67 protein-coding genes and 1 pseudogene are annotated in these 88,996 nt (G+C 70.6%); 37 read left to right on the forward strand and 31 right to left on the reverse strand.

Going from position 1 to position 88,996, the window contains the following annotated elements; genetic code table 11:
* Positions 1–23: 23 nt before the first annotated feature.
* From WG209_RS18475 to WG209_RS18490, 4 genes are all read right to left on the reverse strand, one after another.
* The gene (locus WG209_RS18475) at positions 24–3,269 is read right to left on the reverse strand and encodes a family 78 glycoside hydrolase catalytic domain (RefSeq protein ID WP_337176557.1); all 3,246 of its coding nucleotides are present in this window, start codon (positions 3,267–3,269) and stop codon (positions 24–26) included.
* 51 nt (positions 3,270–3,320) lie between these two features.
* On the reverse strand, positions 3,321–4,562 hold the full coding sequence (rhaT, locus tag WG209_RS18480) for an L-rhamnose/proton symporter RhaT (protein WP_337176558.1): 1,242 nt from the start codon (positions 4,560–4,562) through the stop codon (positions 3,321–3,323).
* Between the two features lie 268 nt (positions 4,563–4,830).
* A complete protein-coding gene (locus WG209_RS18485; protein ID WP_337176559.1) occupies positions 4,831–6,102 on the reverse strand; it encodes an L-rhamnose isomerase in 1,272 nt (423 codons plus the stop codon).
* A 101-nt stretch (positions 6,103–6,203) separates the two neighbouring features.
* Positions 6,204–8,360 (reverse strand): glycoside hydrolase family 32 protein, encoded by a 2,157-nt coding sequence (locus tag WG209_RS18490; RefSeq protein WP_337176560.1) that lies wholly within the window; start codon positions 8,358–8,360, stop codon positions 6,204–6,206.
* Between the two features lie 127 nt (positions 8,361–8,487).
* On the opposite strand from WG209_RS18490, the gene WG209_RS18495 reads away from it, so the two are divergent.
* The gene (locus WG209_RS18495; protein ID WP_337176561.1) at positions 8,488–9,342 is read left to right on the forward strand and encodes a Sir2 family NAD-dependent protein deacetylase; all 855 of its coding nucleotides are present in this window, start codon (positions 8,488–8,490) and stop codon (positions 9,340–9,342) included.
* Positions 9,343–9,572: 230 nt separating this feature from the next.
* On the opposite strand, the gene WG209_RS18500 is transcribed toward WG209_RS18495, so the two are convergent.
* A complete protein-coding gene (locus WG209_RS18500; RefSeq protein ID WP_337176562.1) occupies positions 9,573–10,445 on the reverse strand; it encodes an inositol monophosphatase family protein in 873 nt (290 codons plus the stop codon).
* A gap of 848 nt (positions 10,446–11,293) precedes the next feature.
* On the opposite strand from WG209_RS18500, the gene WG209_RS18505 reads away from it, so the two are divergent.
* Positions 11,294–11,998, forward strand: a complete 705-nt coding sequence (locus WG209_RS18505) for an MOSC domain-containing protein (RefSeq protein ID WP_337176563.1) — start codon at positions 11,294–11,296, stop codon at positions 11,996–11,998.
* A 7-nt stretch (positions 11,999–12,005) separates the two neighbouring features.
* Here WG209_RS18505 and WG209_RS18510 read toward each other — a convergent pair whose 3' ends face one another.
* From WG209_RS18510 to WG209_RS18520, 3 genes are all read right to left on the reverse strand, one after another.
* Positions 12,006–12,944, reverse strand: coding sequence for a DUF1731 domain-containing protein (locus tag WG209_RS18510; RefSeq protein WP_337176564.1), 939 nt, complete (start codon positions 12,942–12,944; stop codon positions 12,006–12,008).
* Positions 12,941–13,876 carry a 16S rRNA (adenine(1518)-N(6)/adenine(1519)-N(6))-dimethyltransferase RsmA gene (gene rsmA, locus WG209_RS18515; RefSeq protein ID WP_337176565.1) on the reverse strand — a complete coding sequence of 312 codons (936 nt, stop codon included), beginning with the start codon at positions 13,874–13,876 and terminating at the stop codon, positions 12,941–12,943. The genes WG209_RS18510 and rsmA overlap by 4 nt, the downstream gene beginning before the upstream one ends.
* Before the next feature lie 206 nt (positions 13,877–14,082).
* Complete coding sequence (locus tag WG209_RS18520) at positions 14,083–14,676, reverse strand: riboflavin synthase (protein ID WP_337176566.1); 594 nt, start codon at positions 14,674–14,676, stop codon at positions 14,083–14,085.
* 158 nt (positions 14,677–14,834) lie between these two features.
* On the opposite strand from WG209_RS18520, the gene WG209_RS18525 reads away from it, so the two are divergent.
* On the forward strand, positions 14,835–15,731 hold the full coding sequence (locus WG209_RS18525; protein WP_337176567.1) for an aldo/keto reductase: 897 nt from the start codon (positions 14,835–14,837) through the stop codon (positions 15,729–15,731).
* A gap of 64 nt (positions 15,732–15,795) precedes the next feature.
* Here the strand turns inward: WG209_RS18525 and WG209_RS18530 are convergent, their stop codons facing one another.
* The 3 genes from WG209_RS18530 to WG209_RS18540 form a co-directional block, all read right to left on the reverse strand.
* A complete protein-coding gene (locus WG209_RS18530) occupies positions 15,796–17,007 on the reverse strand; it encodes a glycosyltransferase family 4 protein (RefSeq protein WP_337176623.1) in 1,212 nt (403 codons plus the stop codon).
* A 181-nt stretch (positions 17,008–17,188) separates the two neighbouring features.
* Positions 17,189–18,205: a DUF1559 domain-containing protein gene (locus tag WG209_RS18535; protein ID WP_337176568.1), complete on the reverse strand. Its 1,017-nt coding sequence runs from the start codon at positions 18,203–18,205 to the stop codon at positions 17,189–17,191.
* A 189-nt stretch (positions 18,206–18,394) separates the two neighbouring features.
* Positions 18,395–19,672, reverse strand: coding sequence for a histidinol-phosphate transaminase (locus tag WG209_RS18540; RefSeq protein ID WP_337176569.1), 1,278 nt, complete (start codon positions 19,670–19,672; stop codon positions 18,395–18,397).
* Between the two features lie 282 nt (positions 19,673–19,954).
* Between WG209_RS18540 and WG209_RS18545 the strand changes: the two genes are divergently transcribed.
* From WG209_RS18545 to WG209_RS18580, 8 genes are all read left to right on the forward strand, one after another.
* Positions 19,955–21,397: a hypothetical protein gene (locus WG209_RS18545; protein ID WP_337176570.1), complete on the forward strand. Its 1,443-nt coding sequence runs from the start codon at positions 19,955–19,957 to the stop codon at positions 21,395–21,397.
* Positions 21,398–21,592: 195 nt separating this feature from the next.
* Positions 21,593–22,159, forward strand: a complete 567-nt coding sequence (locus WG209_RS18550; RefSeq protein ID WP_337176571.1) for a hypothetical protein — start codon at positions 21,593–21,595, stop codon at positions 22,157–22,159.
* Between the two features lie 141 nt (positions 22,160–22,300).
* Positions 22,301–23,716: a hypothetical protein gene (locus WG209_RS18555; RefSeq protein WP_337176572.1), complete on the forward strand. Its 1,416-nt coding sequence runs from the start codon at positions 22,301–22,303 to the stop codon at positions 23,714–23,716.
* 107 nt (positions 23,717–23,823) lie between these two features.
* The gene (locus WG209_RS18560) at positions 23,824–24,705 is read left to right on the forward strand and encodes a tetratricopeptide repeat protein (protein ID WP_337176573.1); all 882 of its coding nucleotides are present in this window, start codon (positions 23,824–23,826) and stop codon (positions 24,703–24,705) included.
* Between the two features lie 19 nt (positions 24,706–24,724).
* The gene (locus WG209_RS18565; protein ID WP_337176574.1) at positions 24,725–25,444 is read left to right on the forward strand and encodes a hypothetical protein; all 720 of its coding nucleotides are present in this window, start codon (positions 24,725–24,727) and stop codon (positions 25,442–25,444) included.
* On the forward strand, positions 25,441–26,001 hold the full coding sequence (locus WG209_RS18570) for a hypothetical protein (RefSeq protein WP_337176575.1): 561 nt from the start codon (positions 25,441–25,443) through the stop codon (positions 25,999–26,001). Before WG209_RS18565 ends, WG209_RS18570 begins: the two co-directional genes overlap by 4 nt.
* Entirely contained in the window at positions 25,998–26,684 is a 687-nt protein-coding gene (gene rpe / locus WG209_RS18575; RefSeq protein WP_337176576.1) for a ribulose-phosphate 3-epimerase, read from the forward strand. The genes WG209_RS18570 and rpe overlap by 4 nt, the downstream gene beginning before the upstream one ends.
* 14 nt (positions 26,685–26,698) lie before the next feature.
* Positions 26,699–27,088, forward strand: a complete 390-nt coding sequence (locus WG209_RS18580; protein WP_337176577.1) for a tetratricopeptide repeat protein — start codon at positions 26,699–26,701, stop codon at positions 27,086–27,088.
* 127 nt (positions 27,089–27,215) lie between these two features.
* On the opposite strand, the gene WG209_RS18585 is transcribed toward WG209_RS18580, so the two are convergent.
* The 3 genes from WG209_RS18585 to WG209_RS18595 all read right to left on the reverse strand — a co-directional run bounded on the left by WG209_RS18585 (position 27,216) and on the right by WG209_RS18595 (position 33,247).
* Positions 27,216–27,581, reverse strand: a complete 366-nt coding sequence (locus tag WG209_RS18585) for a hypothetical protein (RefSeq protein WP_337176578.1) — start codon at positions 27,579–27,581, stop codon at positions 27,216–27,218.
* 415 nt (positions 27,582–27,996) lie between these two features.
* Positions 27,997–29,451, reverse strand: a complete 1,455-nt coding sequence (locus WG209_RS18590; RefSeq protein WP_337176579.1) for a sulfatase — start codon at positions 29,449–29,451, stop codon at positions 27,997–27,999.
* Positions 29,452–29,920: 469 nt separating this feature from the next.
* Positions 29,921–33,247, reverse strand: a complete 3,327-nt coding sequence (locus WG209_RS18595) for a DUF5696 domain-containing protein (RefSeq protein WP_337176580.1) — start codon at positions 33,245–33,247, stop codon at positions 29,921–29,923.
* Positions 33,248–33,678: 431 nt separating this feature from the next.
* Between WG209_RS18595 and WG209_RS18600 the strand changes: the two genes are divergently transcribed.
* Complete coding sequence (locus WG209_RS18600; RefSeq protein WP_337176581.1) at positions 33,679–33,879, forward strand: hypothetical protein; 201 nt, start codon at positions 33,679–33,681, stop codon at positions 33,877–33,879.
* A gap of 70 nt (positions 33,880–33,949) precedes the next feature.
* Here the strand turns inward: WG209_RS18600 and WG209_RS18605 are convergent, their stop codons facing one another.
* The 4 genes from WG209_RS18605 to WG209_RS18620 form a co-directional block, all read right to left on the reverse strand.
* A complete protein-coding gene (locus WG209_RS18605) occupies positions 33,950–34,783 on the reverse strand; it encodes a leucine-rich repeat domain-containing protein (RefSeq protein WP_337176582.1) in 834 nt (277 codons plus the stop codon).
* A 248-nt stretch (positions 34,784–35,031) separates the two neighbouring features.
* Positions 35,032–35,439, reverse strand: coding sequence for a hypothetical protein (locus tag WG209_RS18610; protein WP_337176583.1), 408 nt, complete (start codon positions 35,437–35,439; stop codon positions 35,032–35,034).
* A 202-nt stretch (positions 35,440–35,641) separates the two neighbouring features.
* Entirely contained in the window at positions 35,642–35,878 is a 237-nt protein-coding gene (locus tag WG209_RS18615; protein WP_337176584.1) for a hypothetical protein, read from the reverse strand.
* 83 nt (positions 35,879–35,961) lie between these two features.
* Positions 35,962–37,032 carry a DUF1559 domain-containing protein gene (locus WG209_RS18620; protein WP_337176585.1) on the reverse strand — a complete coding sequence of 357 codons (1,071 nt, stop codon included), beginning with the start codon at positions 37,030–37,032 and terminating at the stop codon, positions 35,962–35,964.
* Positions 37,033–37,379: 347 nt separating this feature from the next.
* On the opposite strand from WG209_RS18620, the gene WG209_RS18625 reads away from it, so the two are divergent.
* Both WG209_RS18625 and WG209_RS18630 read left to right on the forward strand, forming a co-directional pair.
* Positions 37,380–39,251, forward strand: coding sequence for a PDZ domain-containing protein (locus WG209_RS18625; RefSeq protein WP_337176586.1), 1,872 nt, complete (start codon positions 37,380–37,382; stop codon positions 39,249–39,251).
* A 114-nt stretch (positions 39,252–39,365) separates the two neighbouring features.
* A complete protein-coding gene (locus tag WG209_RS18630) occupies positions 39,366–40,184 on the forward strand; it encodes a hypothetical protein (protein WP_337176587.1) in 819 nt (272 codons plus the stop codon).
* Here the strand turns inward: WG209_RS18630 and WG209_RS18635 are convergent.
* Entirely contained in the window at positions 40,181–41,311 is a 1,131-nt protein-coding gene (locus tag WG209_RS18635; RefSeq protein ID WP_337176588.1) for an alkaline phosphatase family protein, read from the reverse strand. The two genes, WG209_RS18630 and WG209_RS18635, sit on opposite strands and share 4 nt — an antisense overlap.
* Positions 41,312–41,671: 360 nt before the next feature.
* Here WG209_RS18635 and WG209_RS18640 point away from each other — a divergent pair, with 360 nt between their 5' ends.
* The 5 genes from WG209_RS18640 to WG209_RS18660 all read left to right on the forward strand — a co-directional run bounded on the left by WG209_RS18640 (position 41,672) and on the right by WG209_RS18660 (position 49,030).
* A complete protein-coding gene (locus tag WG209_RS18640; protein ID WP_337176589.1) occupies positions 41,672–41,944 on the forward strand; it encodes a hypothetical protein in 273 nt (90 codons plus the stop codon).
* 233 nt (positions 41,945–42,177) lie between these two features.
* The gene (locus WG209_RS18645) at positions 42,178–43,533 is read left to right on the forward strand and encodes a sialidase family protein (RefSeq protein ID WP_337176590.1); all 1,356 of its coding nucleotides are present in this window, start codon (positions 42,178–42,180) and stop codon (positions 43,531–43,533) included.
* A gap of 259 nt (positions 43,534–43,792) precedes the next feature.
* Positions 43,793–44,011, forward strand: a complete 219-nt coding sequence (locus WG209_RS18650; protein WP_337176591.1) for a hypothetical protein — start codon at positions 43,793–43,795, stop codon at positions 44,009–44,011.
* Positions 44,012–44,165: 154 nt separating this feature from the next.
* On the forward strand, positions 44,166–47,237 hold the full coding sequence (locus tag WG209_RS18655) for a DUF1553 domain-containing protein (RefSeq protein ID WP_337176592.1): 3,072 nt from the start codon (positions 44,166–44,168) through the stop codon (positions 47,235–47,237).
* A 311-nt stretch (positions 47,238–47,548) separates the two neighbouring features.
* Positions 47,549–49,030, forward strand: coding sequence for a DUF1501 domain-containing protein (locus tag WG209_RS18660; protein WP_337176593.1), 1,482 nt, complete (start codon positions 47,549–47,551; stop codon positions 49,028–49,030).
* On the opposite strand, the gene WG209_RS18665 is transcribed toward WG209_RS18660, so the two are convergent.
* Positions 49,019–50,428: a hypothetical protein gene (locus tag WG209_RS18665; protein WP_337176594.1), complete on the reverse strand. Its 1,410-nt coding sequence runs from the start codon at positions 50,426–50,428 to the stop codon at positions 49,019–49,021. The two genes, WG209_RS18660 and WG209_RS18665, sit on opposite strands and share 12 nt — an antisense overlap.
* Positions 50,429–50,591: 163 nt before the next feature.
* Here WG209_RS18665 and WG209_RS18670 point away from each other — a divergent pair, with 163 nt between their 5' ends.
* Both WG209_RS18670 and WG209_RS18675 read left to right on the forward strand, forming a co-directional pair.
* Complete coding sequence (locus WG209_RS18670) at positions 50,592–53,132, forward strand: carboxypeptidase-like regulatory domain-containing protein (RefSeq protein ID WP_337176595.1); 2,541 nt, start codon at positions 50,592–50,594, stop codon at positions 53,130–53,132.
* Entirely contained in the window at positions 53,104–53,580 is a 477-nt protein-coding gene (locus tag WG209_RS18675; protein WP_337176596.1) for a thioredoxin family protein, read from the forward strand. Before WG209_RS18670 ends, WG209_RS18675 begins: the two co-directional genes overlap by 29 nt.
* A gap of 12 nt (positions 53,581–53,592) precedes the next feature.
* On the opposite strand, the gene WG209_RS18680 is transcribed toward WG209_RS18675, so the two are convergent.
* The gene (locus WG209_RS18680) at positions 53,593–55,590 is read right to left on the reverse strand and encodes an FAD-dependent oxidoreductase (RefSeq protein ID WP_337176597.1); all 1,998 of its coding nucleotides are present in this window, start codon (positions 55,588–55,590) and stop codon (positions 53,593–53,595) included.
* Positions 55,591–55,769: 179 nt separating this feature from the next.
* On the opposite strand from WG209_RS18680, the gene WG209_RS18685 reads away from it, so the two are divergent.
* Complete coding sequence (locus tag WG209_RS18685; protein ID WP_337176598.1) at positions 55,770–57,575, forward strand: hypothetical protein; 1,806 nt, start codon at positions 55,770–55,772, stop codon at positions 57,573–57,575.
* A 100-nt stretch (positions 57,576–57,675) separates the two neighbouring features.
* On the forward strand, positions 57,676–60,063 hold the full coding sequence (locus WG209_RS18690) for a beta-L-arabinofuranosidase domain-containing protein (RefSeq protein WP_337176599.1): 2,388 nt from the start codon (positions 57,676–57,678) through the stop codon (positions 60,061–60,063).
* Between the two features lie 63 nt (positions 60,064–60,126).
* Here the strand turns inward: WG209_RS18690 and WG209_RS18695 are convergent, their stop codons facing one another.
* The 5 genes from WG209_RS18695 to WG209_RS18715 all read right to left on the reverse strand — a co-directional run bounded on the left by WG209_RS18695 (position 60,127) and on the right by WG209_RS18715 (position 66,128).
* Entirely contained in the window at positions 60,127–61,011 is an 885-nt protein-coding gene (locus tag WG209_RS18695) for a hypothetical protein (RefSeq protein WP_337176600.1), read from the reverse strand.
* Positions 61,012–61,517: 506 nt separating this feature from the next.
* On the reverse strand, positions 61,518–61,901 hold the full coding sequence (locus WG209_RS18700; RefSeq protein ID WP_337176601.1) for a hypothetical protein: 384 nt from the start codon (positions 61,899–61,901) through the stop codon (positions 61,518–61,520).
* A 70-nt stretch (positions 61,902–61,971) separates the two neighbouring features.
* Positions 61,972–62,985, reverse strand: coding sequence for a DUF1559 domain-containing protein (locus WG209_RS18705; protein WP_337176602.1), 1,014 nt, complete (start codon positions 62,983–62,985; stop codon positions 61,972–61,974).
* Between the two features lie 95 nt (positions 62,986–63,080).
* Positions 63,081–64,421 (reverse strand): ectonucleotide pyrophosphatase/phosphodiesterase, encoded by a 1,341-nt coding sequence (locus tag WG209_RS18710; protein ID WP_337176603.1) that lies wholly within the window; start codon positions 64,419–64,421, stop codon positions 63,081–63,083.
* Between the two features lie 120 nt (positions 64,422–64,541).
* Entirely contained in the window at positions 64,542–66,128 is a 1,587-nt protein-coding gene (locus WG209_RS18715; protein WP_337176604.1) for a hypothetical protein, read from the reverse strand.
* Positions 66,129–66,321: 193 nt separating this feature from the next.
* Between WG209_RS18715 and WG209_RS18720 the strand changes: the two genes are divergently transcribed.
* The 3 genes from WG209_RS18720 to WG209_RS18730 all read left to right on the forward strand — a co-directional run bounded on the left by WG209_RS18720 (position 66,322) and on the right by WG209_RS18730 (position 70,236).
* Positions 66,322–69,450, forward strand: a complete 3,129-nt coding sequence (locus WG209_RS18720; RefSeq protein WP_337176605.1) for a PVC-type heme-binding CxxCH protein — start codon at positions 66,322–66,324, stop codon at positions 69,448–69,450.
* A 70-nt stretch (positions 69,451–69,520) separates the two neighbouring features.
* Positions 69,521–69,832: a hypothetical protein gene (locus WG209_RS18725; protein ID WP_337176606.1), complete on the forward strand. Its 312-nt coding sequence runs from the start codon at positions 69,521–69,523 to the stop codon at positions 69,830–69,832.
* The gene (locus WG209_RS18730) at positions 69,829–70,236 is read left to right on the forward strand and encodes a PIN domain-containing protein (protein WP_337176607.1); all 408 of its coding nucleotides are present in this window, start codon (positions 69,829–69,831) and stop codon (positions 70,234–70,236) included. The genes WG209_RS18725 and WG209_RS18730 overlap by 4 nt, the downstream gene beginning before the upstream one ends.
* A 68-nt stretch (positions 70,237–70,304) precedes the next feature.
* Here WG209_RS18730 and WG209_RS18735 read toward each other — a convergent pair whose 3' ends face one another.
* Together WG209_RS18735 and WG209_RS18740 are read right to left on the reverse strand one after the other, a co-directional pair.
* Entirely contained in the window at positions 70,305–71,105 is an 801-nt protein-coding gene (locus WG209_RS18735; protein WP_337176608.1) for a SprT-like family protein, read from the reverse strand.
* Between the two features lie 1,361 nt (positions 71,106–72,466).
* Complete coding sequence (locus WG209_RS18740; RefSeq protein WP_337176609.1) at positions 72,467–73,585, reverse strand: lactonase family protein; 1,119 nt, start codon at positions 73,583–73,585, stop codon at positions 72,467–72,469.
* A 343-nt stretch (positions 73,586–73,928) separates the two neighbouring features.
* Between WG209_RS18740 and WG209_RS18745 the strand changes: the two genes are divergently transcribed.
* Positions 73,929–74,969, forward strand: a complete 1,041-nt coding sequence (locus WG209_RS18745) for a DUF1559 domain-containing protein (RefSeq protein WP_337176610.1) — start codon at positions 73,929–73,931, stop codon at positions 74,967–74,969.
* A 31-nt stretch (positions 74,970–75,000) separates the two neighbouring features.
* Entirely contained in the window at positions 75,001–75,441 is a 441-nt protein-coding gene (locus tag WG209_RS18750) for a hypothetical protein (protein ID WP_337176611.1), read from the forward strand.
* A 401-nt stretch (positions 75,442–75,842) separates the two neighbouring features.
* On the opposite strand, the gene WG209_RS18755 is transcribed toward WG209_RS18750, so the two are convergent.
* Positions 75,843–76,184, reverse strand: coding sequence for a helix-turn-helix domain-containing protein (locus WG209_RS18755; protein WP_337176612.1), 342 nt, complete (start codon positions 76,182–76,184; stop codon positions 75,843–75,845).
* Positions 76,185–76,289: 105 nt separating this feature from the next.
* On the opposite strand from WG209_RS18755, the gene WG209_RS18760 reads away from it, so the two are divergent.
* Positions 76,290–77,039 carry a glucose 1-dehydrogenase gene (locus tag WG209_RS18760; protein WP_337176613.1) on the forward strand — a complete coding sequence of 250 codons (750 nt, stop codon included), beginning with the start codon at positions 76,290–76,292 and terminating at the stop codon, positions 77,037–77,039.
* Between the two features lie 187 nt (positions 77,040–77,226).
* Entirely contained in the window at positions 77,227–80,220 is a 2,994-nt protein-coding gene (locus tag WG209_RS18765; protein ID WP_337176614.1) for a PVC-type heme-binding CxxCH protein, read from the forward strand.
* A gap of 25 nt (positions 80,221–80,245) precedes the next feature.
* On the opposite strand, the gene WG209_RS18770 is transcribed toward WG209_RS18765, so the two are convergent.
* Positions 80,246–81,010 (reverse strand): methyltransferase domain-containing protein, encoded by a 765-nt coding sequence (locus tag WG209_RS18770; RefSeq protein WP_337176615.1) that lies wholly within the window; start codon positions 81,008–81,010, stop codon positions 80,246–80,248.
* Positions 81,011–81,230: 220 nt separating this feature from the next.
* Between WG209_RS18770 and WG209_RS18775 the strand changes: the two genes are divergently transcribed.
* The 7 genes from WG209_RS18775 to WG209_RS18805 all read left to right on the forward strand — a co-directional run bounded on the left by WG209_RS18775 (position 81,231) and on the right by WG209_RS18805 (position 88,596).
* Positions 81,231–81,779, forward strand: coding sequence for an ACT domain-containing protein (locus tag WG209_RS18775; protein WP_337176616.1), 549 nt, complete (start codon positions 81,231–81,233; stop codon positions 81,777–81,779).
* Positions 81,780–81,926: 147 nt separating this feature from the next.
* Positions 81,927–82,646 carry a sigma-70 family RNA polymerase sigma factor gene (locus WG209_RS18780; protein ID WP_337176617.1) on the forward strand — a complete coding sequence of 240 codons (720 nt, stop codon included), beginning with the start codon at positions 81,927–81,929 and terminating at the stop codon, positions 82,644–82,646.
* Between the two features lie 9 nt (positions 82,647–82,655).
* Positions 82,656–83,333, forward strand: a complete 678-nt coding sequence (locus WG209_RS18785; protein ID WP_337176618.1) for a hypothetical protein — start codon at positions 82,656–82,658, stop codon at positions 83,331–83,333.
* Positions 83,334–83,374: 41 nt separating this feature from the next.
* Positions 83,375–84,673 (forward strand): trypsin-like peptidase domain-containing protein, encoded by a 1,299-nt coding sequence (locus WG209_RS18790; protein ID WP_337176619.1) that lies wholly within the window; start codon positions 83,375–83,377, stop codon positions 84,671–84,673.
* 156 nt (positions 84,674–84,829) lie between these two features.
* Positions 84,830–86,290 (forward strand): DUF1501 domain-containing protein, encoded by a 1,461-nt coding sequence (locus WG209_RS18795; protein ID WP_337176620.1) that lies wholly within the window; start codon positions 84,830–84,832, stop codon positions 86,288–86,290.
* A gap of 150 nt (positions 86,291–86,440) precedes the next feature.
* The gene (locus WG209_RS18800; RefSeq protein ID WP_337176621.1) at positions 86,441–88,030 is read left to right on the forward strand and encodes an oligosaccharide flippase family protein; all 1,590 of its coding nucleotides are present in this window, start codon (positions 86,441–86,443) and stop codon (positions 88,028–88,030) included.
* 86 nt (positions 88,031–88,116) lie between these two features.
* Positions 88,117–88,596 carry a GNAT family N-acetyltransferase gene (locus tag WG209_RS18805; protein ID WP_337176622.1) on the forward strand — a complete coding sequence of 160 codons (480 nt, stop codon included), beginning with the start codon at positions 88,117–88,119 and terminating at the stop codon, positions 88,594–88,596.
* 16 nt (positions 88,597–88,612) lie between these two features.
* Here WG209_RS18805 and WG209_RS18810 read toward each other — a convergent pair.
* Positions 88,613–88,996: pseudogene (locus WG209_RS18810) on the reverse strand (peptidylprolyl isomerase); the annotation flags it as partial.

The raw sequence follows: 88,996 nt of genomic DNA on the forward strand, positions 1-88,996 counted from the left end.
CGCCCCCCCCCCGACTCGCGGGGTCAGGGGGCGGCGAAGGAGAAGACGTAGCGGCCGGAGCCGATCTCGGCGACGGTCTTGCCCCCCTCGGCGACGGCCCTGGTCACGCCCTGGGCCTGGGCCAGCGGCACGCTGCCCTCGGCGACGGCGGCCGGGTCGGCGACGGGGAGCACGACCCTGGCGGTCGTGTTGGCCGGGATCGTGACGTCGACGCCCATGACGCTGTTCGCGCCGCGCGTCCAGGTCACGGCGATCTCGCCGCGGATGCTCCGGTACGAGGTCGTCGCGAACGTCAGCCGGTCGGTGAACTGGGGCTCGATCACGATCTTCTTGTAGGCGACGTCCGCCGCGTGGATGCCGCCGATGTTCTCGACCATCCAGCCGTAGACCGCGCCGAAGGAGTAGTGCGCGAACGAGTTCATGCCCGGATCCTGGAACCCCTTCTCCGGGGTCCAGCCGTCCCAGCGCTCCCAGATGCTGGTGGCGCCGTGCCGGATGGAGAAGCCCCACGAGGGGAACGTGTCGTTGAACAGGAGCCGGTACGCGACGTCGTGGCGGCCGATCTTCGAGAGGACCAGCATCAGGTCCTTGGTGCCGATGAAGCCGGTCGAGAGGTGCCAGCCCTTGTCCTCGATCCGCTTCACCAGCAGGTCGGCGGCCTGCCTGGCCTTCTCGCCGTCGACGAGGTCGTTCGACAGGGCCAGGACGTAGCACGCCTGGGTGTCCCCGGTGATGACCCCGTCCTCGCCGACGTAGGCCTTGTTGAACGACGCCTTCACCTTCTCGTAGACGTCGGCGTACTTCCTCGCGTCGTCATCCTTGCCCAGCACGGCGGCGGCCTGGGAGGTCAGCCGGGCGGCCAGGGCGAAGTAGGCGGTGTAGATGACGTCCTTGGGCGTGTCGGCGCCGATGCTCAGCCAGTCGCCGAAGGCGTGGTACTTCTCCGGCGGCAGCAGGTCTGGCGTGCTCCGGTTGACCAGGAAGTCGACGTACCGGGTCATCGACGGGTACTGGCGCTCGAGCAGCGGCCTGTCGTTGTAGACCTGGTAGACGGTCCAGGGGCAGACGACGCCGGCCTCGGCCCAGGCGGGCCCGCCGTCGTCGCCGGCGACCTTCACCGGCGCGACCATCGGGAACTGGCCGTCGGCGCGCTGGCCGTCGGTCAGGTCGACGAGCCACTTGTCGAAGAACGCCTGGACGTCGGCGTTGAGCGAGGCCGTCTTGATGTAGACCTGCGCGTCGCCCGTCCAGCCGAGCCGCTCGTCACGCTGGGGGCAGTCGGTCGGGATGTCGATGAAGTTGGCGAGCTGGGTCCAGACGATGTTGCTGTGGAGCTGGTTCAGCATCGCGTCGGACGATTCGAACCGGCCGACGACGGGCGTGTCGCTGGCGATCGCCAGGCCGACGATCGTGTCGGCGGCCGGCGGCGCCTTCAGGCCGGAGACCTCCATGTACTGATAGCCGTGGAAGGTGAACCGGGGGGTCCAGACTTCCTCCTCGCCGGTCCCCTTGCAGATGTAGGTGTCGACGCAGCGGGCCTCGCGGAGGTTCGTCGTGTAGATGGAGCCGTCGGGGTTGAGCCGCTCGGCGAACCGCAGCGTGATCGCCTGGCCGGGCTCGCCGCGGAGCCGCAGGCGGGGGACGCCGGCGAAGTTCTGGCCGTAGTCGACGACGTACACGCCCGGCGCGGTCTCGGTGATCGTCCTGGCCGGGAGTTCCTGGAAGACCACGACCGGCGGGCCGACGTGCGCCTCGACGGCCGGGTCCATCTCGGCGCCCGTGTCGACGGCCGCCCACGCCGAGGCGTCATACCCCGCGCGGTCCCAGCCAGTCTTCTCCAGGCGGGCGTCGTAGGTCTCGCCCATGAGGAAGTCGGCCTCCAGGAACGGGCCGGTGGCGGCCTTCCAGTCGGGGCCGGTGGCGATCACGTCGGACGAGCCGTCGGCGTACTCGACGACGAGCTGCGTCTTGACGCGGGTCTTCTTGCCGTAGTGGTCGCGGATCTTGCCGAAGCCGACGTAGCCGCTGTACCAGCCGTCGGCCAGGATGGCGCCGATGGCGTTGGGGCCCTGGAGCAGCAGCGGGGTGACGTCGTACGTCCGGTAGAGGACGCGCTTGGTGTAGTCGGTCCAGCCGGGGTTGAAGAGGTCGTCGGAGATCCGGGTCCCGTTGAGGTGGACGTCGTGGATGCCCAGGGCGGTCGTGTAGACGGTGGCCCGCTTGACGGGCTTGGCGACCTGGAACTCGGCGCGGAGCAGCGACGGCTTGGGGAGGACCAGGTTGGTGACGGTGAGCTTGCCCCAGGGGGCGTCGCCGTGGTTCGCGACGACCTCGGCGGCCGGCAGGCCTTCCAGCGCGATCTCGCGGCTGTGCCAGTTCTCGCCGGGGCCGGCGATCGACTTCCAGGAGGCGTCGGTGACGTTCTCGACCACGCGGCCGTCCTGGAGCTTGACGGTCAGCCGGGCGATCAGGCCGGCGGGGCCGACGCTGGTGTTCTCGACCTCGGCGCGGATCGTGTTCTTGCCCGGCTTGACGGCGCGGAGGGCGTCGACCTGCATCGGCACCTTGAAGCTGGTGCCGGCGGCGATCAGCTGCCCGTTGATGGTGTAGCGGTTCGAATCGTCGGCGGCGGTGAGGAGGGTCGCCTCGGCGATGGGGGAGTCGGCCGGGATGTCGAACTCCGTGACGAACAGGCGGTTGGCCTTGGGCTTGTCGGGGCCCTTGTCGTCGGCGTGCCAGATCCACTTGCCGGCGCCGAAGTCGGCGTCGACGGCCGCGGCCTGGTCGTCGCGGGCGGCGTCATGGCCGATCCACTGGGCCTTCCAGTCCGACGCCTCGAGCAGGCCCACCGTCCAGGAGGCCGGGGCGCTCCAGGCGGACGGCTGGTCGCCGCCGTCCCAGAGGCGGACCTTCCAGAAGGCCTTCTGGCCGCTCTTGAGCGGGGCGCCGGCGTAGGGGACGCCGGTGGTCTCGTCGCTCCGGATCTTGCCCGAGTCCCACAGATCCCCCTCGTCGGCGGCCAGCCTGGCCTCGTCGGAGGAGACGACGACCTGATAGGCCGACTGGACCTCGCCGCGGCGGGACGAGGCGACGATCCAGCTCAGCCGGGGGTTGGTCGCCTCGACCCCCAGCGGATTCACCTTGGCCTCCACGCGGAGGTAGTCCGGCGCGAAGGCCGGGGCGGGCGCCGGTTGCGCCATGGCGGACGACGCCGCGACGACGCCGAGGGCGGCGGCGAGCGGGGCCAGTCCGAATCTACGCTTCAACATGGTCCGATTCCTTTCCTATCGTCTCCCGGGAGGGATGCGGGCCGGGGCGCGTCAGGCGCCGGGCTCGGCGGGGGCCTCGGCGGTCGGGGGTGCCGCCTCGGCCTGCTCGGCGGGGGCCAAGGAATTGCCCCAGCCGATGATGACGGTCGACCCGATGAGCACGGCCAGCGTCAGGGCCACCAGCCGCTTGGTCCGGGCGCTGGTCCCGGTCCACTCCTTCAGGGCGATCCCCCAGAGGGTGCTGAAGATCATGATGCTGGCCATGTGGAGCGTCCAGCTGGAGAACTTGTAGTCCTCCCCCATCTTCGTCTCGCCCATCGTGTAGAAGAAGAACTGGAAGTACCAGGTGACGCCGGCCAGGGCGCTGAAGAAGTAGTTGGACAGCAGCGGCACGCGGCGGTCGGCGTCGGCCTCGGGCGTCGGGGCGAGGCCCGGCGCCTGGAGGGCGGCCTCCTCGGCCGGGGCGTCGGTCGGGTTCTCCAGGATCTCGTCCCGGCCGGTCGTGCCGGCCTCGGGCCGGGCGACGGGGCTGAGGTACTGGTGGGCCGAGCCGTTCTTCCAGTGGAGGAACGCGCACCACAGGAAGTTGGTGGTGAAGCCGCCGGCCAGGATGACAACCAGCGACGGCAGGCCGCTCCAGAGGTCGTCGGTGCCGTGCCTCCTCGTGAGTTCCTTGATCGGCCCGCTGGCGTCGAGGCCGAAGGCGAAGCAGGCGCTCATCACGCCCGAGAAGGTGGCGACGGCCAGGCCCTTCTTGAAGTTGAACTCCTGGATCGAGGCCCTCTTGGCCTCCTCGGACATCTCGCGCTCCTTCGACATCCCGGCCATGCCCGCGACGGCGATGCCGGCGAGGCAGACGAGCACGCCGAAGACGACGACCTGGCCCGAGAGCGTGGGCAGGATCTTGGTCATCAGCTCGCCCTTGACGATCGGCGGGACCATCGTCCCGAACGCCGCCGTATAGCCGAGCGCGACGGCCATGCCCAGCGACATGCCCAGGTAGCGCATCGTCAGGCCGAACGTCAGCCCCCCCATGCCCCAGAGGACGCCGAAGAGGTACGTCAGCGCCAGCGTCCGGGCCGGCGTCTCGCTCAGCACGTCCAGCAGGTCGTTGGTCTGGAGCGACGCGAACAGCCACGGCGCGATGATCCAGCTGAAGACGCCGCCGGTCAGCCAGTAGGTCTCCCAGGACCAGTTGCGCACGAACCGGAACGGGACGTAGAAGCTCCCGGAGGCCAGGCCGCCCAGCCAGTGGTAGATCAGGCCGAGGAAGGGGTTGGGGTTCGAGTTCATGGGAGGTCGGGGTGGGCCTTGGGTCTACGGGATGGGGGGTGGTTTGAAGATGTTGATCGACGGCGGTTCGCCTCGCCGGCGGGGCGAACCCGGAAGCCTCCCCCCTTCTCCCCTGGTTGGAGAAGGTGGCCGAAGGCCGGATGAGGGGGAAGGGCCAGGCCGCCGGTCGCGCGCCCCCTCATCCGCCCCTCCGGGGCACCTTCTCCCACGAGGGGAGAAGGGAAGTCGTCGATGGCGTTCGGCTCGCGCCGCGCCAGGCCGGCCGGCCTCAGCCGCGCCCGCTCAGGACGTCGGCCTCGTAGCGCTTGACGTCGTCGAGCCAGCCCCGGCCGACGGGGATGCCTCGGGACTGGACGTAGTGGTCCCACACCGCGCCGAAGGGGAGGGTCTTCAGCTCCTCCAGGACGGCGAGGCGGGAGGTGTAGTCGCCCTCGGCCTCGTACTTCCGCAGGGCGTCGATCGGCTCCAGCAGGGCGAGGAGCAGGGCCTTGATCATCGAGCGGGTGCCGATGACCCAGGCGGCGACGCGGTTGATGCTGGCGTCGAAGAAGTCCAGGCCGATGTGGACGCGGTCGAGGTAGTCGCCCCGGACCAGCTCCTGGGCGATCAGCTCGATGTCGTCGGTCAGCAGGACGACGTGGTCGCTGTCCCAGCGGACGCCGCGGCTGACGTGCATCAGGACCTCGTCGACGTAGGTCAGCGCCGACGACAGCTTGTCGGCGACGACCTCGGTCGGGTGGTAGTGGCCGGAGTCGATCGTGAAGATCTTCTTCCGGGAGATGGCGTAGCCGAGGTAGAACTCGTGCATGCCGACGACGTAGGTCTCCGAGCCGATCCCGAACAGCTTCCCCTCGACGGCGTCGCGGTTGAACCTCGGGTCGATCTCGGCCTTGAAGACCTCGTCGAGGGCCCCGGCCAGCCGCTCGCGGGGGCCGCGACGGTCGACGGTCTGGTCCTTCATGCCGTCGGGGATCCAGACGTTGGTGACGCACGGAGTCCCCAACGCCTCGCCCATCGCCGCGCCGATCTTTCGGCAGGCGATCCCGTGGTCGATCCAGAACTGGCGGATCCCCCTGTCGGGGTGGGCCAGGGTCCAGCCGTCGGCCGCCTTGGGGTGGGAGAAGTAGGTGGGGTTGAAGTCCATCCCCATCCCCTTCCCCTTCGCCCAGTCGATCCAGCTTCGGAAGTGGGCGGGCTCCAGGGCGTCGCGGTCGACCTTCTTGCCGCCGGTCTCGGCGTAGCTGGCGTGCAGGTTCAGCCGGTGCGTGCCGGGGATCAGCGACAGGGCCTTGTCCAGGTCCTGGCGCAGCTCGTCGGCGGTGCGGGCCTTGCCGGGATAATTGCCGGTGACGGCCAGGCCGGAGCCCAGCGCCTCGCCGGTGTTCTCGAAGCCGCCGACGTCGTCCCCCTGCCAGCAGTGCAGCGAGATGGGGATCTTCGAAAGCCTGTCCAGGGCCTTCTCGACGTCCACGCCGATCTCGGCGTAGCGGTCCTTCGCCAGGGCGAACGCCTGGTCCACGTTCTTGCTCGGAGAGGGCATGCTCGTCTTCCTTCCTGCGTCGTCGGGGCGATGGATTCGCCCCGGGCGACGATTGTCTCACGACCCGTCCCCGCCTTCCAGGGGCCGGCGGGGCTCCGGCCTCAACGCGGCTCCGACGTCCAGGTCGACTTCAGGGCGTGGACCGTCAGCTTCTCCAACTCGACCGGCCCCCCCTCCGCCGCGACCCCCAGCGATCGGTCCTCGTCGCCCGGGATCGCCGCGACCGAGATCATCGTCCGGCCCCGATTGGCGAAGACCTCGACCGAGCCCCGATCCACGAACACTTGCAGGCGCACCACGCCGTCCACCTGGGGGACGAACGTCCGGACCTGCTTGCAGACCACGTCCTGGCGCTCGACGTCGTAGATCAGCGGCGTCCCGCGCAGGTTGAACTCCAGGAACTTCGCCGAGCCCGGCCGGAACTCCGCCTCGATCTCGAACAGGTCGCCCGACTCGCCGGCCAGCGGGTTGTCGGCGCCCGGCTCCAGCGTCTCGCCGCCGAGCTCCCTCGAGCCCGTCCGCAGCGACTTCAGCTCCTCGACCGGCTCGGCGAACAGCCGGGGGCCGTCCTCGGTGGTCCGCAGCGTCAGCTCGACGGGCAGCGCCATCTGCTGGTTGAAGGCCGAGCCGGGGAACTCGACCCCCCTGCCCCAGCCGACCTGCACGCGACGCCCTTTCGGCTCGTCGCTGTACGTCTGCGCGGCGTAGTAGTTGCCGTGGAAGGTCGTCAGCTTGTCGGCGCCGGAGGTCGGGGTGAACGCCTTGCCGTCGAACGTCCCGATCCGGTACTGGCCGTCGGCCGCGGAGAGCACCCAGAGCTTGTTGTCCGGGTCGCCGTCGACGGGCAGCTCGTAGATGTCGGGACACTCGTAGTATCCGTCGGACCGGCTGGCGAAGGTCCACGCCTTGAGGTCCGGCGAGGTGTAAAAGTCGATGCTCTGGCGGTCCTTCCCTTCGCTGTAGACGGCCATGACCCAGTGCTTGCCGGGGGCGTGCCAGAACAGGCGGGGGTCGCGGCCGTCGTGCTTGACGACGGGATTGCCGTCGAACTCGGTCCAGGTCCGGCCGCGGTCGTTGCTGTAGACGATGCACTCGCCGCGCCCGGTGCTGGTGTAGGCCGCGACGAGCGGGTCCTGTCCGTCCTTCCCGAAGCCGCTGGTGTTCCCGTGGTCGACGACCGCCGAGCCGGAGAAGGCCCAGTCGCCATATTCGCGCGGATAAATGGCGATGGGAAGCTCGGTCCAGTGGACGAGGTCCGGGCTGACGGCGTGGCCCCAGTGCATGTTGCCCCAGCCCCAGCCGTACGGGTTGTGCTGGTAGAAGAGGTGGTATTCGCCGTCGCGCCAGACGAGTCCGTTGGGGTCGTTGAGCCAGCCCCGGCGCGAGGTGAAGTGGAACTGAGGCCGATGCGATTCCTTATATAAGGAAGCGGCGTCGGGCACGTCGTCGGACTGAACGAGCTTCTCCAGCGCCTTCAGGTCATCCAGCTCCTCGACCGCGAACGCGAGGGTCTTGCCGCGGTGGGCGTCGAGGTCGACGAAGGCGAGGAAGTCGGGCTCGGCGGACAGCTCGACGTCGAACTCGTGGAGGGTCGCCCAGTCCTCGAACTCGTGGAGGGTCGCCCAGTCCTCGTCGACGATCCGGGCCCGGTGCTTGGTCGCGCCGGTCTTCACCGGGATGTGGAGGAAGCGCTTCTCCAGGACGATCGACCGGGACGCGGCCCGGGCGAGCCTGGGGGCGTCGGTCTGGACGATGTGGTCCACGTTGACGTGGCCCCAGCCCCCCTTGCGGCGGTCGACGACGCGGAGGGTCGCCTCCTTGCCCTGCAGGTCGGAGACGTCCCAGTTCAGCCACCGCAGGCGTTCGGAGCCGCCGGGCTCGCGGTTGGGGCCGGTGGCGGTGAGGACGACCCGGCCGTCGACGAGGAGATCGAGGCAGGTCTCGCCGGCCCAGCCGCCGCCTCCGATCAGGAAGTTCAGGTGCGATCGCTCGATCTTGAACGGCGGGCTGGTCAGCTCGCCGGTGGAGTCGTCGCCGCCTCGGAAGCTGTTCACGAGGCCCCGGCCCAGGTATCCTTCCACGGGCATCTGGCCGGGGAGCGTCCCCCGCGCCGGGGCTTCGCCGAAGGCGTCGCCGGTCGCCTTCCAGCCGCCGTAATCGTCCCCCTCGAAATCGGCGACGAGGACGTCGGGACGGGCCGCGTCCTGGGCCGTCGTCGCGACGGCCAGGGAGCCGACCAGGACCAGCGTGGCAAGCATGAATGACCGCTCCTCGGGGACGTTCGGGGGGACTCGCACCCCACGAGGATAGACCGAAGGCCGCGCCGGAGGAAGCCGTCTACGTCCCCCCGGCGGCGATTATCCCCACCACCGCGAGGATCACGCGATGAGCCCCGAAGCACCGACCCCCGACGCGATCGCCCGCGCCGCCGAGGCCGTCGCCACGGCCGACGCCCTGCTGATCGGGGCGGGCGCCGGCATGGGAGTCGACAGCGGCCTGCCCGACTTCCGCGGCCGCGAGGGCTTCTGGAACGCCTACCCGCCGTATGCCAGGCTCGGGCTCGACTTCGTGCAACTGGCCTCGCCGTCCTGGTTCCGGCGCGACCCCGGGCTGGCGTGGGGCTTCTACGGGCACCGGCTGGGGCTCTACCGCTCGACCGCGCCGCACGAGGGGTTCCAGATCCTCCGACGCTGGGCCGATCGCATGAAGGAAGGGGCGTTCGTCTACACGTCGAACGTCGACGGCCAGTTCCAGCGCGCCGGGTTCCCGGCCGACCGCGTCCACGAGGTCCACGGGGCCATCGACGCCTTGCAGTGCCTCGCCAAATGCGGCGTCGGCGTCTTCCCCGCCGAGGGCCAGGCGGTGGAGATCGACCCGGAGACGATGCGGGCCGTCGGCGTCTTGCCGAGCTGCCCGCGCTGCGGCTCGCTCGCCCGGCCGAACATCCTCATGTTCGGCGACGGCGGCTGGGACCCGTCCGTCACCGACGCCCAGGCCGAGCGCCATCGCGCGTGGCTCGGCGGCCTCCTCCGGTCCAGGGCCCGCCTCGCCGTCGTCGAGTTCGGCGCGGGGACCGCCGTGCCGACCGTCCGCCACTTCTGCGAGCGCCTGGCGACCAGCCCCGCCGCGACCCTGATCCGCGTCAACCCCCGCGAGCCGGAAGGCCCCGCCGGGTCGATCTCGATCCCGAAGGGGGCGCTGGAGGCGATCCGGGCGATCGACCTTAAATTGGACAAATAACAAAATAATCAACAATAATCATCCTTCTCCCCTGGTGGGAGAAGGTGGCCGAAAGCCGGATGAGGGGGCGACCAGCGTCGCGTCCGCCGGCCCGCGGGCGATCTTGATCCGACGACTACCGGTCGCGCCCCCCTCATCCGCCCCTCCGGGGCACCTTCTCCCACGAGGGGAGAAGGGGTGATTCCGCCCCGCGTCGCGCGAGGGACCGGCCCGGTAGGGTCGCGCCCCTCCTACTCATCAACCTTCCGGAAATGCTCGTCCATGATGGCGACGAGTTCGTCGTGGAGCAGGCCGTTGGTTGCGAGGACGCTGGACTTGGCCATGGGGAGGGGGTCGCCGTGGCAGGTGGTGACGCGGCCGCCGGCCTCCTCGACGAACAGGCGGCCGGCGGCGAAGTCCCACGGGGCCAGCTCGTATTCGAAGAACGCGCCGAACGAGCCGACGCCGACGTAGGCCAGGTCGAGCGTCGCCGCGCCCAGGCGGCGCAGGCCGTGGCTCTTGCGGTGGAGGATCTCGCGGCAGGCGTCGAGCGTGGCCGACATCATCGCGCCGCGGTCGTAGAAGTAGCCGAAGCCGACGAGCGCCTCGTCCAGCCGCGCCGTGGGCGCGACCCTCGCGCGACGCCCCTTGTGATACGCCCCGCCCCCCTTCACCGCCGAGTACCACTCGTCGCGCAGCGGGTTGCCGACGACGCCGACGGTCGCCTCCCCCTTGTGGTAGTAGGCGACGGAGATGCCGAAGTGGGGGATGCCGTGGAAGTAGTTGCTGGTGCCGTCGACCGGGTCGATGATCCAGACGTCCTCGCTGGAGAGGACGGCGTCGGCCCCCTCGGCGGCCCCCTGCCCTTCCTCGCCGTAGACGGCGTGGCCGGGGAACGCCTTCTTGATGACCTCGACGATCGCGCGCTCGGCCTCGACGTCGGCCTTCGTCACGATGTTGAAGGAGCCCTCCCCCTCCGCGTTCTTCACGTCCCCGGCCAGCCCCGCCTGGAAGTAGCCGACCGCCACCCCGCCGCCGATCCTCGCCGCGGCCTCCGCCACCTCCAACTCCGCCTTCCACCCGTCCACGAATGCCACCCCCTTCCCGGTCCCTCTCAGGCTCACGAACACGCTCCCGATTATACCGCCAGGCCGTTGGCTCCGTTTGGCTTCGTTCGCGCGCGAGCGGCCCGGAGGCACGTCGACGCAACCCAATCCACGAACAACCCTTACGCCAGAATCTTGACGCCGAAAATTGGCTTCGTTCGTCGATTTCGAAGTGATTTTCCGGGAGCCCGTCGTGGCCTAGGCGCCTCGGCCGGACGCCTCCCCGGCAGCCTAGGCGCGGGACGCGGCTACCACGACGGAAGGACTCCGGGAGGCATGGCAGGGCCTTGCCACCGGGCTTTCGCGGTTCCGTTCATCCAAATTGTCAAAGACCGCCACGATCATGATCACGGATTCGCGGTGCAAATTTCAGGTTCCCGTCGCTCTTTCGCAATTTTCGCCCGGGAAGTGGGGCTACCCTCATCTCCTGGTGTCGCTTCGTCGAAAACCCTGGGATGAGCGACGACGAGCATCCCTTCTCCCTCCGTGGTGCTCCCCGAAAACAACGCCGAGGAGCCGTCCATCCCCCCTTCTCCCCCCGTGGGAGAAGGTGGCCGGAAGGCCGGATGAGGGGGCGACCGCCGCCTCGTCGCCCGGCCCGCGAGGGACTTCCCACCGACGCCTCCCGGTCGCGCGCCCCCACATCCGCCCCTCCGGGGCACCTTCTCCCACGAGGGGAGAAGGGATGCTCATCGTCGCCCACCCTCGGGGTTTTCGACAGGGCACCCCCGTGGGAGAAGGGGGAATGAGCGTGCCCCTGGCGTTGTCTTCCACCGCGCCGCGGGGGGAGCGGGGAGGCCTGTCACGGCCCGTTCCTATAATCATCCGGGACAGCCTGTCGAAGCGCGCGTAACGAGGGGAGGCCGATGGCGACACTGGCGTCGATCCAGGTGGGGATGCCCCGGGAGCGGGGGACGGAGGGGGCGGCGGATCCGATGGATCGGCCGTGGTATAGCGGTTTCGTCAAGGAGGCGGTGGCGGGGCCGATCATGCTGGGGGCGACCAACCTGGAAGGCGACGGCCAGGCCGATCGGGTCCATCACGGCGGGGTCGACAAGGCGGTCCTCTGCTACTCGGCGGCCCATTATCCTTCCTGGCGCGAGGACCTGGGGCGGCCGGAAATGGGCTTCGGCGGGTTCGGCGAGAACTTCACGATCGACGGCCAGGACGAGGCCGACGTCTGCATCGGCGACGTCTATCGCGTCGGCGAGGCCGTCGCCCAGGTCTCGCAGCCGCGCCAGCCGTGCTGGAAGCTCGCCCGGCGATGGCGGCTCAAGTCGCTGGCGCTGACCACCCAGGAGACCGGCCGCACCGGATGGTACTTCCGCGTCTTGACGACGGGCCTCGTCGCGGCCGGCGATTCGGTCGAGTTGGTCGAGCGCCCCAACCCGGAATGGACGATCGCCAGGGCCAACCGGATCATGCACCGGGACAAGGCCGACCTCGAAGCCGCCGCCGCCCTGGCCGCGGTCGCCGAACTCTCCGCAAACTGGAAGGCCACGCTCGGGAAGCGCGCGAACCGCGGGGGCGAGCCCGACGCGGCGAAGCGCCTGGAAGGGCCGGGGGCCTGAGGTCGCGTCAGGCGAGCAGATCCCTCAGCGCCCCGTCGATCTCCGGGAAGCGGAAGGCGAAGCCCTCGGCGGGGAGCCGCCTGGATACGACGTACCGGCCATAAAGCGCCAGCTCCGGGTCGGTCCGCATGACCAGCGGGGCTCCCAGGCGGACCAGCCAGGCGGGGGCCGGCAGGCCGATGGGCATGCCGATGGCGCGGCGGAGCGCCCGCATGAAGTCGCGCTGGGAGACGGGGCTCGGGGCCGAGGCGATGTAGGCCCCCCGCATCACCGGATCGTTGAGCGCCCTTTCGAACAGCCGATTCATGTCGGCCTCGTGGATCCAGCTCATGCCTTGAGTCCCCGGGCCGACCGTCCCGCCCAGGCCCAGACGGACGAGCGTCCGCAGCCGCGACAGCGCCCCGCCCCCCGCGCCTCGGTCGCGGCCGACGACGAAGCTCGTCCGCAAGACGACCCCGCGCTGCGTGGGGAGCGCGCCGGCGGCGAACTCCTCCTCCCACGCCCGGCCGACCATCGGGGCGAAGCCGCAACCGAACGGGGAATCCTCGTCGCAGACGACGCGCGGAGGGTCGCCGTAGATGTGCGCCGTGCTCATCTGGACCCAGGTTGGCGGCGGCGCGGCGACGGCCCGGACGGCCTCGCCCAGCACGCGAGTCGCCTCGACGCGCGAGCGGAGGATCTCGTCGCGGTGGTCGGGCGTCTTGATGCAATCGACGGTCCGGCCGACGAGGTTGACCAGCCCCGCCGCCCCGTCCAGCTCGCGCCGCCAGTCGCCGAGCGTTCGGGCGTCCCAGGGGACGTGACGCCACGGGCCGGCGGCCCTCGGGGGGTTGCGGGAGAGGATGACGACCGGCCGGCCGAGTCCGGCGAGGTGGGTCGCCAGCGAGACGCCCAGGAAGCCGCTCCCCCCCGCGATCACCACCGGCCCGCCATCCCCGGCGGTCATCCCTCGTCGGCCTCGGGCTCGGCCTCCTCCTCGGTCGGCTTGACGTCGCCCCAGCTCTGCTGGAGGGCGGCGGCCAGGGCGATCCACTGGGGGACGCTCAGGGCCTCGGCGCGGATGGAGCCGGGGATGGAGAGGGATTCGAGGAGGGCGTCGACCTGGGGCTTGCCGACGCCCTCGGGGGCGAGCTTCGCGAGGACGACGCGCAGGGCCTTGCGGCGATAGAGGAAGACCTCGCGGACGACGCGGTGGAACCACGCCAGGTCGCCGACGGCCTCGCGCCTGGCCGGGTCGGGGCGGATGACGACGACGGCGGAATCGACCTTCGGGCGGGGCCAGAAGACCGACGGCGGCAGCACGCGGGCGATCTCGACGTCGGCCAGCGCCTGGAGGATCACCGAGAGGGCGCTGTTCTCCGCGTCGCCGGGCTTCGCCATCATGCGCTCGCCCAGCTCCTTCTGGATCGTGACGACGGCCAGCGCGGGGCGGTGGGCGTCGTCGACCATCAGGTTCATGATGAGCGGGGTGGCGATGTTGTACGGCAGGTTCGCCACCAGCTTGTACGGCCGGCCCTCGCGCCCGCGGGCCAGCATCTCCAGGACCTCGGGCTGGACGGCGTGCTTGGAGGCCAGGGCGTCCACGTTCAGGACGCGCGCGTTGGGGTACGCGCCGATGGCCTCGGTCGCCAGGGCGGCCATGCCGGGGTCGATCTCGACGGCCAGCACGCGGGCGCCGAGCCCGGCCATCAGCGACGTGAGCGCCCCCGCGCCGGGGCCGACCTCGAGCACCATGTCGCCGGGGGCGACGGCCGCCTGCTCCACGATCAAATCGTGGATGTTCAGGTCGACGAGGAAGTTCTGCCCCAGCCGATGCCGCGGCGAGATCCCCCGGCGGCCGAACAGCTTGCGGAGATAGGACTGGGTCTGGCGTTCCATGAGCTTCGGCCGTCCCGGATTTCCGCGGTCGTTGACGCGGGCTAGATGAGGAGAGAAAGCGCGGGGCTTCGGGATTCGCGACCTTGGAGGGAGCCGTCGGCGGCGGGGAGCCCCCCGCGTCCTCCGACGGCCGCCTCGCTCGTCCCCCCCTCATCCGGCCCTTCGGGCCACCTTCCCCCACCAGGGGGGAAGGGCGTTATGTGAGTTCAGCGGGCCTGGCTCAGGAGCTTCTGGACGTGCTTGGCCAGGATATCGGCCTCGATGTTCACGCGGTCGCCGGGCTTGAGCGTCCCCAGGGTGGTGACGGCCAGCGTGTGGGGGATCAGCATGATGGAGAAGCCCGCCGGCCCGACGTCCACCAGGGTCAGGCTGACGCCGTCCACCGCGATCGAGCCCTTCTCGACCATCAGGGCGGTCCAGAAGGGGTCGACGTCGAAGGCGAGGAACTCGTAATCCCCCTCGGGCCGGCGCTCGCGGAGGGTGGCCGTGGCGTCGACGTGCCCCTGGACGATGTGGCCGCCGAGGCGGTCCCCCACGCGGACGGAGCGCTCCAGGTTGACCGGGTCGCCCGGCCGGCGGTCGCCGAGGTTGGTGCGGAGCAGGGTCTCGGGCCCGGCCTGGACCTCGAACCGCCCCGGCTCGGTGGCGACCACGGAGAGGCAGCAGCCGTTGACGGCCACGCTCTCGCCGATCGCCAGGGGGGCGTCGAGCCCGTCCCAGCGCACGGCGAAACGCTTGCCGCCGGCCTCCTCGGCCACGGACTCGACCCGACCCATCGCCTCGACCAGCCCGGTGAACACGCCGACCTCCCCCGCCGCTTTCGCCGCCCCTCGCGGGCGCCGGACTTCTCCATGGTAGCATCGGACGGCCGGGGATAGAATCGGGGGTCTACCCCCGGCGGCCGGATTCCGCCGCCTCGCCCGGATCGACAGGCCAGAAACGAACGGGAGAACGCACGATGAAGCCCGCCCTCAACCGCCGCGACTTCCTCGCGACGTCCGCGACCGCCGCCGCCGTCGCCGCGACCGCCGGGACCTCCGGCGCCGCGTTCGCCAGGAACGCCCTGCCCGCCTCGCCCCAGGCCCGCGTCGTCCTGGGCAAGACCGGGATCGAGACCTCGCTGATCGGCCTGGGGACCGGGATGATCGGCGGCGGCCAGTCCAGCAACCAGACCAAGCTGGGGGTCAAGGGCTTCACCAGGCTCGTCCACCACTGCCTGGACCACGGCGTCACGCTGTTCGACGTCGCCGACCAGTACGGCTCGCACGTCTACCTGCGCGAGGCGCTCAAGGGCGTCCCCCGCGAGAAGTACGTCATCCAGACCAAGACCCACGCCACCGACGCCGTCACCACGCGCGACCACCTCCAGCGCTACCGGCTGGAGCTGGGCGTGGACTACATCGACATCCTGCTGCTGCACTGCATGACCAAGTCGGGCTGGGACGCCGACCACACCGGCGCGATGGAAGAGCTGATGAAGTCGAAGGAGGAGGGCCTGATCCGCGCCCACGGCACGAGCTGCCACGGCATGGACCCGCTGCGGACCTCCGCCAAGCTGCCGTTCGTCGAGATCGACCTCGCCCGGATCAACCCCGAGGGGCTGGTCATGGACGACAAGAAGCCCGACGAGGTCGCCTCCGTGCTGGAGGAGATGCACACCGCCGGCAAGGGGGTCATCGGCATGAAGATCCTGGGCGAGGGCCGCATCAAGGATCCCGTCCGGATCGACGCCTCGCTCCAGTACGTCCTCGGCCTGGGGACCGTCGACGCCTTCATCATCGGCTTTGAGTCGACCGAGCAGGTCGACGACATCCTGAAGCGGACCGAGGGCGCCATCTCCGCCCTCAAGGGCTGAGCCGGGGGGCCCGTCCCCCTCGCGGGGGGCGGGCCGCCGATCCTCGCCCGCTCGCTCGGTCGGCTCAGCGCCGGGACGCGGCGTGGCGGGCGATGACGTCGGCGTAGAATTCCAGGGTTCGGGTGATGATGGCGTCGGGCCGGAACTCGCGCCAGGCGCGATCGGCGGCGGCGGCGCCCAGCCTCGCGGCGAGGGACGGGTCGTCCAGCAGGCGATCGAGCGCGCAGGCGAGGGCGTCCGGGTCGCCCGGCGGGACGAGCAGCGCCGACTCCCCGTCCTGGACGATCTCCGGGATCCCGCCGGCGTCGGACGCGACCATCGGCGCGCCGAAGGCTGAGCCTTCCAGCACGGTGTTCGGCAGGTTCTCGTAGCGCGAGGGGATGACGGTCGCCAGCGCCCGGAGCCGGAGCCCGGCGACCTTGTCGGCCGGCACCCTCCCCAGCACCTCGATCCTGTCGGCCGCCGCGGGGGCCTTCGCCGCGATGTAGTCGGGCAGGTTCCAGCTCCGCCCGTCGTCGTCGACGAGGCCGGAATCCAGGCCGGCGAAGATGAGCCGGGCGTCCGGGCGCCGCTCGGCGACTCGGGCGAAGGCGTCGATCATGACGTCGCCCCCCTTGTGGCGGTCGAACCGACCGATGAAGGCGATCGTCCGCCGGTCGGCCCCGTCGAGCCGCCATCGCCGCTCCGCCGGGATCTCCGGCACGGGGCTGGGGATGACCAGGCCGTTCTCCAGCGGGACGCCGTAATACTCCCGCGTCAGCTCCAGCACGTTCCGCGACGGCGCCGTGATCGCGTCGGCGGCCAGGATCCCCTTCAGCTCCTCGGCGATCCGGGCGCGCGACTCGTCGTCCCCGGACCGGCCGTTGGCCGCGCCGTTGATGAACCAGGGGCCGTGCAGCCTGACCACCATGGGGACGGAGAGGAGCGGCTTGACGCGGGCCGCCCACCCGTGCGACTCCTCCATCTGGAGCAGGTTCGCGCCGTGCGCCTCCGAGGCCCGCGTCGCCGCCGCGATGGCGTCCCACGCCCCGCTCTGGCGACCGATGCCGAGCAGCCGCCGCCATCCGGTCGGGGGCGACGGGAGCCTGATCACGGTCGGGTCGCCGGGGCGAGGGGGGCCGACCTGGTGGCTCATGACCACGGGCTGGACGCCCCGGGCGCGCAGGTAGCCGACCATCCGTTCCACGTACGAGGCGATCCCGTTACTGCCGAGGTTCGACGGCCAGAACGGGGTGAGGAAGGCCGGGATCGGCCGGATGTCGTCCCGAGCTTCCATCAAGGCGGAGCGTGATCCTGGCGAGGTCGTCAAAGCCGTCATCCTGTCGCGGGGAGCCAAGTCGGGGGCCTACCCTCCCCCACCGGGGGATTCTAGCAGCAGCCGCCCGCCGTCCACAATACGGGCCGCGCCCCGCGGGTCGTGACGCGCGACGGCCGGCCACGCCGCGCGGCCGGCCCGCTCAGTAGGCGTCCGCGGAGACGACCTCGCCGCCGGCGACGCTCCCCAGCGCCCGCCAGGTCCAGCCGTTGATGGAGTCCTTGACGAAGCGTACGGAGCCGTCGGCCAGCAGCGCGTTGACGCCGCCGGGGTGGTGGCTGCGGGCGGTGACGGCGGCGAAGGTCGGCCGGCCCAGCTTCTCCCGGCTCGACGTGATGTCGACGTCCCGATACATCCCGTCCGGGCCGCCGGGGGTCCGCTTGTTGGGGGGCCAGGCCGTGGTGAAGCCGTTGTGGTGCGAGCCCGATTCGAACCACTGGGTCCGGCCGTCGTCGACCCGGACGGGGCAGCCGCCGGCGTACTCCGGCAGCGCGACGCGGGGGTCGGCGTCGGGCCCGGGGACGTTGTTCGGGTCGCCCAGGCTGAAGGTCGGGCAGTCTCGATAGTACGTCTGGTACGCCTTCCCCTCGGACATCAGCAGCGTGTTGCTCGTGCCGTCGACGAACTCGGCCAGGCTCCGGCTCTGGTTCACGCCGAACGCGACGCGGTTCCTCGTCGGGCCGGAGAGCCCGCCGTAGACGAACCAATCCCCCTGGCAGTAGGCGTAGTTGGCGATCGCCGACGGCGGGGTCGACTGCCGCACCGGCGGCCTGACCTCGCTGGGGCAGACCAGGAACGACACGACGATCCCCGTCGCGGTGTCGTTCGGCGGCGTCTGCATGTCGACGGCGAAGTTGATCGAGTCGAACATCGGCCCCTGCTCGGAGAACGGCAGGATCCGCGCGTGGGCCCCCCAAGAGTTCGTCCACCTCACGGTCGTCCCGCTCCCGGAGATCGTCAGCGTCATGGGCAGGGCGCCGACCGCCGAGACGTAATTCTGGATCGCCAGGCCCATCTGCTTGAGGTTGTTCGTGCACTGGATCCGCCGCGCGGCCTCGCGGGCCGCCTGCACGGCGGGGAGCAGCAGCGCGATCAGGACCGCGATGATCGCGATCACCACCAGCAATTCGATCAACGTGAATCCGCGCGGGCGTCTCATGTCCGGGTGCCTCGGGGCCTGAAGGGCTGTTCGGAGGCCCGGCCCCTGGGGCAACCCGCGCGCCGTCGATCGTCGACGACGCATCAAGCGACATCGCATGAATTTAGGACTTGGGTCGTGGAGACCCCCGAGGCGCGCGTGGCGGTTTTTCGGCCACGCGCGGCGGGAAGCCCGCCGACCGCGCCCCGCTCAACGCAGGACTTCCTTGAGGCCCCGCAGGATGTAGCGGTTCTCGGAGCGGGTTCGGGAGGCGACCCGGACGAAGCGGCCGGGTTCGAGCCCCTTCTTGTCGTCGCAGGCGCGGGTGTAGATGCCGCGGCGGACCAGCAGCCGGCAGACCAGGTCCTCGGCCGTCATGTCGTCGCGGCGCAGCTCCAGCAGGGCGAAGTTGGCGTGCGTCGGGTAGACGTGGACCCCCGGCAGGCGCGTCAGGGCCTTGAAGAACCGCCGCGAGTGCCGGACGTAGTGGACCCGCTTGCGCTCGTAGTCGGACTGGAACTCGGGCCGGGAGTAGAGGTCGAAGAAGTACTCGGCCAGCCCCGACGAGTTCCACAGGTAGCCGGTGTCCAGGAGCGCCTTCACCCGCCCCGGCGACATCACGGCGTAGCCGGCGCGGATGCCGGCGACGCCGAAGTCCTTGGACATGCTCTTGACGACCATCAGGTTCGGGAACCGCTCCACCTCGCGCGTCAGGGTGAAGTAGTCGAACCCCTCCCCCTCGCAGGCGAAGTGGATGAAGCTCTCGTCGACCAGGACGTTGGGGACGTCGCGCAGCTCCTCCAGCATCGCGAGGAGCCTGGCGTGGGGGATGTAGCCGCCGTCGGGGTTGTTGGGGTTGATGAGGACGACGGTGTCCGGCCGCTCCCGGCGCACCGTCCGGAGGTACTCACCGACGTCGAAGTGGAACTCGTCCTCCTTGCGGAGGACGTGGTGGACGACGCGGGTGTCAGGCCGGGCGAACTCGTAGTAGGGGGAGAAGGTCGGCAGGTTGACGAGGATCTTCTCGCCGGTGAAGCGGTGGAGGATGGCCTGGATGATCTCGATGGCGCCGTTGCCGATGAACAGCCGCTCGGTCGGCAGGCCCAGGGCGCCCGCCAGCTTCCCCGCGATCACGCGGTTCTGCGACGGGTAGAACTCCAGCAGCTTGCGGAGCCGCCCCGGCCGGATCACCTCGCGATAGAGGTGGTCCAGGAACAGCTCGGTGGCGTAGGGGTTGGACAGGAAGCAGGCGTCGACCCGCATCCGCAGCTCGGGGATCATCTTCAGGATGGTCGGCGCGCTGGGGGAGTGCGAGCCGGCCTCGCTCTTGAGCCGCTTGAGGCGATCGGCGAGCCCTTGCTCGCGGCGGGTGAGCGGGCCCCGCCGGATGACGGTCCGCATGTGGGCTTCCAGCCAGCGGGCGGAGCCCCCGAGGTCGATCCCCCTGGGCCTGCCCAACTTGAGACGATCAGGCGTCCGACCGATCACGTCCACCTCGGTTCATATGTGGCGGGCGCTCGTCGACGGGCGCGGCCGACGAGCCGGGGAGCGGGATCGACGACGCCCCGACGATGTTCCGGAGGGGAACGGCATCGCCCCACCGAATATCGTAGCGCCCCGCGCCCCGCTCATCAAGCGCGTGGCCCCCCCCTTTCCCGCGCGGCTTCGCCGGCCCGGCCGGTGGCGGAGGCTTGCGGGGGGCGGGCCTTTCGGCGTAAGTGGAGGGGCGTCGGGCCCGTACCGCCACCCAGACCCCGGGGATACTCAACGATGATGCTTCCGCTCGCGCGATTCTCGATGGCACTCGCGACGCTGCTGGGCGTCGCCCTCGCGGCGCCGGCCGCGGAGGGGCCCCTCCGCGCCGGCGCCGCGGCGCGGGACGTCACGCCGTTCCTGGACGACCCGATCGTCGGCAATTTCACCACGCCGCCGGCCAGTTACGTCCACGACCCGCTGCACGCGCGGGCGCTCGTGCTGGACGACGGCGAGACGAAGCTCGCCTTCGTGATCGTCGACAGCGTGGGCGTCTCGCGCGGGGTGTTCGACGCGGCCCGCGCGCTCATCGTGGAGAAGACGGGGATCCCGGCGGGGAACATCCTGGCCGCGGCCACGCACACGCACTCGGCCACCAGCGGGCGGTCGAAGGACCCGTTCGGCGTCGACGACCCGCCGACCGAGTATCAGCGGTTCCTGACGCTTCGGATCGCCGACGCCGTCCGACTGGCGGCGGGGAACCTCGCGCCGGCGGAGGTCGGCTGGGGCTCGATCGAGGCGCCGGAGCACTTGTTCAACCGTCGATGGCTGCTCAAGCCGGGCGAGACCGTCCCGTCGCCGTACGGCGGTGAGGAACTCGCGCTGATGAACCCCGGCCGGAACCCCAAGATCGACCGCCCCGCCGGGCCGACCGACCCGAAGGCCTCCTTCCTGGCGGTGCGGACCCCAGACGGCCGCCCGGTCGCGCTGCTGGCGAACTACTCGCTGCACTACGTCGGCGGGGTGCCGTCCGGGCACGTCTCGGCGGACTACTTCGGCATCTTCGCCCGCCGGATCGGCGAACTGCTGGGCGCCGACCCGCTGCAAGACCCGCCGTTCGTGGGGTTCATGACCAACGGCACCAGCGGCGACGTGAACAACATCGACGTGAAGGGGACGCCCCCCGCGAAGCCCCACGCCCCCTACGAGAAGATGACGATTGTCGCCGAGGACCTGGCCGCCCGGGTGGCGAAGGCGTATGAAGGCGTGGAGTTCCGCCCGAAGCTCAAGCTCGCCGCCGCGAGCCGGGAGCTGGCGCTGAAGCGACGGCGGCCGACGCCCGAGCAGGTCGCCCACGCCCGCGAGGTCCTGGCCAAGCCCGAGGGCGCCCCGCAACACCACGGCCTGGAGCGGATCTTCGCCGAGCGGACGCTGATGCTGGTCGACACCCCCGAGGAGGCCTCGGTGATGCTCGAGGCGTTCCGGATCGGCGACCTCGGCGTCGCCGCGATCCCGTTCGAGGTCTTCACGGAGACCGGCCTGGAGATCAGGGAGCGGAGCCCGTTCCCGTCGACCTTCACCATCGAGCTGGCCAACGGCTCGTACGGCTACCTCCCCACCCCGCGGCACTTCGAGCTGGGCGGCTACGAGACCTGGCTGGGCGTCAACCGCGTCGAGCCCCAGGCGTCCGAGAAGATCGTCGCCACGCTCATGGAGCTGTTCTCCGAACTGAAGGACTGACGGGGGCAGGCCGGCGGAGAGCGCCGGATCGCAATCCAAAAACATGATCCGCGTTCTCTCCCCCGGGCTTCGCGCGGGGGGGGGGAACACTCGGCGAGCGCGGCGGAGGCTGTCCCTCTTAATTAACAGCACTCACGAATCGAAAAGCTCCTGCCTTGGGAGAACCGACGGGAATCGTCCGGAGCGGCGAGGGCGATGGGTACCAGGATCAACTTGCTTCTCGACCATGATCTGGCCGACCCCCGGGATGTGAGGGAAATCCTCACGAGGCTCGACGCCACGACCGAAGCGACGGTGGCGGTGAGCGAATATTGGCTGGCGTCGGAGCCGGACAATTACCGGCCCCCACAAAGGTCGTGGGTGGCCATCCCGGAATCCCCTCGGCGCCCAGGCCCGCGATGCTTCGACGGTCCGGGGAACCTGTTGCTGAGCGTGACTGCCACGGCGGCGAGGGTCCGCGCGGGGGGCAGGTGGCGGGGCTTCCTCGCCATCGAGCCATTGCGACGGGCGCACCTGCTCGCCTTCCGCGCGATCGCTCGCACGCTCGGGGCTCGCTTCATGTCCCTGCACGCCGATTCGGACGCGGTGGACGAATTCTTCTTGTGCGGGCGATCAGCCTGGGAGTGCGTCGAACGGATGGAGCGGCTGTGGGGACCGCCGCAGGGCAGCGTCGTGCGGATCGAGCCTAGGATCATCGAGGCTGCCGAGCTCTACCTGCCCAGCTCGGTTTGGTTCCTGGAGGACATAAAGGACGAGTCCTAACTCGCTGCTGGCGCGATCCCGGATCCGACGACTTCCGACGACCGCATTCGCTTCCCCTACTGCATTGAGCTACTGAGCTTGCGTTTGGGCCCCCGGCGGGGCGCGGCATGCTGGCGTCCGCTTGGGATTGAGGAACCGATGATGAGAAGACTCCGACGGGCGATCACGGTCGGGATATCGATGCTGGTCGTCGGCGTGCCGGCGACTCGGGGATTCGACGACGGGACGCCCCCCTGGAAGGCCGGCGTGGCGACGGCCGTGATCACGCCCGAGCGGCCGACGATCCTGCTCGGCTACACCAATCGCAACGGGGCGTTCGACGGGGTTGCCGACGACCTGTCGGCCCGCGCGCTGGCCCTTGTGGACGCGAGGGGCCGGCGAGCCGTGATCGTCGCGGCCGACCTGGTCGGCTTCCAGGCGGCGGTCGTCACCGACGCCGTGACGAGCCGGATCGCCGAGCGGACCGGCCTGCCCCCCGAACGGCTGATCTTCAACGCGTCGCACACGCACAACGGGCCGGTCGTCAGCCTGGACCCGCGCCCGGAGCTCAACGTCGCCCACCCGGACATGACGCCCGAGCAGGCGGAGGCGACGGTCGCCTACACCCATCGGCTGCGTGACCAGCTCGTCGACCTGGTGGAGCGGGCCCTGGCCGACCTACGGCCGGCGCGGCTCTCCTGGGGGGTCGGCCGCTCGGACGTCCCCACCAGTCGCCGGCTCCCGAGGCCGGAAGGGGTCGTCATGGCGCCCAACCCGGACGCCCCGGTCGACGACGTGGTCCCCGTCTTGCGGGTCGACTCGCCGGAGGGGAAGCCCCTGGCCGTGGTCTTCGGCTGCGCCTGCCACGCGGTGGCGGCCGGCGTCGGGAACGTGATCAGCGCCGACTACCCCGGCTACGCCCGCGCCGTCGTCGAGGAGCGTCACCCGGGCGCGACGGCCCTGTTCCTGGCCGGCTGCGGCGGCGACGCCAACCCGGAGCCTCGCGGGACGATCGAGCAGGCCCGGACGCACGGCGAGGCGCTGGGCCGCGAGGTCTGCCGGGTCCTCGACGGGCCGCTCGCCCCCGTCGACGGCCCCCTGCAAGTCGCCCACGCGCGGGTCGACCTGCCGCTGCGACAGCTCTCGCGAGCGGAGATCGAGGCCTACCGGGATCGCCCGAACTTCCAGGCGTGGCAGGCCCGGCACATGCTGGAGGTTCTGGACGCGGGCGAGCAACTGCCGACCCGATACACGGCGCCCGTAGCGGTCTGGCGGTTCGGCGACTCCCTGACGCTGGCGGCGCTGCCCGGGGAGCCGGTCGCCGAGTACGCGACGCTGTTGCGCCAGGCCCTCGGCCCGGACAGGCTGTGGATCTCCGGCTACAACAACGACTGCTTCGGCTACCTGCCGACCGCGAAGGTCGTCGCCGAGGGGGGCCACGAGGCGATCGGCGTGACGCTCTGGGCGTGGAGCCGGGACCTGAACCCCATGGTCGGCTTCTTCGAGCCCCGGGTCCAGGACGTCGTCGTCGACGCCGTCCGTCGGCTGGCGGACGAAGCCCGCGCCGAGGCGGAGTAGCGCCCTCCCGCGGGGACATCCATCGGGGTGTTCCCCGCGGAGTCGCCGCGCGTATGATGAACTTCACGGACGCACCGCCCCCATCCTCCACCCGACCCATCGAGACCATGAACGACCCCACCGCCACGCCGGCCGACCCCTCCCCGTACATCCTGGACGCCACGAGCGCCACGTTCGAGGCCGACGTGGTCGAGCGGTCGAAGACCGTGCCGGTCGTGGTCGACGTCTGGGCGACGTGGTGCGGGCCGTGCAAGATGCTGGGCCCGCTGCTGGAGAAGCTGGCGCGCGAGTACGACGGCAAGTTCGTGCTGGCGAAGGTGGACTCCGACCGCGCGCCCGAGGTCGCCGCCAGCCTGCGCGTGCGGTCGATCCCGGCCGTCTTCGGCGTCCGCGACGGCGAGATCCTCGACGCCTTCACCGGCGTCCAGTCCGAGGGCTTCATCCGCCAGTGGCTCGACCGCCTGCTCCCCTCGAAGGCCGAGACGCTCGTCGCCGAGGCCCGCGCGCTGGAGGCGTCCGACCCCGAGGCCGCCGGCGCGAGGTTCTCCGAGGCGCTGACGCTCGACCCCGAGATGGCGGCGGCCCGCGTCGGCCTGGCCCGGCTGGCGCTGGCGACGGGGCGCGTGGACGAGGCCCGGGCGACGGTTTTGGAGCTGGAGCGTCGCGGCTTCCTGGAGCCCGAGGCCGAGAAGCTCAAGGCGGAGCTGGTCCTCAAGGCCCAGTCCGAGGGCGGCACCGACGTCGACGCCGCCCGCGCCGCCGCCGAGGCCGCCCCGCGCGACAAGGCGCTCAAGCTCAAGCTGGCCGAGGCCCTCGCCGCCGCCGCCCGCTACGAGGAGGCGCTGGCGATCGCCCTGGACCTCGTGGAGACCGACCGCAAGGCCACCGGCGAGGAGGCCCGCAAGCTCATGCTCGCCGTCTTCCAGCTCCTCCCCGAGGATTCCGAGCTGGCCTTCGAGTACCGCCGCCGGCTGTCGTTCGCCCTGTGAACCCGACCGAGGCATCCCCATGTCCACGCAAGAGACCCGAGCGTCCGCCAGGGAACTCGTCCGGTCGCGCCATCCTCAGGCGGACGCGGTCTTCCAGAAGCCGATCCACGCCCTCGGACAGCCGACGCCCATATCCGAGGGGGGCTGGGTGGTCTTCTCGGCGCCGACTCTCGGGGCGCAAGTTTTGGGCAGGGGCGCGACGGAGGACGAGGCCTGGTCGGACGCGGCGTCAGCCGCGCGGCCGGGAGCGAAGCGGCCTTCGCTCGGCTTCCGGGATTGGCTGGCGGCCCAGGCCAGCGACCCGGCCGCGGAGGAAGCCCGCCGTGGGGACATCGAGGCGTGGCGGGGCGACGTCTCCGAACTCTGCTCCCAGATCAAGCAATGGCTGGCCGAAGAGGACGCCTTGAGCGTCCTGAAGGTCGACGTGGGAGAGGTCGAGATCCACGAGGAGGGATGGCCTCCGTACAGCGTCGCGGTGATGCGGATCGGCCTGGCGCCCGGCCGCTTCGTCCACCTTCGGCCGATCGGGAGGAACGTCGTCGGGAGCATCGGCGGCTTCGGCCGGGAAGGGTTCCGCTCCGAGGGACGGGTCGATATGAGCGGCGCTTTCGGGCGGTTCGAACTCCATAGGGCCTTCTCGGACGCGAGCCGATTCTGGCTGATGGTCGACGACGGCGGCGGCGTCCGCGCGTGGAACAAGGAGAACTTCCAGGCGGCGCTCCAGGACTTGTTCTCGTGAACGATCTGGAAGACGCCTGGCGGTGGTACGGGGACGCCCTCGCCTCGTTGCGGAGGATGGAACGGATCGGCGAAAAGTGGTGGGATCACCTCTCCTGGGAGAGTCCACCCTGGAAGGGCGACCGGCATTTCTTCGAACTTGAGAAGGAATCCGTCGTCGCCTCGGCCGCCAACGGACGCGGGCATCTGGACGACATCGCCGTGGTCGTCCTGTTCTCGGTGTTCGAGGCGACCGTCCGGCGGGCCGTCCTGGATCAGATCGCCCTGGAGGAGGGGGGGCTTCGCCATCGATCCATCGTCGACGCGATCCAGGCGGCCAAGGACCGCATCCGCGAGGGGAGCTTCTTCGCCGTCCTGGAGCCGTTCAAGCCGCTCGACGCCGCCTTGATCGAGGAAGTGAACCAGGTTCGCCGCTTCCGCAACTGGGTCTCCCACGGCAAGCGCGGGGAGCAGCCGGCGGTCGTGAGCCCCAGGGTCGCCTACGACCGCCTGAACCGATGCCTCCCCCTACTGGTTTCGCCCCCGAACGACGAAGCGTCCACGGAGCCCTCCCGATGACCGCCAGGCCGAACGACGACAATCGCATCAAGATCGCCCCGTCCATCCTCTCGGCCGACCTGTCGCGGCTCGCGGAGCAGGTGAAGGAGGTGGAGGCGGCCGGGGCCGACCGGATCCACGTCGACGTGATGGACGGGCGGTTCGTCCCCAACATCACGTTCGGGCCGGTGCTGGTGAAGTCCCTGCGGCCCGCCACCACGCTGCCGCTGGAAACCCACCTGATGATCCACGACCCGGACGCCTTCCTCGAAGCTTTCGCCGAGGCCGGCTCCACGTCGCTGATCGTCCACGTCGAGGGGGCCCTCCACCTGCACCGCACGGTCCAGCGCATCAAGGGGCTGGGCCTGGGGGCCGGCGTGGCGATCAACCCGGCGACCCCCGCGGCGATGCTGGACGAGATCCTCCCCGACCTGGACGTCGTGCTGGTGATGACCGTCAACCCCGGATTCGGCGGCCAGACGTTCATCCGTCGGACGCTATCGAAGGTCCGCGAGGTCCGCCACATGATCGACGAGGTGAACCCCGGCTGCGAGCTGGAGGTCGACGGCGGCGTCGACCCGACGACGGCCCCCGAGCTGGTCGAGGCCGGGGCTCGCGTGCTCGTCGCCGGCTCGTCCGTCTACGGCGCGGCCGACGGCCCCACCGCCGGCATGGCCCGCCTGGCCCGATCCCTGGGACTCTGACCGCGAGGCGCCCCGTGAACGACGAGATCGAGGAGCTGTGCGACCTGGGCGTGGACCTCGCCGACGCGGGGAGCTACGCCAAGGCCCTGGAAGCCTACGAGTCCGCCTGGGCCCTGCTCGGCGAGCCGGCCGACGAACAGGAAGGGTCGGCGTGGATCCTGGGGAACATCGGCTACACCCGGTTCCTCCAGGGGGATTACGCCGCCGGCCGCGACGACCTGGCGCGCGCCCTGACCCTCCCCGGCGGCGACGCCAACGCGTTCCTCCACCTCCGCCTCGGCCAGTGCCTCCACGAACTCGGCGACCTCGCCCGCGCCGGCGAGCAATTCCGCCTCGCCTTCGCCATCGAGGGGGAGGCCGTCTTCATCGACGAGGATCCCAAGTATCGCGCCCTGATCGATTGACGGCCCAGAGGTTCGACGGGAGCCGCTTCGGCCCGCGGGTGACGCGCCGGGTATGGAGTCCGCGCCCGTCTGGAGCCTTAGGGCCCGGGAAAAGCGATCACTTCAGGCGGTCCGCCCCGCGCGACAACTACCTTCTAAATTTTCTTAGCGATTCAAGCGCCTTGCCGCCAGGATTCGTAAATTCAACGGCGACCAAAGAACCATCACTGCTGATTCCAAGGCTTATTTCTTTGCCAGCTTCGATCGCCGTGACGGGAGGCGAATCGAATTCGATCAAGATGGAATGAATGCGCGTCACGGAGATTGAATAAACCATGTTGGATTCGAAAATACGACGCAAGGAATTTGAAGCGGCTCCTCTCGTTGTCGAGCACCTGTTTAGGTCGATGTCGAAGTACGGGTATCCACTGATGTGGTCGATGCTCCTGTCGCGGAGAGACGTTCCATTGATATCAACCGGAAGCGGATACGTCAAATTGAACGCCGCCAGCATCCCGCCGTTCGGCCTCGATAATTCAACACAAAGAAGATGTCCAAAGCTCGTCTCGATGCGCCATTCATCTATCGGGGGTTGCGGAACAAGCACGCCTTCAGGAACACAGCAAGTGTTGACAGTGGCTCCAACGACGCATCCAGACTCGTGCCAAGACGAGGTACAAGTCACGACCCTATCTACCGCCCTGCATAAGATCATTATCCTGCCTCGCCTGGATGGTAGGACGACACGCATGGTAGTCGGCCCGAATACCACCTCTCAAGTTCCACGGGCGGGTCGACGCAAACATGAATCCAATGTCGGCCCCCATGCTTAAGGCACGGAAACCAGCCGGCATTGGAGCGAAACTCGTGTTCTTCGTCATGGTTTTACTTAGCACGAATGCTTTTCAATTATTCTACATAGCCTCTTCTTATTTCCCCCTGGCCCCGGCCACGGCGGCGTTCATGAGCTTGCGCCACACGCGAAAGATGGCCGCGGTCTCGGCGGCCGTGGCGAGCGGGCGGACGGTGGAGGAGTCGAAGTCTCGATAGATTGGCGCGGCGAGCGCGGGGTCGTACTCCGGGTTGGGCTCGTTGCGCTGCGCGCCGACCGACTTCCGCCAGGCGTCGAGCCGCGCCCGCATGTCGCGGGCCCGCGCGGGCTGCTCGGCGGCGAGGTCGCGACGCTCGCCGGGGTCGGCGGCGAGGTCGTACAGCTCAAGCCGGCCGTCCTCGTAATTCTCGATGAGCTTCCAGTCCCCCTCGCGGAGCGAGCCGGCGGGGCGGCTCCCCTGGTTGGTGTAGTGCGGGAAGTGGAACGCGAACGGCCTCGGCGCCGGCGCGGGGCCGCCCCGAAGTCGCCCGGCGATGCTCACTCCCTCAAGGCCCGGCTCGGCCGGCGCGGGGCCGCCGCATAGCTCCATGAGGGTCGGGGTGAAGTCCATGTTGACGGTCGGGTCGTCGATCGTCGCGGCGGGGATTCGGCCCGGCCACGAGACGATCAGCGGGACGCGCAGGCCCCCCTCGTACAGATACCCCTTGCCGGCGCGGAAGGGGGTGTTGTGGGTGGGGACGTCCCCCACCTCCAGGACGTGCAGCCCGCCGTTGTCCGACGTGAAGACGACGATCGTGTTCTCCGACAGGCCGTTCCGCTCGAGCGCGTCGAGGATCATGCCGACGGTGTCGTCCATGGTCTCCATCATCGCGGCGTAGGTCGGGTGGAAGGCGTCGCGGTTCTTCTCCACCAGCTCGGGCCGGGCGGTCAGGGCGACGTGCGGCGTGTTATGGGCGACGTACAGGAAGAACGGGCCGTCCTTGCGGCTCTCCAGGAACTTGATCGCCTCGCGGGTGATCGCGTACTCGCTCTTGCCCCCCTCGTCGGCCGAGGGCTTCGAGTCCCCCGGGGGCGTGAAAACCTCGTCGAACCCCTGATCCCCCGGCCTCGACCCCCGGCCGTTCCCGAGGTGCCACTTGCCGAACATCCCCGTCGCGTAGCCCATCGCCTTGAACCGCTCGGCGAGCGTGACCTCCGACGACGGCAACCCCTGGGCGATGTCCGGGTGCAGCAGCTTCTGCGACGGCGCGTCCGGGCGGCCGGGGAGGAAGGTCGTCAGGTGTAGCCGCGCCGGCGACTTCCCCGTCATCAGCGCCGCCCGCGACGCCGAACAGATCGACAGCCCGCAATACGCCGACGTGAACCGCGCCCCGCTCGCCGCCAACGCGTCGAGCCGGGGCGTCGCGTGCTCCTCCCGGCCGTAACCGCCCAGGTCGTTGATCCCCAGGTCGTCCGCCAGGATGAACACCACGTTGGGGCGATCGGCCCCCCGGGCGGCCGGGATCAGCAGGGCCAGGGCCGCGAGGGCGGCGAACGTTCGGCGCGCGAGCATGGGCGTCCTCCGGGAGCGAGACCGGGATATCGACCGCGGCCGACGATTCTACACCGACCGGCCTTCGAAAGGACGGCGGCCCCGGATGCCTTGTCTCATCCGGGGCCGTCGTCGACCAGGACGGTCGGGGGAAGTGAAGCGGAAGCGCCATGACGCGGGGAGCGCCGGTCGCCTCCGGGGAGGGACCCGCGAAGAGGCACCACTCAAACCTCGCGGGAAGATTCGAGACTGAGATTCAGTCTCATTGACTCGAAGTATAGGCGGGCGGTTGGCCCGGATCAAGGGTGCAAACGGGATTTTTCACAAGGCAGGCTGTAAAAAATCCAGCGGCTCGCGCGTCCGCCGGACCAGCCGCCGCAAATGCTTTCGCGAACGGGATTTCGTCGAAGGCCTCAATCTCCGACTCCCGCGAGGGGAGTCGGAGATTGAGACGGCTCGACTCGTTGATACGCTCCCCCGGGGCTTCAACTTACTCCGCGGGCCAGCGGTAGGACTTCGCGCCGTTGGGGCGGAGGCGCATCCAGCGGCCGTCGAAGGTGGGGGCGACGCGGGGGGACGAGCCGCCATCGGCGCGGATGTCGGACGGCTTGCCGAATCGGGTCGTGTCGAGTTGCAGCGAGAAGGCCCGATCGCGGGGGACGAGGTGGGCGACCCATTCGCGGCCGACCTTGCGGATCGAGACGCCGCCGTCGGTCTTGACCGGGCCGAAGTCGACGACCTTGTTCTCGATGTTGAGGTTGGCGAGCGACGCCGCGCCGCGGTCGGTCTCCGCGGGCTTCTCGGGCGTGAACCGGATCGTCCGGCCGCCGTCGGAGACGTGGATCACGCCCATGAGATTGCGGCCGGTCCCGTCGGTCGGCCCCTCCAGCGCCGCGCGGCCCGTCTCGGGGGCGTGCAGGCCGATCGTCCAGGCGTAATCGCCGTCGGGGAGGCCGTCCGGGACGCGGATCTCGTACGGGCCGTCCTCGACGGTCGAGCCGGCCTTCCAGCGGCTGATGGGCGTCTTCAGGGGGTGGTCCTGCTGGAACAGGATGTCGTCGTCCCCCGCGCCCGGCTTGCCGAAGTGGACGAAGGTCATGTAGTCGCGCCGCACCGGCCCGCGGACCTTCCAGGCGTAGCGCGCGGCGAACGTCCGCGGCCCCGTCTGGCGGAACGTCGCGGTCGGCTCCACGCGGGCCACGCCCGAGAAGTCCCAGTCCACGGCGGATCGCGCGTTGGCCATGAAGGCGTCGGGCGTGTCGACCGAGTCGGTCACGATCCCGCCGCGCAGGGTCGTGCCGACGGAGAAGCCCTCGGCGCGGGCGATCCAGCCGAAGCGCGGCAGTTCGACCCCTTCCGTCCTCATCGTCTCGGCGGACTGATTGACCACGACGGTCAGGCCGCCGTCGTAGCGGACGCGGACGCGGTTCCAGGCGTCGGCCGTGGGGACGCCCGAGCGGACCACGGCGGAGGCGTCCATCCACTCCCCGCCCAGTTCGTACTGGATCGCGATGACCGGGGCCGTGGCGAGCCGCTTCGTCACCGGGGCCATGAGGTTGTATTCCAGCCAGGCCAGCGGCACCGACGCCCACGCCGAGCCGCTCAGGAACCCGGCGTGGCCGAACGCGACCTCCTGGGCCCGATACTGGTCCAGCACCGCCACCGGCGGCGGCGACCCGCCGGGCACGCGGGACTTGTCCCACCATCGCTCGTAGTAGCCCATGCCGTGGTTGAGCTGGAGCGGGTGGATCTTCAGCAGGTCGAAGTCGACGAACAGCGGGGCGTCGAGCCCGGCGTTGCTCGGCCAGCCGGAGCCGAACTGGGCCTCCACGCCGTCGAGCAGGCCGCTCCAGTACCAGTGGTTGTTCCCCTCGCCGAGCACCGGCCCGCCGTGGACCTCCCGCAGGTATCGCCAGGTCTCGACGTGCGCCTGTCGCACGCGCTGGAACTTGCCCGCGCCGTCGACCCCCGCCTCCTGGTCGACGTGGAACCAGGGGGGGACCGACGAGTTCACGTCGAGGAACGAGCTGTCGGTGTCGTACCGGCGGTGGATCTCGGGCGATTGCGTCCTCGCCAGGTCGAGCATGACCGTCGGCTTGATCGCGAACGACTGGATCTTGTTGCCGGGGTGGAACCAGGCGAGCTGGCGCTTGCCCTCGGAGTCTCGCGCGATGTGCTTTTCGTCGAAGCCCTCGAAGTTCGGGTAGTAGTCGACGTAATTCTCGTGCAGCGCGACGAGGTAGCCGAGCCGCTTTCCGGCCGCCTTGAGCGCCCGCATGCCGGGCTCGCCCCCCTTGTCCTCGGCGGCGGGGTAATGGGCGGGGAGGGCGTTGTCGTAGCCGCTTCGCTGCCAGTCGTGGACGATAACCGCCAGGTCGCGCAGGCCGGCGTCGTGCAGGGCCTCCAACTTCCTCGCGATGTCGGCGTAGCGCCCGCCCCAGATGTCGAGCACCACGCGGCCGGCCATGTCCTCGATGTGGGGCGAGGGCGGGTTTGGGATGTTCGGCATGACCTCCTGGATCGTCCACGCGGCCGAGTAGAGGAAGCGCTCGGCGGGGGCGTTGCGCGACCCGTCGGTGAGCGCAAGGTAGTCGGCGCGGGAGTTCTCATGGCGGGAGGCGAGCGAGGTCGTCCAGTCGACCTGGCTGGAGACGAACAGATCCTCGGCGGGGAGATAGGTGATCCGACCGCCGCTGTAATACGGGGTCGGCACGTCCCGGCGAGACGGCGTGGGGCCCCACGAGCCGCCATCGACCCGCGCGACGACCGGCCGGTCGACCGTCACGTCGAGGGCCAGGCTCCGGCCGACGATGGAGCCCTTCACGCGGAGCGTGGCGGCCTGGCCGCCGACGTCGAACGCGCGGACGAGGACGGGCGAATCGTCCGCTTCCCATCGGGCCTCCCCCGCGGTCGCCGGGGCGGTCCATGCGACGCGCGCCGTGGTGGCGAGCGGGACCTTGACGGCCTCCCCCTCGCGGTCGGCCTCCAGGACGATCGAGCCGAACGCGCCGGGCTCGGTGAGCTCGGACGCCTCGGCGCCGGGGGTGGTCGGGAGGGCCCAGCGGAAGGCGAACGCGCCGAGGGAGTCGGTCGAGCGGAGGACGAAGGCGTCGCCGTCGCGGCGGATCTCCACCTTCGCCGGCGAGGTCGCGGGGGGGGCCAGGCCCCTCCCCTCGCGCGAGGCCAGGCCGCGGAACGCGACGGCCGGCGCCGCCGGGCGGACCTTGCGCGTGGGCTCGTAACCGTCGAGGACGATCGAGCGGCCGGCCCACAGGGCGAAGTCGAAGCTGGCGTCGTCCTTCGGGCCGGGGTCGGTCTCGAACCGGACGACGACGGCCTTTCCCGCGTCCTTCGTCAGGTCGAATTCGAACGGCTTCCAGTCGGCGTCGGTTCGAAGCTCGTCGAGTAGCGTCCGGCCGTCCAGCGCGACCCGGAAGCGGACGCCGTCGGACTTGCCGACGCCATCCTCGCGAAGCGCCGTCGCCCCCTTCAGGACGATCCGCCCCGCGCGGGGGAGTTGGAGGTGGAACTCCTGGAACGCGGTCCCCGTGCCGCCGCGCCACGGGCAATGGTGGAGCACGGCTTCCCGGCCGTTGCGCAGTCCGTCGCCGATCAGCGCGACGCCGGCTCGCTCATCGAACTGGCCCGACCAGCCGACGGGGAAATCGACCTCGGGCTTGCCCCGGTAGGCGAACCCGACGCGGTAGATCCCCACGTCGTCCAGGTTCCACGTCGGCCCGTCAGGCGCGACCAGGAGCGGGTCGGACGGAGCCGCCCCCAGGCCGAGAATCGCCAGCCCCGCGATCAGAATCCGCATGCTCGTCATCGATCCCTCCCGCCGGCGTGGGGCCTCCATCGGCCCTCGCGCTGTCTGACTCCCTTATAGGCCACCCGGCGTACCGGGGCCACCCGGCGGAATCCTCCGGAGGCGCGAGGAATCGGCCCGCCTGTTGCGTATGGGGTGAGCCATCCGGGGCCTAGCCGCGAGTTCGCCGACGGAGGACCTCCCGGGTCCACGGCGGACTCCGACGCGCCGAGCCGGGCGGCCCGCGCGACCCGGCGGAATTATGCGACGCGCCGCCCGCCCCGCGCCCTAGGTTGGCAAGGGGCCGGTGACGACTCCGGTCCGGTCGGCAGCGTCCCCGGCGGGGGGAGGTCGCGCGAACCTTTCGCGCGGATGGTGACTCGATAAAGGGGGCCGCTCTCGCGGACGAGGGGCCCGACGGGCAAGGAAGGGGGGCAGCCGAGATGCGTCAGATCGCCGATCTCGCCGTCTGGGTGGGGATGATCGGGCTCGCCGTTGGGGTGATCCATTACGCGCCGGTCGTCGCGGAGTACGTCACGGCCGAGCCCAAGCCCCGCTTCGCCCCGATCCCCGCCGAGGCGAGGGCCTACCCCGCCATCTCCCGCCTCCCCCACGTGGCCGGGGAGTGGCACGCCGCCCGTTGACCGCCGACCGCCGACCGCGCGACGAGGGTCGTCGCGCGGGACGGGCGGGCTTCGGCGCGGGCCGGCCGCGTCAACCTTCGACGCGGACTCCGGCCCCCTTGAGGGCCTCCAGTTGGGGGCCGCGGACGTCGTCCGGCAGCGGATTGCCGTCGAGGTAAAGTCGCAGGTAGGGGGCGAATGACCGGGCGCCCTCGGCGTCGGCCTTCGCCGCGTCGACCAGGGGCGCTAGATTCTTGATCTGGTTGCGCTCGATCATCAGGAGCTTCAGGTCGGGCTGCTTGGTCAGGGGCCGGACGTCCTCGACCTGGTTGTCACGCAGGTCGAGCGTCGACAGCTTCGTCAGCTTCTCGATCGGCCCGACGTCCTTGATCTTGTTCCCGCCCAGGCCCAGCGAGGCCAGCCGTTCCAGCGACGCGAGCGGCCCCACGTCCTCGATCTGGTTGCCCCCCAGGTACAGCGCGCTCAGCTCGGTCAGCCCGGCGAGCGGGGCCACGTCGACCACCTGATTTTTGGAGAGTTCGAGATACTGCAAGCCCTTGAGCCCGGCCAGCGGGGAGACGTCGGCGATCTGGTTCCCGGCCAGATCCAGCGACTGCAGGTTCGCCAGGCCCTTCAAGGGGTTCAGGTCGGCGATCTGGTTATTGGAAAGGCGCAGGAGGCCGAGGTTCTTGCACTTCTCCAGCCCGGCGAGATCCTTGATGTCCTTGCCGACGGCCTCCAGGATGTAGACGTCCCGCAGCTTCTCGTCGGTGAGCTCGACGTTCGGCTCGTGCTTCAAGACCGCTCGGACCGCCGCCTCCAGGTTCTTGTCCGGGAACGGCCCGTCCGCCCTGGCGGTCGCCGTCGCCGTCGCCAGCATGACCGAGAGAACCGCGCCGGCCCGCCACATCCCCTGTCCCGCCATCGTCGATCGTCCTCCATCGGCTTCGGATGTCCCGGGCCCGCGACAGCCGGGCCCCTGGTCTCGTCCCCTTCGAGGATACGCGACCCCGCGCCCGTGCGACAGATGTTGCGCATCGGGCGGGGGGACGAAGGGGCCCGGCCGATGACCTTGGCCGGGACGACCGAAACGCCGATATCGTCCCCACTCCTCCCGGGAGAAGGGACGCGCGTTCGCATGGCGCGACGCGCCGACGCCCCGATCCGCGTCCGTCAGCGCAGGATCTGGTAATACCGGCCCACGCCCGGCGAGGCGTTCGACATCGCCGGCCACGTCCAACGGTCGTAGGCGTGGCCATAGGCCTGGCCGCGGAAGGAGAAGACGTCGGTGGGGCCGTAGGGGACGTAGGTCCGCGCCGGGGCCGGGAAGTCGATGTAGTAGCTGTAGTGGTGGGCGGGCCTCGCGAGCCCGGCGCCGTCGACGATCGCGCCGTCGACCGTGCCCGCGATCGGGCCGCCGACGATCGGGCCGCCGACGACCGGGCCGTCGACGACCGAACCGTGGACGACCGAACCCGCCGCGCCCTGGCAAGGGCATGGCGCCCCCGCGAATTCCTGCGCCGAGGCCGCCGGCAGGCTCAGGCCCGCGACCGCCGCGACGATCCACGAAATCCTCGACATTTGCAGACTCTCCTGGTGTCGTACTCGTTGCGAGGGGGAGACACTCCACCTTGCCCATGCAGCAGGGATGCCGCATGGCCCGCATTTCACCAGGTATACCGTAGGACGCGCCGAGGGGCCACGGGCGGGGGGCGCGCGAAAAACGGCGGTGCCTCGCGAGGAGGGCCGCCGCGGCGATGGTCCGGCGACGCGGGTGGGCGGATCAGGGCGTGGCCTTCGACTCATCCTTGGCCTGGCCCTTGGGGGGGCCGGCGGGGCGTCCCTGCTTCTTGGTCTTCGCGAAGTTCTGGTAGGCCTGGGCCTGGCTCCGGGATTCCTGCTCGTTGATGGGGGAGGCCTGCTCGCCGTCTCCGGCGGAGCCGTCGCAGCCGGCGAGGGCGATCGCGACGGAGGAGGCGAGGGCGAGGGACAGGGCCTTGATGGGGCGCGAGGCGGGCATGAGCGTCCTCATTTCGGGTACGGATTGGTGATCGGCCATGAGCACGCCCCCCGCGCCTGCGCGGCGCGGGGGGCTCGACGTGGTCAGTAGCTGTCGGACCCGATGGTCTCGCCGATGTCGCGGGTACCCAGGGCGTACCAGGTGGGCCGGGCGATCGAGTCCTTGATGAAGCGGACCGAGCCGTCGGCGAACAGGGCGTTCACGCCCCCGGAGTGGGCGCTCTGCGCGCCGACCGACCACGACTGGTCCAGTCCGCAGTCGGGGCAGCCGAACTGGCAGGAGCCGAACTGATACTGGCTGTCGTTGGGCGTCTGGATCGTCTGGAACAGCGAGTACCCCCGCGCGCCGAAGGACCAGAGCTGCCCCTTGTTGGAGGCGATGTTCTGGTTGTTCTTGAACGCCGTGGCGCAGTTCTGGAGGCCGGTGAGGATCAGGTCGGGGCGCCGGGCCGCGTTGAACATCACGATGCCGGGGTCCGTGACGCCGCGGGTGCTGTTGCCGCGGTAGGTGTTGCCCGCGCCCTCCTTGCCGGTCAGCGACTCCGAATAGGCGATCGTGTTCGACGACCCGTCGGTGATGTCGGCCAGGCCGTACGTCATGAAGTAGGTGAAGACGCCGGTCGAGCCGCTCGGCCGGCAGTTGGGGTTGATGCCCCCCCAGCAGTCGATCGTCATGAAGTCGGTCGTCGTCCCGACCGAGGCGTAGTAATTGTTGATGTTCGGCCGGCCGGCGTTCGGGTCGGACGGGCAGAGGAACGCGGCCAGCCTCGTGTTGGCGACCGTGCTGTTGATCTGGTAGCAGGGGTCGCCGTAGGGGTTGACCCCCCACGAGAAGTTCGCCGCGGCGTAGAGCGCCGACTGCTCCAGGTACGGCAGGAGCAGGGCGTTAGCGCCCCACGACGCCCAGACCAGGTCGCTGTCCCCCGGCCAGTCCTTGGCGTTCTTGGACGCCCCCTGCGGGAACGTCCCGGAGGTGCTGTGGTAGTTGTGCATCCCCAGGCCGATCTGCTTCAGGTTGTTGACGCATTGCGACCGTCGCGCCGCCTCGCGCGCCGCCTGGACTGCGGGGAGGAGCAGGGCGATCAGGACCGCGATGATCGCGATCACCACCAACAGCTCGATCAGGGTGAAACCGCGCATGGGGCGTCGGAGCATGAGAGGAACTCCCCAGAATACGACGATGAGCATTGAAGAAGTGTGCGGGCGGGGTCGCGCGACCGGGGGCCGGGACGACGACGGGACGGAGCAATCCCGGCGACGTGATCCGAACGGTTCGGGAATCCACCCGGAGCGAGGATAGACCGCCGTCCCGCCGCGGAGATAGTCCGAAACGCGCAAAAAAGCATCGCGATCGCGCAAGGCCTCGGCCCGAGGGGGTCGACGAGGCGGGCGCGGCCGGGCGTCGTCGCCGTGACGGCGGGGTTCCGGCGGGTGTCCGGGGGGTTTAGAATCGCGGTCCCCGGGCCGCTCCGGGGACGACCCCCGACGACAGCGAGGCTGGAATGACCCGAAATCCCCGGCGCGCGTCGCCCTCGACCCTGTCCCTCTGGTGCCTCATGACGACGATCGCCGCCACGGCGGCCGGCGCGGCCGAGCCGGTCCGCTACGTTGCGCGCTTCCCCGCCCCCCAGACGCATTACGTCGAGGTGGAAGCCCGGATCCCGGCCGCCGGCAAGGCCGAGGTCGAGCTGATGCTGCCCGTCTGGACCCCCGGCTCGTACCTCGTCCGCGAGTACGCCGGCAAGGTCGAGGGCTTCGCCGCGAGGAAGCCCGACGGAGCGGCGCTGGAGTGGTCCAAGAGCCGGAAGAACCGCTGGAAGGTCGCGACCGGCGGCGCCGAAGAGGTCGTGGCGACGTACCGCGTCTACGGCCGGACGATGGCCGTTCAGTCCAACTGGATCGACTCGTCGTTCGCCATGCTCCAGGGGGCGGCCACCTTCATGACCCCGGCCGACGGCCTCGCCAGGCCCCACGAGGTCGTCGTCGAGCCGGCCCCCGGCTGGGCCCGGACCATTACCGGGCTCCCCGACGCCCCCGCCGGCGCCCCCCACCATTACGTCGCGGCCGACTACGACACGCTGGTCGACAGCCCCATCTACGCCGGCAGCCCCGCGGTGTACGAGTTCGAGGTCGACGGCGTCCCCCATCTCCTCGTCAACGAAGGGGAGGCCGGGATCTGGGACGGCCCGCGATCGGCCAGGGACGTGGAGGCGATCGTCCGGACGCAGAAGGGGTTCTGGGGCCACCTGCCCTACGACCGTTACGTCTTCTTCAACATCCTGGGGGAGACCGGCGGGGGGCTGGAGCACAAGAACTCCACCGTGCTGATGGCCAGCCGATGGGCCACGCGGACGCGCCCCAGCTACCTCTCGTGGCTGTACCTCGCCTCGCACGAGTTCTTCCACACCTGGAACGTCAAGCGACTGCGGCCGGTGGAACTCGGCCCGTTCGACTACGAGAACGAGGTCCACACCCCCAGCCTCTGGGTCGCCGAGGGGATCACCAGCTACTACGACCGCCTGATGGTCCGCCGGGCCGGCCTGTGCGGCGTCGCGGAGTTCCTGGCCGGCGACCCCCCGACGCCCGGCGAGGACCGCACGATCAACGACATCGAGCGGGTGCAGACCACGCCGGGGCGGCTGGTCCAGCCGCTGGCCGAGTCGTCCCAGGACACCTGGATCAAGTTCTACCGCCGCGACGAGAACACGCCGAACGTCCAGATCAGCTATTACGTCAAGGGGGCCGTCGTCGCCTTCATGCTGGACGCCAGGATCCGCAAGGCGACCGACGGCGCGAAATCGCTCGACGACGTGATGCGACTGGCCTACGGGCGCTACTCGGGCGAGCGGGGCTTCACGGCCGAGGAGTTCGAGCAGACCGCCGCCGAGGTCGCGGGCGTCGACCTGTCCGACTTCTTCCACCGCGCCCTGCGCACCACCGACGAGCTGGACTACTCCGAGATATGCGAGTGGTTCGGCCTGCGGTTCGCCAAGGACAAGCCCGAGAAGAAGCCCGAGCCCGGCAAGGAGGAGAAGCCCCCCAAGGCGTGGCTCGGCGCGACCACCAAGGTCGAGGACGGCCGGCTCGTCGTCTCCCAGGTGAAGCGCGACACCCCGGCGTTCGAGGCCGGCCTCAACGTCGGCGACGAGATCCTCGGCTTCGACGAGGACCGCGTCCCGGCCGGCCAGTGGTCGAAGCGGCTGGAGGCCTTTCGCCCCGGTGACAAGGTCTCCCTCCTCATCGCCCGCCGCGACCGCTTCCAGCGCCTGGACCTGACCTTCGCCCAGGAGCCCGCCCGGGACTGGGTGCTGGAGCTGAACCCGGACTCCACCGACGCCCAGAAGGCCCGTCGCAAGGCGTGGCTGGGCGAGTGATCCGCTCGCCTCGGTAAACTCGCGTTTACCATCCCGCGGATTCCATCTACACTCCCGGCCGATCGCCCCCGTGACATCATCATGTCGGGGGAGGTCGACCAGGGAGGGACGTCCATGATGCGGCCGGGATGGGTGATCGCGTTCGGGATCGTGGCCGCCTGGGGCGTCGTCGCCCCGTCGCGGGCGGAGGCTTCGGCGTACTACACCCCGACCTACGTCGGCACCCCGGGAGAGGTCGGCAACGTCCCGATCGCCGACGGGATGGTGAGCAACCAGGCGACGGGGACTTCGCACGCCTTCCTCCAGAGCACGCGCGACCGATTGGGCTCGCTACCGTCCGGCTACTTCGACGGGCTGCCGACGAACCAGGTGAGGCAGGGAGCCACCCGGCCCGTCCTCAATACGTACACGATGCGACCGGTCGCGGTGAACGGCTCGGGGATCGTCCTCGGCACCATCCCGATACACGCCAGCTCGGACCCCTGGCGGAACCCCGCTCTCGGCTACGCGGTGAAGCAGGCCGACGGCGGCTTCTCGCCGTTTCGCCAGCTCGCCTTCCATGGCGAATACTACGAGTTCCCCCAACTGAGCGAATCGGGCCAGATCCTCATCAACCGGGCGGGGTCGGGCGGCATGGGAGGCGGCTCGATGCTCCACGACGTGGCGACCGGCGTGGAGACCGCGATTCGCGACCTGATCCCGCCCGAGCTGCTGGCGCGGTATGGCAATTCGGTCTATGCGCTGGGGATCGATGATCGCGGGGATCTGCTGGTCCATCTCTCCGGAGCCGAGCCGTCCGGTGGCGGTGTCTTGATCCTGACCCCGCCGGGCCTCGACGCCCCCGCGGCCGTCCCCGAGCCCTCGGGCGCGTGGCTCGCCGCCGCGGCGATCGCCGGGCTGGCCTTCCGGGCCCGGCGTCGTCGCGACGGTTAGCGATCCGCGGGTGCCTGTCGGCGGCCGACGGCGTCGGCGATGACCGGGCCGGCCTTGGGCTGGTAGGCGTTGTAGTCCTCGCCCAGCAGCGCGGCCAGGGTCGCGGCGACCTGATTCTGGTCGGCGCTTCCCAGCGAGGTCTCGCCCCGGGCGGGGGTGTCGGGGCCGAGGATGCCGACCCACATCCGGTCGGCCCCCGGAACCTCCGCGCCGTGCGACTTCCACCCGGTCGGCGCGTCGCCGCGGCCGTGGTCCGTGGTGAGGATCAGCGTGGTGGCGTCCTTGTACTCGGGCATCGACTGGAGGGTCTCCCACAGCCGCGCGACGTACTGGTCGAACTTGTGTGCCGAGTCCAGGTAGTTGTCGTAACGGCCCGCGTGGGCGAAGTCGTCGGTCTCGCCCAGGCCGATGAACAGGACTCGCGGCTTCTCGCGACGCAGGTACTCCAGGGCGCCATGGAACGTGAAGGCGTCATACCCGACGCCCGCCCAGAGGCGATGGACGTCGGCCTTGACCTCGTCCAGCATCTTCTCGCGGGGGGAGAGTTCCTCGCCCCCGAGGGGCTCCCAGGCGGAGACGACCTTCATCCCGCTCCGCTCGCGATTGAGGATGAACGGGAAGACGTCCCAGGAGGCGAAGGCCGCCACCTTTCCCCGGTACTCGGGCCTGGAGTTCAGCCACTCCAGGACGTTGACGTTGGGGTTCGGGAACTTGTCGTTGCTGTCGATGCGGGGGTCGGCGAACCCGGTGAAGACCTCGCTGTAGCCGGGGTACGAGAAGTTCTTGCCGTTGGTCACGCGCGAGCCCTCCCCTCCCTCGCCGTACAGCCTCCCTTGGGCCGCGACGACGTTGGTCATGAAGGGCAAGAGCACCTCGCGGCGGGCTTCCGGGGTGTCGCGGTCGAACCGGGCCTTCAGGCCGCCGACGTCGGCGACGCCCCCGGCCTCCTTGTTGAGCAGCGCCCGGTCGGCCCCGCCGAAGACTTCCTGCCAGCGCAGGCCGTCGGTCATGACGACGACGACGTTGCGGGTCCTGGGGGCGGGCCCCGTCGGGGAGTCCTCCGCGCGGGCCTGGACGGCCGCGACGGCGAGAGCCAGGGCGGCGATGAGGATGCGGTTCGGCTTCATGGCGGGCGGGTCCTCGGGGCGGGTTGATGGGAGGCGGGCGGCCCCGCGCGACGTCGCGGGCGGGCCGAAGCGGTTCATTGAAACCGATGGCCGGGGGGGTCGCAACCCGCCGGCGCGGCGACCTCGCGCGGTGGGTTCGTTCGCGCGCCGCCGTCACCCCCACGATTCGCGCAAATCTCCATTCCTTCACTATTTAATTCACGACACGCTTGGCTCCGTTCGTCGCTTTCGAAGTGATTTTCTCTCCATGTCGGGTCCATCGAGCGGGCCGCGCGCGCCCTCGTCCTCCGTCGGGGAGAGACGTGGCCGTCCACGAGGTAGTGGCTGGCGTGAGCGGTCGGGGGCGGTTAGAACGGCGACATGAGCGTCGATCCGCCGATCCCCCGGCACACCGTACCCGCCGACTCGTGGGCCGCCATCCAGACGCCGGCGCGGGGTCCGGAGCGACGCGTCGACGCGAGGCTCGGGCGGGACTCGTCCAACTCCTCGACGCCCCCCTCCAGCGACCTCCCGCGCGTCCAGCGCCAGGCCCGCGCGAACCAGGCCGATCCGATCGGCCTAGCCGTGACCGCCGGCCTGGCGCGTGAGGCCGATCGGATGGATATGTCGGCCCCCGGGGTCCCCGCGCCTTGACCCCGGACCGGGCGGCGATGGCCGGGGGGACGGGTGGGCCATGGGACGTTCGTCCCTCGCGGGCGAGTCGTACGCCAGCCTCCCGCTCCCTTCACGCCGCGCCTTGCCCCGGCCGCCCATCGCGGGGGCGCATGGCGGCGGGTCCCAAGGGGGTCGCCCGGCGAGATATCCAAGGTTCCCGGAGGGGGTTGGACGGACCCCCGCATTCACGATCGAGGACAGGGTTTATCTCCATGATCAGACTGACCGCATGCCTCGCGCTGTTCGGGCTCGTCGCGGCCTTGCAGGCCCAGACGGTCGACCCGACATCCGTCCTGGGCGACACCACCATGCCGTCGCCCGACGACGTGTCGCGGAAGTTCCCTTACGGTATCACGGGGAAGACGCCGCCATCGCTGACCCGGGTCAATTTCGAGGGGCAAGAGCCCTACCACAAGCACCGCATCAATCTGCGGGTCTTCCAGGGCTGCCCTCAGGTCGAGATCTCCGAGGGGGGCAGGCTCTGGGCCACGTGGTTCGGCTCCAACGTCCAGGCCGAGCGCGCGCCTTACCACAAGGACCAATTCTCGGTCATCGCGACCTCCGCGGACGACGGGAAGACCTGGAAGGAGGTCTTCGTCTTCGACCCGAGCGAACTCCTCGGCGGCGGGGCCTCCGACCCGCTGCTGTGGAAGGACCCCGAGGGCAAGATCCGCTTCGTCGGGGTCCGGAACGTGGACTTCCGGGGCATGGACGAATTCGCCTCGTCCGCGTGGGAATTCACCATGCTCGACCCCGAGGACGAACATACCGGCTGGAGCGAGCCCCGCCTGCTCGGCAACAAGAACATCTCCGTCATGAAGCCGCTGATCTTCCCCGACGGCTCCATCCTGCGATCGATGGACGACTTCAAGCTCGTCGGCAAACCGGACGCGACGCGCATCCGCTTCCTGAAGGAAGACGCCGACGGCCGGCCGGTCTTCGTCTCCGAACTCCCCCCGGATCCCGACGCCAGCTTCGCGGAGCAGATGCCCATCATCCGCGAGGATGGGAGCCTCTTCACGTTCTACCGCGCCAGGAAGGGGCAGAAGTTCGCCGAATCGACCGACGGCGGGATGACCTGGAAGCCGGGCGGCTACTACCCGACGCAGTTCTCGATCGACACGAAGTGCATCCTCAAGACCCTCCCCTCGGGCAGGGTCCTGCTCGTCGCGAACGACGTCCAGATGAAGGATCGGGACGGCAAGAGCCACTTCTACTATCGCGACGAACACGGCCAGGAACGCGAGGTGGGGCCGCCGAGGACCTCGCGAACCCGCATGACGGCCTTCCTGAGCGACGACGACGGCCGGACCTTCACGCACAAGATGCTCCTGTGCGACGACGGTCAGATCAGCTACCCCTCGGCGACGCTCGGCGAGGACGGCTCCATCTACATCGTCTACGACCAGGGCCGCGGGACGATCGGCCAGCACACGATCTTCCTCTCGAAGATCACGGAGGAGGACATCCTCGCGGGAAGGCTCGTCAATCCCGGGAGTTCCCTGAACACCATCGTCAGCCGCCCCAGCGACCATGGCGGCGGCCGTCGCGAGGGCGACACCCTCTAACCGCGACGAAGCCGACATCATGTCCCGGGGGCCCGACGGCGCGATGGGCCTCCCGGGGCATCGGCCCGCCGTGCTTGACTGCTTCCGGGTTGTCAAGGAGCGCTGTCATCGAACACCTACATGGTCGGCGGCGTGATCGGCGTGGTTTCAGGAATCTCGGAATATGTTCCGGGCCGCCCGACAGCCCCAAGATCGGGAGGATCGGGGCGAATCGCCCGGGGAGGCGGCGGATGGGAGGGCGAAGCCGAAGGGGGCGACGATGGGCGACGTCGAAAGGTCGGGGGCGAGGCGGCCATTCCGGCGCGCCGCGTGGGTCATGGCGTTCGTCCTGGTGGGGCTGGCGTGGATGATGGCGCTGGCGCCGATCCAGGGGAAGGGCCTCGCGGCCGGGGCGTGCCTGTTCGTGGCGTTCGTCATGCTGACGGTCGGCGCGACCGGGACCTGGCCCCCGCCGGGACGCCGACCGGGCTCGCCTTGAATTCGGTGGCGGCGGGGGGAGCCGATCGGATATGATCGGAATGGATGGGTCCCCGCGCCGCCGGTCGGGCCCTCGTGCGACCCCCTGCCCTCGACCGATCCGGGACGCCCCCCCGCGGGCCCGGGTCGCGAACGTCCCAAGGGAGATTCGAGTGATGAGGCGATCGAACGGGATCCGCGTCGCCGCCGGCATGCTCGCGCCGCTGGCGCTGGCCCTGGCGCCGACCCTGGCGACCGCCGGGGACGACCTGCAATACAATCGGGACGTCCGCCCGATCCTGGCCGAGAACTGCTTCGCATGCCACGGCCCCGACTCCGCCTCCCGCAAGGCCGACCTCCGGCTGGACGTCCGCGACGCCGCCATGGAGATGGGCGCCGTCGAGCCCGGCAAGCCCGACGAGAGCACCCTCGTCGACCGGATCGACGCGGACGACAAGCACGAGATCATGCCGCCGCCCTCGTCGCACAAGACGCTGACCGCGGAGCAGAAGGACATCCTCAGGCGCTGGATCGAGCAGGGGGCCGAGTACGAGGCCCACTGGGCGCTGATCACGCCGACCCGCCCCGAGCCGCCGAAGGTCGCCGACGCCGCGTGGGTCCGCGCGCCGATCGACGCCTTCATCCTCGCGGCGCTGGAGGCCGAGGGCCTCAAGCCCGCCCCCGAGGCCGACCGCCGCACCCTGGCCCGGCGCCTCAGCCTGGATCTCGTCGGCCTGCCGCCGAAGCCCGCCGAGGTGGAGGCGTTCGTCGCCGACGACTCGCCCGACGCCTACGAGAAGTACGTCGACTCGCTGCTGCAATCCCCCGCCTGGGGCGAACACCGGGGCCGCTACTGGCTGGATGCCGCCCGCTACGCCGACACCCACGGCTATCACTTCGACAACTATCGCGAGATGTGGTCGTACCGCGACTGGGTCATCGACGCCTTCAACGCCAACATGCCGTTCGACCGCTTCACGATCGAGCAGCTCGCCGGCGACCTGATGCCGGGCGCGTCGCTGTCGCAGCAGGTGGCGTCGGGCTTCAACCGCTGCGCCATGTCGACCAACGAGGGGGGGACGATCGCCGAGGAGAACCTCGTCGGCTACACCCGCGACCGCACCGAGACCGTCGGCGCCGTCTTCCTGGGGCTGACGGTCGGCTGCGCGGTCTGCCACGACCACAAGTTCGACGCGATCTCCCAGCGCGAGTTCTACGAGCTTTCGGCCTTCTTCAACAACACGACCCAGCCGGCCTACGACGGCAACGTCAAGGATTCGGCCCCGGTGATCACCGTCCCCCGCCCCGAGGACGCCGGGCGCTGGGATTCGCTCCCCGCCCTGATCGCCTCCGCCCAGGGGGAGATCGACGCCCGCGCCAAGGAAGCCCGCGGCCCGTTCGACGCCTGGCTCGCCGAGCAGACGCCGGAGAAGCTGGCCGCGGCGACGCCGGCCGGCGACCTGGCGCTGAGCGTCGCCCTGCCGAGTCGCGGCGAGGGGACGCCCCGCGTCGAGTTCCAGTCGGCCGCGGTCGGCGACTTCGAGAAGGACCGGGCGTTCTCCTACGGCGCGTGGATCAAGGTTCCCGCCAAGGGGGCCGAGGGCGCCGTGCTCGCACGGATGGACGAGACGCGCGGGCATCGCGGCTGGGACCTGTGGCTCACCGGCCGGAAGGTCGGCGCGCACATCGTCTCCGACTGGCCCAAGGACGCCATCCGGGTCGTCACCGCCGAGGACATCCCGGCCGACGTCTGGACCCACGTCCTCATCACCTACGACGGCAAGGGGAAGGGCGCCGGCGTGAAGATCCACGTCGACGGCAAGCCCCGCGCGACGACCGTCACCAACGACACCCTGGCCGGCTCGATCCGCATCGACGTCCCGCTGAGAGCGTGGGGCCGGCAACACGGCGCGAAGCCGGCCGACGTGGGCATCGCCGAGATCCGCGTCCACGCCCGCGAGCTGTCGGCCGACGAGGCCTCCGAGCTGGCGGGGCTCGGCCGGGTCGCCGACCTGATCGCGAAGCCCGCCGACCAGCGGCCCGCCGCCGAGGTCGACGCCGCGTTCGCCTGGTGGCTCGCCGCCCGCGACCCCGCCTCCCGCGACCTGGCCGCCGGGCTCGCCGCGCTGGAGAAGGAACGGGCCGACATCCGCGATCGCGGGACCATCGCCTACGTCATGAAGGAGAAGTCCGAGGAGGCCGCGGCATTCCTCCTGTTCCGCGGCGAGTACGACCAGCGTCGCGACCCGCTCAAGGCCGCCACGCCCGCCGCCCTGCCGCCGATGCCCGACGACCTGCCGCGGAACCGGCTGGGGTTCGCCCGGTGGCTCCTGCGGCCGGAGCACCCGCTGACCTCGCGGGTGACGGTCAACCGCTTCTGGCAGGAGATCTTCGGCGAGGGCCTGGTCCGCACCACGGGCGACCTGGGGGTCAGCGGCGAGCTGCCGAGCCACCCCGAGCTGCTCGACTGGATGGCCGTCGAGTTCCGCGAGTCGGGCTGGGACGTGAAGCGGTTCTTCAAGCTGCTGGTCACGTCGTCGGCCTACCGGCAATCGGCGGCGACGACGCCCGAGAAGCTGGAGAAGGACCCGTCCAACCGGCTCCTCTCGCGCGGGCCGAGGTTCCGCATGGACGCCGAGGTGATCCGCGACTACGCCCTCGCCGCCTCCGGCCTGCTGGTCGAGAAGCTCGGCGGCCCCAGCGTCCGGCCGTACCAGCCCGAGGGGGTCTGGGAGGCGGTCGCCATGCCCGAGAGCAACACCAAGAAGTACGTGGCCGACAAGGGCGAGGGGCTCTACCGCCGCAGCCTGTACACCTTCTGGAAGCGCGCCGCGCCCCCGGCCTCGATGGAGACCTTCAACGCGCCCAACCGCGAGGTCTGCACCGTCCGCCGCGAGCGCACCGACACGCCGCTGCAGGCCCTCGTCACGCTCAACGACACCCAGTTCGTGGAGGCGGCCCGGATCCTGGCCCAGCGCGTCCTGGCCGAGGCGCCGACCTTCGAGGCCCGCGTGGACGCCCTGGCCCGCCGCGCCCTCTCCCGCCCCTTCCGCGAGGAGGAGACGTCGGTCGTCCGCCAGTCGCTCGACCGCCTCGCCTCGTACTATCAGGCCAACCCCAACGACGCCGAGAAGCTCCTGGCCGTCGGCGAGGCCCCCCGCGACCCCAACGTCCCCGCCGCCGAGGCCGCGGCCTGGACGATGCTCGCGAACCAGATCCTCAACATGGACGAAGTGTTGAATAAGTGACAGCCCCGGGTTAACGAGAGACGGTCTTCCCCCCTGGAGGGGGAAGACAGACTCCGTAGGAGTCAGATGAGGGGGAGCCCGCCCCAGGAGCGCCGGGGTTCGGAGCCCCGGTTCGGGCCGCCGGCCACGGAAGACCCCTTCTAACTCCGTGGGTCGTCTCGCTCGTCCCCCCCTCATCCGGCCCTCCGGGCCACCTTCCCCCACCAGGGGGGAAGGACGTTCTGGACGGCCTCCACCGCGGGACAAGGTCGTCCGTCCCCGGCCCGTTCGAGCGTCTCCAGAGTGAAGCAATCTCCACGCGAGGACCGACCATGGATCCGATCCGTGAATACGCCCTGAACGAGACGCGCCGGGTCTTCTTCCGCCGCGGCGGCAACGCCGTGGGGTGGGCCGGGCTGATGTCGCTGCTGGCGCGCGACGGCGTGATCCCGCCGGCGGCCGTCGCCGGCTCGCCGAGCGTCGGCGCCGACCGCCCGCCGCCGGTGCCGCTCCACTTCGCCCCCAAGGCGAAGCGGGTCGTCTACCTGCACATGGTCGGCGGGCCGTCCCAGATGGACCTGTTCGACTACAAGCCGGCCATGAACGACTGGTACGACAAGGACCTGCCCGAATCCATCCGCGGCGGCCAGCGGCTCACCACGATGACCAGCGGCCAGTCGCGGTTCCCGATCGCGCCCTCCAAGTACAAGTTCAAGCAGCACGGCCAGAACGGCATGTGGGTCAGCGAGATGCTCCCCCACACCGCGAAGATGGTGGACGACCTCTGCTTCATCCGGAGCATGCACACCGAGGCGATCAACCACGAGCCGGCCATCTCGTACATCCAGACCGGCAACCAGATCCCCGGCAAGCCCTGCCTGGGGTCTTGGGTGAGCTACGGCCTGGGCTCGATGAACGACGACCTGCCGACCTTCGTAGTCCTGGTCGCGCGGCCGTCGAACACGGAGCAGCTCCAGGCGATCTCCGGGCGGCTCTGGTCGTCGGGCTACCTGCCGGGCGAGCACGCCGGCGTCTCGTTCCGCAACGCGGGCGACCCGATCCTGTTCATCAACAACCCGCCGGGCGTCCCGGGCCGGGTGCGCCGCGACACGCTCGACGGCCTCCGCGCCCTCAACGAGATGAACTACAATCAGCTAGGCGACCCGGAGACCCGCACGCGGATCGAGCAGTACGAGCTGGCCTTCCGCATGCAGGCGAGCGTCCCGGAGCTGACCAGCACGGCCGACGAGCCCGAGTCGACCTATGAGCTGTACGGCGAGGACGCCCGCAAGCCGGGGACCTTCGCCAACTCGGTCCTGCTGACGCGCCGGATGCTGGAGCGCGGCGTCCGGTTCGTGCAGATCTACCACAACAACTGGGACCACCACGGCAACCTCGGCGGCCGGATGCCGGACCAGTGCAAGGACGTCGACCAGGCCTGCTACGGGCTGGTCCAGGACCTCAAGCGCCGGGGGATGCTGGACGACACCCTGGTGATCTGGGGCGGCGAGTTCGGCCGGACGATCTACAGCCAGGGGGGCCTGAGCCGCGACAACTACGGCCGCGACCACCACCCCCGCTGCTTCACGATGTGGATGGCCGGCGGCGGCAGCAAGGCGGGCGCGATCCACGGCGAGACCGACGAGTTCAGCTACAACATCGTCAAGGACCCGGTCCACATCCGGGACTTCCTCGCCACCGTCGTCCGCCTGCTGGGCTACGACCACGAGAGGTTCAGCTACCGCTTCCAGGGGCTCGACCAGAAGCTCACCGGCGTCGACCCCGCCCACGTCGTCAAGGAACTAATCGCCTGACCGGTCGAGGATCCAGCGGGCGACGCGCGCCATCTCGCGCCCGCCCGCGGACCTCGACTCGGCGCGCCGCCCGATGATCGCGCGGAGCCTGTCGCGGTCCGCTCGGATCGCGTCGCGTCTCTCCGGCGTCAGCTCGCCGCGATCGGCCATGGCCCGCGCGCGCTCCGGGCTGGCGACGGTCGCCGGCTGGCACCACGTCCGGTCGCCGTTGAGCACGGCCTGGAGCGCCAGCAGGTCGTCGACGGCCTCGGGCGAGGCGTCTTCTCCCAGCAGCTCGCGCCCGAGGATGGCGCGGAAGGCGTCGAAATCGAGATCCGGGTCGCGCGTGAACTCGCGGAAGGCGATCCGATTGACCCGCGCGAGGACTTCGTCGTAGGGCGGGTCGCCGGGCGCGAGCCAACCGAAGCCCAGGGGTGTTTGCCGTGTCCCCTTGAGCCACTCCTGGCCCTCCTCGGCGTCGGTGGATACGAACGTGAACGCCTCGAACGACGGGACGTAGCCGGTCGCCTTGAGGTCACGAGCCCTGCGGGCACCGGCCTGGATCTCGCGCGGGCCGTGGCGCGACGGCGAATCGTCCCACCAGTAGCTCCCGCGCGCCTTCTCCATCAGCGACGGCTCCGGCGCCGCGCTGTGGGGAGTGAAGATCAGCGACCATCGCGGGTCGAAGGGCATCCTCGCCCCGCGCACGCCCAGGCCCGGGGCGTCCGCGCCCGAGAAGTAATGAGGATACACGACCACCTCGGCGTCGGGCTCGCGGCCCCAGACGTGGTCGGAGATCGCCTTCACGAAGGCGAACTCATGGTCGAAATAGCGGTCGCCGCAATCCGGGCAATGGCACGCGGCGTAGTCGGACGCCTCGATCAAGAGGCCGTCGGCCTCGGGATAGGCGTCGACCATCTCGCGGGCGTAGTCGAGCATGAATCGCCGCGACTCGGGCTTCGACGGGCAGAGGTTCCAGCCCCAGCAGCCGATGCCGAACGCCGCGGTCGGCTTGCCGTCGGGGCCGGTCGCCTTCAGCTCGGGATGCTCCGCCGCGTATCGGTTCACGCCGTCGTATCCGAACGGCGTGAACCCCAGCAGCACGCGGACACCCTTCGCGTGGGCGTGCGCGATCAGCTCGCGGACGAAGTCGGCGCGAACGTTCTCGTGGTCCTTGTTGTATTCCCACGTGATCGGATACCGCTCCGACCGGAACGCCCCGGCCGTCCAGAGCATGAGCGTGTCGCCGCCGTCCTCGCGGATCCCGTCGACGATCCGCTTCCAGTCATCCAGGTCGTAGGTCGGCATCCTCATGAACGTGAGGTAATAGCCCCGATGCGCGAACGGCCCCTCGGCGGCGGGGGAGGCGGTCGAGGCGAACCAGAGGCACGCCAGGGAGAGGAAACGGGTCGCGATCATCGGCCCTCCGGTTCGGATGGAATGCCGCTCGACGGGCGAGCGGACGGAACTGGTCCATGGCCCAGTCTAACCCGGACGCGCCCCGTCGTGGCGATGATTGACCCGGATCGCGGGCGCTGGTGTCATGGTGCGATACTCCGCCCTTCGTCCCCGGAGCCTTGCCATGAGGACGCCCCTCGCATCCGACCGCGGACGAGGATCGATCGCCGCGCTCGCGGTGGCCGCCCTGCTCGTGGCCGTGGCGGCCGGGGCCGAGGACGCGCCGCCGGACGAGGCCCCCCTGTCGGGCGTCGTCGTCGACGAGTCCGGGAGGCCGGCGGCCGGCGTCGGGGTCGAGGCCGTGTCGTGGCCCGGGTCGAAGCGCGCGACGACCGACGCGGGCGGGGCGTTCCGCTTCTCGCTGCCGACGAATTCCCGAGGCCGCGCCCACGCGATGGTCGTGGCCCGGAGCGGCGACCGGATCGGCTTCGCGAATCGTTCGCCGTTCGAGGACGGATCCCCCGAGGAGTTGCGCATCGTCCTGAGGCCGGGGCAGACCGCGGAGGTTCGCGTCGTCGACCGCGACGGTCGGCCCGTCGAGGGGGCGGACGTCCACTTCCTCCTGAACATGCGGCAGGTCGTCGCGGGGCGCGCCGACGCCGATGGGCGATGGGCCGCGACCGTCCCGGCGGATCCCGAGGGCTGGAGCGTCTACGCCCTGAAGGCGAAGGTGGGCTTCGACTACGCCGAATCCCGGCGCGCCCGGGGCTCGGCCGAGCCCCCCCTCCCCCTGCCCGACCGGCTCACGCTCACGCTCGACGGGGCCCGGGCCCCGCTACGGGTCCGGGCCATCGACCCGGAGGGCAAGCCGCTGGCGGGCATCCTGCTCGGCCCCTGGATCGTCGCGAAGCCGGGCCGCGAGGTTGAGATGAACGGCGTCCAGGACGCTTTCACGCGGACCGACGCCGACGGCGTCGTCGTGATCGACTGGCTGCCCGAGCGCCTGGAGGGCCGGCTCGGGATCATCGCGTCCGACCGCGACTTTTACATCCCCGGCCATTTGGCCGCGCCACCCGCCGACGGGCCGGCCGACGAGCTCACGGTCACGATGCGGCCCTTCGAGCGGCTCTCCGGCCGCGTCACCACCCCGGACGGCCGGCCCGCCGCCGGAGCGGTCGTCACGGCGGCCGGAACCGGAGCCGAGCGCAGCGGCTTCCGCGGCGAGACTCGCACGCGCGACGACGGCCGATTCCAGCTGATGGTCCACGGCGAGGAGGCATACATCGTCATCGCCTCGATGGACGAGATGGTCGCCCCGCCCCGGGCCGACGTGGTCGTCCGGACGGGGAAGCCCCCTGAAAGCGTCGACCTGGTCCTGGGCCCGGCGACGCGGGTGCGAGGCCGGGTAACGGTCGGGGAGGGTCGTCTTCCGGCCGAGAGGATGGACGTGTACGCCACCCTCGACGCGGGCGCGGTCCCGGCCGAGTTGATCCCCCCGGGGAGTCGATCCGTCCGCGGGCTGTCGATGTCTTTCCCCGCCTCGACAGACGCCGAGGGGCGATATGAACTGCTCCTCGGGCCGGGCGAGTATCGACTCCGGGGGCCAGAAGAGGACAAACCAGCCCCGCTGACGATCCCGCCACGGGGAGGGCCGGAGGTCGTCCGCGACTTCGCGACGCCTCGGCCCGAGCGGGGCGAACTCGAGATCGCCGTGGTCGACGGCGCGGGCCGGCCCGTGGCGGGGGCCATGCTGGACGGGGCCTACCAGGCGATGCGGGCGGACTTCAGCCCGATCCGGGCCGACGAGCGAGGGGCCATCCGGATCCGCCGGTGGCTCGACCCGCTGGTCCTCTCGGCCGCGACGCCCGACCGCTCTCGGGCGGCCGTCGTCCGCCTGGACGCCAAGGCGACCGAGGCCCGTCTCGCCCTGAGGCCGACCGCCTCGGCCGACGGGCGACTGATCGACCCCCAGGGGAAGCCGATCGGTGGCCGGTCGCTCCACTATGGCGTCAAGGTCCTCACGACCGCGAAGCGGAACGGCCCGTTCCGATGGCTCTTCGGCGGCAACGCCGAGACCGACGCCGACGGCCGCTTCCACCTCCCGGGCCTCCTGCTCGACGAAACGTATGAGATCACGACGCGCGACGCGGAGGCCAGGCGGACCTACACGGCCGAGATCAAGGTGCTGGCCGTCGAGCCCGGCCAGGTCGCCCTGGGGGACGTCCCCATCGACCTGAGCCCGCCGAAGCCCTACGTACCGCCGACGCCGGCGCAGCGGGCCGAAACATCCTTCGCCGCCTCCCGCGGCAAGTCGCCGGGGGAGGCCCTGGAGGCCGTGCGTGCCGAGGCGAGGCGCGAGTACACGCGGCCCCTCCTCCTCATCGGGAAGGCCGACGACCCCGCGTGCGTCGACCTGTTCCGGCTGTTCGACCCGGAGGCCGCGGCGGGAGACGCCGAGGGCGAAGGGGCCGAACGGGCGAGGTCGCCCCTCGACCTGCGCTGGGAGTTCGAACTGGCGTCGCTGGACGCCTCGCGGCCCGAGGTGGAGGCGTACGCGAGCGGCCTGCTTGCGTCCGTCGGCGGGGGAAAGCCGCCGGTGCTCGTCGTCCCCACCGACGAGGGGGGGGGCGGTCGCCTCGTATCCGTTGGCGCTCGACGCCGACGGTCGGCTCGACTCCCCGGCCCTCGCGGCGTTCATGCTGGCCCACAAACTTCCCACGCGTGACGCCGAGGAGATGCTGGCCGCGGGGTTGGCCCGGGCGAAGGCCGAGGCGAAGCCCGTCTTCCTGGATATCGGCGCCTCGTGGTGCGGCCCGTGCCGCCGTCTGGGTCGGTTCCTGGACGCCAACCGCGAGGAATTAGAGCGGTGCTATGTCTTCGTGAAGCTCGACCTCAGCCGCGACGCGCATGCCCCGGCGATCAAGGAACGGTATGAGGCCAAGGACGCGATGAACGGCGTCCCCTGGTACGTAATCCTCGACGCCGACGTAGGGACGCTGATCACGTCGAACCTGAAGGAAGGGGCCGCGGGGGATTCGCACCTCACCAACATCGGGTTTCCGTCGTCGAAGATCGGGATCGACCACCTCATGGAGATGCTGAAGCAGACCGCCCCGGGGATGCCCGACGAGACGCTCGCCGGGCTGCGTCGACAGTTGGAGAAAGCTCCCTGACGAGGGACGGCATCATCCATAGGCGCGGACCTCGTAGACGCGGGCGGCTTCGGAGCCGTTGGTGGCGAGGACCTCGACGCGGAGCTTCGACGCCCGGACCGGGGCGAAGTCGTGGCGGCGGAGGCGCTGGTGGTTGGCCTCGACGCGCGCGACCTCGACGCGATCGCCCTCGGGCGTCTCGACGACCACGCGGTAATCGCGGACGGTCTCCGGCTGCGGCGCGCGGATGATGTGGGCGTTGTGCGTGTCGGACGAGGTGAGCGTCAGCTCACGGTGGAAGCCGCTGTCGAAGGTGATCTGCACGCGCTTGATCGTCGTGGGCTCGTCCCAGGCCAGTTCCAGCCAGGCGCCGTCGGGCGACATGGGGGCCGACCAGCGATGCTCCAGGGTGCCGGGCTCGTCGCGGACGAGGCCGTCCAGGACGTTCGCCGGGCCGCCCCCCTCCTCGCTCGCCGAGGCCGTCGCCTTCGCCGATCGGGCGAGGTCGGCCGGGTCGTCGGCGCGGAGATTCTTGATGGACTGGTCGTCGCGAAGGAGGGTCTGCTGGAGTTCCTTGAGCCTGGGCTTGTCGCGGTACAGCTCGCGGGGAGTCAGGCCGTGCCGGGCGCAGAGGGCGGCGGCGGTGCCGGCGGCCTGTCCCATCACGGCGCAGGTGGCCATGACGCGCGTGGACGTGAACGCGACGTGGCTGCAACTGGCGTTGCGGCCGGCCATGAACAGGTTCGCCACGTCCTTGCTGTAGAGCGACCGGAGCGGGATGTTGTAGACCTCGGCCAGCCGGATGCTGAGGAACGGCGGCACCTCGGGGTCGTCGAAGCCCGTCGCCGGGTGTTCGTCGAGCCCCCAGCCCCCCATGGCGACGGCGTCGTCGAACTCGGGGTTGAAGCCCATCAGGTCGTTCTGACGGAGGATATAGTCCCCCTCGATCCGGCGGCTCTCGCGCTTGCCGGGCATCATGCCGACCCAGTCCATCGCCCAGGTGGCGGACTCGGGGAACTGGCCCGAGTTCTTGATGTAGTCCCAGACGCCGGTGACGATGGAGAGGAGTTCGAACCGGATGCGCTCGTTGTCGCGCACCGTGTCGAGCCCGCCCCCCCATTCGATCCACCAGTAGCCATATTCCCACGACTTCTTGCCGATGCCGCGATGCTTGAGCTGATCCGGGCCGATCTTCCGGGCCCACGCGGGGGCCTTGTAGGGCATCGGCGCGCCGTAATCGCGGGCGGTGAAGAGGACGCTGGATCCCAAGGTCTCGCGGTTCGCCCGGGGCGGCGCGAGCGACTCTCCGAACTCGTCGCGGCCCTCGTGGCCCCACCGGATCGTCGCGCCGGCCTCGACGGCCAGGCGGGAGTCGCCGGTGCAGTCGGCGGCGTATCGGCACTTGATCCGATAAAGATGCTCGGACTTGTCGCAGCGGGCCAGGACGCGCTCGATCCGGCCGTCCGCCACGTCGGTGGCGCAGACGGCCGTGTCGAGGATGAGCGTGACGTTGGGCTCGGAGACGAGCTTGTCGTAGAGGAGGAGGTCCCACATTTCCCAGCAACGCTGGGGGTTGTTGGCGGCGTCGTCGAGGCGAAGCTCCTCGATGATGCCGCCTTCGCGCCAGCCGGGGCGGCCCCGGTGCATGTTGGCGCCGACGATGTGCATCTTGACCTCGCTCGACGAGTTGCCGCCGAGCCGGGACCGGTCCTGGACGAGCACGACCTTCGCCCCGTTCCGCGCCGCCGCGAGCGCCGCGCAGACGCCGGCCGGGCCGCCCCCCGCGACGAGGAGGTCGCACTCCAGGTCGACGAGGGTCATGTGCGGCTCGCCTTCGAACCGCCGCTTGACGGCCTCGGGGTCGACCGGCGCGATCGCCTCGAACGACCCGCGGATCTGGTCCGGCGTCCGCGCGTCGGCCGGTGCCGCGTCCGCGTCGTCGGCCCGCACGAACAGCGAGTACGCCGAGGCCCCCGCCGCCGTCGCCAGGAACCGCCGCCGCCCCAACTCCCCGCCGCGATCGCTCTTCATGGCCCGACCTCCCGACTTCGCGCGCAACAGTCCAATCCCCAGGGTAGCCGAGCATGCGGACGGATCAAGGCCCCGGGATTCGAGATACAGGAGACGCCGTGGCGATGTCGCGCTCATCCTGGCCGCTCCACCGCTTATCATCGAGCGTGACGACGGCCCGGCCGCCTGGAGAGACTACCTTGAATTTGCTAAGGATCATCGGGCTGGCGACCGGGGTGACGGCGGCGGTGTTCGCGGTCATGCTCGCGCCGGACGTGGGGCGACGTTTCTTGCCGAGGACGATGCAGGAGCATCCGGTCGAGTGGGCGGCGGGGGCGCTCCTGCTCGGTCGGCTGGCGGCGGGGGCGTGGGGCCGGCGGCGCGACGGGGGGAGGGTGTCGCGAGTCGTGGAGAGGATTGACGCGGGCGCGGGGTGGATGCTCCGACGCGGGCTGTTGCCGGCGCTGTCGGCGTGGGCGGTCGTCCGGCTGGCGGCGTGGCTGCCGCACTATCCGTTCTGGCCGTGGTGCCACGACGTCGACAACTACGCCACGTTCGCGATGCACTGGGACGTGGGCGAGCTACCCTATCGCGACTTCCGGGCGTTCAACTTCCCGGGGCATATCTACCTGCACTGGGCGCTGGGCAAGCTGTTCGGCTGGGGCAGGCCGGGGCTGGTCTACGTCGTCGACGCCGCGGCGTTGCTGACGCTCGGCGGGGCGGTCGTCGGTTGGAGTCGGCGGCGGCTGGGCTCGGCGCTCCCGGGCGTCTTCTCGTACTTCGTATTCCTGGCCGCCTATCTCGACATGCACATCGAGCTGGTCGCCCAGCGCGACTGGCACGCGGCGCTCGGGATGACGCTGGCCCTGCTGACGCTCCAGGCTCTGCCGGGACGCGCGGGGCGATGGCTCTCCGCGCTGCTGGCGGCGGCGGCGTTCACCGTCCGGCCGCAGGCGGTCCTGCTGCTCCCGGCCCTGGCCGTGGTGGTGCTCCAGGGCGGCGGCCGGGAGCGTTCGCGAGGTCCCCGGGCGGGCGCGGCGAGGCTCGCGGAGTGGGCCTGCGCCTTCGCCCTGTTCGTGGTCGCGGGCTTCGCGCCGCTGATGATCGCGGGGGTGATGGGCGACTTCGTCCGTGGCCTGCGCGTCGTCTCCGTCGGCGGGCCCTACAGCACGTTCACCCCGTCGCGGGCGCTCGATCTCCTCTGGGAACAACTGGCGCGGCCGACGACGATCCCGCTGTTTTTGGCGCTGGCCGCGTTGAGCTTGCGAGGGCCGCTGAAGGGCGAGTCGAGGGCGTGGCTCGCGGCGATGCTGGGGGTTTTGGCCTATCGCCCCCTCAGCCCGGTCCCGCACGACTACCTCAGGACGCCGCTGATCCTGGTCGAGGCCGTCGCCTGGGCGGTGCCGGTCGCCTGGTGCCTCCGCGCGGCGACGGCCCCCGCGCCTCTCGCTCACGCCGGGCGTCGGGCGTTCCTCGGGCTGTTCGCGCTGACGCTCCTGCTCTACGAGTCGGTCCCGACGCGCGAGCCCTACAATTGCAGCTTCCCGGCGGTGGTGGACGCCGTCGGCGCGGCGGCCCGCGGCGGCTGGCCCGACGTGCCGCCGGGCGCCTGGGTGTGGTTCTCGCGATCCCGCGGCGCGATCTACCCGTGGCATGATTATCAACGCCTGCTGGAATACCTGCGCGAGAACACCGGCCCGGACACGATCGTGGCGAACGTGCTCCGGAACATGCCGTTGCCGCCGGTCAACGGCCCCGTCGGGCGGCGCTCGCCCTTCCGGGTCGAGGCGGGGATCACCTGGATGTGGATGATCGACGAGGACCTGGACGAGCGCTTCGCCCGCGAACTGCGCGAGGCCGGGCCGGACTCGGTCGTCGTCTGGGTCCCGGGCGAGGAGCAGCCCCGGCTGCCGCTGGAACGGCTGATCCAAACGATCCGCGAGGAGTACGAGCCCGAGGCCCGCTTCGGCCCGCTGGAAGTCTGGCGACGCAAGCCGGGGGCGTGACGTGGCCGGGGGGATCCTGTCGCGCCGCGCCCGCCTGGGATATCGTGGAGGGTGACCGCCCGCGATGGGCGGTCGACGACCCTCCCGCGAGGACAACTCGATGTCCCATACACGGATGCTAACCTGTTGCGCCCTGATCGGCCTGGGGTCGCTCGCCCCGGCGGCCGCCTCGGACGAGCCGATGGCGAAGCTCAAGGGCGTCCCCTTCACCGAAGTCACGATCGCCGACGCCTTCTGGGCGCCCCGCCAGGAGACCAACCGCGCCGTCTCCATCCCGATCAGCCTGGAGAGGCTGGAGGAGGCCGGCAACATCGCCAACCTCGAGTTGGCCGCGGCCGGCGCGAAGTCCGGCTATCACGGCCCCGTCTTCATGGACTCCGACCTCTACAAGGCGCTCGAGGCCGCGTCGTACTCGCTGGCCTCCCACCCCGATCCGGCGCTGGAGAAGAAGGTCGACGACATCATCGCGAAGATCGCCGCCGCGCAGCGGGCCGACGGCTATCTCAACTCCTGGTTCACCGTCGTCGCCCCGGAGAAACGCTGGACCAACCTCCGCGACGACCACGAGCTGTACTGCGCCGGGCACCTGTTCGAGGCGGCCGTCGCCCACTTCCAGGCGACCGGCCGGCGGAACTTCCTGGACGTCGCGGTGAAGCTGGCCGACCACGTCGACTCCGTGTTCGGAGTCGGCAAGAGGATGGGATACCCGGGCCATCCGGAGATCGAGCTGGCCCTCGTCAAGCTCGCCCGCGCCACCGGGGACGAGAAGTACGCCAGGCTGGCCGAGTTCTTCGTCACCCATCGCGGCCGAAAGTTCTTCGCCGAGGAGCATGGTCAGCCGGTCGAGCGTTACGACGGCAGCTACTGGCAGGACGACGAGCCGATCCGCGACCAGAAGACCATCCGGGGCCACGCCGTCCGCGCCGCGTACCTTTTGAGCGGGGCGACAGACGTCGCCGCGACGACCGGGGACGCCGGGCTCCTGAAGATGATCCGCCGGGTCTGGCGGAACACGACCGAGCGGAATATGTACATCACCGGGGGCATCGGCCCGAGCGCCCACAACGAGGGCTTCACGCACGACTACGACCTGCCGAACCGCACGGCCTACCAGGAGACGTGCGCGTCGATCGCGCTGGCCCAGTGGAATCATCGCCTCGCCCTGCTGTACGGCGACGCGAAGTACGCGGACGTCTTCGAACGCTCGCTCTACAACGGCATGCTCGCGGGGGTCTCGCTGGACGGCGAGCGATTCTTCTACGTCAACCCGCTGGAGAGCGACGGCGGCCACCACCGCTCCGAGTGGTTCTCGTGCGCCTGCTGCCCCCCCAACGTCACCCGCACGCTGGCCTCGCTGGGAGCCTACGCCTACGCGGCCGACGCCGGATCGCTGTGGGTCAACCTCTACATCCAGGGCTCGGTGAAGGTCCCGTTCGGCGGCAAGGCCGTGACGGTCGATGTCCAGACCGACTACCCCTGGGACGGCCGGGTCAAGCTCGCGCCCCGGGTCGACGAGCCGACGACCTTCACGCTGCGGCTCCGCGTCCCCGGCTGGTGCCGAGGGGCGACCGTCGCCATCAACGGCGAGCCTGTATCCTCGCCACCGATGGAGCGCGGGTACTTCGTGATCGAACGGACATGGAAGCCGGGCGACTCCGCGACGCTCGACCTCCCCATGCCGGTCGTACGCATGGCCGCGAACCCGAACGTCGAGGCCGACCGCGGCCTGCTGGCAATCCAGCGCGGGCCGATCGTCTACTGCGTGGAGGCCGCCGACGTGGGGGCCGACCTGGCCTCGCTCCATCTCCCGCGCGACGCCGCCTTGAGGCCCGAGAAGGCCCCCGACCTCCTCGGCGGGGTGGTCGTCGTGAAGGGCGAGGCGCGAACGACGCCCGAGCTTAACTGGGATCGCATGCTTTACCAGGCCGTGCCGACGGGCGACCTTACGCCGATCACCGCGATTCCTTATTACGCCTGGGACAACCGCCTCCCCGGCCCGATGAAGGTCTGGCTGCCGATCGAGCCCGCGTCGACGGTCGCCGGGCCGGGCGAGCAAGGGGCGCGTGTGACGATGTCGCATGTCAGCCCCAATTGCCAGCCCGAGGCGATCCGAGACGGGATCGAGCCGAAGTCGAGCGGCGAGCAGCCCGTCAACAACTGCCACTGGTGGCCCCGCAAGGGGACCGAGGAATGGGTCCAGTACTCCTGGAAGTCCCCCCGGACGTTCGAAAGCGCCCGGGTCTACTGGTTCGACGACACCGGCCGGGGGGAGTGCCGCGTGCCGGCCTCCTGGCGGATCGAGTACCGCGACGGCGATTCCTGGAAGCCCGTCGACGCGAAGGGCCCCTACGCGCTGTCCAAGGACGCCTGGAACGAGGTGACGTTCGCCCCGGTCGCCTCCGACGCCCTCCGCCTGGTCGTCCAGATGCCGGAAGGCTGGGCGTCCGGCGTCCACGAATGGCGGGTGCGAGAGGCCGAGGACGACTGACGACCGCGCCGTAACCTCCGCGACGCCGACGCGGCTGGCGTCGGCGTCGCGGCATGCGGCGGGTCAGGAGAGAGACCGAGTGAAGCCAGGGCGGCGAGACCGACGGAGCCAGGCCGCGCCCCCGAGCAGCGCGACGGTCTGGCCGAGGAGCGTTGCCGTTCCGGGCTCGGGCACCAGGAACCGGATGCCCGAAACGCGGGGGATATTGCGGTTGTTCGCGGCATCGACGATGTTGCCGACGAATGTCGCCGCGCCGGTGGTCTTGTTGACCCGATACAGCTCGGAGACCGTGGCGTTGGCCGTCACGGCGTAGAGGTCGCCGTCGGCGCGGAAGGCCAGCCCGCCGGTCAGGTAGTCCTTCCCGATGATGCCCGCGCCCGTCGCGATGTTGGCCACCAGCGTCGCCTGCCCGGTCGTGGGGTTGATGGTGAAGAGCCGATTGCCGATATCGCTAGGGTTGGTCATGCCGTAGAGCGTCCCCGCGCGATCGAACGCCAGGCCATCCATCGGCGGCCGGAAGTCGAACACCCGGTTGATGACCCCCGAATTCGGGACCGTGATGTCGAACCGGACGAAGGGATTCCCCGAGTTGCCCGAGATCATGTAGCCGATGCCGCGGGAATCGAACTCGATGGCCCCCTCGCCGGCCATCGCGCGCTGGATGTTGATCGTGGCGAGGGTGGCGGCGTTCGTCGGGTCGATCTGCCGGACGCGGTTGGCGACCTGATCCCAGGCGTAGACCTTGTTGCCGGTGATGGCGATGTCGAACGCCTGCATGTTGCTGGAGAGGTTCCCGATGACCCTGGCCTGGGCGGTGGCCGGGTTGATGCCGATCAGCCTGTTGTCGAGGGTGATCCCTAGCAGCATGTCGGCGCGCGCCGGCGAGGCGTGCGGGCCGAGCATGAGGCACGCCGCGAAGACCGCCGCGACCCGGCTCCTCGTAATCATGGCGACTCTCCTCCCGTTGACGAGGGAAAGGCATCGCATCCCAGGGGCGAAGGCACCCGCCGCCCGGCCTCGGATCGGCACCCGCGATGAGTTGCATGCGCACCTCATCCTCGATGCTGGAGCCCGTCCCCGTCCGGCAAAGTTTGAGAGCCCCGGGGTGGGCGTCAAGCGAGACGGGGATGACTCGGACGGGATTCCCAGATGAGAATTGATCTCGGTGACCGGGACCGCGCCTGGCCGATCGGAGTCCCGATTGAACACCAGACGTGTCCCATATTCAACGAAAAAGTGCCGATTCAACAGAAAAGCAGCGGCAATCCGGACCGGCGATACGCCGGCGGCCCGAGAGGACGCTCGGACGACCCCCTACCGCTCCTTCATCGATCCCGCTCTGTTCCCTTACGGCGCGTCATCCCCGTCCGCTTCGGCTCGATCGCACACCCCGCGGGACGCCAAGAACATCCAGCCGGGCTCGGCGTCTTACCTTTGCCCGGGGACGGGGCCGATCAGCACGAGGCCGAGGGGTTCGGGAAGGCGTTGGCGTCGTCGTCGTGGCCGGCGGGGCGGTCGAGGCAGGCGAAATCCTTCTCGATCAGGATGCGGACGGGCCCGGCGTCGGTCTGCTGGACGTGTTCGTAGCCGACGCGGTCGCCGCCGGCCCATTCCGCGACATCGCGGCGGTTGAGGCTCACCGTCAGCTTGCCGTCGCGATAGGACGCCGACGGCGCGCCTCGCGGGGCGTCGCCGGCCTCCACCGCGTAGATGAACGCCGAGCCGTCGCCCGGCCCGAACCGCAGCGCGTCCTCGACGCGCCCGCTTCCCGCCAGCTTCGCCAGGTCCTCCCGGTCGAGCCGGAGCCGGATCGAATTCCCCTTGAGCCGCAGTTTCATGGCGCAATCCTTCCCTCGCGCGAAGGGCCGTCTCTCGTGAGGCCCCGCCGGCCGATTATACGCGATCGGGTCACCAGTCGCCCGGGACGGGCTCGCCCCCGGCGCGGGTGCAGAGGGCTCTCAGGACGGCTTGCGTCGTCGTCTCGCGGATGAACCGCGCCGAGCCGTCGGCCATCGCCACGTTCGCCCCGCCGGGATGGAAGGCGTAGATGCCGAACAAGTTGTTGTCATTGACGGCCTGCCCGGGACCGCTCACCAGCCACTCGAAATGGACGCTGAGGGCCCAGGCCGCCCCCACGGAGCCCCAGCCCCTCGCGGCTGGAGGTGTAAGGGAGTAAGGCTCGACAGGCATCCCCTTCTTGTAGCAATCGGGCCGGCCCGCACGCTCGCCGATCAGGATCGTGTTCGACAGGCCGTCCACGACCTCGGCGAGCCTCGCCTTCCTGTAGCCCAGGGACCGGCTCTCACTATAAGTCGGCTCGCCCCACGCGCCGAACTCGACGCCGTCGAGGATCATATCGGACTCGACGCCGCCCACGATCGCCCCGCCCGGGAGGCGCGCGCGGACGCCGCCGACGGCTTCGTAATCCGTCCGGGCCGCCGTCCCGACCCGCCGCCCCGGGATCGTCGCGACGTTCCAGGTCTCTTGCCAGGCGAAGACGTCCGGCAGGTTGGGCGTCGGGTTGGCCGACGAGGGGCATATGAGCGTCGACAGGGCGACGTTCACGCCCGTCTGGTTCTCGAAGAAAGTCGGCGGCAGGTCCAAGTTCAGGCTCGCCAGGACGTCCGCCCGCTCCAGGCCCGGGAGGATCGCCGTGCGCCAGCAGTGGAAGTGAAACTCGTCGATGGGCCCCCGCGGCCGGGGCAGGAACCGGCCGTTGTACAGATCGGGCAGCGCCCTGGCCATCGACTCGTGGTTCAGTGTCGCCAGGACGATCTGCCGCAGGTTGTTTCGGCACGACGTCGCCCGGGCGGCTTCCCGGCTCGCCTGCACCGCCGGGATCAGCAGCGCCGCCATCAGCCCCACCACCGCGAGCACCGTCAGCAGCTCAATGAGCGTGAACCCCGCCCTCGCTCGCTTCATGACCGGCCTCCCCGCGCATGCGGTCGCGACGACGAACGTCGTCTTACAACCGTAACACACGAGGAGGCCGGAGCGTCAAGGGGTGGGGTGGTTGGTCACTTCGAGTCCGTCAGGAACTCGGCCAGGACGCGGCCGGGGGCGTCGTCCAGGGGGATGCCCAGGAGGTGGGCGGCGGTGGGGGCGACGTCGATGTTATTGACGGCGGGGAGCTTGGCGCCGGGCTTGATCCCCGCGCCCGAGGCGACGAAGAGGGCCTTCATCTTCGGCTCGGTGGAGATGTAGCCGTGGCTACCCCGCTGGGCGTGCTCCTGGATCAGCCCCTGCCCCTTGACGGCCCCGCCCACGCCGTAGCCGTCCTTCGCGGCGATGACCATGTCGGCCATGGCGGGATGGGACGCGGGGTCGGGGAGGCCCAGGCCCGGGAAGTCGGCCGGGTCGAACACGCCGGAGATGCCCTCGGCGGTTTCGAACAGCTCGCGGACCTTCTGGCGGTCCTCCTCCTTCGTGGCCGGGTTCGCCAGGTAGACCAGGCCGATGCCTCCCTCGGGGACGACATAGGCGCGGGCCGACTCGACGTTGTCCCCCTCGACGGTCAGCAGGCCGGCGTCGCGCAGGGCGATGTTGGGCCGGATCGTCCTCGTGTTGTTGATGAAGCCGTGGTCGGACACGACGAAGAACGTGGTCTTGTCGCGGATCCCGGCCTCCTCGGCCGCCTGGACGACCTTGCCCACCAGCGCGTCGAGCTTGGCGGCGACCTCGCGGCCCTGGGGGGTGCCGTAGCCGTGCTGGTGGTGGGTGGAGTCCAGCTCCAGCAGGTGCAGGGCGAGGAAGGCGGGCTTGCGCTCGCGGAGGACGTGGGCGGCCAGCTCGGTCCAGACCACGTCGCGGGCGCCGCCGCCGAGCTTGAACTTCTCGGTCAGCCCGGCCGAATCCATGTGCCCCTTGAGCGCCGGAGTGATGTGGTTGAGCATGTTGCGGACGTCGGGGAAGTTGTCGTCGATGCCCTCCGAGCCGGCCGTGCAGGGCCAGTTGATCGCGGCCGTGCCCCGGCCGGCGGCCTTGACCCGGTCGAACAGGAGCGGGACGCGGACCAGCTCGGATTGGAGGGCCTCGGCGTTCCCGGTCGTCGGCTTGCCCTCGGCGCGGGTGAGCACGCCGTTGTAGATCACGCCGTGGCCGATGGGGTGGACGCCGGAGACCAGGGTGGTGTGGTTCGGCCAGGTGACAGAAGGGTTGGAGACGGTCATCCCCTGCTCGGTGGACGCCCCGGCGTCGCGGAGGCCGCGGATCGCCGGGATCGAGACCGCGGGGTCGTCCAGGTAGGAGGCGGGGAAGCCGTCGAGCGAGATCAGGACCACGTGACGATCCGACCCGTCCGCGGCCGTCGCGGCCGTCGTCATCGTCGCCAGGATCGCCAGCGCCAGAAGACGCCTCATCAAGTTCACCTCATCGACCGTGCGTTGATGCGGATACGTCGATCCGGTCGGGCGGACTTCCCGCCCGGACACCGGACAGCGTAACGGCGCGGGCGCGCCGGATAAAGGCCCCGGCGCGGCTCAGCGCCGCAGGACGGGCGAGCGGACGGCGAGCCGCTGGAACGAGCGGGCGTCGATCTGCTGGAAGCCGACGCCCGACTTCCAGCGCCAGGTCCCGTTGCCGCCGTAATCGATGTAGAGCCAGCCGTCGGAGGCCCCGGCGAGGGCGATGGGGTCGGCCAGGTTGACCTGCCGGTAGCCGGAGGCCGGCGACCACTCCCAGTGACCGTGGACGCCGAAGTCGATGTGCATGACCCCGTCGGACCCGGCGGCGAGGCCCTGGGCGTCGGCGTCGTTGATCTTGGCCCAGGCGTTGGACCTGGAGCGCGACCAGAGCCCCCCCGCGCCGTAGTCGAGGTAGAGCGTCCCCTCGTCGGCGACGGCCATCCCCTCGGGGCCCTGGGGGTGGAGCTGGGTGAGCCAGGCCGACTCGGTCCAGACCCAGAGCCCGAACTGGCCGTACTCGACGAACAGCTCGCCCGAGGGCCCGGCGGCGAAACTCCGCGGGTTGGCCTCGTTGAGCCGCCGCAGGCCGGCGCCGGCCGTCCAGCGCCAGAGGCCGGCCGGGCCGTAGTCCACGAACAGTGAGCCGTCGGAGCCCGGCGCGATCGCCTCGGGGTCGGCGTCGTGGATCTGGCGCATCCCGGTCGAATCGGACCAGCGCCAGAGGCCGAAGGGGCCGTAGTCAACGAACAGCGAGCCGTCGGGGGCGACGGCGATGCCCTGGGGGTCGGCCGCGTTGATCTGCGTCCAGCCGCCGGAGAGGGTCCAGCGCCAGAGGCCGTTGGCGCCCTGGTCGACGTACAGCGGGTCGCCGCCCGCCGGCGGGGGAGGGGGCGGCGGGGGCGGGGGCGGCTGGGACGGCGGGACGACGCTCCAGCCGATGTCCTTGAGCATCGCCCATTCCAGCTCGCCCAGGTCGGACCGCTGGCCCGCCATCGTCACGGGGTTCATGATCGACCGGACCCCGGAGGCGACGTGCGAGCCGCTCATCGGCACGGCGGCGCCGCCGTTGGCCGCCCTGGCGTTCGCGCCCACGAACGAGGTGCCCTGCATGTTGGCCTGGAACGTGGGCTGGCTGATGAACCCCAGCGAGTGGAGGAACTCGTGGCGAGCGACGGTCACGAAGTCGATCTGGCTCCGCGTCAGGCCGGCCGTCGTGGCCCCGAAGAACCAGTTCGTGGAGCCGTCGTCGTCGAACATCAGGTAGGTGATGTCGGGGGCGAAGTCGTTGGGCCCCTCGCCCCGCATGGAGTTGCCCGCGCCGACCGAATAATACGCGCCTCCCTGCGCGATGCTGCCCGTCAGCGACCGGCCGTAGGCGTAGACCTTGACGACGTCGGCCGGCGAGCTGGACGTGACCGTCCGGGTGCCCGAGTTGGTGTCCAGCGTGAACCGGGTCGTGGGGACCGGCGCCAGCGTGTCGCCCAGCCGCGAGGCGATCGCGTTGAGCGTCGACTCCAGGACCGCCCGGCGGTCCGCGGTGAAGAATCCCGAGTCCAGCGAATAGTCGAACGCCAGCGACACCGCCAGCAGGCGGCGGTCCTCCAGCGTCTCGCACAGCGGCGCGCGGCCCCGTCGGCGTCGTCTCTCGGCGTCTCTCGTCACGGCGTCTCCCTCCCCGGCGCCCTCGTTGGTCCATCAAAGATCGTAGCCCATGGACGCCCCCACGCGCCTAGAGATGCCAGGAAAAGCGGGCTCCCCCGGCCCCTCCCCCGGCCCCGGCCCGGTTGACGCGGGCGCGGCGGCGAGATAGAACCGATCAACTGACGCTTGAACATCCCCCCACGAGCCCCCGCAGATGAATCACGCGCGTCGTCCGACCGGCCTGGTGTGCCTGATCGGCCTAGCGGCCCCGATCCTCCTCGCCGCCGATTCGCCGGCGCCGACCCCCGCGCGGGCGCTGGCCGTCCCGGAGGGCTTCACGATCGAGCGGGTCGCCGGGCCGCCGCTGGTCGACCGGCCGATCACCGCGGCGTTCGACGAGCGGGGCCGGCTGTACGTCGCCGACTCCTCGGGCTCGAACGAGAAGGTGGAGGAACAGCTCGCCAGGAAGCCGCATCGGATCGTCCGCCTGGAGGACACCGACGGCGACGGCGTGTTCGACGAGCGGGTCGTCTTCGCCGACGGGATGATGTTCCCGGAGGGGACGATGTGGCTGGACGGCTCGCTCTACGTCGCCGCCCCCCCCAGCATCTGGAAGCTCACCGACACCGACGGCGACGGCGTGGCCGACGAGCGCGTGGAGTGGTTCGACGGCAAGACCCTCACCGGCTGCGCCAACGACCTGCACGGCCCCTACCCCGGCCTCGACGGCCGCGTCTACTGGACCAAGGGGGCGTTCGCCGAGCAGACCTACGACGCGCCCGACGCGGCCCCGTTCGTCACCAGCGCTTCGCACATCTTCCGGTCGCGGCCCGACGGCACGGAGATCGAGCCGGTGCTGACCGGCGGCATGGACAACCCGGTCGACGTGGCGTTCACCCCCGGCGGCGAGCGAATCCTCTCCTGCACGTTCCTCCAGCGCCCCGGCGGCGGCCTCCGCGACGGCCTGATCCACGCGGCTTACGGCGGCGTCTGGGGCAAGGAGAACGCGGTCCTCGACGCCGCGTCGCACAAGTGGACCGGCCCCGGCCTGATGCCCCCCCTGCTCCACATGGGCCCGGCGGCGCCATCGGGTTTGGCGTGCATGGAATCCGACGCGCTCGGCGAGGGCTTCCGCGGCAACCTGTTCGCCTGCCAGTTCAACCTCCACAAGGTGAGCCGACACGTCCTGAAGCCCGCCGGCGCGACGTTCACGACCGAGGACCAGGACTTCGTCACCAGCGACGACCTGGACTTCCACCCGACCGACGTGGTCGAGGACGCCGACGGCAGCCTGCTCGTCCTGGACACCGGCGGCTGGTACAAGCTCTGCTGCCCCACGTCCCAGTTCCACAGGCCCGAGGAGCTGGGCGGCATCTACCGCGTGCGCCGGAAGGACGCGCCGAAGGTCGACGACCCGAACGGGCTGCGCGTCGATTGGGACGGGCTCGCCCCGGCCGACGCCGCCGGCCTGCTGGCCGACGCGCGCCCGGCCGCGCGCCGTCGCGCCATCGAGACGCTCGGCGTCATGGGCACCGCCGCCGTGCCGGCCATGCTCGATGTCGTGAACGGATCGGGATCGGTCGACGCCCGGCTCGGCGCGGTCTGGGCGTCGGCCCGGGTCGACGCGCCCGAGGCCCGCGAGGTGGTCCGCCTCGCGCTGGGCGACGGCGACGAGACCGTGCGCCAGGCCGCGGCGAACGTCGCCAGCCTGACGCGCGACGCCGGCAATTCCGTGGCGCTCGCCGAGCTGCTGCGAGGCCCCTCGATCCTCAACCGTCGGGTCGCCGCCGAGGCGATCGGCCGGATCGGCGACAAGGCGGCGATCCCGACGGTCCTGGAGGCCCTGGCCGACCCGGCCGCCGAGGACCGGTTCCTCCACCACGCGTTGACGTACGCCCTGATCCAGATCAACGACCCGGCGGGGACGGCCGGGGCGCTGGGCTCGGCCGATCCGAAGGTGAAGCGGGCCGCGCTCATGGCGCTCGATCAGATGGAAGGCGGCGGGCGGCTGGACCCGGTCGCGACCGCGGCGATGCTGGCCGACGCGGACTCGGGCGTCCGCGAGGCCGCCGGCTGGATCATCGGCCGCCGCCCCGAGTGGGGCCAGGCCCTCGCCGGGTTCTTCGCCGATCGCCTGAAACGAGACGACCTCTCCCCCGAGGACCGCGCGGGGCTGGAGGCGCAGCTCGCGCGCAACGCGGCCTCGCCGGCCGTGCTGGACCTCCTCGCGAAGACCGCCGCCGACCCCGACGCCGCGCCCGCCCGCCGCGCCACCGCCCTGGCGGCGATGGCCCAGGCCCGGCCCCGGGACGTGCCCGCCCCCTGGATCGCCGCGCGGGCCGCCGCGCTCTCCGGCCCCGACGCCGACCACGCCCGCCGCGCCGTCGCCGCGACGCGCGCCCTGACGCCGGCCCCCGACAAGGCCGGCGCGCTGGCCGCGCCGCTGCTCGCCCTGGCCGGTCGCGAGGACCTGCCGGCCGACGCCCGCCTGGAAGCCCTGGCGGCGGTCCCCGGCGGGCTGGCGAAGGTCGAACCGGCGACGTTCGCGCTCCTGGCCGAGCAGGTCGACCCCGATCGCCCCGTCTCCGCCCGCGGCCTGGCCGCCGACGTCCTCGCCCGCGCGAGGCTCTCGGCCGACCAGCTCGACTCCCTGGTCGACATCATCAAGGACGCCGGCCCCCTGGAGGTTGACCGCCTGCTGACCCCCTACGAGTCCCAGGCCGACGACGCGCTGGGGGTGAAGCTGGTGGAGGCGCTCAAGGAGTCGGCCGCGCGGACGAGCCTCCGCGTCGACTCGTTGAAAACCCATCTGGCGAAGTTCGGCCCGGAGACGGGCAAGGCGGCCGAGGGGCTCTACAGCCTCCTCAACGCCGAGGCCGGCAAGCAGCAGGCGAGGCTGGACGAGCTGATGGGGAAGATCGCCGGCGGCGACGTCCGGCGCGGCCAGGCCGTGTTCCACGGCGACAAGGCCGCCTGCGCCACCTGCCACGCCGTGGGCTATCGCGGCGGCGACGTCGGCCCGGACCTCACGCGGATCGGCGGCGTGCGGACCGAGCGCGACCTGCTGGAGGCGGTGCTGTTCCCCAGCGTCAGCTTCGTCCGCAGCTACGAGCCCGTCGTGGTCGCCACGACCGACGGCAAGGTGTACAGCGGCCTGCTCAAGGCCGAGACCCCGGAGGAGTACGTCCTCGTCACCGGCGCCGACCAGGTCGCCCGCGTCCCCCGCGACGACGTCGACGAGATCCGCCCCGGCACCGTCTCCATCATGCCCGCCGGCCTGGACCAGCAGCTCACCACCCAGGAACTCGCCGACCTCGTCGCGTTCCTCAAGGCGTGCCAGTGACGCGCGTATTCACCGGCGGCCGACGGCCTGTTTCGGTAGAATTCGATGGTCGGCTTGCCGGAGGTGACCCATGAACTCGCGCGAGGTCGTGATGGAAGGGACCGTGCGGCCCGACGGGACGCTGGTGCTCGACGGGCCGACGAAGCTCCCCCCCGGTCGAGTCCAGGTCATCGTTCAGTCCTTGCCGGAGTTGCCGCCGGGCGATCCCTTCTGGGACATGATGCAATCCATCTGGGCCGGGCAGAAGGCGAGGGGATTCACGCCCCGTCCGTCCGAGCAGGTCGAAGCGGAGCGTGAGGAGACCAGGAAGCACTGGGAGGATCGACTCCAGGAGGTCGGGCGGCTCCAGGAGGAGTCCCGCCGCCTCCGCGGGCTCGAATGATGAGGATTTGCCTCGACGCCAATTGCGTCATCTATCTCGTCGAGAGGAACCCGCTCTGGGCGCCGAAGCTGGTGGCCCGGCTGGCGACGGCGAAGGCGGCGGGAGACACGCTGGCCGTCAGCGACCTGGCCCGCTCGGAATGCTTGATCGGCCCGCTCCGCGCCGGGGACGCCGCCGCTCTGGCGGATTATCAACGGTTCTTCTCGAGCCCCGCCATCGAGATGCCGCCCTTGACCCCGGCCTCCTGCGAGCGAGCGGCCATGATCCGCGTTGCCTCGAACCTGAAGATCAAGCTCCCGGACACGTTGCACCTGGCCTCCGCCCTCGAACACGGCTGCGGCCTGTTTCTCACCAACGACATCCAGCTCGCCGGATGCGCCGCAATCGCCGTCGAGATCCTGTAATCGGTCATGCGCGGCGCGGCATCCGAACCGAGGGGCCGAATCGCCCGACGCCCGCGGCAACGCCTCGCTCACAGCTTGCGCAGGAGCGGCAGGGGGACGTAGAACGTCTGGTAGCGGCGGCCGTCGGTGAAGAGGGTGCCGGAGGGGTGCTCGACGAGGACGGTGGCGCGGCGGGTGATGCGGTTGACGCGACCCCGCAGGAGGGTGCCCTCCATGTCGAACTCCACCGCGTCGCCGACGCGCACGCCGAACGTCGCGGCGGCCTGCTCGCGGGGCGTCACCAGGTCGTGCCGCACCCCCTCGTGGCCGAAGATCCGCCGCGAGAGCATGCGGAAGTTCTCGGCCGAGCAACTGGAGCGACCCCAGCCCAGGAACTCGGCCAGGTGCAGCAACTCGTGCTCGAAGATGCGCTGGAGCGCCTCAAGGCGGTCGGCGCAGGTCAGGCCGCCGACGACCACCTCGCGGTCGACGTCGCGGAAGGTGTTGAACAGAAGCGTGGTCGAGACGGCGATCTCGTATTCCGGCTGCTCCACGATCCGTCCCGCCCGGCGCACCCTCCGCACCAGGCGCATCGTCTGCCCCGCGGCGCGGGTCAGCCGGCGCGAGAGCCGGAAGGCCATCGGATAGGCGCAGTCCTCCCGGAGCATCTCCGAGAGGCAGTCGCGGAAGAACTCGGCGTCGTAGAGCCGGAACAGCCGTTCGAGGTCCTCCGCGGCCAGGCTGGCGAAGTTCCCCGAGCGGACGTGGGGCGATTCGTCGAGCATCGCCCCGTAGATCCGCCGCGACCGCTCGCGGACCTGTTCCGGCGCGTACAGCAAAGAGGCCAGTCGGGCCTGGCGCGACGGGCCTGGGCCCAAGACCATCGACATTACCTTCGTCCACCATGCAACACTACACATCCCTGTGCTTTATCACAACGCGGAGTACAATCTTTTCACTTGAGTCATTGATTCTCAAGCAACAGTGAGACGCACTTAGAGACTGTCCCGCAAGCATCTAGAGACTGTCCCGCAAGCATCTTGTGTACAGTATTGCCCGCTGCGTGTTCGCCGGAATCCGCCGATTTGTACACTGGAAACCGGCTGCCCAATACTGAACAAACGACGCTTATGGGATAGATTCTTAGTGTTTCTTTCTGGTCTGACCCGACCCAACCGTCCGTATCGAGTGGCGGCCAGCAGGAGTCCCTTGCAGGGACCGCGAAGTCGTACGAGGCGCCGAATTCTCGGCTCTCCATGGAGTGACCATTGTCGGTTTTAGAATATCGCGCTGATGAAGAAATTCGCCATAACTAAGCGGGATTCGGTCTTCAACAAGACTGCGCTTTGCTGAGTTATCGAGCTTCGGTTTTTGGTCTTTTAATTTTGCAGCCCTGGATTCACCAGTCGACAGTTGAGACTCAGATCTGATGCCCTCATGCTTCGCAAGAAACTTCTTTGCATAGCCTAAACAAGCAGTAGCTCGACCCAAGGCAACCTTATGAACTTTAACTAAATGTGATTCCAAACGCAGCAACTTGACATCTGATGTGCACTCTGGACATCGCACCAATTTATGATCGCCCTCGCGATGCCCAGTTTTCAAGCGAGGAGTGACCTCAGACTCGACTGCCTTTGCGAGAGGGCCGGTTGGACCATGAGGAGTGACCTCAGACTCGACTGCCTTTGCGAGAGGACCGGTTGAACCATACGGCTGTGATCTAGCGGGAATAAGGGCGGTCATGCGAGCCGGAGGGTTGACAGCACGAGTTCTTGCGGGAGGCGCGCCACATAAATGGGACTTCATTAGATTCGAGCGAACGTAAACTCTGCATTTTGGGCAAGCGATGTATCCTTTCGGTATACTGTGCGAGCCCTGTGGCGACGCAGCAGCACTGGTTTTCAGCAGTTCCCTAGATCCAGTCGATCGAGCCGTTCCCGAAGTTCCGGGCGACCGGCCTACCCCATGAGCTCTCCTAAGATGTCGTGGATAATTACGTGTCTTTAATTTCGCATTGCATTTTACGCAAAGCGTCCACTCTACCTCGGCCGTAGAAACGACCATAGGAATCGCCCTCCTCTGAAACACTACTTTCTCATAACTTGCCCACTAAAATCGAAGGAGATACGACTGCAAGAGGCTCGGGCAACACTTCGGCATATCTAGACCCATCCACACTTGCATCAGTGCCTTGTCCGAGCCGCTTAGAGAGCAGTATAGCATTTCGGCTCCGACGAAATGACCGACTGTATCAATACGTGGGTCGTGCCACGAACCGGACGCAGACCGGCTTCGGGATCGACACGGGCTCGCCGGTCGCCGTCAGGGCGCCGGTCGCCTGGTCGATCTTGAAGACGAGGATGGAATCCGAATCCTGGTTCTCCGCCAGCAGCCAGCGGCCGGTGGGGTCGATCGCGAAATCGCGCGGGTTCTTGCCGCCGGTGGGCGTCCAGCCGGACGGCGTCAGCGTCCCCGTCGCGGGGTCGACCGTGAAGACGGCCAGGCTGTCGTGGCCCCGGTTCGAACCGTACACGAAGTTGCCGGAAGGATGGACGGAGATCGCCGCGCAGTGGCTCGTGCCGTCGAAGTCGCCCGGCAGCGTGGAGACCGTCTGGATCACCTTGAGCGTCCCCGCCTCCGCGTCATATTCGAGGACGGTCACGGTGTTCTTCAATTCGTTGATGACGTAGGCGTGCTTGCCCGAGGGATGCCAGGCCAGGTGGCGCGGGCCGGAGCCGGGGGAGATCTTGACGCCCGGCGGGTCGAGGGGCGTCAGCGCGCCGGCGGCGGGGTCGACGTCGTACACCAGCACCTGGTCGATCCCCAGGTCGGCCACGAGGACCCGACTCCCCGTCAGGTCGAAGGTCGCGGAGTGGGCGAAGGGGGCGGTCTGACGGGCCGGGTCGACGCTCTTGCCGTGGTGCTTGATGTAGGCCGAGGCCGGCTTCAGCGAGCCGTCCGGGCCGATCGGCAGGCCGACGACGCTGCCGCCGGCGTAGTTCGCCGCCACGACCAGCTTGCCCGTCGGGTCGACCGCCAGGTGGCACGGGATCGCGCCCTTCGACGATTGCTGGTTGAGTTGGGTCAGGGCGCCCGTCGCGGCGTCGAGCGCGAACGCCGTCACCGAGCCGGACTCCTCGCCCTCGAACTCGCCCACCTCGTTGACCGCGTAGAGCGTCTTGCCGCCCGGGTGGACCGCCAGGTACGACGGATTCGCCGCCCCGGCCGCCGCGCCCTTCGGCGTCAGGGCCCCGGTGGCGGCGTCGAACTCCAGGAGGTAGATCCCCTCGCTGGGGGACTCCTTCGAGTTCGTGTAGGTCCCGACGTAGGCCCAGTACTTCTCCGCCGCCGCGGCGTCGGTCCGCGTCATGATCACCCCCGCCAGCAAGAGGCAAGCGGACGCCAACGCCCGCCGCGAAGCCGCACTGATCCTCATCGCCATCGCCCCCAGGGTCCGAACCGTCGCGAACACGACCGCCGCCGAGCCCCCGACGTTATCACAGGCCCGGCGGGCGGCCAAGGGGCGCGGCCGGGCACGCGCGGATCGCCAGCAAGCACAAGCACGAATTCTTTCGGTGTTAAGAATAATAAATCTGCACCTACGTCCCGAATTTCCTGGAAGCCGAGCGTCGCCCCGGCCAGGATAGGCGGGTCGCCGCTCAGCCGGCGATCCACCGTCGCCATCCTCTCCCGACCGAACGGAGGCCTTTCCCATGGTACGCCGCCGCGCGTTCACGCTGATCGAGCTGCTGGTCGTCATCGCCATCATCGCGGTGCTCATCGCGCTCCTGCTGCCGGCCGTGCAGGCGGCGCGCGAGGCCGCGCGCCGGGCGCAATGCGTCAACAACATGAAGCAGATCGGCCTGGCTTGCCACAACTACGCCGACGTGATGGGATCGTTCCCGGCGAACCTCTACCTCCACCCGGCGTACGCCTCGGCCACCTATAGCTGGAACAATTCGAGCTGGCTGGTCTTCTGCCTGCCGCAGATGGAGCAGCAGTCGCTCTACAACGCGGTGAACTTCAGCCTGATGTGGGGCCCCGACGCGCTGGGCAACTGGAGCGCGATGTACCTGGGCCACCAGAACTCGACCGTGCGGACGACGATCCTGAACACGCTGATCTGCCCGTCGGACTCCAGCCAGCCGATCGACTCGATCAACGCCGACGAGATCGGCAACAACCCGGCGGCCGGGACGTCGTACGTCGGCAACCTGGGGGACAACTGCCTGGCCTGCAACACGCCGAACAGCCAGCCCGTCCAGATGTTCTGCTCGGCGCAGGGGTACAACTGCCGCGGCGCGCAGCTCGGCGACCCCGCGACCACGACGTTCCCCCCCAGCCCGGGGACGGGGTCGGGGATCTTCTGGCGGCAGTGCAACGGCGTGAAGCTCTCGGAGATCACCGACGGGACCTCGAACACGATGCTGGCCGGCGAGCAGATCATGCGGGTGACGCGCTGGAACGCCTGGACGCACGCGAACCAGAGCGTCGGCTCGACGGCCCTGCCGCTGAACTACCTGGCGCCCGGCGTCGGGATCAACGCCTCCGGCAGCATCGACGTCCGTACCGGGGCGAGCAACCGCGACGCCTGGACCAACTGGTACAGCTTCCGCAGCCAGCACCCCGGCGGCGGCAACTTCCTGATGGCCGACGGCTCGGTGAAGTTCATCAAGAACTCCATCAGCATGCCCGTCTATCAGGCCCTCAGCACGCGCGGGATGGGCGAGGTCGTCTCGTCGGACTCGTACTGATCCCCCGCCCGCCACCCATGGAGAACCGATCATGAAGATCACGCTTCCCGTGCCGCGCGCCGCGGCCCTCGCCGTCGCGATGCTGGCGAGCCTCGTCGCCCTGCCCGGCTGCGGCGAATCGGGCCCGACGATGGGCCGGGTGCATGGCAAGGTGACGTACAACGGGCAGCCGGTCCCGAAGGGGACGATCACGTTCGTGCCGACCGCGCCGGGGGGCCGCAACGCCACCGGCGCGATCGCCGAGGACGGCACCTACGCCCTCCAGACCGAGGCCCCCGGCGACGGCGCCATCGTCGGCGACTACAAGGTGACCGTCGCCGCCCGCGACGACGTCATCCTGGACTACATCCCCAAGAAGGCGCCGCCGCCCAAGCGGCTGACGCCCGAGAAGTACGAGAACCCCGAGACCTCCGGCCTCACGGCCAAGGTCGAGCGCGGCTCCAACACCCGCGACTTCGCCCTGACCGACTGACCGGCGGGATGCCCGTCGCGGGCCGGCGCCGATCCGGCCCGCGACGCCGCCTGGCTTGGCCAGATAGTCTTTCCAGTCCCCTCTCGATTCGCCTCCGACACGCCCATCTCAAGGGCATTCGACACGGACGCGCATGACGCAATATCCATCGCGCCAAGACATCCATCTCATGGGCCGCCATGCGCATTGATCGCGCAAGCATCACCGCGGGCATGCCGCGCATGATCCGCTCGCGACGCGCATTCTCATGGACGTCCGCTCGATAATCCGACGCCTCGGCCTGGCCGCGCAGACGACCCGGTCTGGGGACGCCCGACGACCACGCCGGACCATGTCCATGCGGCCCGGCCTTGCCGTCGAAGCACAAGCCATCTTGAACTTCTTGACGGCCTCTCGCGGCCTTATCCGACCTCGGCCTTCGACCTGGCTATCCGCTCCATGTGCTCCCGGCCCCAGTCGCACAGCGGCCTCAGGGCCTGGCCGAGCGAGACGCCGAACTCGGTCAGCGAGTACTCGACGCGGGGCGGGATCTCCCGGAAGTCCTCGCGGACGACGATCCCGTCCGCCTCCATCTCCCGCAGCTGCTGGATCAGCATCTTCTCGCTGATGCCCGTCACCATCCTCCTCAGCTCACCGAACCGCCGAGGGCCATCGGCGAGGTGCCAGAGGACGATCGGCTTCCATTTGCCGCCGACGACGGCGAGCGCGGCTTCCAGGCCGCAGCCGTAGGACCGTGGTTTCATCGCCTCCCCCCGGGGTACTTACGAAAAGGTGCGTACTTGCCCGCCGGAAACCGCCCCCTAATCATAGCCCGCGTTCCGATCCTTCACCAGCATGGGGGCCGTCCGATGGGAAAGCTCGACGGGAAGGTGGCGGTGGTGACCGGGGGCAACGGCGGCATCGGCCTGGCCACGGCCAGGCGATTCGCCGCGGAAGGGGCCAAGGTCGTCATCACCGGCCGGAGGCAAGCGGAGCTCGACAAGGCGGTCGCCGAGATCGGGCATGGGGCGATCGGGGTCCAGGGCGACGTGTCGAGGCTGGCGGACCTCGACCGGCTCTACGCCACCGTCAAGGAGGCGCACGGGCGCGTCGACGTCCTCTTCGCCAACGCGGGGGGCGCCCGGTTCGCCCCGCTCGGCGAGATCACCGAGGAGCACTTCGACCAGGAGTTCGGCGTCAACGTGAAGGGGTTGCTCTTCACGGTCCAGAAGGCGCTGCCGCTGCTCACCGACGGCGGGTCGATCATCCTGAACGCCTCGATCGTCTCGATCAAGGGCATGCCCGCCTTCAGCGTCTACAGCGCCACCAAGGCCGCGGTACGGTCGTTCGCCCGCACCTGGACGGTAGACCTGAAGGACCGCAAGATCCGCGTCAACGCGCTGAGCCCCGGCCCGATCGACACGCCCGGCGTCGACGGGCTGGCCGGGTCGGAGGAGGAAGCCAGGCGGTTCAAGGAGGGGATGGCTTCCCAAATCCCGCTCGGGCGCATCGGCGATCCGGACGAGATCGCCAAGGTCGCCGTGTTCCTCGCCTCCGATGACAGCAGCTTCGTCACGGGCATCGAGCTGTTCGTCGACGGCGGGATGGCTCAGATCTGAGCGACGGCGAGCGGCTCGCCGGGCGGCGTGGGCTCGTCGGCGGGGAAGACGGCAGTCCACGCCGACGTTGACGCGTGGGAGGCGGGCGGGGGACGGACGGCGATTGACGGGGCCTCGCGACGGCCGTTAGTCTGCAGTTCCTCTCGCCGGTGGGTCGCCGGCGCCCCCCGCCGTGGAGCCTTGTCATATGATCGCGCGACGAATCCCCCTCGCCCTCGCGGCGACCGCCCTCCTCATCGCCGGCGGCGACGAACCGGGCCACTTGCTCGACCACGACGACGCCCCGACGCCCGCCGCGCAGGCCCCGTCGAAGATGACGATGCCGCCGGGGTTCGTCGTCAAGCCGTTCGCGGCCGAGCCCGACGTCGTCCAGCCGATCGCCTTCACGATCGACGCCCGGGGCCGGCTCTGGGTCGTCGAAAATTACTCCTACCCGATCTGGCTGGAAGGGCCCGTCGGGAAGGACCGCGTCCTGATCTTCGAGGACGTCGACGGCGACGGCGCGTTCGACACCCGCAAGGTCTTCTTCGAGGGGGGGACTAGCCTGACGGGGATCGAGCTGGGCTTCGGCGGCGTCTGGCTCTGCGCCACGCCCAACCTGGTGTTCATCCCCGACGCCGACGGCGACGACGTGCCCGACGGCCCGGCGAAGGTCGTCCTGGACGGCTGGGACGAGAAGGCCCAGCACAACATGTTCAACGGCCTGAAGTGGGGCCCCGACGGTTGGCTCTGGGGGTGCAACGGCATCCTCTCCAACTCGCTCGTCGGCAAGCCCGGCGCGCCGGCCGCGGGTCGGGTCCCGATCAACACCGGGGTCTGGCGTTACCACCCCGTCCGCCAGGAGTTCGAGGTGGTCGCCCACGGGACCACCAACCCCTGGGGCCTGGACTTCGACGACCACGGCGAGGCGTTCATCACCAACTGCGTCATCGCCCACCTGTTCCACGTCGTCCCCGGGGCGCGCTACGACCGGATGTTCGGCGAGGACTTCAACCCGCACACCTACGAGCGCATCCCCACCGTCGCCGACCACCTCCACTGGGCGGGCGGCCACTGGACCGAGTCTCGCGAGGGCGCCGGGCACGACCGCCACAGCCTGGCCGGCGGCGGCCACGCCCACGTCGGCGCGATGATCTACCTGGGCGACCAGTGGCCCGATCGATATCGCGACGGCATGTTCACGTTCAACATCCACGGCCACCGCGTCAACCACGACCGCCTGGAGCGCAAGGGCTCCACCTACGTCGCGAGCCACGAGCCCGACCTCCTGCGCGTGGACGACGTCTGGTTCCGCGGCCTGGAGCTGAAGTACGGCCCCGACGGCGGCGTCTACTTCACCGACTGGTCCGACATCGGCGAGTGCCACGAGAACGACGCCGACGGCTCCCACCGCGAGAACGGCCGCATCTACAAGATGACCCACGGCGACGCGAAGCCGGTGAAGGTCGACCTGGCGAAGCTCTCCGATCTGGAGTTGGTCGCCCTCCAGGGCCACAAGAACGAGTGGTACGTGCGCACCGCGCGGCGGCTGCTCCAGGAACGGGCCACCAACGCCGAGGCGCCCCACCCCATGCCCGAGGCCCGCGCGGCGCTCCTGCGGATGCTGGCCGACGCGCCCGACGCCCCCCGCCGCCTCCGCGCCCTCTGGGCGCTGAACGCCATCGGCGCGGTCGACGTGGAGAACCTGATCGCCCTGCTGGACGATCGCGAGGAATCCGTGCGGGCCTGGGGCGCGCGGCTGCTGGCCGAGACCACGCCCGTCCCGCCAGACGTCGTCGACAAGTTCGCCGAGATGGCCGGGAGCGACCCCGCGCCCCGCGTGCGCCTGGCGCTGGCCTCGGCCCTGTCGCGGATGCCGACGTCCGAATACCGCCGCCCGCTGGCCCGCGCCCTGGCCTCGGCCGAGATCGACCCGGGCGACCGGATGCTCGCCCTGATGACCTGGTACGCGATCGAGACCGAGGCGGCGGCCTCGCCGGAATTCGCGACCGAGGTCCTGCCGACGGTCAAGCTGCCGATGCTGCGGGAATTCCTCGCCCGCCGGCTGGTCTCCGCCGACCCGGCCAAGGGGCTCGCCGCGCTGGCGCCGGCGTTGAACTCCGACCGCGACGACCTCCGCTCCGACGTGCTCGACGGCGTGCTCGACGCCCTGCGGGGCCGCAAGCAGGTCGACCGCCCCGACGGCTGGAGCGACCTGTACGCCGGGCTCTCGGCGGTGAAGTCGCCCGAGTTGCTCGACAAGGCGCTGCTCCTTGCGGTGATCCTGGACGAGCCGAAGGCCGTGGAGGCCCTGCGCGCGCTCCTCCTCGACCCCAAGGCGGGCGCCGACCGCCGCGCCACCGCGCTGGCGACGCTGACCGAGCGGCGCGCCCCCGGCCTGGGCCGCGACCTGCCGGGCCTGCTGGACGACGACGCCCTCCGCGCCCGAGTCATCCGGGCGATGGCCGCGTTCGGCGAGCCAGACGCCCCCAAGATCCTCCTCGACCGCTACGCGCGGCTCTCGCCGGCGGAGCGCGAGGACGCCGTCGCCGCGCTGGCCTCGCGCCCGGCCTGGGCGCTGGCCCTGCTCGACGCGATCGAGCGGGGCGTCGTCCCGCGCCGCGAGGTGAGCGTCACGGTCGCCCGCCAGATCCAGGCGCTCGGCGACGCGGCGCTGTCGAAGCGGCTGGAGGCCGTGTGGGGGACCGCGCGGGCGACCTCGGCCGACAAGGCGGCGCTGATCGGCAAGTACAAGGCGATCCTCGGCTCCGGCCAGGCCGACCCGGTCGCCGGCCGCGCGGCCTACGAGCGGACGTGCCAGGCCTGCCACAAGCTGTTCGACGCCGGCGGCGACGTCGGCCCCGAGCTGACCGGGTCCGACCGCGCCAACGCGGACTACATCCTGGAGAACGTGCTGGACCCCAGCGCGACGGTCGCCCACGAGTACACCGTGACGAACGTCGCCACCGCGGACGGCCGCCTGGTCTCCGGCATCCTGCGCTCCCAGACCGACGCCGTGCTGACCATCCAGACCGCCAACGAGCTGGTCCTGATCCCGGCCGAGGACGTGGAGGAGGTGAAGCGGTCGAACGTCTCGATGATGCCCGAGGGGCAGCTCGAGACGCTCTCCGAGCAGGAGATCCGCGACCTCTTCGCGTATCTGGCGTCGCCCGGCCAGGTCGGGCCCGCGGCCTCGGAGTGAGGCCGCGGGGGGCCCGCGGCCCGGGTCAGGCCGTGCCGCGGATCCCCAACCGCCAGCGCACCGAGTCCACCACCGCGCCGGGGAAGCGGCGGGCCAGCATCCCCAGCGAGGGGCGGACGCCGTCTCGGAGGCGCAGGGCGAAGCTGAAGATCTCCGGGTGGACGACGTCGAAGGGCGTCCCCGGGGCCCGCTCGGCCTCCGCCCGCAGCTCGGGGAGGGCCTCCAGGGCCTCCTTGCGCGCGTAGATGATGATGTTCTGGCGGTAGCAGGACACGATGGAGGCGTCCGTCCAGTATCGCGCCCGCAGGCAGTCGACGGCGACGTAGCCGCGGCGCTCGAACAGCCCGCGCCAGTAGCTCTGCCACTGCTCGTTGATGTGGTTCCTGCCCCCCTGCCCGGGGACCGCGGCGGAGAAGAGCACGACGTCGGACAGGCCCGTGAGCTGGTCGATGAAGCCCTCGGCCGCCTCGGGGGGGAGGTGCTCGGCCACCTCCAGCGACACGGCCAGGTCGAACTTCTCCGAGATCCCGACGGGGGCCGTCAGGTCGCGGGGGAGGAAGCGGTCGGCCGGGATGTGCAGCTTCTCGCGGGAGACGTAGTCGCCGTCGATCCCGAGGATCGTCTCGACGCCCTGGTCGCGGAAGACGCTCAGCCAGGTCCCCACGCCGCAGCCGACATCGACGACGCTCCGGGGCTTCACCAGGGAGACCACGTGGGGGACGACCACCCTGGCCGACCTGACGGAGCCCTCGGACTGGTTCGCGTAGAAGGCGTCGTTATACAAGGACATTAGCACACTCATGTTGCATGAAACGGGAGGCGCGGCTCGCGACTGTCCCGAGCCCCGGGGCGATTCTAGCGGCCGGCCGCTCGGCCATACAAGGGCGGCGGCGGAAGCTTGCGGGCCCGCGCCCCCGCGCGGTAGGCTCGCCGGGGTCCGGAAGGCGGGGGCGTGGCCCGAGGCGTGTCGGCGCGGCCCGCCGCCGGCCGGACGCGGGGAGTCGCCGCCGATGGCCCGGAATTTCGTGCTGACCGTGACCGGGCCCGACCGGGTCGGGATCGTCGAGGAGGTGACCGGCGTGGTCCTCGCCCGGGGGGGCAATGTGGATACCAGCCGCATGACGCGGCTCGGCGGCGAGTTCGCCGTCCTGATGCTCGTCTCCATCCCCGAGGAGAAGGCCGAGGGCCTGGAAACCGATTTCGCGGGCCTGGTCGAAAAGGGGTACCGCGCGGCCGTCGTCCCCGCCCGCCCGGAGCCCGACCACGGCGCCGCCGGCTGGGATCCGTACCACATCGAGGTCGACGGCGCCGACCACGAGGGGATCATCCACGAGGTCGCCCGCCACCTGGCCTCCCACGGGATCAGCGTCGAGGAGATGGACTCCGAGTCCGGCCCCGCCCCCACCAGCGGCTCCCCGCTGTTCTCCATGCGGGCGCTGGTCCTGGTCCCCCCGGGCCTCGGCGACGCCTGGGCCGAGGGGCTCCGCGAGATCGGCTGGCGGCTGAACCTGGAGGTCCACGTCGCCCCGCTCTCCGACTCCGCCGACGACGAGGGCTGACCCGCCGTCGCCCCCCTCGCGGCCGGTGTTGACAATCGGCCGCGCCGGCTCGATCATGCGGGGGCGCGGGCCGCCGGGAAATCGGCCGGCGAAATCTCCAACGGATCCCCCGCGCGGGGCGTACCATCTCCTGGGAGAGGCGACGCGATGCGGAAACGGCTCGAGGACGTCGCCCCCCCCACGCCGGACGCCCCCGCCGGGCCCTCCCGCGACGAGGAAGACGCGACGCGCGCCGGGGTGCCGATCCGACTTCCGTCGGACGCCCCCCCGGCGATCGACGACGAGTCGGGCCTGAATGACGCCTGGCTCGTCGAGCGGACCCGTCAGGGGGACCAGGCGGCCTTCGGCGTGCTGGTGAGGCGCTACGAGCGGAAGCTGATCCGGGTGCTGGCGCGGCTGTCGCGCGACCCGGAGGCGGCCCGCGACCTGGCCCAGGAGACGTTCCTGCGGGTGTACGACCGCCTGGACCGATTCGACGCCGGCCGGCGGTTCGGCCCCTGGCTGTTCCGGATCGGGGTGAACCTGGGCCTGGACCACCTCCGCCGCCGGCGGAACGACCCGACCCCGGGCTCCATCGATCGGGTCCACGGCGACGGGGGCTCCCCCTACGACCCGCCCGACCCCGACCCCCGCGTCCGGGCCGAGCTGGCGCAGGAGGTCCAGTTCATCCTGGCCCAGCTCCCGGTCTCGTATCGGACGATCCTGGTGCTCCGCGACCTGGAGGGGTTCTCGTCGTCGGAGGTGGCCGCGATCGTGGGGAGGCGCGAGGCGACGATCCGCTGGCGTTTGTCGAAGGCGCGGGAGAAATTCCGCCAGATCTGGGAACGCCGGCAGGACGCGGCGCGGGGAGCGGCCAGGGACGGCTGAGGACCGACCATGCGAAGAACGCCGGACGAGAGAGCCTGTGACTGGGTCCGCGACCGCCTCCCGCTGGTGGCGGCCGGGGACGACCCCGCGCCCGGCGACGCCGGCGAGGCGCGCCACGCCGTCCAGGCCCACCTGGACCGCTGCGACCCCTGCCGCGCCCGTCGCGACGGCCTGGCGCGGGCGATGGACGCCCTCTCCGCCGCGGCGTCGGAGTCGCCCGTCGACCCCCGCGCCCCCTCGCTCTGGCCCGCCCTCCAGGCCCGCATCGCCGCCGAGTCGGCCTCACCGCGCCGGGGGGCCGCGTCCCGGCCCTGGTCGCTGGGGGCCCCCGTCGGGGCGCTGGCCGTCGCCGCGTCGCTGACGCTGTTCGTCGGCCTGCCGCTGGCCGAGCGCGTCCGCGAGGAGTCGGCCGCGCGCATGGAGGCCGCCTCGGCTCCGCTGCCCCCCCCCGCCCCCTCCTCCTCGCTGGCCGACGCCCCGCTCCAGCCCGAATTCCCGGACGAGGGGCCGTCCGAGGCCACCGACCTGGCCCTGCTCGACGCGCCCCCGCTCCTCGACCCCGAGGGCCGGGCGATCGACGCCCCCCGGCCGACGGCCCCCCCGGACACGCCGCCGGCCGTCCGCTTCGACCTGGACCGCGGCATCCCCATGCCCCCCGACGCCCGGATCGACCGGCCGACCTACTGACGCCCGACCGGGGCCGAACCGCCCGGAGAATCCGCCCCTCGATGGACGCCTCGGCCCGGAACCGCCTGGTCTTCTGGCTCGCCGGCGGCCTGTCCCTCGCGGCGCTGGCCCTCGCGGTCCGATCGCCGCGGCCGGCCCCGGCGCCGCCGCCGGACGCCCCGGCCGAGGCCGAACCGGAGCGACCCGCCGCCGGGCGCGCGAACGAGGGCGGCGACGACGAATCCCTCCTCGCCGTCCTGGAGCGGCTGGAGCGGCGGACGGCCGCCGCCGCGGGCCGGGCGCGGGAATCGGTCGTCACCCTGGAGTACACCGAGGCCGGCGCCCCCGACGACGAGCGTAGCGCGGCGGTGGGCGTGGTGGTCGACGGCCGCCGCGGCGACGTGCTGGCCGTGCGGATCGACCGCCCCCGGTCGGCCCCGATCGTCGCCCGGGACGCCTTCGGCCGACGGCTCCTCGCCCGCTGGGTCGCCGCCGATCCCGAGACCGGCCTCACCCTGCTGGAGATCCCCGCCGGCGTCCTCCGCCCGATCGAGCCGGCCGTCGAGGGCCCCGCGCTGGGCTCGCGGGTGTTCGTCGTCGGCAACCCGTTCGGCCTGGGGCACTCGATCACCCGCGGGGAGATCTCCGGCCTGGACCGCTCGCTGAAGATCCAGGATCGGCAGATCAACGGCCTGATCCAGGTGCGCTCGCCCATCTCCCCCGGCGACACCGGGGCCGTCGTGGTGAACTCCCGGGGCGAGTGGCTGGGCCTGGTGCGGGGGGTCGACGCCCACGCCGTCGACCGGCCGGGGGGTCACGACCTCGGCTTCGCCATCCCCGCCGACGACGCGACCTGGATCGGCGAGCAATTGCGCGAGCGCGGGCGGGTCGACCGCGCGTACCTCGGCGTGCGCCTCGCCCCCGACGCGGGCGACCCGACCGCCCCCGAGGGGGCCCCCCTGCGCGGGGTCCTCCCGGACTCCCCCGCCGACCGCGCGGGGCTGCAATCGGGCGAGCGCGTCGTCTCGTTCGACGGCCGGCCGATCCGATCGTCGTCCGATCTCACCCAGCGGCTGGACCTCACCCCGGCCGGGAAGTTCGTCCGCCTGGAGGTGGTCCGGGACGGCCCAGGCCCCCAGGCCCCCCAGCGCAGCGTCTGGATCCGCGCGGGCCGCCGCCCCGAGCCGCCGGCCCTGGCCGGGAAGAAATCGACCCCCCCCGCGACCCCCGTCGTCACGCCGACGTCCGCCGTCGCCCCCCCTCGCCCCTCCGCGGCCGAGCGGCTGGAGCAGCTCGAACGTCGCCTGGAACGCCTGGAACGGGCCCAACCGGCCTCGACGGCGGGCCCGGACGCCCCCTGAGGGTCGGATCGCGGGGATGCCCCGCCCCGCGTGATCGCTCATGGATTGGTCCTGGCCCGGCGCGCGCCCGTCGTGTACGATCGCCCGGCGTGGCGGCCGTCTCGGCCGCCGTGGCCCGTGCCGCCTCCTCTCGGGGAGGCGACGAGGAGGGACGCCATGACTCGCCTCCCCGCGACCCCGACGGACGCGACGCCCCTACACCCGACGTTCACCCGGCGGCTCGCCATCCAGGCCGGGGCGGTCGGCCTGCTCGGGCTCGGCCTCGACCACCTGGAGGGCCTCCGCGCGGCCGGATCGCCCCCCGGATCCCGGGCGCGATCGGTCATCTTCATCTTCCTCTCCGGCGGCCTGGCCCAGCACGAGAGCTTCGACCCCAAGCCCGACGCCCCCGAGGAGATCCGCGGCGAGTTCCGCCCGATCGCCACCCGCGCGCCCGGCGTCCACATCTGCGAGCACCTGCCGCTCCTGGCCGCGCGCAGCCACCTCTGGTCGATGGTCCGCTCGCTGACCCACCCGCACAACGACCACTCGGCGGGCCACCACGTCATGCTGACCGGGCGGTCGATCCTGCCCCCCGGCTTCAGCATCAACCAGCCGAATTCGACCGACTGGCCCTCGATCGCCTCGGTGGTCGGGGCCGTGTCGGGGCCGAGGGGCAACCTGCCGCCGGCGGTCGTCCTGCCGGAGCGCCTGGTCCACAACACGGGGCGGGTCATCCCCGGCCAGTTCGCCGGGATCATGGGGCCTCGCCGGGATCCCTGGTTCGTGGAGGCGTCCCCGTTCGACCCGAAGGCGTACGGGGCGTTCCCGGAGTACGAGTTCGACCACCAGGACCGGCCGAGGACGGCCGCCCGCCAGCGATTCCACGTGCCCGACCTGACGCTCCCCGAAGGGCTCGGCGGCGGGCGGTTGGAAGGTCGCCTGGGGCTGCTCGCCCAGCTCGACCGCCAGCGCGCCGGGCTGGAGGCCTCGGCCCCGACCGCGGCGTTCGACGCGCGCCGCCAGGCGGCCGTCTCCCTGCTGACCGACGCCAAGGTGCGGCGGGCCTTCGACGTCTCGGACTCCGAGCCGAAGGTGCTCGACGAGTACGGGCGGAACTCCTTCGGCTGGTCGCTGCTGATGGCCCGGCGGCTGGTCGAGGCGGGGGTCTCCCTGGTGCAGGTGAACCTCGGCAACAACGAGACGTGGGACACGCACGGCAACGCCTTCCCCCACCTGAAGGACAACCTCCTGCCGCCGACGGACCGGGCGGTCTCGGCGCTGCTGGACGACCTGGACGCCCGCGGGCTGCTCGACTCCACGCTGATCGTCATGGCCGGGGAGTTCGGGCGCACGCCGCGGATCTCGACGCTCCCCTCGGCGTACAAGCTGCCGGGGCGGGACCACTGGGGCCGGGTCCAGACGGTCTTCCTGGCCGGCGGCGGCGTGGTCGGCGGCCGGGTGATCGGCTCGTCGGACCGGATCGGCGGGCACCCGACGTCGGACCCGAAGACGCCCGAGGACCTGGCCGCGACGATCTACGGCTCGCTGGGCATCCCGGCCACGGCCGCGTGGGAGGACGATCTGGGGCGCCCCCATCAGGTCTATCACGGGACCCCGATCGCCGGGCTGTTCTAGCGGGCGCGAGTCCGGGGAGGGGGCGGCGTCGCCCGGGCCGGCCGGGCGAGTTTGGGGTTTCGGCCGGTCGCGCGGGGGGATAGGATACCGCCTGCCAACCAGCCAGCGGAGCGCATCGGATTGTCTTCGCCGCCGCCGAGGAAGGACCCCGTGAGCACGGCACCCACGATCCCCGCGCCGCCGCGAGCCCTCCCCCCCGTCCTGGGGCGTCTCCTCAGCGGCACGCTCTGGCTGGCCCTGCGGGTCCCGCTCCAGATCGTCTTCTCGCTCTGGACGACCCGGCTGATCCTGGACGCCGTCGGCCGGGACGACCTCGGCGCCTACGACTTCGCCTGGAACTTCGGCTTCCTCCAGATGCTGCTGGAGTTCGGCGTCAGCTCCGCGCTCCAGCGCCAGATCTCGGAATCCTGGACGAGGGGGGACCGCGAGGGGGTCGACCGCGCCGTCGCCTGCGGGCTGAACTTCTACACGGCCACGGCGCTGATCCAGATACTGGCGCTGCTGGCGATCGCCTATCTGGGGATGCCCTACTCGAAGTACCACGGCACGTCGTCGTATGACCTGATCATCCGGCTGCTGTGGCTCCAGATCCTCACGGCGCCCTGCTACGGGTTCTCGGTGGTCGTCTCCAGCGTCCTCCAGGCGGCGCGGCGGTACGAGTTCATCCCCCGGATCGAGATCTTCGTCGTCATCCTGCGGTTCCTGGCCCTGCTGATCGGGCTCAAGAGCGGTGTGCCGTTCTTCTGGGTCGTGGTCATCCAGATGGCGATCCAGGTGGGGCTGTCGCTGGTGCCGGCGGTCTGGGTCCTCACCCGAGAGCTGGGGCAGAGGCTGACGTTCCGCGGGGCGCGGTGGTCCGACTTCAAGGCGCTGGGGCGCGTCAGTTTCTACATGGCGTTGATCCAGCTCAGCGTGGTGATCGCCGACAAGATCGACGCCGCCATCCTGGGCTTCGTGGTCCCCAACCCGGGCGAGGCGAACGCGGTTTACAGCACCGTGGGCAAGCCCTTCTTCCAGCTCCGCCAGACGGGCTGGATGCTGGCCTACATGGTGATGCCGGCCGTCGCCAGCCTGGCCGCGGCGCGCGACCTGAAGGCCCTGGAGCGGTTGAAGTACGACGGCACACGGATGCACCTGGCGGCCGTGCTGCCGCTGGGCCTGCTGGCCTGGATCCACGCGACGCCCTTCCTGACGCTCTGGGTGGGCGACCGCCTGGGCCAGCCCGCCGCCGAGGTCGCCCCGCTGATGCGGCTGTTCCTCACCGCCGCGATCCCGCTGGTGCTCTCGGTCCCCGTGCAGATGGCGATCGGCTTCAACAAGATCCCCGTCATCGCCCTGGCGGCGATGGCCGGCGCCGTGGTGAACCTGCCGGTCAGCTACTACCTCACCACGAAGATCGGCGTGGCGGGGGTGATCTGGGGGACGGTCCTGACGACCTTCTTCTCCAACCTCATCATCCCCGGCGTCTACGTCGCGAGGGTGCTGGAGATCGACCCCCGCGAGTTCCTCCGCCGGACGCTCGCCCCCCCCCTGGCCGGCGCGATGGCGGCCGTCGCGGCGACGTGGCTCCTCGCCCAGGCCTTCCCCGTCACCTTCCCCGGGACGACCCTCTTCACTCGCGCCATCCCGCTGGCCGTCCACCTGGTCGTCGGCGTCGCGGCCTACCTCGTCGGCTATGTCCTCACCCCCTCCGGCCGCGACGACCTGCGACAGCTCTGGGCCAAGCTGCGCCGGCGATGACCCGATGCCTCGCGGCGGCCCTCCGGTACCCGGGGCCGTTCGTGAACGCCCTCGAGCCAGGCCGCGTTTTCAGCCGAGACCGCTTCATGACCCCCACCGTCGCCCTGCGTCGATTTCGCCCCGAGGATCTGCCCGCGCTCATCGCCCTGTTCCGCGACACGATCCGTCGCGTCAACATCAGGGACTACACGCGCGAGCAGGTCATGGCGTGGGCCCCGGACGCGGTCGACCCTGCCCGTTGGAGCACGTTGGCCGACCGCTTCACGATCGTCGCCGAATCCGACGGCGTGATCGTCGGATTCACCGACCTGGAGCCCGACGGCCACCTCGACCGCTTCTACGTCCACGCCGATCGCCAGCGCCTCGGCGTGGGCCGGGCCATGCTCGCCGCCGTCGTGGAGGAAGCCCGACGCCTGGGGCTCGATCGCGTGTATTCCGAGGTCAGCATCACGGCCCGCCCGTTCTTCGAAAGCCAGGGTTTCGCCGTCCTCGTCAGGCAGGAGGTCGAGGCCCGGGGCGAGCGGTTCATCAACTACCGGATGGAGCGCCGGCTCGACGGCCGCTGAACCTGGCCAGTCGGCGTCACGACGCCTGGACAACCAGCGTTTTGCCGGTGTCGATGGTGGCGCGCCCGCCCGCGGGGTCGGTGACGGCCACGAGGACTTGGTAGGTCCCGGCGGGAACGGTCGGGGCGACGCCGCGGGCGACGAGGGGGACGCGCGTCTGGCGGCCGGGCTGGAGGCGGACGTTGGGGGCGGCGGTGGCGATCGTCACCTCGCTCGCCGTCCCCGAGGTCGGCGCGAGGACGAGGTCCACCTTCGCCCTCCCGGCGACGGCCTCGGAAGTCGGGGCGAGCGTGACCATCTGCTGGAGCCTCGCCCGCTTGCCGGCGACGATCGACGCGGGAAGGAGACCCCGGCCGACCGTCGGCGTCAGGGCGGAGGGGGGCGGGGGGGGCGTGGGGGG

The organism is Paludisphaera sp. (genome assembly GCF_037189885.1).
Taxonomy (GTDB): domain Bacteria; phylum Planctomycetota; class Planctomycetia; order Isosphaerales; family Isosphaeraceae; genus Paludisphaera.

What these genes read in the sequence shown, in the direction of transcription:
- WG209_RS18475 (WP_337176557.1), bottom strand. Translation starts at nt 3,269, where the DNA reads ATGTTGAAGCGTAGATTCGGACTGGCCCCGCTCGCCGCCGCCCTCGGC.
- rhaT (WP_337176558.1), bottom strand. Translation starts at nt 4,562, where the DNA reads ATGAACTCGAACCCCAACCCCTTCCTCGGCCTGATCTACCACTGGCTG.
- WG209_RS18485 (WP_337176559.1), bottom strand. Translation starts at nt 6,102, where the DNA reads ATGCCCTCTCCGAGCAAGAACGTGGACCAGGCGTTCGCCCTGGCGAAG.
- WG209_RS18490 (WP_337176560.1), bottom strand. Translation starts at nt 8,360, where the DNA reads ATGCTTGCCACGCTGGTCCTGGTCGGCTCCCTGGCCGTCGCGACGACG.
- WG209_RS18495 (WP_337176561.1), top strand. Translation starts at nt 8,488, where the DNA reads ATGAGCCCCGAAGCACCGACCCCCGACGCGATCGCCCGCGCCGCCGAG.
- WG209_RS18505 (WP_337176563.1), top strand. Translation starts at nt 11,294, where the DNA reads ATGGCGACACTGGCGTCGATCCAGGTGGGGATGCCCCGGGAGCGGGGG.
- WG209_RS18510 (WP_337176564.1), bottom strand. Translation starts at nt 12,944, where the DNA reads ATGACCGCCGGGGATGGCGGGCCGGTGGTGATCGCGGGGGGGAGCGGC.
- rsmA (WP_337176565.1), bottom strand. Translation starts at nt 13,876, where the DNA reads ATGGAACGCCAGACCCAGTCCTATCTCCGCAAGCTGTTCGGCCGCCGG.
- WG209_RS18525 (WP_337176567.1), top strand. Translation starts at nt 14,835, where the DNA reads ATGAAGCCCGCCCTCAACCGCCGCGACTTCCTCGCGACGTCCGCGACC.
- WG209_RS18530 (WP_337176623.1), bottom strand. Translation starts at nt 17,007, where the DNA reads ATGGAAGCTCGGGACGACATCCGGCCGATCCCGGCCTTCCTCACCCCG.
- WG209_RS18535 (WP_337176568.1), bottom strand. Translation starts at nt 18,205, where the DNA reads ATGAGACGCCCGCGCGGATTCACGTTGATCGAATTGCTGGTGGTGATC.
- WG209_RS18545 (WP_337176570.1), top strand. Translation starts at nt 19,955, where the DNA reads ATGATGCTTCCGCTCGCGCGATTCTCGATGGCACTCGCGACGCTGCTG.
- WG209_RS18550 (WP_337176571.1), top strand. Translation starts at nt 21,593, where the DNA reads ATGGGTACCAGGATCAACTTGCTTCTCGACCATGATCTGGCCGACCCC.
- WG209_RS18555 (WP_337176572.1), top strand. Translation starts at nt 22,301, where the DNA reads ATGAGAAGACTCCGACGGGCGATCACGGTCGGGATATCGATGCTGGTC.
- WG209_RS18560 (WP_337176573.1), top strand. Translation starts at nt 23,824, where the DNA reads ATGAACGACCCCACCGCCACGCCGGCCGACCCCTCCCCGTACATCCTG.
- WG209_RS18565 (WP_337176574.1), top strand. Translation starts at nt 24,725, where the DNA reads ATGTCCACGCAAGAGACCCGAGCGTCCGCCAGGGAACTCGTCCGGTCG.
- rpe (WP_337176576.1), top strand. Translation starts at nt 25,998, where the DNA reads ATGACCGCCAGGCCGAACGACGACAATCGCATCAAGATCGCCCCGTCC.
- WG209_RS18585 (WP_337176578.1), bottom strand. Translation starts at nt 27,581, where the DNA reads ATGCTGGCGGCGTTCAATTTGACGTATCCGCTTCCGGTTGATATCAAT.
- WG209_RS18590 (WP_337176579.1), bottom strand. Translation starts at nt 29,451, where the DNA reads ATGCTCGCGCGCCGAACGTTCGCCGCCCTCGCGGCCCTGGCCCTGCTG.
- WG209_RS18595 (WP_337176580.1), bottom strand. Translation starts at nt 33,247, where the DNA reads ATGCGGATTCTGATCGCGGGGCTGGCGATTCTCGGCCTGGGGGCGGCT.
- WG209_RS18600 (WP_337176581.1), top strand. Translation starts at nt 33,679, where the DNA reads ATGCGTCAGATCGCCGATCTCGCCGTCTGGGTGGGGATGATCGGGCTC.
- WG209_RS18605 (WP_337176582.1), bottom strand. Translation starts at nt 34,783, where the DNA reads ATGGCGGGACAGGGGATGTGGCGGGCCGGCGCGGTTCTCTCGGTCATG.
- WG209_RS18610 (WP_337176583.1), bottom strand. Translation starts at nt 35,439, where the DNA reads ATGTCGAGGATTTCGTGGATCGTCGCGGCGGTCGCGGGCCTGAGCCTG.
- WG209_RS18615 (WP_337176584.1), bottom strand. Translation starts at nt 35,878, where the DNA reads ATGCCCGCCTCGCGCCCCATCAAGGCCCTGTCCCTCGCCCTCGCCTCC.
- WG209_RS18620 (WP_337176585.1), bottom strand. Translation starts at nt 37,032, where the DNA reads ATGCTCCGACGCCCCATGCGCGGTTTCACCCTGATCGAGCTGTTGGTG.
- WG209_RS18625 (WP_337176586.1), top strand. Translation starts at nt 37,380, where the DNA reads ATGACCCGAAATCCCCGGCGCGCGTCGCCCTCGACCCTGTCCCTCTGG.
- WG209_RS18630 (WP_337176587.1), top strand. Translation starts at nt 39,366, where the DNA reads ATGATGCGGCCGGGATGGGTGATCGCGTTCGGGATCGTGGCCGCCTGG.
- WG209_RS18635 (WP_337176588.1), bottom strand. Translation starts at nt 41,311, where the DNA reads ATGAAGCCGAACCGCATCCTCATCGCCGCCCTGGCTCTCGCCGTCGCG.
- WG209_RS18640 (WP_337176589.1), top strand. Translation starts at nt 41,672, where the DNA reads ATGAGCGTCGATCCGCCGATCCCCCGGCACACCGTACCCGCCGACTCG.
- WG209_RS18645 (WP_337176590.1), top strand. Translation starts at nt 42,178, where the DNA reads ATGATCAGACTGACCGCATGCCTCGCGCTGTTCGGGCTCGTCGCGGCC.
- WG209_RS18650 (WP_337176591.1), top strand. Translation starts at nt 43,793, where the DNA reads ATGGGCGACGTCGAAAGGTCGGGGGCGAGGCGGCCATTCCGGCGCGCC.
- WG209_RS18655 (WP_337176592.1), top strand. Translation starts at nt 44,166, where the DNA reads ATGAGGCGATCGAACGGGATCCGCGTCGCCGCCGGCATGCTCGCGCCG.
- WG209_RS18660 (WP_337176593.1), top strand. Translation starts at nt 47,549, where the DNA reads ATGGATCCGATCCGTGAATACGCCCTGAACGAGACGCGCCGGGTCTTC.
- WG209_RS18665 (WP_337176594.1), bottom strand. Translation starts at nt 50,428, where the DNA reads ATGATCGCGACCCGTTTCCTCTCCCTGGCGTGCCTCTGGTTCGCCTCG.
- WG209_RS18670 (WP_337176595.1), top strand. Translation starts at nt 50,592, where the DNA reads ATGAGGACGCCCCTCGCATCCGACCGCGGACGAGGATCGATCGCCGCG.
- WG209_RS18675 (WP_337176596.1), top strand. Translation starts at nt 53,104, where the DNA reads ATGCTGGCCCACAAACTTCCCACGCGTGACGCCGAGGAGATGCTGGCC.
- WG209_RS18680 (WP_337176597.1), bottom strand. Translation starts at nt 55,590, where the DNA reads ATGAAGAGCGATCGCGGCGGGGAGTTGGGGCGGCGGCGGTTCCTGGCG.
- WG209_RS18690 (WP_337176599.1), top strand. Translation starts at nt 57,676, where the DNA reads ATGTCCCATACACGGATGCTAACCTGTTGCGCCCTGATCGGCCTGGGG.
- WG209_RS18695 (WP_337176600.1), bottom strand. Translation starts at nt 61,011, where the DNA reads ATGATTACGAGGAGCCGGGTCGCGGCGGTCTTCGCGGCGTGCCTCATG.
- WG209_RS18700 (WP_337176601.1), bottom strand. Translation starts at nt 61,901, where the DNA reads ATGAAACTGCGGCTCAAGGGGAATTCGATCCGGCTCCGGCTCGACCGG.
- WG209_RS18705 (WP_337176602.1), bottom strand. Translation starts at nt 62,985, where the DNA reads ATGAAGCGAGCGAGGGCGGGGTTCACGCTCATTGAGCTGCTGACGGTG.
- WG209_RS18710 (WP_337176603.1), bottom strand. Translation starts at nt 64,421, where the DNA reads ATGAGGCGTCTTCTGGCGCTGGCGATCCTGGCGACGATGACGACGGCC.
- WG209_RS18720 (WP_337176605.1), top strand. Translation starts at nt 66,322, where the DNA reads ATGAATCACGCGCGTCGTCCGACCGGCCTGGTGTGCCTGATCGGCCTA.
- WG209_RS18725 (WP_337176606.1), top strand. Translation starts at nt 69,521, where the DNA reads ATGAACTCGCGCGAGGTCGTGATGGAAGGGACCGTGCGGCCCGACGGG.
- WG209_RS18730 (WP_337176607.1), top strand. Translation starts at nt 69,829, where the DNA reads ATGATGAGGATTTGCCTCGACGCCAATTGCGTCATCTATCTCGTCGAG.
- WG209_RS18735 (WP_337176608.1), bottom strand. Translation starts at nt 71,105, where the DNA reads ATGTCGATGGTCTTGGGCCCAGGCCCGTCGCGCCAGGCCCGACTGGCC.
- WG209_RS18740 (WP_337176609.1), bottom strand. Translation starts at nt 73,585, where the DNA reads ATGACGCGGACCGACGCCGCGGCGGCGGAGAAGTACTGGGCCTACGTC.
- WG209_RS18745 (WP_337176610.1), top strand. Translation starts at nt 73,929, where the DNA reads ATGGTACGCCGCCGCGCGTTCACGCTGATCGAGCTGCTGGTCGTCATC.
- WG209_RS18750 (WP_337176611.1), top strand. Translation starts at nt 75,001, where the DNA reads ATGAAGATCACGCTTCCCGTGCCGCGCGCCGCGGCCCTCGCCGTCGCG.
- WG209_RS18755 (WP_337176612.1), bottom strand. Translation starts at nt 76,184, where the DNA reads ATGAAACCACGGTCCTACGGCTGCGGCCTGGAAGCCGCGCTCGCCGTC.
- WG209_RS18760 (WP_337176613.1), top strand. Translation starts at nt 76,290, where the DNA reads ATGGGAAAGCTCGACGGGAAGGTGGCGGTGGTGACCGGGGGCAACGGC.
- WG209_RS18765 (WP_337176614.1), top strand. Translation starts at nt 77,227, where the DNA reads ATGATCGCGCGACGAATCCCCCTCGCCCTCGCGGCGACCGCCCTCCTC.
- WG209_RS18770 (WP_337176615.1), bottom strand. Translation starts at nt 81,010, where the DNA reads ATGTCCTTGTATAACGACGCCTTCTACGCGAACCAGTCCGAGGGCTCC.
- WG209_RS18775 (WP_337176616.1), top strand. Translation starts at nt 81,231, where the DNA reads ATGGCCCGGAATTTCGTGCTGACCGTGACCGGGCCCGACCGGGTCGGG.
- WG209_RS18780 (WP_337176617.1), top strand. Translation starts at nt 81,927, where the DNA reads ATGCGGAAACGGCTCGAGGACGTCGCCCCCCCCACGCCGGACGCCCCC.
- WG209_RS18785 (WP_337176618.1), top strand. Translation starts at nt 82,656, where the DNA reads ATGCGAAGAACGCCGGACGAGAGAGCCTGTGACTGGGTCCGCGACCGC.
- WG209_RS18790 (WP_337176619.1), top strand. Translation starts at nt 83,375, where the DNA reads ATGGACGCCTCGGCCCGGAACCGCCTGGTCTTCTGGCTCGCCGGCGGC.
- WG209_RS18795 (WP_337176620.1), top strand. Translation starts at nt 84,830, where the DNA reads ATGACTCGCCTCCCCGCGACCCCGACGGACGCGACGCCCCTACACCCG.
- WG209_RS18805 (WP_337176622.1), top strand. Translation starts at nt 88,117, where the DNA reads ATGACCCCCACCGTCGCCCTGCGTCGATTTCGCCCCGAGGATCTGCCC.